Raw genomic sequence first — 114,790 nt, 5'->3', positions numbered from 1 at the left:
GCTTCGAACGTCTTTTGGGCAACGCGTTAAGCAGGCGGTCGAGAACAACCCGAGCCTTGCGGAAGGTGAAAGCCGCTATAAAAGAGCTACCGCAACCGAAGAAGCGGCACGTGGAGCTTTTCTTCCCCAAGTAAATCTCGGTCTCAGCGCTCGATCGCAACGATCCGATTCCGACCTTGCGAATTTCACGCCCTACGTTCGTATTTCCCAACTCGTCTATGATGGCGGGGTCGCCTCCAGTGAGCTAACCGCAGCAAAAGCGCGCGTCCTTGAAAGCAGGGGAGACCAACTGCAAACAGGGTCCGCAATAGCTCTTGCAGCAATCGAAGCATACGTTTCGGTTCTCAGCCGTCGTGAGATTTTCGACATTTCAGTTCGAAACGTCGAAGTTCACGAAGATATCCTGCACCAGATCACTGAAAGGTCCTCTCTTGGTGCCGGATCAACGGCGGATGTCATGGCGGCGCGATCTCGAATGGCGGATGCGCAGACACGCCTCGCAGATGCACGCGCCAGAATCGACCGTGCCGAAGCGCAATTCCGCGACATCTTCGGCCAACAGGCCGGGGATCTATCGAAGCCGGCAAAGGCGCCGAAGCTGACGCGAACAGACACGGAAATTGTAGTGAACAGCCCTCAGGTCAGACGAGCAGACGCGGCCTTATTGGCCGCTAAGGCAGATTTGACAGCGGCTTTGGCACGCCGTCGTCCGGGCGTTGAATTGGCTGCCTTTGCAGACCGCGACGATGACGATGATACAGATTTCGGAATTGACCTGTCCGTGAACTATGAGCTGGATAGCACCGGCCAGCGCCGCGCTTCGATTTCTGCCGCTGAAGCCAGAGTAAGCGAAGCCGAATTCGCGCGCGAGACGCTGATACGAGATATCCGGCGCGAGCTTGACTTTATTCGCTCTGACCAGCAAGCCGGCGCCAAGCGACTGCAAGCTGCCAAGATCGCCGCGAAGGCAAACGAAGACAGCGTGGAGGCAGCGCGGGCGCAATTCACCATAGGTCGGCGTAGTCTCATCGAAATTCTCGACGCCCAACGTGACTATGTAAACGCTCAGGAAAGGCTGATCCTGGCAGATCAGAATTTCTTTTTGACGAACTATGCTGCGCTCAGTTTGACAGGTGACATTTTGGACCTTCTCGGCCTTGAGGTCGTGACCCAGGGGGCAAGACAATGACACAAAAACAAATTCTGATTGGGCCGTCCAAAACGTCTGGGCTTGAAACGTGTTTTTTGCATGTTGCAGCTCATCTCGATCGTCCACTTACAAGCGCTGCATTGAATGCCGCACTAACCGGAGACGGCGACGGGCTGACCATTCACGACCTGCTCGAGGTGGCTCAGAATGCTGGGTTGCAAGCCGGTTATGGGCGTTGGGCGCTCGGGGATTTGGACAGTAGTTTTACGCCCGCAATTTTACTTCTGACAGATCAACACGCCGTCGTCTTTCACGGTTTTTCGGAAAACGGCGATCTCCTGATTTTTGACCCAAAGATGGGAAACGAAATAACCGAGATCGAAGGGGCTAAGTTGGCAACGATCTACACTGGCTACGCGATATTGTTTCGGCGCGTGCACAACGAAGATCACAACAGGACATTCAGACCCGAGACCGGTCATTGGTTTTGGTCGGCCATTGATTCAAACCGCTGGTCCTACGCGCAAGTTGCGCTTGCGGCTGCGGTGGCAAATTTGCTCGGGCTTTCCACATCTGTCTTTATCATGGTGGTCTATGATCGAGTGCTACCCAATGAAGCAACTGAATCGCTGATCGCATTGACCCTTGGTGTCGGTCTAGCACTGGTATTCGACTTCGTCCTGAAACTGTTGCGCGCCGGGTTTATCGACCGAGCAGGTCAAAAATCGGACAGGATGATGGGACGACGCATTTTCGACCACCTTCTCAACATTCAGATGAAATCCAGAACCGGATCGACGGGCGCTATGGCCAGCACAGTTCGCGAGTTTGAAACGCTGCGCGAGTTTTTCACCTCGGCAACCTTGGTTGCTGTCGTTGATCTGCCTTTTGTCGCTTTGTTCGTATTCGCCATCCACCTTGTTGGTGGCCCTCTTGCCATAATACCGGCCATGGCAGTGCCAATCGTGTTGCTTTCGGGGCTGGCCGTGCAACCGTTTTTGTCCCGGTTGGCCGAACAAAGCTTTTCCGGAGGGCAATCCAAACAATCCGTTTTGGTCGAAACGGTTTCGGGACTTGAAACCATCAAAACGACGGCCGCTGCCAATCAGATGCGTTGCCGTTGGGAAGGTGCGGTCGAACGGCAGGCATCACACAGTGTAAAAAGTCGAGCTATTACTCAATTGGCTCTGAACCTGACAGGGTTCACTCAGCAAGCAGCCCAGGTCTTGATCGTGTTCTATGGTGTCTTTCTGATCACCGAAGGGGCGACCAGTATGGGTGCCCTTGTCGCCTCGGTCATGTTAACCGGTCGGGCTCTGGCTCCTATGGGGCAACTCGCGCAAACGTTGACACGCGCAAATCAGGCGCGCAGCGCGTACCGCAATCTGAACGCGCTGATGGAAGCAGAAAGCGAGCGTCCCCAAGGGAGGACATGGATCACCCGTGGCACTATTGAAGGACGTATCGCATTTAAGAACGTCTCGTTTTCTTACCCTGGTCAAACCCGTGACACCCTCAGCGATGTGTCCTTCGAAATTGAAGCTGGCGAAAAAGTCGCAATTCTAGGCCCCATCGGGTCGGGCAAAAGCACTATCTCGCGGCTATTGCTGGGTCTCTACCAGCCCCGCGCAGGGTCAGTGATGCTGGATGGTGTAGACATCCGACAAATTGATCCAGGCGACCTGCGGCGCAACATTGGTTCAGTGCTTCAGGACATATGGCTGTTTTCGGGAACGATCCGTGAGAACATTGCCAGTGGCACGATCAGGCCGCAAGATCAGGACCTAATTGACGCAGGGCAAGTTGCCGGAGTGGAAGATTTCATCGCCGACCATCCTGGCGGTTATGACCAGCCTCTTGCCGAACGTGGCGAGGGATTGTCCGGCGGGCAACGCCAAGCCATTGCCTTGGCACGGGCTTTGATTGGCCGTCCTCCGGTACTTTTACTGGACGAACCCACGAGCGCGATGGATGTGAAAACCGAGGCTGAGGTCATAAAGCGCCTGCATAGCGCTACCAAACGCGACACGATGATTATCGTGACCCATCGCACCAGCCTTCTGGCGCTTGTTGACCGGATTATCGTGATCGAAAACGGACAGGTTGCCGCAGATGGGCCAAAATCGATTTTGACACGGCAGCCACGCCCCAATGGGAGGCATCTGAATGTCGCAGCATCCTGACTTTGCATCATTGGCCAATGAAATAAGGGGGCAATCTCCTTGGCGCGGTTCTGTGTTGTTGTTTGCAATTCTGGCTTGCCTGCTGACAGTAGGGTTCTGGGCGTATTTTACTGAGTTGGACGACGTCACACGCGTGGACGGGCGCATCGTTCCATCAGCCAATGTTCAACTCATCGACGCCACAGAATCCGGCGTATTGCGATCGCTGCACGTCAAAGAAGGCCAAATCGTGGATGAGGGCACTTTGTTGATGGAGTTCGACACCACGCAAATAGACAGCCAACTCAATCAGGAACAACAAAGGGCTTTTGGCTTGATGGCCAGAGTCCACCGGTTGCAGGCGGAAATAAACGAAACCGAATTGCGATTTGCGCCAAGGCTGGTCGAAGGCGCGCCGGAAGTCGTCAGATCGGAAGCGGCCCTATTTGACGCCCGGCAATCCGAGTTGAGATCTGAGATCGCGATCCTGGAGCGACAACGACAACAACGTCACCGGGAATACGAGGAAAGCTTGGTTGATCAGGTAACTGCCGACGAAACCTTGCAAATCCTGGCAGAGGAACGCGCCATCATGACACCATTGGTCGAACAGCGCATGGAACCCGCGACGACACTGCTGACGTTGCGACGAAATGAGGCCGAATGGGAGGGGCGGCTTACACGGGCTGTTGCGATCACGCATCGCTTGAAAACCGGGCTGGATGAAATTGACGATCGGATTTTAGCAGCGCAAAGCCGGTTTCGAAGCGCAGCATTGACCGATTTGGCGATCACCACGGCAGAACTTGCGACCCTACAACCTCTTTTACCGGCCCTTAAGGATCGTGCCGAACGTGCCCAAGTCAAATCCCCAATGCGCGGCGTGGTTAATCGGATCTACCGTACTACGATCGGAGGGCTGGCCAGAAGCGGAGAAGAGTTGATCGAGATTATCCCTCTCGACGATCGCTTGCTGGTCGAAGCCTATGTAAAACCGGAAGATATCGCCTTTCTGCGCGCAGGGCAGCCGGTCAAAGTAAAGATTACGGCCTACGACTTTGCCCGTTATGGTGCATTGGATGGCCAGATCACGCGGATTGGAGCCAACACCATCACCCGGTCCGAGCGAAATGACGAAGAGGTTTTTGTCGTCGAAATTCAGACCAAACACTCGATTTTGGATGCCAATGGTGTAGAAGTGGAAATCATCCCAGGCATGATCGCAGAAGTGGATATTTTGTCGGGCAAGAAAACCGTGCTGGACTACGTTTTGCGTCCCGTCGTCAAAGTCAAAGACCAAGCGTTTCGCGAATAGTCCCGTCTGAAAGCCTCTGCATCTCATGTACAAACTGGGCAGCGGGGTCTCGACGACTATGAGACCGTCCAATCAGGCCCACTCAACATCCCCCAGAAAAATATATCCTGCGCCATAAATCGTCTTGATCAGACGCGGGTTTTTAGGGTCTTCACCCAGCTTCGTCCGCAGCCGAGATATGCGAACATCCATGGCCCTGTCAAAACTGTCACCGGCTCCCCCACCCAGCGCCTCTTGCATCTGAGCGCGGCTGATCAAGCGTTTAGGACTTTCAAGAAATAGTCGTAGAACTTCGCCTTCCGCATGGCTGAACGAAGTTTCCGCACCATCCTCGTTCTCAAGGATGTAGCGATCGAAATAAGCCGACCAGCCGTTAAAGCGGGCCGTATCCGACTGCACGGCCTGTACCCGCGGCGATCGCAATCGGGCGCGGATACGCGCAACAACTTCGGCAGGATCAAAGGGTTTGGTGATATAGTCATCGGCCCCCAATTCAAGACCTGTGACGCGGTCCTGAACTTGCGCTCGGCCGGAAATGATGATGACTGCCGCGCCTTGCTCCAACGCCAACCGGTGCACCAGCGCCAAGCCGTCCGTGTCGGGCAGAGACAGATCCACAAGGCAGACATCGGGTGTGGCGCGTTTTAGCGACGCCTCGAATTCACGGGCTCGGGCGAAGCATTGAGTCCGGAACCCGGCATCTTCCAGGGCATCGGTCAGGATGCGGCGGATTTCAGGTTCGTCATCGACGATGGTGACCAATGGCTGTGTCATCAAGCAACCTCGGATCGGAGAAGGGCGGAAAGTTGTGCCCGCGTAAAGGGTTTGCGCAGAACAGGGGCGCGCGTCAGAGCTTCGCGATGCAACGGGTCGGAATATGGCAGGGATGTCATCAGGATTGTTGGTAAACGTGGCTGCATCCGTGTTAGCAAGTCCAAACCGGTTGCATCCCCTTCAAGCCGAATATCTGACAAAACCAACGCGATGTCGTTCAGGTCACTGGTTAAAGCCAGCGCTTCGTCGGCCGAGGTGGCCTCGATCACAGTGAACCCCAGATCAATCAGCATATCGCGAAAGTCCTGGCGCAAGGCATCGCTGTCTTCGACCAACAAGACCAACCCTTCCTGCACCGGCGGCGCGGGACGATAGGGCAGCCGCAGAACGACGGATGCACCGGACGGCGTGTTGCGCAGGCTCAGATCGCCGCCGGCCAATTTCACCGTGTCATAGACCATTGGCAGCCCCAGGCCCGACCCTTTGTCGCCCTTGGTGGTAAAGAACGGGTTCAGGGCCTTGTCCAGCGCCTCGGTCGAGAAACCGGGGCCGGTATCGGACACCGCAATTTCGATCCAGATCGTCCCGATCGTATGTGCACTGATCGTCACTTGCCCGGAGCCGCCACAGGCATCGCGCGCATTCAGAACCAGGTTCAGCAATGCGTCCTGCACCATGCCCGGATCCAGCATCAGCGCCTCATCTGGCAGAGTATTCACCACCGAAAGACCCACGCCGCGTGGCAGAGAGGGTGAGGCAAGGATACGCAAATCCTCTAACAAACCTCGCATATCGGTTGCCTTGGGCTGCGGCGTTCTGCTGCCGGTCATGTCGGCGATGCGGTTTAGAAGCTGGCCGCCTCGGCGCGCCGTCTGTTGCGTGGCGGCCACCAGTTCTCGGGCGCTTTCGGGCAGATCCATCTTTTGCAGCCGCGACTGTATGCCCAGAATGATCGTCAACAGGTTCGAGAAATCATGCGCCAGCCCGCTGGTCATCTGCGCAGCCATCGCCCGACGGCGTGTTTGTTGCAGTGCGACTCTGGCCTGCGTTTCTTCGGTGATGTCCACCGACATGACATAGACGCCTCCTTCGCCATCTGGCGTGAACGAGACCCGAATGCGACGAGAATCCTGATCCTCGTTAAACTCAAAAACCGAAGGTTCTCCGCAATAGGCATTTTGCAAATGCGCTTCGACCCGGAGATATGTGGCCGATCCCAACGCTTGCGAAATATGCATCCCAAGTATATCGGACGGCCGGCCGGGCAGTACGGTGCTCAGACGGCGGTTCGAGTAGTCATAGCGTCCCTCAGAATCCAGATGCGCGATATGGGCTGGCATCATTTCTGTCGTCATCCGGGTACGGGCTTCGATCTCGGTCAACTGTCGCTTGGCTTCCTCTAGCGCCGAGATCGTCGCAGCCAGTTTCCGGTTTGTTGCTGTCAATTCTTCGGCCCGGTCCAGAAGTTGTTCGGACAATTCCTCGGATCGGGCACGCAACAGGGCCTCAGCCTGTTTGGTGTTGGTTATGTCGGTATAAACGGCGACCCAGCCACCTTTAGGAAGCGGTGCCCCCTCGACCGAGATCACCTGCCCATTGGCCCGCACGCGTTCCATATAGTGGGGTTCGAACGCAAGCGCCTGTTGGACACGCTGTTCAACGATTGTATCGACATCGGCTACGTCGCCATATTCGCCAAGTTCGGCAAGATATCGGATCGTGTCATGAAAGAACGCGCCTGGCTGGACCAAGCGATCCGGCAAATCGAACATTTCCTGAAACGGACGATTGCTGACGACCATCCGCAACTGGCTGTCATAGATCGACAGCCCCTGACCAATCAGGTTTAGGCCTGCGGTCGTCATGGCCTTTATGTTTTTGTCGGTTAAGTCCAATCCCATCCTCCCCGACATATGCGTAGCACCGGATCTTTCACAGGTGTAGAGGGCACAGGCGCGACATTCGCGCCGGTGCGCGTCAATAGCGGGTTTGCACCTTCGGTCCATCCGAGGTGATGGAGTGCAAGGACAGCGTATGATCCGTATTGCGCATCCGGTGACGTAGCATCTGCCGCCCCAATCGCGCCAAATCAGCCGCATAGGCCGGATCGTTGGCTACGTTTTGCATTTCACCGGACTGTTGGTGATCGAACAGAATGGGCGGCAGGTCGGCGGCAAATTCGACCAGAGTAAACCGCGCGTCTCGCAGGATGGACAGGTTCGAGTCGCTATGGCCGGTTCCAAGCTGCTGTTGCCATCGGGTTTTTGCTTGCGGATCTCCGAAATCCAGTTCGCTGTAGGTGCAATTGCGCCAATCTTCAGGCGCGTCCCCCGTCAGCAAGGGCAGCAATGACCGTCCGTCCATCGCATTGGGCGGCGTCCGGCCAACCCAGTCGAGGATGGTGGGCGCGATATCAATGGACTCGGTCGGAACGGTCACAACCTGACCGGCCTGTGCCTGATTGCCCGGCACCCGAATGATCAGTGGCGTGTGATAGGCGGCGTCAAATACCGTCATTTTACCCCAGCTATGATGATCGCCCAGCATCTCGCCATGGTCTGCGGTCACTACGATAAGCGTCTGCTCATACTGGCCACTGTCTTTCAAAAACTGGATAACTCGCCCAATATGGTGATCGACCTCTGTGGTCAGGCCCAGATAGACGGACCGCAATGTCTGAATATTCTGATCACTCGGTTCGACTTCATCGAACCCCAACACAACGTCACCTGCGCTATGGCGATCTATGGTCGGCTCAAAGAATGGGTGCATGGCGCGATCTTGCGCCTCGTCTGCGTGCCGGATCGGCAAAGGCAACGCGGCGGGATCATACATGTCGTTATAGGGCGACGGGGCCACCAGCGGCGGATGCGGCCGGATATAGGTCAAATGCGTAAACCAGCCCTGACCGGCCATCGGCGCCATATGGTTCAGGAAGCTGTCCGTCAGAAAGGCTGTGTCGCTGTCCTCGGCCCGGTAAGGTGCGGGATCGTTCAGCCTTGGCGCGCCACCGTCGGGCGCGGTTGGCTTGTGAAGATCCCAATAGTCCTGAAACGCATAGCCCTTTTGCATCAGATGGGCGCGCCAAGGATAGGATTCCTCCAACCGCATCTCCAGCACTTCGTCAAATCCCGGCATCGGATGCTCATAAGATTTGAGGATCGGGTCTGACGCATCATAGGCCCTTGGGTCCGCCGAAGTATCGGTATAGCCGAACAACATTGGGCGATACCCCGCCTTTCGCATTTCCGATGCGATGCTGGGCGTGTCATGCCGCAGCGGCGTTCCGTTGCGCACAGACCGGTGGTTCATCGCATATTGCCCGGTCAGGATAGATGCCCGTGACGGCCCGCAGGGATTGGTGACTGAAAAATGGCGGTCAAAGCGGACGGCATCAGCTATCAACGCCCTGAGGGTCGGCAGTTCGATACAATCCGCCAGAGCGCCGCTCAGACAATCTGCCCGAAGCTGATCAATAACGATGAAAAGGACATTCCCCGACTGCGGCATGTCAATTCTCTCAAACCCGAATTTAACCTGCGGCCACACTGTCCTGAACAGGTGAATTGAGCAATAGGTATAGACCATGCGGAGTCAGGCTTTGGGGCTTGTCGCATTCACGACATGATGCAGGGACAAAATTGCTTCTTCCCAAAAAATTACATTGCAGCCCCACACTGTTTTACATCACATACAGCCATGACGCGACCTAGCCTGAATTCGGAAACAAGCGCCGACGGCGTTTACCTTCGGGTGTCCGGAGACTTGCTGACTCAGACACTCAGTAGCGTCGAACAGAGCTTTGCTGCGTATAAGCCTGACGATAGCAATCTGATCATTGATCTGTCTGGAATCCAGGCGCTGGACACCAGTGGGGCTTGGGTGGTTGCAGACCTTGCGCACAGGGCGAAACTGGCCGGGGCAGAGGTGCGGTTTCAAGGGGCATTGCCCGCGTATTCCGACCTGATCGAGACGGTCACACGCAACATCCCCGAGGATCCAGAAACAGAAGACACTAGTCGCAGTTTCGCGGATTGGGTCGAAAGTCTGGGCAAACGGACTGCAGGAGGGTGGAAAGACACGCTGTCGATGCTGGAATTCCTTGGGATGACCCTGCACCGGTTGATGCGCACCCTAATGATGCCGCGACGACTGCGCGGCGCCGCGCTTGTGTCGCAAATGGAGGAAACCGGCTTTCGCGCCATTCCGATTGTCGCGCTGATGGGCTTTCTGATCGGGGTGGTTCTGGCGTTTCAGGGCGCAACCCAGCTGAAGCAATTCGGAGCCGAGATCTTCGTGGTCGAGTTGATCTCGATCTCGGTCCTTCGGGAACTGGGCATTTTGCTCACGGCCATCATCGTGGCGGGCCGCTCTGGCTCGGCCTTTACGGCCTCGATCGGGTCGATGAAAGTGCAAGAAGAGATTGACGCGATGAGGACCCTCGGCCTGGATCCGATCGAAGTTCTGGTCATACCCCGCGTCATGGCATTGCTGGTCATGCTGCCCATTCTGGGGTTCATTGCCAATATGGCGGCCCTGATCGGCGGCGGATTGATGAGCTGGATCGATCTGGGCGTCAGCCCCGGCATGTTCGCCACGCGTCTGAAGGAAAACACCGGCATCTGGCAATTTGCCATCGGCATGATCAAGGCCCCGTTCTTTGCGCTTGTGATCGGGGTGATTGCCTGCTGGCAGGCGTTACAGGTCAAGGGCTCGGCCCAAAGCGTTGGGCAGCGTACAACGGCGTCTGTGGTTCAATCCATTTTTATGGTGATCGCGTTGGACGCCTTGTTTTCCATCTTCTTTTCGGTGATGGGTGTCTGACATGGACGGGACTTTGCCGCAGCACAGCCAAAAGACGGACACACAGCGCGAAGCTGTTATCCGCGTGCGCAACCTGACCAACCAATTCGGCCCTCAGATCGTGCATCAAAATCTGGATTTAGATGTCTGGCGCGGTGAAGTTCTGGGCATCGTTGGCGGATCAGGCACCGGGAAATCCGTTCTGCTGCGCACGATCGTCGGGCTAAACAAACCGGCCGCTGGCAGTATCGAGGTTCTGGGCGTCGATGTTGTGAACGGCCCCGAACAGGAACGCCGCCGGATTGAACAGCGCTGGGGCGTTGCGTTTCAGGATGGCGCGCTGTTTTCCTCTCTGACCGTGTTGCAAAACATCATGGCGCCGCTTCGCGAACACACGGGCCTTAGTGAAAGCCTGATGTGCGCATTAGGAAACCTCAAGATCAGCCTTGTCGGCCTGCCACAATTTAGCTGCGGCAAGTTTCCGTCCGAATTATCCGGAGGGATGCGTAAACGCGCCGCCCTTGCACGTGCGCTGGCGCTGGACCCCGAGATTGTATTTCTGGACGAACCCACCGCCGGTTTGGACCCGATCGGGGCCGCCGCCTATGACGATCTGATCGGCGAGTTGCAACACGCGCTTGGGCTGACCGTTTTCATGGTAACTCATGATCTGGACAGCCTTTATGCCATCTGTGACCGGATTGCCGTACTTGCAGAAAAACGCGTCCTGGTTGAAGGTCCGATTGAAGAAATGACCAAAGTCGATCATCCTTGGGTGCAAGAATATTTCACCGGCCCAAGGGCACGCGCGGCACAAGAAAAAGGGCTAGGCAGGTAAAGGCAATGGAGACCCGAGCAAATTATATCCTGATCGGTGCCTTCACGCTTGCGGGCATTCTTGGTGCGTTCGGGTTCTTCCTTTGGCTCGCCAAATTCGAAATCTCGCGCCAATACGCGTATTATGAGGTGCTGTTCGACAATGTCTCGGGCCTCTCCGCCGCCGGTGGGGTCAGCTATAACGGGTTGCCCGTCGGACAGGTCATTTCGCTGGAGCTGGATGAGGACGATCCTTCGAAAGTACGAGTCCGTCTTGAGGTGGACGCGGAAATCCCGGTGACATCCGAAACTATTGCGCAATTACAATCGCTTGGGGTGACCGGCGTTAGTTTCGTGGAACTGACCGGTGGATCGTCAACCGCAGAACGCCTACCGCAGAACAGCCTGATCCAAAGCAAACGCAGCGCCATTCAGTCCCTCTTCGAAGGCGCGCCTTTGTTGATGGAGAAAGCCATCACCCTGCTTGAAGACATCAACGAGGTTGTAGACGAAAAAAACCGACAGGCCGTTTCCGATATTCTGGCCAACGTCGCCTCGGCCACCGGGCGGCTGGACAAGACCCTGTCAGATTTCGAATCCCTCTCGGCCGATCTGGGCGGCGCAGCCCGAGAGATTTCGGACTTCTCCAAACGTCTGGATCAGCTCGCCGATACGGCCGAGACCACTCTGACCACCGGAACCGATACACTGAATAGCGTCAAGACGGCCTCTGAATCCGCTGCCGCCGCGCTGGATAGCGCCAAGACGACTTTTGAGACCGCAGACCAGGTTATCCAGCAGGATCTGAGGCCGTTTATTGACCGCGCCTCATCTCTGGCAGAAAATCTGTCCGGCCTGTCAGATGAAGGCAGCGTGGCGCTTGCGACTGCCACGGAAACCTTCCTGAATGCCAACGAAACACTCGGCTCTATCACCGGTGCAATGGACACAGCAAAAGGCACACTGACATCAGCCGAGAGCGCCTTTGATTCAGCCAATCGCGTGATCAACGAAGACGTGGGCGCTGTCATGGCCGACATCCGCAACGCCGCCAATCAGGTGGCAACCACTGTCACCAGCGTCACCGACAGGCTGGACGAGATTTCCGAGGATATCCTCAGCGCGTCGGAATCGGCCTCGAACCTGCTGGGAACGATTGACGGAATCGTCCAGGAAAATCGCCGTCAGATTTCGGATTTCATGCGCGTTGGCCTGCCCCAATTCACCCGGTTCATCGAGCAATCCCAACGTTTGGTGGTCACTCTGGATCGGCTGGTCGACAAGGTTGAACGTGACCCCGCGCGGTTCCTGCTGGGCACTCAAGCATCGGAGTTTCGCCAATGATCAGGTTTCTTCCTTTCGTTCTGGCGGCAGTGGTTCTGGCTGGATGCACCGGGCTGGGTACGTTGCAACAGGCGTCAAAGCCCAACGACCTGTATCTGCTGACGCCTAAAAGCACATTTTCATCGTCGCTGCCACGCGTACAGAAACAGATCGTTGTAGAAGAGCCGACCGCAACGGCGGCGGTCAATACGGATCAGATTGCGATCCAGCCTTCGCATCTGCAAGTACAGTACCTGTCCCGCGCGCGGTGGGTCGACCGAGCCCCCCTGATCGTGCAGGCGCTAATGGTTGAAAGCTATGAAAACAGCGGCAAAGTGGCCGCGGTTGGACGGTCCACTGTTGGCCTTCGAGCAGATTATGTCATCGTCCCCGATCTGCGCGAGTTTCAGGGCATAGTCGTCAGCGGCACCGATGGCGAGTCGACGATTCGCATAGAAGTGCGCATGAACATCAAGATAATCGACGAGTTCGAAGACAAGATCATAGCGTCGGGTTCGTTTCAGGAAGCCGTGATCGCAGAAAGTGAACAAACCCCGGATCTGGTCAACGCTTTCGATATCGCCCTGGGCAAAACCATGCGCGACGCGGTCGAGTGGAGCGTTCGAAGAATACACACACACTCGACCAATAACCCAAGGTCGTTCTAATCGGCCAAGGACTGGGCCAGGCGCATCAACATGATTGCCTCGGCCCTGTATCCAAACGGATCGTCCCCCCGTGCCGCCGTTGCCATATCGATGGCTTGCGGATAAGACCAATTGCCCAGATATTCACCGCCCCGCAGCGCCTGGGCGTATCCCGCAATCGCGTGGGAAAACGCGACATCGTCCGGCACAACGCCCTGGTCGAAACGAATAGGGTTTTCGATCAACTGGCTGTGGTCTGATCCGGGCAGCTTGTAGCGCAGTTTGAAATATCCTATTTCCTCGCCCGCATCCGCGACCACCTGAGACGCGCCATAGCGCAAGGGACCATTGCGGATCGCGTCGGAGCCGACAGGTGTGACTTCGTAAATCGCAGTCACACTGTGCCCTGCCCCGATATCGCCTGCATCGATTGCATCATTGTCAAAGTCCTGACGCTGAAGTGCCCGCGTCTCATAGCCAATCAGGCGATATTCGGCGATTTGCGCGGGGTTGAACTCGACCTGAATTTTGACGTCGTTGGCAATCGGAAACAGCACGCCGGTCAATTGATCGACCAGCACTTTACGCGCCTCGCCCAACGTGTCGATATAGGCCGCCTGCCCGTTCCCGTTCTGCGCTAAAGCCTGCATCGTGGCATCATCCAGATTGCCGCGTCCAAAGCCCAAAACGCTTAGATAAGTTCCGCTGTCGCGTTTTCGAGCGATGAAGTCCTTCAAAGCGTCCGGATCCGACAGCCCCACATTGAAATCACCGTCTGTTGCCAGAATGACCCGCGTCACCTCGCCATCCGACGCAATCTCCTCGGCCACCTGATAGGCCTGTTGCAACCCGGCTTGTCCGGCGGTTCCGCCTCCAGCCTCGAGCTTATCTAGCGCCGCCAAAATCTTACTCCGCTCGGTGGCCCGGGTCGGTTCCAGCACCTGCCCTGTATTGCCCGCATAGGTCACGATTGAGACCTGATCTTCAGGCCCAAGTTCCGACAGCAACAGCCGGAAAGACTGTTTAAGCAGCGGCAGCTTGTTTGCATCCTGCATCGAGCCTGAACTGTCGATCAAAAACACAAGGTTCAGCGGCGGACGTTCGGCAATCTGGGGCAGCGCGCCCTGAATACCGATATGCACAAGCTGCGTTCCCGCGTTCCAAGGCGTCGGGCTGACCGTGATCGTCGGACGAAACGGAGCCTCACCATCGGGCGCCGGATAGGCGTAGGGGAAGTAATTCACCATCTCTTCCACCCGCACCGCGTCTTTTGGTGGCATCTGTCCATTCAACAATGAGGACCGGACAATCGCATAGGATGCCGTGTCGACGTCGATCGAGAAGGTGGAAACTGGGTCCTCGGCCGTGACTTTCAGTGGATTGCTATCGGCGTTTGCGAAGGCTTCTGCGTTCGGAGTTGATGCAACTACGACGTCGGGTGCCGCCGGGGCGATCCGGGCAACATCGGCGACATTGTCCCGACCGAGGCGAACCGTCGGCTCACTGCTTGCACCTTCCGCGCGCTTGCTCAGCGCCTGCGGGGCAGCGGCGATAGCGTCGGCAAATTGCTCCTCGGCTTGTGGCAACGGCTGAGGGATGGGTGCCGGTTCAACAACCCGGCTTTCGATCTGGTCCGTCACGCGCAGCGGTCCAGTTTGCATCTGCGGGACAATAAGTACCAATGCGATAGCCCCAAGGGCTGTTGTAGCGGTCAAAACGCCACGGTTAGTCAGGGAATTCAGCATGAAAATCGCTCCTTCTGTCAGGCGGGCTACTGGGCCACGCTTGACAGTGGGACGTGCGCCGACGCGAGATCCTTGGGCGCGCGCAAAAGATTTTCGTGCCCGGTCCAGATTATTCGCCCGGCGTGCGCTGTCGGGGGCGGGTGTTGCCGCATCCATCAGCGATTTGAGATGGTCAAGATCGTCGGTCATTGGTCCAATTCCTCTTGCCGCATGGCCCGCAAGCGCTTTCGGATGTCCGACATACGCCACGAGACCGTCCCTTCAGACACGCCCAGAACCTCAGCTGCCTGCGCGTGGGTCATCTCTTCCTCAAGGGTCAGGGCAAGCGTCTCCTGCAAATCCTGCGGCAGGCTGCGCATTGCCCTTTGCAACCAATCCACGGCCTCGGCGGCCTCGGTCGCTTCGGCCCGGCGCATCTGTTCGACGTCGCCCCACCCTGCTGCGGCGCGACTGTGAGAAGTGGCGCGGCGACGCGCATCCTCTGCCGCATTCACCACCACACGATACAGCCATGTGGTGAACTTGGCCCGCGCCTGAAAGGCCTGAACCTTCAAAGGTAGCGCGGCGCAGATATCCTGCGTCAGGTCCTCGGCCTGATCCGCCCGCCCGGTCAGCCGGAAACACAGCCGGAAAATCCGGTCATAGTGGCGCCGCAAAAGAGAAGCGAACGCGTCCGCGTCGCCTTTTGCCGCCGCCCGGGCCAGATCCTCATCCGATGTTTCCATACGCATCACGATGAGTAAGACGGATGGAAAAGGTCAATCCTTGGCGCGCTTGTGAAAAAAATCAGAAATGCTGGGCCGAGGCGATTTTCCAATCGGCCGCAAACTCGTCCGGGACGGCATCGCCCAGGAACGCGCCCTCATCCACGATATCGTAGAGTTCTGCATATGAGTGCTCTCGCTCATCCGCTGTACGACGCCGGATATCCGCCGGATTCAGTTCGGACACTTTCTCTTTGCCCATGGCCCCCAGAATTTCGCGGAAGCTTTCCAGAGTGGCGTCGTGATAGCGATGTACCCGCTGGCGTTTTTGCGGTACGTTCACCGCACGTCCCCGGATCGGATCCTGCGTGGCGACGCCGGATGGGCAACGGTTGGTGTTGCAATGCAGCGCTTGAATACAGCCAATGGCAAACATCATCGCCCTTGCCGCGTTACACATATCCGCACCAAGCGCGAATTTCTCGATCATGTCATAACCGGTGGCCACTTTGCCCGAACAAATCACCCGGATCTTGTCGCGTAACCCTGCGCCACGCAGGCAATTGTTCACAAAGATCAATGCCTCGTTCAGAGGCATGCCCAGACGGTTGGTGAACTCGACCGGAGCCGCGCCAGTGCCCCCTTCGGACCCGTCAATAGTGATGAAATCCGGCAGAATGCCTGTCTCAAGCATCGCTTTGCAGATTGCCATGAATTCCGACGGGCGACCGATGCATAGCTTGAAGCCAACCGGCTTACCACCCGACATCTCACGCAGATGCTTAACGAACTGCATCAATCCGGTCGGACCCTCAAAGGCGGAGTGCGTGGGGGGCGAAATGACGTCCTGGTGCACCGGAACGCCACGAATTTCAGCAATCTCCTCATCAACCTTGGCGGCAGGCAACACCCCCCCATGCGAGGGCTTGGCCCCCTGCGACAGTTTGATCTCAATTGCCTTTACAACGTCCTTTTTGGCCTTTTCGGCGAATTTGTCGTTGTCGAACCCGCCATCCGCTGAGCGGCATCCAAAATAGCCGGTTCCGATCTGCCAGATGATATCCCCACCCTCGGCCAGATGATGCGGAGACAAACCGCCCTCGCCAGTGTTATGAGCAAATCCTCCATCCTTGGCACCGCCGTTCAGAGCCCTGATCGCATTTGCACTAAGCGCGCCAAAGCTCATCGCCGACACGTTCAGGCGCGAAGCATTGTAAGGCTGGGAGCATTGCGGACCGCCAAGCAAAACGCGCTCTTCGCTTTCGTCCACATGTTTGGGGGCGAGTGAGTGATTGGTGCGGTGATAACCCACGGAATTGATATCGTACTGCGTCCCAAAAGCCTGCGTGTCCACCTGACCTTTCGCGCGGGAATAGACCAACCCGCGAACAATTCGGTTATAGGGGCGGCCACTTTCGTTCGTTTCTACGAAATACTGGCGGATTTCGGGGCTGACAAACTCCAGCATATAGCGAAAATGCCCAAGCACCGGGTAATTGTTCAGAACATTGTGCTTCGTCGTCAGTATGTCGTACAGACCGATCACTGCGTAGGGGATCAGCAAGATCAACAGCCAATGGATCGGAGACCAGACAAACCCAAGGATCAGGGTCAGCGGCAGGCAAACACAGCTTAGAAAGTAATAGAGTCGGCGGACTATCATTGGGGCTCTCCTGAACTGGCCTGCGTTACATCGGAAGTTGGGCAATTCGATCTTTTGTTGCAAGCGTTTATGCCATTTGTCACCTGTTCCAGCGGATTCGTGATAGTGGCGGTCGATGGTTGATCCGTCCCCAGCCAGTGGGTATGCCGAAAGGCACAAAGAACTGGGCAGGGTCTGTGACTGATAGCAAACTTCAACCCAACATTGGGCGCATGTTCCTTGCCGTTTTTGTCGGCGGCGCGGCAGGTTCGCTGCTGCGTGAAGGGTTGTCGGTCCCGCTGCCCAGTATCTTGGCCGTAACGACGACCTTCGGGATCAATGTTCTTGCCTGTTTCGTCCTAGGCTGGCTCTATTCCATCCGGCGCCGGGTTCATGCGCATGTATTGCATCTGGGAGCTGTGGGGTTTTGCGGCGGGCTGTCCACCTTTTCCTCTTTCGTGGCCGATCTGGCCGCGATCGCCTCAACTAGCCCATGGGGCGCGGTCTATGCTGCCACGTCCGAGATTGTCTTAGGCCTTGCCGCAGCCCTGTTGGGTGAGGCAGTCGGGCGGCGCGTTCACGGCGTGAAGGGGGCCAGATGACCGAAGCCTATCTGCACGCCATCTTTGGCCTCGGCGGAGGGTTGGGAGCGGTTCTGCGCCATTGGATCGCCTTGCGGCTGCGGCACGATCTGCCGATTGCAACGCTGTTTGTGAACGTGCTGGGCAGCCTGTTGCTGGGGCTTTGGATAGGGGTTCTCGGCGGGCCAGTCGAGATGGGGGAGGAGGCGCGGCGACTGGTATTCGGATTCTGCGGCGGCTTCACCACGTTTTCTAGCTTTGCCTATCAAACGCTGGACCTGAAACGAGAACGCACCCTTGTGTTGGCCGCTGGCAACATCGCGTTCAGCCTTGCCCTGTGCTGGGGGGCGGTAGTACTGGGAATGTGGCTGACGCAGTGACTGATCGCGGCCCCCGCGGGCTACATCGGATAGGTATGCATCCGCACCGACAGATTGCCCATGATCCAGACCGTGCCCACGATGATGATCAACAGGACAAGCGTTGAAAACAGCACGAGGTCCAAATCCTCGCGGCTGCTGCGGCGGCGATCAATATGCAGGAAATACACCAGTTGCACGATCAGTTGGGCCAGGCCCAACAGACCAATCGTCAGGTAGACGCCCGTGGTTTTAATGCCGAACACATAGGCAATGATGAAAACGATCAGCGTCAGCACCAATGAACCGCCGTAACCGACAACATAGCGTCTGCGTTCGCGCCGGTGCATCTCGGTGAGGTTATCCATAGGTCAGCCCTCCGAAGTAGACGATAGTGATGATGCCGATCCAGATCAGGTCGAGAAAGTGCCAGAACAGCGCCAGACGCACAACGCGGGACATCAGCACATCAGTCAGGCCAAAGACGCGCAGCTGTATGCCCAGCACGATCAACCACAGGCACCCCGCCGCAACATGCAGCCCGTGTAGCGGGACTAACCCGTAGAATGCCGACAGGAAGCCGCTGCGCTGGGGTACTCCGCCCTTCTCTGCCATGGCCATAAAGTCGCGCAGTTCCAGCACCAGAAAGCTGAGGCCAAGGACCAGCGTTATCCCGAACCACATCACGATGCGGGATCGGGGCAGGTTGTATTTCAGCGCCAGCATTGCCAGCCCGACCGTCAGGCTGCTGGTCAGCAGGATCAGCGTCTGGGCGAAAATACTGGTCAGATCGAACAGCTCATGCGGACCGGGGCCACCGGCCTGAGCGTCGATCATGGTGATGTAGATGGCGAACATCAGGCCGAAATAAACCAGATCGCTCATCAGAAAGACCCAGAACCCGAACGAGACGACCTCACTGGCCTTGTCCGCGCCGGGGTGGCGGCGACCAAGATTCAGGCCCGGATAGCTGTGAGTGGGCGCGCGTTTCATGCCGCCACCTCCAGATCGGGGCGAGCGAGACCGCGATTTTCCGACGCATATTCGTGATCGCGGTCAACGGGGGTCGCTGCGCGGACCAGATCCAGCCAGGCCTCGTGTTCCTTGCGCACCTGTTCGGCTGAGATAACTTCTTCGGTATCGGTTCTGAACGTCCAGGCGATGAAGGACACGAGCATCAGACCGGTAGTCAGCGCCGCCAGCCACCAGATCCACCAGACAAGTGCGAACATCCACACCCCGCTGAGCACGCAGAGGATGAAACCGATGCTTGTGTTGCGCGGCAGCAGGATATCCTCGTAGGCATCCGGCGTTGGATAGGCCGCGCCGCGCTCTTTCGTTTCGGCAAAGTCGTCACGGTCTGTCACCTGCGGGATAACGGCGAAATTATAGGGCGGCGGCGGGGCCGGGATGGACCATTCCAACGTGCGCGCGTCCCATGGGTCCCCGACAGGAACGCGTGTGGTTTCACGCTGTTTGATACTGACCCACAACTGCGCGACAACCGACAGAAGTGCGGCCAGAATGACCAGCGAGCCCAGTGCAGCCACGATCATATAAGGGTGAAAGCTGGGGTCTTCCCAACTGAACGACCGGCGCGGCATCCCCATCAGCCCCACGAAATAAAGCGGCAGGAAGGTCAGCATGAACCCGACCGTCCACAGGGCCACCGAAATCCGGCCCCATGTTTCGTTCAGGCGAAATCCGAAGGCCTTGGGGAACCAATAGTTATACCCGGCCAACAGCCCGAACAGCACCCCCGGCAGTAGCACATTGTGGAAATGCGCCACCAAGAACAGAGTATTGTGCACCTGATAGTCGATGGTCGGATTGGCAAGAATGACACCCGACAGCCCTCCGATCACAAAGAGCATCAGGAACGCCAGACCATAGAGCATCGGCACCGAAAACCGGATGCGCCCGCGAAACAGCGTCGCCATCCAGTCATAGACTTTCACGCCGGTCGGGATGGCGATCAGCATTGTGGCGATGCCGAAAACCGCATTGATCAGCGCGCTTTGCCCCATGGTAAAGAAATGGTGCAGCCAGACCGTAAAGGACATAATCGCAATCGACATGGTCGCAATGACCAGCGAGTTGTACCCGTATAGCCGTTTGGCCGAGAAGGTGGCGAAAATCTCGGAATAGATCCCGTAGGCGGGCAGAACCAGCAGATAGACCTCGGGGTGGCCGAACAACCAGAAAAGATTGGCGTAGTTCATCATGTTGCCGCCAAGGTCATTGGTGAAAAAGTGGAAATCCAGATACCGGTCAGCCGCCAACATCAAGGCGGCCACACCCAAAGGCGGCATTGCAAAGATGATCAGGATCGAGCTGCAAATGATCGTCCAGCAATACATTGGCAGCCGCATGAAGGTCATACCCGGCGCCCGCAGCTTGTAGATCGTCACCGCAAAGTTGATTCCTGTCAGGGTGGTGCCGATCCCCGATACGACAATCGCCCAAATCCAGTAATCCGGCCCGACCCCCGGGTTGAACGCGGCGCCGGTATAGGGCGGATAGGCCGTCCACCCTCCGGTCGAGAACGCGCCCACCACCAGCGAAACCATCAACATCATCCCGGCAGAAACCGTCAGGCCCAAGCCGATCTGGTTCATGACCGGAAAGGCAACATCACGCGCGCCGATCATCAGGGGGATCAGAAAGTTCGCGACCCCAAACACAAAGGGCACCGCCACAAAGAACACCATGATCGTGCCATGGGTGCTGAAAAGCTCGGCGAAATGTTCGGCTTCAAGGAAGCCGTCCCCCGGCCCCGCAGCCTGCTGGGCGCGCATAACGACGCCTTCCAGCACTCCACGCGCCAGCATGACGATCGCAAAGACGATGTACATGATACCGATTTTCTTGTGATCCGCACTGGTCAGCCAATCACGCCACAAGGACCCCCACAGGCGGAACCATGTCAGCAGCCCTACAACGACAACCACCCCGACCAGAACAACGGCGGCGGCGGCATTGGCCACGATCTCATTGGCGTTCGGCGTCTGGATCAGACCTACGATCGGGAACGCATCCCAGCTTAGGCGCCCGATAAGCCCCCCTGCTTCCGACGTCATTGCGCAGCCTCCTGCCCATAGGTTGCAGTTCCGGGTTGCTGATCTGTCGGTAGCGGTTGCCCACCGTGATATCGGTGCAGGATCGAGTGGAACAAATCCCCCTCCTCAAGCGTGAAATACAGCGCGTTGAGCGGCATGAGCGGCGTACCCAACGCGGCCTGTACCTCATCGCGGTCGGAGCGCATGGCCAATGTTTGATAGGTCTCATCGGTCAGCGGAATGCCATGGGTGCGGACGCTGTTGACCCAGGCCTCAAAATCGCCCGGTTGCATCGCTTGCGTCACGAATTTCTGCTTGGTGAACCCACGGCCGTTATATTGGGTGTTTTCGCCCTGCATGGTCCGGGGGGTGTCGGCCACCAGATGCAATTTGGTTGTCATGCCGGGCATCGCGTAAATCTGCCCTGCCAGCGCCGGGATCATGAAGGATTGCATGACCGTATCGGTCGTCAAGGTCAGGGCCACCTGCTGGTTCACGGGTATGCCGAATTCTCCGACGCTGGCGATGCCATGATCGGGGTAGATGAACAGCCATTTCCAGTCGAGCCCCACAACTTGAACGTTCACGGCAGGCTGATCTCCAAACGGCGCGGCATAGGGATCAATCCGGTGCGTCGCCTTCCACAAATAGAAAGACAGGATGGCCACGATCAGCACCGGCACCCCCCACATGGCAAATTCCAGCGGACCAGAGAAATCCCATTTGGGCCGGTAAGCGGCAGAGGTGTCGGGGCGACGGCGGTAGCGATAGGCGATCAGAGGTACCAGCACCAACACCGGGATCACTGCAATCAGGATCAGGGCCGTTGCGCGCAGCAGATGAGTCTTCTGCACGGCCGCAATCGGCCCCTGCGGGTCCAGAAAACTGTCACTGGCAAAAACGGATTGCGCGGACACAAGTGCAAGCACAACCAGCACGAGCACCCGCGACCAACTGAAATACCTCACACCCAAATGCCCTTATACCGATATCTGGATCAACTATCGGCAGAGTCACACGATTACTCAAGGCTTTTTCGGGTCAGGTTTTCGCGCAACCACGCGAGCGGTGTCAGCCGCGCCCACGATAGGGCGGCACGCCCTGATCGGGGATCCAGACATGTTCAGGCATAGCCCCCGTCTGCCAGAAAACATCAATCGGCATACCGCCCCGCGGATACCAGTACCCGCCGATCCGCAGCCAGCGCGGGTCAAGGAAATCGACCAGACGGCGCGCGATGGACACGGTGCAATCTTCGTGAAACGCGCCGTGATTGCGGAACGCGCCCAGAAACAGCTTGAGCGATTTCGATTCCACCAACCAGTCGCCGGGCACATAGTCGATCACCAGATGCGCGAAATCCGGCTGCCCGGTCATCGGACAGAGCGAGGTGAACTCCGGCGCGGTGAACCGCACGCAATAGTCGATATCGGCCTGCGGGTTCTGCACGCGCTCTAGTTCTGCAGTCTCAGGCGAGGTCGGCAGTTCGGTTTTCCCGCCCAGTTGGGTCAGATCGCTGTAGATGGTTTCCATTGTCTTCTCCTGATGGGGTTTCAGACCCCGCGTTTGTTGCCCCACAAAAGGACATGCAGTTGCGGCAGCACCCGAGGGGTGAACCAACCGTCTGCGGTGACTTTCTCGACCAGCCACAACAGCCGGTCCGACAGGGATTGCGGATCGACGGGCTGCGTGGGATCGACCGTCTCATTGCCCGGTTGCAGATACAGCGGCAACGCCGGATAGCGATCCGCCGCGGCACGGGCCCAATCGTAGTCGCGCTCATCAAAGATCACGATTTTCATGACAGTTTTGGGGCCGGTTCCAGCGGCCAACAGGCAGGCGTCGAACGCAGCCCAATCTACCGTCTCCCCGCTGGAGGGCGGTTTGGGACTAAGAACCAGCGTATCCAGATCGCTGAACCACGGCTTTGCGATAGAGCCCTGCGTCTCGCAGGCGAACCGATAGCCTTCGACCTTTCCCTTGGCGATCAGAGGGGCAAAGTCCTGAATGGCCGGGTTGCCACCCGACAGCGACACGGTCAAAGGCCGCCCGCCTGACAGATCGCACACCCGGCTCCAGACTGCATCCGTGGTCATCGCCGCCCAGTCATGACGATAGGCAGTATCAACCGCGTGCAGGCTATCGCACCAGCTGCACCGGTAATCACATCCGCCGGTGCGCACGAATACAGTAGGTTCCCCGATCAGCGCGCCTTCGCCCTGAATCGTAGGGCCAAAAATCTCGGCAATGCGCAGGCGGGTCATGGGCGATACTCGGCCCATGTTTTAGGAGTTTCGCTGACCCGCACGGCAGCGGTTTCCGGCCAACGGGCAGCACACCAGTCATAGAAATGACGCGCCATATTCTCGGCCGTGGTCAGGATGTTCATCACATCGTTCAGATGGCGATGATCAAACGTCTCGTCGATATAGGTCTTGAGCGGCTTCAGCTCGCCATAATCGCGGACAAACCCGTCAGCGTTCAGGTCCTTGGCGGCCAGTTCGACCTCGACCACATAATTATGCCCATGCATCCGCGCGCATTGGTGATCGTCGGGCAGATGGGTCAGTTGGTGCGAGGCAGAAAAGTGGAATTCCTTGGTGATCCGATACATCAGGCGCTTTCCTTCTGTGCCGTGGCCGCCACCCAGAAATCAGGGTCGTCATAGGTGGTCGGGTCCGGGATGCCGGCCAGATGGAACGCCTCGCGCCGTTCCACGCAGGTGCCGCAGCGCCCGCAGTGATGATCTCCGCCTTTGTAGCAGGACCATGTCTGCGCGAAGGGGGTGTTCACCCGTGCGCCCTCGGTCACGATATCGGCCTTGCTGCGATGCACGAACGGCGTGAACAGCGAGACATCGGCATAGCCATCCAGCGCCAGTTTCTGCATCGCCTCAAAGGCCTCGGTGAAGGCCGGGCGGCAATCGGGATAGATAAAGTGATCCCCGCCATGCACGGCAGTGGCCACAGCATCCGCACCACGGGCGGCGGCGGCACCGAATGCGACGGTCAGCATGATGGCATTGCGGTTGGGCACCACGGTCACTTTCATGCTGTCCTCGGCATAATGCCCGTCGGGCACATCCACATCATCGGTCAGGGCCGAGCCGGTCAGAACCGCACCCACAGGGCGGAGGTCGATGATGTCATGAGACACGCCAAGGCGCTGTGCACACAACGCGGCATAGTCCAGCTCTTTGCGGTGACGCTGGCCATAGTCGAAAGAGATCAGGCCCGCCAATTCGTGATCCTGCGCAACCATATGCGCCAAAGATACCGAATCCAGCCCGCCCGAGCAGATTACGATCGTTTTCATATTTTGAACCCTTGTTTTGATACCCGGGTAGGCTGCGACCGGGATGCGCCCTGTTATACTCTGTCGTGCGCGGTGCCAAGGCCCAAGCGCCTGATTGCTGGATCACAAGACGGACAGATGTATTCAGGAGCGATTCGCATTTTTGGATCAGGTGACGTGAGGGAAATGCAAAGACTTCAGGTCAAGTCCAAGCCCCGCGCTTCACGAAAGTGTCAAGAACACGTGAAGTTTCGCCATTTTATTGCCTGCGACCTCTCGGTTTCATTCACAATCCACCTAAGGTTGCCTAATTTGCAGGCAAAGGCTTTAACCTTTTTTGAAATAATGCCAACGTCTGCCCCAGTGAAAGGCGACTTTCGCAACAACATTCCTGACTGCAAACCGAAACCCAGTGACGCGGTGTTCATTGCGATCTGACAAAGCAAAATCTGAACCTGTTCCGGGCCGCTTTCTGGTCGGGCAATCAAGGTGGCAACGGGCCGCCCTGATCGGCTGCGTGCGCCTTGCCTTCAAAAAATGGGAGTTAACAATATGAACAAGTATATTCGGACATCTCTGGCAGGTCTGCTGACCTCGACCATGATCACCGGCGCGGCTTTTGCCGCCGGGACCCACCCGACCACGGGCGAAGCGTTGGCCGATGACCAGACGTTCACCTATCGCATTCTGGACGAGCACAGCTCGGTCGATCCGCAGGTAGTTGAGGATGTTTCGGGCGCCGAGATCGTCCGCGATCTGTTCGAAGGTCTGATGAACCAGGACGAAGACGGTAATCTGGTGCCGGGTGTTGCCACCAGCTTCACCACCAATGATGCCAAGGACGTCTATACCTTCACCCTGCGCGACAATGCCAAATGGTCCAATGGAGATCCGGTTACAGCTGGCGATTTCGTTTACGCCTGGAAACGTGCCGTCGATCCCGCGCTGTCCTCGCCCTATGCGTGGTACATGGAGCTGATGTCGATCGAGAACGCGTCCGAGATCATTGCAGGCGAAAAGCCGGTTGACGATCTGGCCGTCAAAGCCATCGACGACCACACGCTGGAAGTAAAACTTAGCGCGCCGCTGTCCTATTTCCCGCAGATGACCACGCATGCGACCACCTTCCCTGCCCCGCAGAAAGTGATTGAGGAGTTCGGCGACGCCTGGACCAAGCCCGGCAACATCGTGTCGAACGGTGCTTATGTTCTGACCGAGCATCTGCCGCAGGAACGCTCGGTTCGCGAGCGCAACGAGATGTACTGGGACAACGACAACACGATTATCGAAAAAGTCGTGGCCTTGGTCATTAACGACGAAAACGTGGCCCTGACCCGCTATCTGGCCGGTGAACTGGACCGCACCGAAGTGCCCGCAGGCCAGTTCCCGCGCCTGCAAAAAGAGCACCCGGAAGAGGCGATCAGCTTCCCGCGTCTGTGCAACTATTATTACACGTTCAACCTGTCCGAAGGTGGTCCGGAAGCGTTCAAAGACCCGAATGTCCGTCAGGCCCTGTCGCTTGCTGTCGATCGTAAGATCATCACCGAGAACATCATGGCAGGCGGTCAGCCGCAGGCATATACTTTCGCACCCGAAGCAACCGCAGGCTTCACCGTTCCGGACGTCGAAATGGCGTCGATGTCGCAAGCCGAACGGGACGAACTGGCCAAAGAACTGCTGGCCGAGGCTGGTTATGGCGCAGACAATCCGCTGAGCTTCGAGATGGTCTACAACACGTCAGAAGCGCACAAGAAAGTTGCCGTGGCGCTGAGCCAGATGTGGAAACAGAAACTGGGCGTGAACGCCGAGCTGGCCAACATGGAATGGAAAGTGTTCCTGGAAGAGCGCGGCAACCAGAACTTCGATCTGGCCCGTGGCGCATGGTGTGGCGACTATAACGAAGCCTCGACCTTCTTGGACCTGTTGCAGTCCGATTCGGGCTATAACGACGGCAAGTACAACAACGCCAAAGTTGATGAACTGCTGGCCTCTGCCAAAACCGCAGACGATGCCGCGCCGCTTTATACCGAGGTCGAGCGTATCATCGCGCAAGAGACCCCCGTCATCCCGATCTATCACTATGCTGGCGTTTATATGATGGACAGCGATGTGGGGAACTGGCCGGTCAATAACGTAGAGCAGAACTGGTACTCCAAAAACCTCTACAAAACAGCCGAGTAATCACCTTTAGATCCCGCTGTGCCCCAAGGACCGCTTTGGGGCACAGCCAATAATTGGGGGCATGAAATGCTTGCCTATATTATCCGGCGGCTATTGGTCGCCGTTCCGACGATCCTTTTGCTGATCGTCGCCAGTTTTTTTCTGATGCACTTCGCGCCCGGTGGGCCCTTTACCTCGGAACGGCCCCTGCCGCCCGCGGTTCTGGCCAATATCGAGGCACGCTATGGGCTGGACCAGCCGCTGTGGAAGCAGCTTTGGGACTATCTGTATAACATCGTGGTGCATTTCGATTTCGGGCCATCCTTCAAGTTCAAGGATCGCGATGTGAATGATATCATCGCCCAAGGTTTCCCGATCTCACTGACCTATGGGTCCCTGTCGTTCCTGTTTGCCACCACGATTGGTGTGGGGCTGGGGATTGCGGCGGCCATCAAGCACAATAGCTGGATCGACTATTTCGCTGTCGGTCTGGGCATTGCAGCTCAGGCGCTGCCGAACTTCATCATGGGCCCGATCCTGATCTTGACCTTCACCCTTTGGCTGGGTTGGCTGCCGGGCGGTGGCTGGAACGGAGGGCAATGGCCATATCTGATCATGCCCGTTATCGCGCTCGCGACCTCATATATCGGCTCGATCGCGCGGATCACGCGATCGTCTATGCTCGAGGTTCTGAACTCGAACTTCATCCGCACCGCGCGGGCCAAAGGACTGCCGACCAGAACCGTGATCTGGCGCCATGCGCTGAAACCGACGCTTTTGCCGGTGGTGTCCTATCTGGGACCGGTCTTCGTCTATGTTCTGACGGGTTCGGTCTTCGTTGACATCTATTTCTCAACCGGCGGTCTGGGGCAAGCCTATGTCGGCTCGGCCCTCTCGCGTGACTATGCGGTGCTCTTGGGGGTCACGATCCTCTATGGCGCGCTGACCGTCATCGTGAACCTTTTGACCGACCTGGCCTATGCCTGGTTCGATCCGAAAATCCGGTACTAAGGGGCGAAACATGCTTGGAAAATCTCAAAAAGCCGCCCATCTGGCCGAAGATATCACCGATTACACGGTCATTCAGGGGCGTTCACTGTGGCAAGACGCACGGATGCGTTTTGTGCGCAACAAGGCCGCGATGGCCAGCGTAATCATTCTGGCGCTGATCGTTCTGTTCACCCTTTTCGGGCCCTACTTCGCGGTCTGGAACAATGAGGAGATCGACTGGAACGTTATGGGTGACGTGCAGGGCATGGGTATGCCCTCAGTCGAAACCGGCCATTTCTTTGGCGTCGATGACTTGGGGCGCGATCTGTACAGCCGCGTCATTCAGGCCACCACCACATCGCTGCTAGTCGGTCTGATCGGTGCAGCGACAGCGCTGATCGTTGGCACCTGCTATGGCATCGCCGCCGGCTATATCGGTGGCCGGACCGACAGCGTCATGATGCGCTTTGTCGACATCTTGCTGGCGATCCCGGCAACTCTGGTGATTATTCTGCTGCTTGTCGTGGCGGGTCGATCCTTCTTCATGCTGTTCATCGCCCTTGGCGCGGTTGGTTGGCTGACCATGGCGCGGATCGTACGGGGTCAGACCCTGACCCTGAAGAACCGCGAGTTTATCGAGGCCGCCCGCGCCGCAGGTGTCAGCGAATTTACCATCATGTACCGCCATATCCTGCCCAACTTGCTGGGCGTTGTGATCGTCTATGCCTCGCTTCTGGTGCCTGAAATGATCCTGACCGAGAGCTTTATCTCGTTCCTTGGGCTGGGGATTTCAGAACCGTACACCTCGCTGGGTCGTCTCATCGCGGAAGGGGCGGGAACCATGGGGTATGGCACCCTGTGGCAATTGATGTTCCCGCTGACTTTCTACGTCGCCATCATCATCACGATGTTCTTCATCGGGGATGGTCTGCGTGACGCTCTGGACCCGAAGGATCGCTGATATGAGCCTGTTTTCCGTAAAAGACCTGAAGGTCCAATTCGACACCCCCGATGGCGTGGTCGAGGCCGTCAAAGGCATCAGCTTCGACATCAACCCCGGCGAATGCCTTGGCATCGTGGGCGAAAGCGGGTCGGGCAAAAGCCAAACCTTCATGGCCGCGATGGGCTTGCTACCACCCGCAGGACGGGCGCTGGGGTCGGCCACTCTGAACGGCACCGAAATCCTGAACCTGCCGATCAACCGCCTGAACAAGATCCGTGGCTCTGACGTGGGCATGATCTTTCAGGACCCGTTGACGGCACTTACCCCGCATCTTCGGATAGGCCAGCAAATGCGCGAGGTTCTGCAGGTGCATGAAGGGTTGCAAGGCGCGAAGGCGCGGGCCCGCTGCCTGGACTGGCTGAACCGCGTCCGTATCCCTGAGGCCGCGCGGCGACTGGACCAGTTCCCCCACGAACTGTCCGGCGGGATGCGCCAACGCGTGATGATCGCCATGTCGATGCTGTGCAATCCCAAGCTGCTGATCGCGGATGAGCCCACCACGGCGCTGGACGTGACCGTTCAGGCCGACATTCTGGACCTGATGGTGCGCCTGCAAAAAGACGAAGGCACCGCCATTGCCCTTATCACCCATGATATGGGCGTAGTCGCCCGTATGTGCGACCGCATTCAAGTCATGCGCATGGGCGAATTTGTCGAAGCCGGAGACACCCGCGAAATCTTCCGCGACCCGCAGCACGACTATACCCGCACCCTCCTCGATGCGATGCCGCGCATTGATGCGGGCGATGCGCCCAAGGCGTTGGAGAAGGTCGAAGAACCGCTGCTCAAGGTCGATGACGTCAAGGTGCATTTCCCGATCAACGTCAAAGGCGGGTTGTTCGGCCGCAAAGTGCCGCTCAAGGCTGTCGATGGCGTCAGCTTTGACATCCGCAAGGGTGAAACTCTGGGTGTTGTGGGCGAATCCGGCTGCGGCAAGTCCACGCTGGCGCGCGCCGTATTACAACTGATCGAACCCAGCGGTGGAAATGTCAGTTGGTTGGGCCATCCCATTGTGGGTCTGAAACGCGCCGAGCTGAACAAGTACCGCAAGGACTTGCAGATCGTCTTTCAAGACCCACTGGCCAGCCTCGATCCGCGCATGACAATCTCGGCCTCAATCGCCGAGCCGCTCAAGACCTATCGCCCCGATCTGACGGACCGCGAGCGCAAGCAGATGGTCAGCGAAATGATGGAACGTGTGGGCCTGAATGCCAACATGATCAACCGTTATCCGCACGAGTTGTCGGGCGGTCAGAACCAGCGGGTCGGCATCGCGCGCGCGATGATCAACAAACCCAAGCTGATCATCTGCGATGAGGCAGTCTCGGCCTTGGACGTGTCCATTCAGGCGCAGATCGTCGAATTGCTGCGCGAGTTACAGCAGGAGTTCGGTCTGTCGATGATCTTCATCAGCCACGATCTGTCGGTGGTACGCGCCGTGTCGAACCGGATCATGGTGCTGTATCTGGGTCGGATCGTGGAGCTGGGCGATGGCGAGGTGATCTGCTCGGACCCGATCCATCCCTACACCAAGTCGCTGATCTCGGCCGTTCCGATCCCTGACCCGGATGTGGAACGCACCCGTCAGCGGCTGAAACTGCCAGGAGAGCTGCCCTCACCCATGGACCCCAAAGCCGCGCTGCGCTTTTTGCCCAGCCGTTTGTCTGCCGGTGAGACCGACTATGTTCCCAGCCTCAGCGAAGTTCGTCCTGACCACTTTGTCGCCGAACACGACCCGTTGGATGCCATCATGGCCAATGGGTGATACCCGGCCCGAAGTCAGAATGCTGACTTCGGGCGTATTCAAACCCTGCTTAATTTGCAGGCAAGATTAACTAATAATTCAGCACTAGTTTAACTCAAATAAGTAAGATTGTTTCCAAACCGTTGGAACTCATTCGCCCGGCGCGCACCTTTGACATCGGATCGTTTTGACTTCCTGCCGTCTGAGTGGCACGCTTGTCGGCGATTGGTTATTTGACACGAGTGTTGACGTTGTACATTCCGGCCGCACCGCCTATGAACTCGCCGTGGGCACTTGACGGAATTTCCGGCACTATAGATTGAACTTGAGAGGTACTATGGCACGCAAGGTCACCAAAGCAATTTTCCCGGTAGCGGGACTTGGTACCCGCTTTTTGCCTGCGACGAAATCCGTCCCAAAAGAGATCATGACTCTGGTGGATCGCCCGCTGGTTCAATACGCGATCGACGAAGCCCGGGCAGCCGGAATTACGGAATTCATCTTTGTCACGTCACGCGGGAAATCCGCCCTCGAAGACTACTTTGATCACAACCACATCCTCGAACAGGAATTGAAAGCCAAGGGTAAGGATGATCTGCTGGAAGCGCTGAATGCCACCAATATGGAAAGCGGCGCGATTGCCTATATTCGTCAGCACAAAGCACTTGGTCTTGGGCACGCAGTCTGGTGCGCCCGCCGCCTGATCGGGGATGAGCCCTTTGCCGTTATGCTGCCCGACGATGTGATTGCGGGGGACAAACCTTGCCTTCAACAGATGGTCGAAGCCTATGAGGAAACCGGCGGCAATATGGTTGCCGCGATGGAAGTTCCGCAAGAGAAAACAAAATCTTACGGTGTTCTGGATGTCGGTGAAAACATCGGATCGGTTGTGCGCGCGCGCGGCATGGTAGAGAAACCAAAACCCGAAGAAGCCCCGTCGAATCTGGCTGTGATCGGGCGCTATATTCTTGGGCCGTCGGTTCTCTACAACCTCAACCAAAAGAAGAAAGGCAGCGGCGGCGAGATCCAGCTGACTGACGCCATTGCAGAAGATATCGGCAACGGAGTTCCCGTCTTTGGCTACAAGTTTGAAGGCCAGCGGTTCGACTGCGGTTCCAAGTCCGGGTTCCTGCAAGCCACCGTGGCCTTTGCTCTGGCCCGCCCGGATCTGCGCGACGATCTGCGCGAATATCTGCATGACATTGTTGCGACGGATCAGGCGGCCCAGTAATCGGCCACTCTTTCCTTTGATCGCAAGACGCGCAATATAGGCGCGACGCGCTAATAGGCAGATATTGATGACTACGATTTATCCCGTGATTCTTTGCGGTGGGGCGGGGACTCGACTGTGGCCCTTGTCGCGCAAGAGCTATCCCAAGCAATTCGTGCCCCTGATCGGCGCGACAAGCCTGTTGCAGGATTGTGCCGAGCGGATGCGTGGCCCTGCGGATGTCCCTTATGCCAAGCCATTGATTCTGACCAATGATGCTTTTCGCTTTGTGGTGCCCGAACAACTGGCGGAAATCGGCATTGATCCCGGCCCCATTCTGATCGAACCCGAAGGGCGCAACACCGCCCCGGCGGTTCTGGCCGCCGCGCTCTATCTGCACGCCAGCGACCCCGATGCGGTGATGCTGGTCGCCCCGTCCGATCATGTGGTTCCGGACAAACTGGCATTTCATACGGCCGTTGCAGCCGGTGTGGACGCAATCACCACTCGCAGTGATTTGGTCACATTCGGTATTCAGCCCGACCGCCCCGAAACCGGCTATGGCTATTTGAAACTCAGCCATGCACCGACCGGTGAGGGCCAAGCTGTTCCACTGGAACGGTTTGTTGAAAAGCCCGACCTGGCCCGCGCACAATCCATGTTGCAGGATGGCAGCTATCTGTGGAATTCGGGCATCTTCTTGTTTGCGGTCCGCGATATCATCGCAGCCTTTGAAGGCCATGCGGCCCAATTGATGGACCCTGTGCGCGCCGCAGTCTCGAACGCCAAAACGGACCTTGGTTTCTTGCGCCTTGACCCCGAGGCTTGGTCGCAGGTCGAGGATATCTCGATCGACTACGCCGTCATGGAAAAAGCCCCGAACCTGAGCGTCGTGCCCTATGCCGCAGGCTGGTCCGATGTCGGCAGTTGGTCTGCTGTTCACGAGTTGGGAGAACCAGACGCGCAAGGGGTCGCAACTGCAGGCGAGGCGACCGCTATCGACTGTCAGAACGTGCTGATCCGCTCGGAATCCTCGGCGCAGGAAGTAGTCGCGTTGGGGGTACAAGACATGATCGCCATTGCAATGCCAGACGCCGTTCTTGTGGCCAGTATGGATCGGGCGCAGGACGTGAAGAAAGCTGTGGCCGCCCTGAAGGAAAAGGGCGCGAAGCAGGCAGAATCCCTGCCGGTGGATCATCGCCCCTGGGGCTGGTTCGAAAGCCTGGTGATCGGCGACCGCTTTCAGGTCAAACGCATCCACGTGCATCCCGGCGCCGCGCTAAGCTTGCAATCGCATCACCATCGGTCCGAGCACTGGATCGTTGTGGAAGGAACGGCGAAAGTCACGATTGATGACGAGGTGCGTCTGGTCTCGGAAAACCAATCGGTCTACATCCCGCTGGGCGCGGTCCATCGGATGGAGAACCCGGGCAAGGTTCCGATGGTTCTGATCGAGGTGCAGACAGGCTCGTATCTGGGTGAGGACGACATCATCCGATACGAAGACATCTACGCCCGCGACTAACCAACATCTGCTTGCAAACTGGAAGTTACCAACTGGTTTCGCCGCCGTGCGTGCCGGTCACACGGGATTCATGCGCTTAATCTCATTGTGGCGCGCAGTGAATGCCGGACCGACAACCACAGGAGGGCGCGCCCAATGTCACAGAACTCACCCCGTTTGAACCTGCCATTTATCCAGCCATCGCAGGCGCAAAAGCATGTCACCCACAACGAAGCTCTGCGCCATCTGGATCTGGTCGTGCAACTCAGCCTTATCGCAACCGATGCTGTTACCCCGCCTGCGACACCCGCGCAGGGTGACATCCACGCTTTGGGTGCCGCGCCCACCGGCGATTGGGCGGGACAGGGCGGCAAGCTGGCTGCATGGCTGGACAATGGCTGGGTGTTTTTTGACCCGAGCTTGGGATGGCGCGCCTGGGATCAGGGTGATGGCATCCTCAAATCGTGGGACGGGTCGAGCTGGATAGCCCCGCCCGCCGGTACGCAAAATCTGAACGGCGTAGGCATAGGAACTTCGTATGACGATACCAACAAACTTGCGGTGCGGGCAGCTGCCACGCTACTGAGCCATGATGGCGCTGGTCATCAGATGAAGATCAACAAGGCGGCGGCGGGCGAGACCGCGTCGCTGCTGTTCCAGTCGGAATGGACCGGTCATGCCGAGATGGGTCTGACCGGAACCACTGGGTTTACGATCAAAGTTTCCCCGGATGGCAGCAACTGGAGCGACGCGTTGGCTTTGGACCCCGCAACCGGCACTGCATCCGGTACCGCGATCCAGCAAAACGCCAGTGACACCACAACCGGCCGCTTGATGCGGGCAGATTATGGTTATGGTCCCGGCAACCTTTTGGGCTCGGTGCAAGAAAACGCAGGCACCCCAACGGGCGCAGTGATCGAACGGGGTTCAAACGTGAATGGCGACTATGTCCGTTTTGCAGATGGCACCCAAATTTGCACAGCCCGGCTAAACCCGACGGATTGCACCACGGCGACAGGCGGGGGGTTCACCAGCGCCGAAGCCACCTGGACCTTTCCAATGCCCTTTGCGGCGGGTTCTGTTCCCGCGTTGTCAGGTGATGGCGGCGACACAAAACGCTTTGCTGCGTGGGGCACCCCAAGCACGACGCAGGTCAGCTATAAGGTGCAATCGTTCACCTCAGGCGCAGCCATGGTCGCCCCTGGCGCTGTCGCCATCGGTCGCTGGTTTTGATCCTAAGGCCGCCCGGCAATCTGTCGGGCGGTTACTTCGCGCGGATTTGCGTCTGAGACTGATCCAGAAACCACGCATAGGTTTCGCGAATACCGTCATCCAGCCCGACCCGCGCGCGCCATCCCATGTCGGCCAGCCGCGAGACATCCATCAACTTGCGCATTGTCCCGTCCGGCTTGCTGCTATCCTGTGAAATCCGCCCGTCATACCCCACGGTCCGCGCCACCAGTGCGGCAAGTTCCGCGATCGAGATATCTTCACCACAGCCCACATTGATATGGCTCAGCATCGGCTGGGTATTGGCCTCGTAAATATCGCGCGGCAGGTCGAGCACGAACAACGAGGCCTCGGCCATATCGTCCACATGCAGGAATTCGCGCCGGGGCTTGCCAGTGCCCCAGATCACCACCTCATCCAGCCCGTCGCGCTTGGCCTCGTGAAAGCGGCGGATTAGGGCGGGCAGCACATGGCTGTTCTCGGGGTGGAAATTGTCACCCGGACCATAAAGGTTCGTCGGCATGACCGAGCGGTAGTCGACCCCATGCTGCCGGTTGTAACTTTCGCACAGCTTGATCCCCGCGATCTTGGCGACCGCATAGGGTTCATTTGTCGGCTCCAACACGCCAGTCAGCAGGGCATCTTCGCGCATGGGTTGCGGAACCGCGCGCGGGTAGATGCAGGAACTGCCCAGTTGCAATAGGGTCTGAACCCCTGCAGCAAAAGCCTGATGGATCACATTGCACTCGATCATCAGGTTTTCGTAAATGAAATCCGCTGGATAGGTGTTGTTGGCATGAATGCCCCCAACCTTGGCGGCGGCCAGCACCACCACATCGGGGCGTTCGGATTGCATGAAGTCGCGAACTGCCGCCTGATCGGTCAGATCAAGCTCGGCATGGGTGCGGGTGATGAGCTCAAGCGCTTCACCTGCTTTTTTACGGCCTTGCAACCGACGCAGGATCGCGCCACCGACCATGCCGCGATGTCCGGCAACATAGATCTTTCGCATGCCCCGCTCCTCAGCCATTTTCCAGACTGACCGGCAAGTCATACCCGTGCTCTTTCAACAAGGCATGGCGTTTGGCGGTCTTCAAATCCTCACGCACCATTTCGGCGCACATTTCCTGAACGGTCAACTCGGGCTCCCACCCCAGTTTGTTTTTGGCATTTGACGGATCGCCCAACAGAGTTTCCACTTCAGCCGGGCGGAAATATTGCGGGTCGATCCGCATCACAACGTCCCCGGCCTTCAATGCAGGCGCATCCGCGCCTTCGACCGAGACCACAGTGGCAATCTCATCCACGCCGTCGCCCGAAAACGCCAGCGTCACGCCCAGTTCGGCCGCTGACCATTCGATGAACTGACGCACCGAATACTGCACCCCGGTTGCGATCACGAAATCCTCTGGCGTGTCCTGCTGCAACATCAGCCACTGCATACGCACATAGTCCTTGGCGTGACCCCAATCCCGCAGGCTGTCGATATTGCCCATATACAGACACTCTTCCAGACCCTGCGCGATATTGGCCAACCCCCGCGTGATCTTGCGGGTGACAAATGTCTCGCCCCGGCGTGGGCTTTCGTGATTGAAGAGGATTCCGTTGCAGGCATACATGCCATAGGCTTCACGGTAGTTCACCGTGATCCAATAAGAATAAAGCTTGGCCACCGCATAGGGTGAGCGCGGATGGAACGGCGTTGTCTCACGCTGCGGAATTTCCTGAACCAGACCGTAAAGCTCCGAAGTCGAGGCCTGATAGAACCGGGTTTTCTCCTCCAGCCCCAGAAAGCGGATCGCTTCCAACAGGCGCAGGGTTCCGATGGCGTCCACATCGGCAGTGTATTCCGGCGACTCAAAGCTGACCGCCACGTGGGATTGCGCTCCCAGGTTATAAACCTCATCCGGTTGCACCTGCTGGATGATCCGGGTCAGGTTCGACGTGTCGCTCAGATCGCCATAGTGCAGATGAAGGCGTGGATTCGGCACATGCGGGTCCTGATAGATATGGTCGATCCGCTGCGTGTTAAATGACGAGGCACGGCGCTTGATACCATGCACCTCATATCCTTTTTCCAGCAAAAACTCGGCCAAGTAAGAGCCATCCTGCCCAGTGATGCCGGTAATTAATGCTGTTTTTGTCATCGGTCCATTCCACACATTCTATCTGCTTGATCGCAGACTCAGAAACAGCAAGATACCTCGGAATGCAACCCAAGGTCACGGCTGGGCATTGAAACCGGCGAAACTTTCCTGAATGAATGCGCCACAAGGCGGTTTCCGAAGAAGGATATTGATACATGCGTATTGCAATGATCGGCACAGGGTACGTGGGGCTCGTGTCGGGGGTCTGTTTTTCGGATTTTGGCCATGACGTCGTTTGCGTAGACAAGGCCGAAGGCAAGATCGAGATGCTTCAGACGGGCGAAGTTCCGATCTATGAGCCCGGTCTGGACGTGCTGATGGCCAAGAACGTCGCCTCGGGACGGTTGAGTTTCACCACCGACCTCGCCGCTGCCGTAGATGGGGCGGACGCTGTGTTTATTGCGGTGGGCACCCCGACCAGGCGCGGCGACGGGCATGCAGACCTGACCTATGTGATGGCCGCCGCCGAAGAGATCGCCAATGCGCTGACCGGGTATACCGTGATTGTCACGAAATCCACTGTTCCCGTGGGCACCAACCGTCAAGTTCAACAGGTGGTCGCCGCCGCCAACCCGCAGGCCGAATTCGATGTCGCCTCGAACCCGGAATTCCTGCGCGAAGGGGCCGCCATTGATGACTTCATGCGGCCCGACCGGGTGGTTGTCGGTGTCGAAAACGACCGGGCCGCCGGGGTGATGGCCGATATCTACCGCCCGCTCTACCTGCGTGATTTTCCGATCCTGACGACCGATCTGGAAAGCGCCGAGATGATCAAATACGCGGCCAATGCATTTCTGGCGACCAAGATCACCTTTATCAACGAAATCGCGGGCCTGTGCGAACGTGTGGGCGGTGATGTCAAGGAAGTGGCACGCGGCATCGGTCTGGATGGCCGGATCGGCAATAAATTTCTGCATGCTGGCCCCGGTTATGGCGGATCATGCTTTCCAAAGGATACCAACGCGCTGGCGCGGATTGGACAGGATCACGCCTATCCGATGCAAATCACCGAGACGGTCATTCGGGTCAATGACGGTGTAAAAAACCGGATGATCGACAAGATCCGGGATGCCTGCGACGACAGTTTCAATGGCAAGACCATCGCGGTGCTGGGCGTGACCTTCAAACCCAACACCGACGACATGCGCGACGCGCCCTCATTGACCATCGTGCCCGCCCTGATCGGGGGCGGTGCCCGTGTCCGCGTCGTCGATCCGCAAGGCCGCGCCGAAGGCGAGGCCCTGCTGCCCGGTGTCGACTGGTTCGACGATCCTTATGCCGCCGCAAAGGATGCGGATGCGGTCGTGCTGCTGACCGAGTGGAACGAGTTCCGCGCCCTGAACCTCGGCGATATGGCGGCCTCGATGACCTCGGCCAGAATGGTCGACCTGCGCAACATCTATTCCCGCGACATGGCCCTGAAGGCCGGGTTCAAGAGCTATTCCGGGGTCGGTCGCTAACCGTACAGCGGCACATCCGCCTGCGCGCCCTCGGCCAAAGCCTTGCTCTGGTCGCGCCGCACCTGGTCGTACAGAGCCAGCGATTCTGCTGAAAACAAACTGTTGGGCGAGGGAACGGGAACAAAATTGCTCTGCCCGTCGCGCCCTCGCGCCAGCATGGCATAGTCCTTTTCGGCCACCAATTGTTTGGCATTGGGGTTCAGATACCGGATCGCCAACCCGATGCGCCGGTCGTTCGAGCTGTTCGGTCCTGACCCGTGGATCGTTAAACCGTGATGCAGCGACATTTGCCCCGGCGACAGCTCTATCCGGGTTTTGTCCTCCTCCAGCACCTCCACGGCGATCTCTTGCCCGCGTGACAGAAGGTTCGTGTCAGAATAGGTGTCGTTATGCGGCAGGATCGGGTTCTTATGGCTGCCCTGCACAAAATCCATGCAGCCGCTTTCAGGCGTCGCAGGCGAAAGCGCGATCCAGGCCGTAACCTGATCCGGCGTCTCGCCCATACCCCAATAGGTCAGGTCCTGATGCATACCGACCGTGTGCGCTGTCCGCGGTTCCTTGACGAAAAATTCGGCTGACCAGATCATGATATCGGGGCCCAAAACGCCCTCGACCAGATCCAGAACACGGGGGTCCATGGCAACGCGGGCGGCCAAAGGCATTACAAGATGCGAATTGACCCGCTTATAGGTGTTCAACGGCAAGGGCAGATCGGCATCCAGCCATTCCCGCTCAATCTGTTCGAACTCGGCCCGCAGGGCGGCCGTTTCCGTGCCCGTGAAAACGGTCAGGGGAAACAAATACCCATCCTCCCAATACTGAGCGGATTGTTCGGGCGTCAGGGCGGTTTGAGCCATTGAGACAGGGTCAGACATGCGCGCTCCTCCTTACTGCATGTGATTGCAGCCTAGTTGATGCGTCATTAATGGCAGAGCACAGGTTCTTGCCCGTCAGGCTAAGTTCAGCTTAGTCTAACTGCCATGGCAGGCCGTATCCCATCGCTGAACTGGCTGCGCGTGTTCGAGGCCGCCGCGCGAACCGAAAGCTTTGCGCGCGCGGCAGCCCAATTAAACATGTCCGCCGCCGCCGTCAGCCAACAGGTCAAGGCTCTCGAGACGCAATTGGGCACCCCTCTGTTTCACCGCCATGCGCATTCCGTCACCCTGACCGAGACCGGACGCGCCTATCTGCCATCGGTGCAGCAATCACTGCTGATGCTGGAAACCGCAACGACCGGATTGTTCGGCGAAACACGCGAACAGCGGCTTTACGTGCAGTCGGTTCTTCTGTTCGCTCATGGGGTTTTGGCCGGGGGTCTGCCCGATTTTCACACGCAAAATCCCCATATCAACCTGTCGCTGTCGACCGGCAATCTGGACGCTGATTTCAGCAATCGTTTCACCGATCTTCAGATTGTGTTTGGCAATCCAAACCTCTTTGGCACGGAAAGCGATGAACTGGTGCGTGAAAGGCTGTATCCCGTGGCCCCGCCCGAATTGGCTGCGCAGATCGACACGCCGCAGGATTTGTTCAACTTCACCCTGATCGAGGTCTCGACCCACCGGGCAAGCTGGCCACATCTGTTCGAAACGCTACGCCTGCCCGGGGGTCAGGCGCGGTATTTCTTTGCAGACAACTCGCTTATCGCGGCCGAGCTTTCGGCGGCAGGCGCGGGCATTGCGCTTGCCCGAGCGCCTGCGTCAGACCGTATTGTAGCTCTGTCAGGCTTGGTTCCATGCCTCGACGGGATCGAGGTACCGGGGCAAGAAGCTTATCACTTGATCTATCCGTCCCGCCGAACTCTGCGCCCTCCGGCTCGGCGTTTTCGGGACTGGATCATGGATCACAGCGCGGCAGTCCAGACGCGGTAACGCCCCTGCCCGGTCACTTCACGGATCAAGCCGCGATCCGAAAACCTGTCGATATTGCGCTGAACCGCCGCGCGCGAGGCACCCGTCAACTCTTCGGCCAACGGGGCCGACACCATGGGCCAGGCTGTCAGCGCTTCGATCAGTTTGGGTGGGGTTCGTCCGCTCAGGTCGTCGGTCGCGGCGCGGGCACGGTTATCCCAGGCGCTGACACGGTCCAGATGCAACAAGGCGGCCAAGGCGGCCTGCCCAAGACCCCGATACCACGCGCCCAACTTTTCCCCGGTATCACCCATGCCACGCAAAGCGCCGGGGCCTGACAGGGCCAATGGCATGAAAAGCGCGCCGCCCCGACCCATCGTGGCTGCATGGCGTGCTGCGATGATGGCTGCTTCGGTGTCGTGCCCGACACCCGGTGAAACCGCACGCCACGCATGAAAAGCAATCGCGGCTTGCGTGACCGGGTGCAGCCCGTCCGCATGCCCCATCACCTCGGCCAGGTCGGCGATGGCCTCGGGCACTTCGTCGATCCCCTGCGCCATCCGGTCAAGAAAGGCAGTTACCCCGGTGGCCCATCCGCCCTCGGACGGTCCTGCACCTGATGTCAGACGCCGCACGGCCCAGCCGGACCGAAACAAGGCCTGTACGTCATCACCGGTCGCGCCGATCCGCAACCCGGTCCATAGCGCCAAGCGGTCGACACCGATCCGGTCACCAGTCCACCAACCCAGATCAGACACGTCCATCAATGCCAGACGATGCGTCCAGCCTTTGGGACCAGCCCGTAGCCTTTCATCCAAGGCGCCGAATGTGGCCGCCAGATCCGCCAGTTCCAGTGACAGTTCTGCCTGCGCCGCCCGCCAATCCCGAGAGTCGAACAACAGCCTGCGATCGGCCTTTGGGCCCGGCAGGATAAAATCCTCTTCGGGCTCTTCGTCGGGGGGCAGAAACCACAGATCGTCATCCTCGGGCGGGTCGACATCATAGATACTGCCGGGGCCCAGCGTTTCGTCATCCTCATCGGGATCAGGCATGGCAGGGTTTGTGGTCATACCCGACATATTTCGGGTATTTCCACCGGTTCACAAGGTGTTTCTGTGGCTGCGGACCTAGCTGGCGAAACCTGTGGTCAGAATGTCCAACTGTCCCTTCAGTGGGGTCTGAGGGCTACTGCCAATCAGCATATAGCCATAGCCTCCTTCGGACCATGTCGCGGTTGCCAGACCGCTCAACTCGGCAAGCTTCACGGCCTTGCTGGGGGCGCCTTCGCCCTGACGTATGATGCAGAAGGCAAAGGGCTGCCCCTGTTCATCTGCGAACACGACCTGAATCAACGGCTTTCCGTTGAACGACAGAACCTGCGCGCGCTTTAGCTCCATCCCGGGCAGGGCTTCCAGCGTGTCGCGGTTCAGCGACCGTCCCAGCTCGGCCTCGGCCAATTCGAACTGCGTGTCCAGCGCCTGAGCCGAATTGTCCAGCGAAGCAATCGTATCGGGCACATAAAGCGACTGGTAGATCGCCGCTTGTTCAGCCCAGCCGAGCGGCTCGGGCCGGGTGCTCCAGAAGGTTGCCGACACCGCCAGCACCGCGACCGAAGCGGCGACAGCCACCAAACGCCACGGGCTTCCGGAATGGTGAACAGGAACAGCCGACTGCGGTTCAGGCAGATCGACCTGCGGTGCCTCGGCGGGCACGTTTTCAAACACCGCCTGCACAACCGGTGCAAACGGATCCAGCGCCATCAGGCGCGCTTCCAGCTCGGGGTCGGCCGCAACCGCGGTTTCAATGGCGTTTGCCTCAGCCTCATCCACATTGCCTTCCAGATACGCTGTCAGCGTCTCATCGGAAAACTTCATTTGCCACTCCGTCGAACGGCGCTTGCAGCATCCTGCTGCATCACGGTTTTAAGTTTCTGCCGGGCGTTGGACAACCGGCTCATAATCGTACCGATGGGAACGTCCAGCATCGCCGCCGCTTCGCGGTAACTGTAGCCTTCGACAAAGACCAGCATTACCGTTTCGCGCTGCGCTTCTGGCAGTTGCATCACTTGGGTAAACACCTCAGCCGCGAAAATATTCGTTTCGGAATCGGTATCATGTGAAATTAATTCCGCCTCGGGCGTCACCGACAACGCCTGCGCCTTGCGGACCGAGCGCGAGCGCACCTCGTTCAACCAGATCGAGCGGCAGATCGTCATCAGCCAACTGTCCAATCGATCATGTGAAGTCACCTGATGGTGACGCTCCAACGCACGCAGGCACGTGGATTGCAGCAAGTCATCCGCCACATCGGAGGCTCCGGACAAGGCAAGCCCAAAGCGCCAGACGCGTTTCGAATGCATCTGTATCGCGCCGCGCACGGCCTGTTCGGAACTAATTTCACCACCCATTGAATAAATAGTGACCTGTGTGTGTTTGACATTCACGGATCGGGCCCGCGAGGTCAGGAATGTCATAACCTGTGGAGGAATGAAATGAAACTTATGTTGAAAGCAGTCACGATTGCGTCGGCAATTATTGCAACCCCGGCCTTGGCTGAACATTGGACCTTGTCGCCCGAAGGCTCGCACCTGGCCTATGGCACCATCAAGAAAGACACCGTGGGCGAAGTCAATTCCTTCACCAACCTGTCGGGCCATGTCAGCCCCGATGGCAAGGCCGAGATCGAGATCGACCTGTCCTCGGTCGAGACGAATATAGACATCCGCAACGAGCGCATGATCGAGCATGTCTTTCGCAATGCAGGCACGGCGACTTTGACCGCCCAGATCGATATGGACGAGGTGAAGGCGCTGGCCGTCGGTCAAACAGCAGTCGTTGATGTCGAAGCGGCACTGTCGCTGATCGGCACGGATGTTGAGTTTGATACTGAAATGTTCGTCCTGCGGGTTTCTGAGAAATCCGTGATGGTCTCGACCAACGACATGGTGTTTCTCAGCACCGAAGACGCGGGCGTAAATGCCGGGGTCGACAAGCTGATGGAGCTGGCCAGCCTTCCCGGCATCACCCGGACCGTGCCCATCACCGCACGCCTATTCTTCAACATGGACGAGCAAAAAGCTGACGCTGGGACAGCTGCTCCGGTTGAGGTCGCCGCTGTTGCCGCAGTTGAAGGGGATATCAAGGCGGGCAAAAAAGTTTATCGCAAGTGCAAGGCGTGCCATCAGATAAAAGAGGGCAAGAACGGTGTAGGCCCCTCGCTGTACGGCATCATTGGCGCGTCGGCTGCCCAAGCGGATGGGTTCAAATACTCGGACGCGCTGAAAAGCTCGGGCATTGTTTGGGATGTCGAGACCCTGACCACTTTTCTGGCTGACCCCAAGGGCACTCTGCCCGGCAACAAGATGCAGTTCGCCGGCTTGAAGAAGGATGAGGACATCACCAACGTCATTGCCTATCTGCAATCGGAATCGGAAGGCTAACGCCGGAAAGCTGTTCCTTCGCCTGCCCCGCCGCGCTATTCCTGTGCATGACACCATGGGAAAGGAAGGCGGGGCATGAGCGATACGGTCAAATTGACTTTGGATGAGATCCACGGGCTCAGCCTGACCATCCTGAAAAATGCAGGCTACGGCCCGGACCATTGCACCGCCATCGCGGATTTGCTGACCACCTGCCAGATCGACGATTGTCAGTCGCACGGGCTGTTTCGCTTGCTTATGTGCGCAGAGACGATGAAAGCGGGCAAGGTCGACGGCCATGTCGCGCCAGTCATCACCCCCTCGGACAACGCCATTGTCCGTGTCGATGCACGCGGCGGGATCTCTCTGCTGGCCTTTCATGAGGCCCTGCCCCACCTGATCGAGAAAACGCGCACGCACGGCATCGCCGCCATGGCGATCAACCGGTGTTTCCATTTCTCAGCCCTCTGGCCCGAGGTTGAACAATTGTCCTCGGCCGGGCTGGCCGCGATGGCGATGGTGCCCAGCCATTCCTGGGTCGCCCCGGCTGGGGGCACGCGCGGGTCACTTGGCACCAACCCGCTGGCCTTTAGCTGGCCGCGTCAGGGTCAGGATCCATTCACCTTCGACTTTGCCACCAGCGCCTTTGCGCGGGGAGAGATCGAGCTTTACCGCCGCGCAGGCAAACCCCTGCCCGACGGCGTAGCGCTCGACAAGGAGGGCAACCCAACAACCGACCCGCACGCTGCAATGGAAGGCGCGATGCTGACCTTCGGCGGCTATAAGGGGTCAGCTTTGTCGATCATGATCGAGCTTTTGGCTGGGCCCTTGATCGACGATCTGACCAGTCTGGAAAGCTTGGCCTATGCCGACGGCACCAGCAGCGCACCTTATCATGGCGAGATCATCCTGGCCTTCGACCCCGCCCAGTTCAGCGGCGGCCGCGTGGACGAAAACGATGCCCGCGCCGAGCGGCTGTTTGCCGATATCACGGGTCAGGGCGCGCGCCTGCCCTCGCAACGGCGCTACGCCGCGCGTGCGCGCAACAGGGCGCGGGGCTATGCGGAAATCTCAAAAACGCTGCACGACGATCTGCTGGCTCTGGCCCGTTAGCATTCGGCCTCTTTCCCTTGCCGGTGCCTGTGGCTAAGAAGACCCTCCGACCCAGTTGCAGGAGACCCCCTTGGACCGCATCGCACGCACCATCGCCGCCGAGATCAACGCCCGCCCCGATCAGGTCGGCGCTGCGGTCAAACTGCTGGACGAGGGGGCCACAGTCCCATTTGTCGCCCGCTACCGGAAAGAGGCGACCGGCGGGCTGGATGACAGCCAGCTACGCACCCTGTCTGAGCGACTGGACTATCTGCGCGAACTCGATGCCCGCCGTGACACGATCCTGAATTCAATCCGCGATCAGGGCAAACTGACCGACGACCTGGCCAAGTCCATCGCCGGGGCCGAGACCAAAGCGCAGTTGGAAGACATCTATCTGCCCTACAAGCCCAAGCGGCGCACCAAGGCGATGATCGCACGCGAAAACGGGCTGGAGCCGCTGGCAGAGGCGATATTGGCCGACCGCTTTGCCGATCCCGAAGCGCTGGCCGGGGGCTATGTCTCGGACGCAGTACCCACCACCAAAGACGCCCTGAACGGTGCCCGCGACATCATCACCGAACATTTGACCGAAAACGCCGTCCTGCTGGGTGAGTTGCGCAGCTTCATGCAACGCGAGGCCCTGCTGACCGCAAAAGTAATCGACGGCAAGCAGACCGAAGGGGCCAAGTTCAGCGATTATTTCGACCACAGCGAACGCTGGGCCGATACACCCTCGCACCGGGCGCTGGCGATGCTGCGCGCCTCGAAAGAGGGGATCGTGACGCTCGATATTGCCCCCGACCCCGAAACCGGCGCCGCAAGGGCCGAGGCTATGGTCGCCGCCCATCTAGGCACGCGGACCAATTCACCCGGCGATCTTTGGCTTCGCAAGGTGGCGGGCTGGACATGGCGGGTCAAACTGTCTCTGTCGATGATGGTCGAGTTGATGGCCGATCTCAGAAGCAGCGCGCAGGACGAGGCGATTCAGGTCTTCGCCCGCAACCTGAAAGATCTGCTGTTTTCCGCCCCCGCCGGGGCCAAGGCAACGCTGGGACTGGACCCCGGTATTCGTACTGGTGTCAAAGCGGCGGTGGTCGATCCCACCGGCAAGCTGGTCGCCACCGACACCTTGTATCCGTTCCAGCCCAAAAACGATCTGCGCGGCGCGCAAGCCGCCATTCTCAAGCTGATCTCGACCCATGACATTGACCTGATCGCAATCGGCAACGGCACCGCCAGCCGCGAGACTGAAAGCTTTGTCGCCGATACTCTGAAACTGCTGCCAAGCGCGGTGAAAGCCCCGACCAAGGTGATCGTCTCAGAGGCGGGCGCGTCTGTCTATTCCGCCTCGGAACTGGCCGCGCGCGAGTTTCCCGATTTGGACGTGTCCCTGCGCGGCGCGGTTTCAATCGCCCGCCGTTTGCAAGACCCGCTGGCGGAACTGGTCAAGATCGAACCCAAGTCCATCGGCGTCGGGCAATACCAGCACGATGTCGACCAGCACCGTCTGTCGCAATCGCTGGATACTGTGATCGAGGATGTGGTGAACGCGGTCGGTGTCGATCTGAACACCGCCTCGGCCCCCTTGCTGTCGCGCGTATCGGGTTTGGGTCCGGGTTTGGCCGACGCGATCGTGGCACATCGGGACGTGAACGGCGCGTTTGACCGCCGCGAAGACCTGCTGAACGTCGCACGCCTAGGCCCCCGCGCTTTCGAGCAATGCGCCGGATTCCTTCGGATTAGAGACGGATCAGAGCCGTTGGACGCCTCTTCGGTCCACCCCGAGGCCTATGGCGTGGCGCGCCGCATCGTGGCCGCCTGCGGGCGCGACATTCGTCAGATCATGGGGCAGAAAGACGCCCTGAAAGGGCTGCAAGCCCGGCGTTTTGTCGACGATGCCTTTGGCCTGCCCACCGTGATGGACATCTTTACCGAGCTTGAAAAGCCCGGCCGCGATCCGCGGCCCAGTTTCAAGACCGCCTCTTTCGCGGAAGGGGTCAATGAGATCACTGATCTGAAACCTGGTATGCGGCTTGAGGGCACCGTCACCAATGTCGCGGCTTTCGGCGCATTTGTGGATATCGGCGTGCATCAGGACGGGCTGGTGCATATCAGTCAACTGGCCGACCGCTTCGTCAAAGATCCGCATGAGGTCGTAAAGACCGGTCAGATCGTCAGAGTCTCGGTCGTGGAAGTGGACGTCAAACGCAAACGCATCGGCCTGTCCATGCGCAAGGATGGCGGGGCCGGTCAAACTGGGCGCGGGCGTCGTTAACAGATTATCTATTTGGGTTGCCCGCTCGGTTTCGCTAGGTTGACGGAAAATCACAGTCGGAGAGACCAGAATGCCCTCATTGTTCAGTCCATTTGACCTGCGATCTGTGTCGTTCAAGAACCGTATCGCGGTCTCACCGATGAGCCAGTATCGGGCGAATGAAGGCCGCGCCAATGATTGGCATCTGGTGCATCTGGGCCGGTTTGCCATGGGCGGTGCGGGGCTTATCTATGCCGAAGCGACCGCCGTCACCCGTGACGGGCGGCGCACGCCCGGCGATCTGGGTTTGTGGGAAGACGCCCAGATTGCCCCGCTGAAACCCATCGCCGATTTCATCACCCGCGAAGGCGCGGTGCCGGGCATTCAGCTGAGTCATGCGGGGCGCAAAGCCTCGGAGCGGCGTCCCTGGCACGGCGAAACTCCGCTGAATGATGAAGACGCCACGCAGCGCAAGGAAGCGGCTTGGCCTGCAATGGCACCCTCTGCCCTGCCCTATGCCGAGGGCTGGCCGACCCCGCGCGAAATGACCCAGGCCGATATCGAAGACGTCATCGCCGCCTTCGGTGCAGCGGCCAGACGGTCACAGGCGGCCGGGTTCAAGATGATCGAGGTCTATGCAGCCCATGGTTTTCTGGTGCATCAATTCCTGTCTCCGATCACCAACCAGCGGGCGGACCATTGGGGCGGAAGCGCGCAGAACCGGGTGCGCTTTGCCGTCGAGATCGCACGTGAAATCCGACGAAACTGGCCCGAGGACTATCCTCTGGCTTTTCGGTTGTCGGCGTCGGACTGGGTGGACGGCGGCCTGACCGTCGAAGACACGGTTGACATCGCCAAGGCGCTCAAAGCTGCCGGGGTGGACATAATCGATTGCAGCTCGGGCGGGATCGGCGGCAAGGATCGCCCACAGCGGATGACCATCGAACAAGGCTTTCAGGTGCCGTTTGCATCACAAGTCCGGTCCTGGGCGGATATGCCGACAATGGCAGTCGGTTTCCTGTGGGACCCCAAGGTGTGCGACGCGGTGATTCAAAAGGGCGACGCCGACATGATCGCCGTGGCCCGCGAATTGCTGGACGACCCGAACTGGCCCCAGCGCAGCGCCGCTGCACTAGGGGCCGACCAGAACCATGCCCTATGGCCCGTCGAGGCCGGATGGTGGCTGATGAAACGCAACCGGCTATTGTCCAAACTGGGCCTGCGATAGCGCATCAGATCGCGCCTCGAGGTCCAGCGAGGCGCTTCTCTGTGTCGAAAATGGCGTCGCCTGCGCGAACATGGCTAAGACGGGCACATCCGATACAAATGATACACGTCTGGGGATATTCTGGCGGACAAGGGATCGCTAGCATCTGCGCCAAACTCGTAGTTTGTTGGTCAGGATTTAACGATGTCAGAATACCAGTTTGTCGAATCTGCCCCGTTCGAGACCGGGTTTTCCCGGATCTTTGACCAGCAGATCGCCCCATTCCTACGCGAGAAAGAAGTTGAACGTCAGGCCGCCGTCTCGCGCAGTATGTTCTGGATCAAGTTCTCTGGCGTTGTTGCCGTCGTACTGGCCGGATTAGGCGGGTACTACATTCATCCTCTTTTTGCGATTTTTCCACTTGCTTTCGGCGGGGCCGCGGCCTTGATCCTTTATCTGGAACGAGGCGGAAAAGTCAGTTCCGATGTTTCGAAATACATTCGCCCCATCCTGTGCAAATTCCTAGGGCATATGGAGCTGCACTCGGACGTACCTATGAGCTTCCTTCCGATTGGGCGCTTGGTTTCATTGCAAATCATACCTGAATCCGAACGCGTGCGCGAAAATCACGCGATCAGCGGCACCTGGCGGGACACTAATTACAAACTGCTGCAAATGAGCTGCTCGGACACTTACAGAGACAGCGACAACAAACGAAAGACCAGAACCCTGTTCTCGGGCATCGTGCTGGAAATCGACTGCCCGGCCGCATTGCCACGCACGGTCTTCGTCAAGGATTTCGGTGAGACCCTAAACAAGCTGTATAGCTGGGCAAGCCGCAACGTCTTGCCCCAACATCGCTGGGATCTTGGCCTAAAGGATGCCGAGAAGATCTTTGAGGTTTTTACCGACGACCCGCACCAGCTGGAACAATACGTCAAACCCGAATTCGCTTATACGCTGAGCGAGATCGCCAAACGCTACCAAGGTGGGCGCGACTATTGCTCAGCGGCATTTTCGGGCAACAAATTCTATCTGGCGCTCAGCCTTCCCCACGGGTTTCTCAGCTTCAACCTTGGTGGTGCCCCGCTGAGTGAAGCGGATGAAACCATCCATCGCGCCTTCCGCGATCTGGTAATGCCACGACAGATCATTGATGCCCTGCATCAATGAACGCTGTCGGGCGGCTCAGTCTTTCACCGACTGCATCGACACATGGGTCGAAGTGCTGTCCACATGCGGGAGCGTGGACACGACACGGCCCAAAATCTCACGGTAGCTGCGCATATCCTTGGTGCGCAGTTTCAGTAGATAGTCAAAGGCACCCGCAATCATGTGGCATTGTTCGACCTCGGGCGCTCGTTGCACGGCTTCATTGAACTCAGTCAAAGCCGCTTCGGTGGTGATTTTCAGGCTAACCTCGACAAAGACCACCTGTTCGACCCCCAGCTTCGAAGGGTCCAGAATCGCGCGAAACCCCTGTATATACCCTTCCGAGATCAGACGTTTCATCCGCACCTGACAAGGTGTCTTGGACAATCCGACCCGCGCCGACAATTCCGTCACCGGAATACGGCCTTCACGGCTCAGAATACGTAGGATTTTCAGGTCATGTCGGTCTAGTTGACTATTTTTCTCTATTAACACGGTCTCAATCGCCAAAACTAAATAGGAAATTTGGTCAATAAACACGCCTATTTTGAAGCTTTAGTCAACATAACTTTCGGCGATTTGGTAAGATTATTTAAATCGAACGCGGATTGGAAAGAACATGACTAGGCTACATGATATTCGTCTGAACCTTCGACACAACCACCTGCGGGCAGAATCCGAGGTATTGCGGGACCTGACAAGCCGCTATCCGATTGACGCAGCAAGGCGGGCGGTGGTCCAGAATCGCGCGGCTGATCTTGTACGCGCGATCCGCAACGACAGCCGCCCCGGCCTGATGGAAGTCTTTCTGGCCGAATATGGCCTGTCCACCAATGAAGGCGTGGCCCTGATGTGTCTGGCCGAGGCGCTGCTGCGCGTGCCCGACGCAGATACGATTGACGCGCTGATCGAGGACAAGATCGCCCCTTCGGCCTGGGGGCAGCATCTAGGGCAATCGTCGTCGTCTCTGGTCAACGCCTCCACCTGGGCATTGATGCTGACGGGCAAGGTTCTGCAGGATGGCACCGGCATTGCTGCGACCCTGAAAGGGGCGGTGAAACGGCTGGGGGAACCGGTGATCCGGGTCGCGGTGGCGCGGGCGATGAAGGAAATGGGCGCGCAGTTCGTGCTGGGTGAAACCATCGAAGAAGCACTGGAACGCGGCAAGAAACAAGAAGCCGAGGGCTATACCTATTCGTACGACATGCTGGGCGAGGCTGCTTTGACAGCCCACGACGCCAAGGCGTTTCTGGCCGCGTATTCGGACGCCATCGCCAAGCTGGGCAGGGAATGCGACGCGCAGGACATTCGGGAAAACCCCGGCATTTCGATCAAGCTCTCGGCGCTGCATCCCCGCTATGAGGTCGGGCAAAAAGACCGGGTGATGGCGGAGCTGGTGCCCCTGACGCTGCAACTTGCTCAACAGGCCAAGGCCGCCAATATGGGCCTGAATATCGACGCGGAAGAGGCGGATCGGCTGGATCTGTCCCTTGACGTGATCGAAGCCGTTCTGCGCGACCCGTCGCTTGCGGGCTGGGACGGGTTCGGCGTGGTCGTGCAGGCCTATGGCAAGCGCGCAGCCTATGTTCTGGATTGGCTGCATGCGCTGGCTGCTGAATTGGACCGTAAAATCATGGTGCGTCTGGTAAAAGGTGCCTATTGGGATACCGAGATCAAGCGAGCACAGGTCGAAGGGCTGGGCGGCTTCCCGGTTTTCACTCGCAAGGCGGCCACCGATATCTCGTATATCTGCTGCGCCCAGAAACTGCTGGGCATGACAGATCGTATATATCCGCAATTTGCCACCCATAACGCCCATACGGTGGCCGCGATCCTCGACATGGCCACAGACACGCGCAGTTTCGAGTTCCAGCGCCTGCACGGCATGGGCGAGAGCCTGCATGATCTGGTCCTGAAAGGCAGCGGCACTCGGTGCCGGATTTACGCGCCGGTCGGGGCGCATCGGGACCTTCTGGCCTATCTGGTGCGGCGCTTGCTGGAAAACGGGGCAAACTCTTCGTTCGTGAACCAGATCGTGGACCAATCCGTGGCCCCGGAAATCGTCGCCGCCGACCCGTTCGATGCGCTCGACTCAGGCTCTAACGCGGCTGTTCTGCTGCCTGCCGACCTTTATGGGACCGAACGCCCGAATTCACGGGGCTGGGATTTGCACGACACCGACGATCTGGCCGAGATCGAACAGGCGCGCGCGCCATTTCGCGCAAAGTTCTGGCAGGTTGGGCCGCTTTTGGAGAGCGCGTCGCAGAACACCACAGACCGCCCTGTCCTCAATCCCGCCGATCACGCGGACAAGGTGGGTGTGGTGGCTGAGGCATCGGTCGAGGATGTCGAAACGGCACTTGGCGCGGCGGCCCCGTGGAACGCGGATGCTGAAACGCGTCGCCAGACCCTGTTTCGCGCCGCCGAGCTATATGAGCAGAACTTCGGAGAGCTTTTTGCCATCCTCACCCGCGAAGCGGGCAAGACCCCGATGGACGCCATCGCCGAGCTGCGCGAGGCGGTCGATTTCCTGCGCTACTATGCTGTGCGCGGCACCGAAGTTACGCGACCTGCGCGCGGTGTGATGGTTTGCATTTCACCGTGGAACTTCCCGCTGGCCATCTTCACCGGGCAGATCGCCGCCGCGCTGGCCGGTGGCAATGGTGTCCTGGCCAAACCGGCGGACCCAACGGCCATCACCGCCTGGGTCGCCGTCAACCTGATGCATGAAGCCGGGGTTCCGAAGACGGCGTTGCAACTGCTGCCGGGCCGCGGCTCGGTCGTGGGCGCACGGCTGACGTCGGACCCAAGGATCAAAGGGGTGTGCTTTACCGGCTCGACCCACACGGCGCAGACGATCAACCGCGCCATGGTTGATCAGATCGCCCCCGAGGCCCCTTTGATCGCCGAAACTGGTGGGCTGAACGCGATGATCGTGGACTCCACGGCGCTGCCGGAACAGGCGATCAAGGATATCGTCGCCTCGGCCTTCCAATCCGCCGGTCAGCGCTGTTCTGCGCTACGGCTGCTCTACGTGCAAGAGGACGTGGCCGAACCATTCCTCGAGATGCTATACGGAGCGATGGATGAGCTGGTCGTGGGCAACCCATGGGACTTGCGCACAGATGTCGGGCCAGTGATCAGTGACGGCGCGCAGGGTGAAATTCTAGCCTATGTCGAAGGCGCCCGCGCGCAGGGACGCGTGTTGAAACAACTGGATACTCCGACAGACGGCACTTTCGTGGCCCCAACCGTCCTGCGTGTATCGGGTATTGCTGATCTGGAAAAAGAGGTGTTCGGCCCGGTCATGCATGTGGCCACCTACAAGGCGTCGGAACTGGACGCGGTGGTCGCTGCGATAAATGCCACCGGCTTTGGCCTGACCTTCGGAATGCACTCGCGCATCGACGACCGGATCGAACAGGTTACGTCGCAACTGAACGTCGGCAACATGTATATCAACCGCAACCAGATTGGCGCGATCGTGGGGTCCCAACCCTTCGGGGGTGAGGGATTGTCGGGCACCGGGCCCAAGGCGGGCGGTCCGTCTTACGTCAAGCGTTTCACCAAACCCGCGACGCATAGCCTTACCGCGGCCACGGGGCAGGCCGCCGATCAGGCCACGGTTCAGGCTGTCCTGACGGCAACCAAACGCCCGCCGCGTATCGCGTTGAAACGGCACCAGCTACCAGGACCGACGGGCGAGTCGAACACGCTGTCGACCTATGGCCGTGGCATCATCCTGTGTCTTGGCCCATCGCTTGAGGCCGCGCAGGCGCAGCGCGAAATCGCTGTGGCGCATGGCTGTTCCGCCGTCGTCGTTGCGCCTGCGGCGAGCGGTCCGAACACGGTGGACGGTGTACTGGAACCCGCTGTGTTAGGCTCGATTTCGGGCTTCGATGCGGTTGTCTGTTGGGGAGAAGAGGCGCAGCTTCGCGCCATCCGCGCGGCCTTGGCGCAGCGACCCGGTGCTTTGATCCCGCTGATCAATGACGCGGATTTTGGCGACCGCTGCCAGCTTGAGCGTCACGTGTGTATTGACACCACCGCCGCCGGTGGCAACGCCTCGCTTTTGGCGGCAGCAAGTTAACCCGCGACCGCCCCGGCAGACCGATTTGTCCGGGGCGGTGCACTAAAATGAGAGGAGGTCAGATCACCCCACCTTTACGACCATCTTACCAAAGTTCCCCCCGGCCAATAGCTGATTGAACGCTTCAGGCGCGTTTTCCAGCCCCTCGACCAAGTGTTCTTTGTAAGTGACCGAGCCGTCTTTTAACCAGCCGGTCATATCGCGAACGAACTCCTGATACACTTCGGGGCCGAAATTGTCGAAAATGATGAAACCCTGCATGCGTACCTTCATCCGCAACAACGTCCCCATGATCACCGGGCCCATATCCGGCCCCTCGGGCAGACCGGGCAGGTTGTACCAGGCCATGACGCCGCAAACCGGAACGCGCGCAAACGGGTTTAACAAAGGCAGTACGGCATACAGCACCTTGCCGCCGACATTCTCGAAATAGACGTCGATGCCATCCGGGCAGGCATCACGCAGTTGTCCAGCCAAATCATCCGAGCGATGATCCAAACAAGCATCAAATCCCAGATTTTGCACCACATGCGCGCATTTCTCGGGCCCACCCGCAATGCCGACCACCCGGCAACCTTTCAGCTTGGCAATCTGACCCACAGTCGCCCCTACCGGGCCTGAGGCTGCGGCGACAACAACGGTTTCACCGGGTTTAGGCTCACCGATTTTCAGCAGCCCGGCATAGGCCGTATAGCCCGGCATCCCCAAAATCCCCAGCGCCCAGGACGGGTTGTCCGGTGATTGACCAAGATTGACCACCTGCGCCCCGTCCGAGATCGCATAATCCTGCCAGCCGCTCATGTTCAGGACATAATCGCCAACCGCAAAGCCCTGAAGGTTCGACTGCTCGACCCGTCCCACAACCTGCGCAGTCATAACACCGCCGATCGCCACCGGCTCGGCATAGGATTTTGCATCATTCATGCGTCCACGCATATAGGGGTCCAAAGACAGAAAGACCGTGCGCACTAGCATTTCATCTGCCCCGGGCGTCGGGACATCGGTTGTCTCTAACCGCAGAGTGTTCTCGTCTGGCTGGCCCTTGGGACGTTCAGCCAGAACAATACGGCGGTTTGTGTCGGGGGATTGGGGCATGGTGCTCTCCTACAAATCGGTTTGCCGTAGCAGAGACCGGATAGCTAAGATGTGCAACCCAATCTGCCCCGGAATTGTGGCGATACAACCATAGGCTGCTGAAATCCACCGATCTTTTCACCTTGCAAGGGTTTGACAATGCCGGGCCAATCGCCAACAACTTGCATGTCTCATTTCGTCAACCGACCCGCTGCGCCCGTGGTTTACAATCCTCATTTCGAAGGGCTGGCGCGTTTTGGGCCTGTTGCGGCGGGGACACGGCCCTCGGGGGCACGACACAACCAGGAGGATAGGCAATGAAAGTCGGCGGCGTTCACTATCGGTCGATCTGGCGCGATGCGCAAAGCGGCGCAGTGCGGATCATTGATCAACGCTGGCTGCCGCATGAATTCAAAGTCGTCACCTTGTCCGCATTGGAAGATTTCGAAGTCGCAATCCGCGACATGTGGGTGCGCGGGGCGCCTCTGATCGGGGCGACCGCCGCCTATGGCATGGCCGAAGCGATGACGAGGGACCCCTCGGACGTGAATTTCGAACACTCCAGCACCGTTTTGAACGCGACGCGGCCCACGGCGGTAAATCTGGCCTGGGCGCTTGCGCGGTGCCGTGCGACTCTGCTGCCGCTGCCCCCTGAAAACCGGGCTGACGCTGCCTGGGCGCTGGCGCAGGAGGTGTTCGAGGAAGATATCGAAATCAACCGCCGCATTGGTGAAAACGGCATGGCCCTGATCCGAGAGATCGCCGCGAAGAAGCCCGCAGGCGAGCCAGTGAACCTTCTGACCCATTGCAACGCCGGCTGGCTGGCGACGGTCGATTGGGGCACGGCCACCAGCCCGATGTACCACGCCTATAACGAAGGGATTCCGATCCATGTCTGGGTCGACGAAACCCGCCCCCGCAACCAAGGGGCCCTGACTGCGTGGGAGCTGGGCGAACATGGCATCCCGCACACCTATGTGGTGGACAATGCAGGCGGGCATCTGATGCAGCGCGGGCTGGTCGATCTGGTCATCACCGGCACCGATCGCACCACCGCACGCGGCGATGTGTGCAACAAGATCGGCACCTATCTCAAGGCGCTGGCGGCCCATGATAACGGGGTGCCGTTCTATGTCGCTCTACCCTCGCCCACAATAGACTGGTCGCTGCAAGACGGGGTCGCCGAAATCCCCATCGAGGATCGCCCCGAGGCCGAGATTACCCGTATTCAGGGTCTGAATCAGGGTCAGATCGGCGAGGTTCTGGTCACGCCACAGGGCACATCAGGCGGCAATCCGGCCTTTGACGTCACCCCCAACCGTCTGGTCACTGGGCTGATCACCGAACGTGGCATCTGCGACGCCAGCGCCCAAGGCCTGGCCGGCCTATTCCCCGACAAAGCCCATTGAAAGCCCACAGACTGCAAACCGAAAGAACACCGATGATTGAAAACTGGTACGACGCGGCAAAAGCACAGAAATGGCGCGCGGCGGCGGGCGATGACCCTGCCGATCAGGAACTGGCGGAGCGTGTCTATACCTCGCGCCTGATCGGCCAGAACCCCGACCTGTTGATGCATGGTGGCGGCAATACTTCGGTTAAACTGGAGCGTCCTGATCTGTTCGGCGACCAGCGCCAGGTGCTGCATGTCAAAGGTTCGGGCTGGGATCTGGACACGATCGAGGCACCGGGTCTGCCAGGGGTCTGGCTTGATCCTTTGCTGAAGGCCCGGCAACTTGAAACCCTGTCCGACGAAGACATGGTCAACTACCAACGCTCGAACTTGCTGGATTCGACCTCGCCCAACCCGTCGGTCGAAACGCTGCTGCATGCGTTCCTGCCGCATAGATATGTTGACCACACCCACGCGACACCTTTCCTGATCCTTGCTAACCTGCCCAACGCAGCCGAGATCTGCCGCGAGATCTTCGGCGATCGTTTGGGCATTGTACCCTATATCATGCCCGGCTTCGATCTGGCCAAAGCGGCCGCCGATGTCTACGACGCCAACCCTGCCGTCGAGGGGCTCTTGCTGCTGCAACACGGGCATTTTGCCTTCGGTGACACGGCGCAGGAAAGCTATGACAAGATCGTCAGCCACACCAATGAGGTCGCCGCCTATCTGGGCCTGACGGGCGTCACCCCTATCGGCGAACGCCGTCCAGCTGAGGGTTTGCAGGTTCTGCCTATGCTGCGCGGTGTCATCGCCGAGGTGAATGCCGAGCGCGACGACGCGATGCCCATCTTTGATCTGCGCAACGGCGATCATACCCATACCTTCATGGCCCGCCCCGATATCGACGCGCTGGCCACACGTGGGATGGCCTCACCCGATCACGTGATCCGCACCAAGGGCCGCCCGCTGGTGCTGCGCCGCGCCGATCTAGCCAACCGCGAGACCATCAAAGCCAAGGTCGAAGGTTTTGCCGACGAGTATCGCGCCTATTTCAACCGTCAGGCTCCGCACGCCAAGGAACCCAAAACCCTGCTGACCCCTGATCCCAAACATGCCTGGATCGAAGGGATCGGCATCGTCGGCATGGGCGGAAACGCCAAAGCAGCAGCAGCAGCGGCCGATCTGGCCGAGCAAAATATCCGCGTGCGCGCCGTTGGCGAAGATGCGGGCGGGTTCTATCCAATCAGCGAAAAGGACATGTTCGACTGCGAATATTGGTCGCTGGAACAGGCCAAGCTGGGCAAGGGAACGCCACCGCCGTTTCAGGGCAAAGTCGTCATGATCACGGGCGGTGCGGGCGCGATTGGGCTGGCCACGGCCAAAGCCTTTGCCGCCAAGGGGGCCAACCTGGTGCTGATCGACAAGGACCCGCAGGCCTTGGATCAGGCACTGGACCAGCTTGGGCGGTGGCACGTCGCCCATGCCGAAGACATCACTTCGGACGGTGCGGCCCAGCGGGCGATGGACGCAGCGATCCTCGCCTTTGGTGGGTTGGACATCCTGATCTCAAACGCAGGCACAGCAAGGTCGGGGGCCTTGCTGGATCTGGACGATGCGGCCTTCCGGCAGGCGTTCGAATTGAATTTCTTTGCCCACAAGAATTTTGCCACCGCCGCCGCCCGCGTGATACAGGCGCATGGACGCGGCGGGCAGATTCTGTTCAACATCTCAAAACAGGCGGTCAATCCCGGCAAGAATTTCGGGGCCTATGGCACACCGAAAGCGGCCACCATGTTCCTGATGCGCCAGTTGACTTTGGAACTGGCCGGTGCGGGCATTCGCGTGAACGGGGTGAATGCCGACCGCATCCGCTCGGGCCTGTTAACGGACGATTTCATCAAGGAACGCGCCTCCGCCCGTGGTGTCAGCGAAGACACCTATATGGGCGGAAATCTTCTGGGCCGCGAAGTTCAGGCTCACCACGTCGCCGACGGTTTCGTGACCCTTGCACTGTCCGAGCGTACCACCGGCCACGTCCTTACCGTCGATGGCGGCAACACTGAGGCCGAACTGCGTTAGCCGGGTGATTTCTGCGCCTGCTGCCACTCTCGCCAATGCTGGTCCAAAGGCCCCTGTACTGCAGCCATCACGGCCTCGGCCTGTTCAGCGGGAATGGCGACGCGGTCAATCGGGGCGATACTGGGATTGCACCAGGTCGTGGCCCCCAGCCGGTTGCCAAAGCAATCAAAAATCACATAGTCGAAATGGTCAAACATATCGGCTAGCAGATAGCTGTTATTGGGTGAACTCGTGACATTGAACTCAAACGCTACAACGGGTCGGAAGTTTTCGAACGTTTTGTGAGCACCATGCAGGACCTCAAGCTCGAACCCTTCCACGTCGATTTTGATAAAACCAGGTGTCAGGCCGAACTGATCGACTAGCACATCAACGTTCAGCATATCCATACGGATGGTTTCAAAATCATCCTCGATATCAGGGAAGAACTCTTCAATGTAATTTGGGCGCGCGGAGCCAAGCTCGTGATGAGTTTCGGAATAGGTAAAACTGACATCGCTGGCCGCCCGAGACCCGATAAGCACATTGGTAATGTCGACCTGCGGGTCGCCCGCAAAACCTTGCTGCAACGCGCGATGCAGCGTCGGGTGGGGTTCGACTGCAATCAACTTCTGGTCCGGTCGGCGAAAGGCATTGCGCATGGCATGGGTGTGAAACCCTTTGTTTGCCCCGATGTCGATAGCGTCACCGCCGCGTTCAAGCACCGGCGTATAATATAGCCGGACAACATCATGCAGCGCCTGCATGAAAGGATCAGGAAACCAGCCGTCTTTTACAAACGGAGCATACTGCGTTTGCAACTGCTGCGGCGTCGGTGCCTGAGGACTGGATTGCACCGTTAGATTTAACGCTTTGAACGTCATCAGGGTTATACGCGGGTCGCTGAACCGAAGGCCAATGATCGGATCAACTTCGGACCCATCCAGCTCGAAAACCAAGGTCTCGCGGCCCCAAGCATGATCCAGTAACCGCGGGTGAGAAGCCGCGTTGAAATTTCGATTTTCAGGGGCGCCTTGCTCCAAATAAGCTTCGAAAACAGGCGGCATGTCGCCGCTTTGATCATGGCGCCCAAACCATGAGAACGACACTTCAACCCACTGTTTTCCTCCTGACAGGTCAAGAACCTGGTCAAGGCGGAAAAATGCGGCATGGAAGTGCATATCCTGATTTTGAGAAACCCGGACGAAACGCGCTGTTCTATCCCTGACCTCGAAGGTCATATAATCTGGGCTTGTCGAAAATACTTCCATCAAATGCGATCCTTAGTGAGGCGTCGGAGGCCAAAAAAGCTTACGGCCCAAAATAGCTGTTGTGTGCGGTTAAGTCAGCCCGCACGCTAGAAGTCAATCGACATGAACACAAGCAATGACCCCTTAAATAACCCATTCGAAACTGGCGATTTTCCGCTTGTCCCGCTCCACTGCATTTGCCCCTGTTCAAATCCAATGTGCTAGTGTCTGGTAAATGTCACTTTAGTGTGCGAGTGACCTACCCGACGAATGCGGAATGAGGCTCAGGATGAGAGTATTGGTGACGGGTGGAACCGGTTTTCTGGGGCAAGCAGTCTTACGCCAATTGGCGGAGAAACCTTTTCACATAGGCAGCTTGCAACGGGCATCATCTACCTCTGTTGACGACCTTCTCGCAGATGGCGCCGCGACCATTGAGACACTGATCCTGAAACCAGAACTGAAGGATATTTGCGCGCAGGTCGAAGCCTTTTCGCCTGATGTAATCGTGCATATCGCGGCCGTTTCTCGGGCCAAGGAAGACGAAGAGGGCATACGCGCGATGCTCGAGGTCAACACGCTATTGCCGTCGCTTCTGGCCCAGAGCGCGGCGCGCTGCGGGGCGAAGGGCATGGTGGTATGCGGCACAAGCTGGCAAACTTCGTCGCCAGAATACATCTATGACCCGTTCAACTACTACGCAGCGACAAAGCAGGCCGCCGAAGATATTCTGGTTCCTTTCGCAAAGAACGGGCTGAATGTCATTTCCCTTAGAATGTTTGACAACTACGGCCCATCAGATTGGCGCAACAAAGTCGTCGATCTTGTTTTTAACGCGGTCGTCGCGCAAGAGCCCCTGAAAATGTCGCCGGGGTTTCAGAAGATGGACCTCGTCTACGTCGAAGACGCAGCGGCTGCGATTGTCGCCGCGACCGAGCGCGCGGCAGGCGACCCGCTGGACCAATTGGAAGTCTATGGTGTGTCTTCAGGCGAGCATCACTCGCTTCGCGATCTCGAAGCATTGATCGGCGAGATCGCGGAGGCAGCACCCCCCATCCAATGGGGTGAGCGCCCGTATCGTCCGAATGAAATAATGGAGCCCAACCGCAAATTGGCGCGCGTTCCGGGGTGGTCCCCTCGCGTAAGTCTTCGTAAAGGTCTTGAAAGAGTGTGGGAATCAAAACGCAACGCATTGAGACTGGCAAAGTAAATGTCGCAAAAACACACGTTCACAACTCTCGCGCTGCTGGACAACATCCAGTTTCCTAAGCTGGAAAACGGCAAACCGCTTGCCTTGAACTACAGCCACGACAAGAACCTGTTTCAATTTGTGCACGAAGCGCTCAGACGCGGTCACACTGTATTCTTGGCCTCAGCGCAGGAACCTACGGACCCGAAATTCCGCGTGAAGGTAGTCAGCGCCTACCCCAACTATGTGTGCGAAACCGCAGATATTAACAACAAGGACGTCGATTTTGTCGTGAGCGTTTTCCCCGACGCTCTCAACATCAAGCCGACATTTCCCAATGCCAAGATCATCGCCATTATGCCCGCTTTGCATTGGGTTGAAGATCCCGGCTTGTTTACGCACGACTACTTGCGGCGGGTGATTACCGCGGCCCGCTATCATGTGGACTATTACGTCACCCAAAATATCCGTATGAAGCAGGTGCTGTTTTCCTTGCTGCACCTGCTGGCGCGGTTTCCTTACGAAGATCGTATCCTGGTCGCACCCCAAGGGATCGTGGATGAGGTCAAGCGACAGGCCCCTGATCGGCAGGAACTGCGGCAGAAACTGGGACTTGAGCCCGATGACATCATGGTTCTGAATTCCGGCGGCATTTGGAAATGGACAGACTTCAACACTTTTTTCCAGGCGTTCTGCGAATTTACTGTCGAAAACCCGTCTCATAGGCTGCGGCTCTACATGATGGGAATTGTGCAGCCTTTTAACCGCGATCACGACGAATACGTCGCGCAATTCCGTGCCATTCTGGACAAGTACCGGGATAAGCTGGGTAAACACCTTGTCCTGTTTGAAGACTGGGACGAGGGCGGTAAACATGTCCAAGACTATCTGAGCATCGCCGATGTTGGGATCAATGTCAGCCAGGACACGCTCGAGGCGTGGCAAAGCTACAGAATGCGCTTTCTGGACTACATGTATTTCGGCATTCCAGTGATCAACACGTCCGGGGATGATTTTTCGACCAGGCATCCCGACGCGTTGTTCGTTTGCAAACCCAAAGATACGGAATCGTATAAAACCATATTCCGGCAAATTACGGATCGCCCGGAGCTTGTCAGCGAAAAATCAGCCATGATGCGCGAAATTGCAGCTGAATATGATAGCCAACAAACCTATGGCCGCCTGATCGAAAAGCTCGAGCGTTTGCCCGCGCGCCCTGAAAAAGACCATGTCATGTGGGATGCAAGCATTGCCGATCAGCCAGATTTTTCAGCAACACCTACGCTGCACCATGCTCAGGAACGGCATAAAAACTGGTTTGTCAGAACTTGGAGACGCCTCACCCAGAGCCGAAAACGCAACCGAATGCGGATGAGGCACATGTTAGCCGGACAAAGTTATCTGATCGAGCGGCAGGCGGTGGCTGTCGACCAGCTTTCGAAGATAGATATGCAGCAAAAGGAAATTGCCGACGCTCTGGATCGCCTGAACTCGGCCGTCAATCAAAAGGACGCGCCAACGCAACAAAAGTAGGAATGGAATACTTGTTGCAAAGGGCAGCAGCATTTGGGAAGCGTAAACCACAATAAATACTAGAAGAAATTATTTGCGTTCAATAAATCCAAACACCCAGGAACTGAAAGATAGAAAAATGAAGGCTGTTATTCTTGCCGGCGGGTTCGGTACGCGCCTTGCAGAAGAAACCGGATTGCGCCCAAAGCCGATGGTTGAAATCGGGGGCAAACCGATCTTATGGCATATCATGAAAACCTATTCCCACCATGGCATCAATGATTTCGTTATTTGCCTGGGATATAAGGGCTACTTTATCAAAGAGTATTTCCAAAACTATTTCTTGCACAATGCCGACGTCACTTTTGACATCAAACAAAACAGCATGACCGTCCATGAAATGCGAGCCGAGCCTTGGACCGTTACACTGGTTGAAACCGGCGAAAACTCTCAGATTGGTGGCCGGATCAAGCGGGCTTCGCGGTATTTCAAAGATGACGAGGCCGTGTGCATCACCTATGGGGACGGCGTCGCTGACGTTAACATCACTGCTGCCATCGAATTCCATAAACAACACGGAAAACTGGCTACCGTCACCGCCGTTCAGCCTCCGGGGCGGTTTGGCGCACTGGACCTTCAAGACGAGAAGGTGCTCGGGTTTCAGGAAAAGCCGGTTGGCGACGGCGGCTGGATCAATGGCGGATATTTCATCGTTTCTCCGAAAATCGTGGACTATATCGACGATGACTTCACGGTTTGGGAGCGCGAACCCCTGGAAAACCTTGCAAATGACGATCAGTTGCGGGCTTGGTACCACCATGGTTTCTGGCAACCCATGGATACCCTGCGGGACAAGGAGCATTTGAACCGTCTTTGGTCCAACAACGAAGCAAAATGGAAAGTGTGGTGACGTAGCATGTCCAAGAAAATCCTAGTGACCGGAAACACAGGTTATGTCGGCCCCGTTCTGGGGCGTTTTCTGAAACAGCGACACGCGGACCTGCATCTGGTCGGGTATGACGCGGGCTTTTTCTCGCATTCGCTGACCGGGTCCGATTTCCTGCCCGAAATCGTGTATGACACACAGCACTATGGCGACACACGCGACATCACCGCTGACCATCTTGCGGGCTGCGACGCGGTGGTCCATCTGGCCGCCGTTTCCAACGACCCCATGGGCAAAGAATTCGAAACTGTCACCCATGACATCAACCGCGCCGCAAGCGTTCGGCTGGCCAAGCTTGCCGCCGAATGTGGCGTATCGAATTTCGTCTTTGCCTCCTCCTGTTCCATGTACGGCGCGGCCGAGGGCGGCCCGCGCAAGGAAACCGACGCTACCGCCCCGCAAACCGCCTATGCCCGGTCCAAAATAGGCACCGAGCTTGACCTGCAAGAGGCCGATCTGGGCGACATGACCCTGACCTCTTTGCGGTTCGCAACTGCCTGCGGCATGTCCGACAGGCTGCGTCTGGATCTAGTGCTGAACGACTTCGTGGCCTGCGCCATGGCCACAAACAAGATCGTCGTTCTCAGCGACGGAACGCCGTGGCGGCCCTTGATCGATGTCGAGGACATGGCTCGCGCCATTGAATGGGCAGCTCTGCGCGAAACGTCGAATGGCGGTAAATTCCTGGCCGTGAATGCCGGACGTGACGAAAGCAATGTGCGTATCTCTGAGCTGGCCGAAAAGGTCAAAGCACAATTCCCCGGCACCGTGGTCGAGATCAATACCGACGCGCCGCCCGACAAACGCTCGTACCAGGTTGACTTCGCGCTGTTCAAATCGCTGGCCCCCGAGTCCATCCCGCAAGTGACGCTCGAGCAATCCATCGAACGTCTGCGTGCAGGGCTGGAACATTTCGGCTTTGGCGACACTGATTTCCGCAGTTCGTCCTTCATCCGCCTGAACGCACTGCGTGCGCATATCGACAGCGGACGTTTGTCGCGTGATCTTCGCTGGGGGTCGCTGTAAATGCTGTTCACCCCGACCCCGCTTGAAGGGGCTTATCTGATAGAGCTGGAAAAACGCGGCGATGACCGCGGCTTCTTTGCCCGCATGTTCTGCGAGGACGAGTTCAAAGCACATGGCCTTGTCGGAAAGTTCGTGCAGATCAACAATTCATTGACCATGTCTAAGGGCACAGTGCGGGGTATGCATTATCAACTTCCCCCCCACGCCGAGGTCAAGCTGATGCGCTGCGTAAAAGGTGCGATCTTCGATGTCATCGTCGATCTTCGGGATGGGTCAAAGACGTTCGGTCAATGGTTCGGCGCTGAACTTACCGCTGAGAACCGCAAGATGATGTATGTGCCGAAAGGCTTCGCCCACGGCTTCATGAGCCTTACTGATGACACGGAAATTATCTATCCGGTCAGCGCGGCATACGCGCCGGAAAGTGAGCGTGGTCTGCGTTGGGATGATCCGGCGATCGGCATCGATTGGCCTATGGCAGCTCAGGAAGTTTCGCAGAAAGACCAAACGTGGAACGATCTGGACAGATCGACCCATGCAGTAAAAGAAACTGAGTAAATTGCGGAAACTGGCCCAGGATTTCTGTAGGTCAGCTTCGGAAGTTACCCGATTTTGATACTCAGAATGTTGTGGCATAGCCGGTAGAGCACACGGAAGGCACCGTAAGATGAAAAACCCTATGAAATCGCGGATTCGAAACAAACACATCAAGCGCAGCGTTGACGAATTGATCGCACAAGTTAGCGAGCTAAAACAGGCGCTGACAGGTGACGGTTCGCTTTATCCAGCGCAACCTGCGGAACTTGCCTTGAATCTACACAAGGCGATCGTAGGGAACTGGAGCGCGGTTGCTGCTACATGGCCGCTGGCTCGGACACCCAATGTCGACATTGCTCCTGACTACGAAACCCCCATACCGTCGCGCGACAATATTGGCAGGATACAGGGTAAGTATAATCCCTGTGTCGTGGGCACAGATGGATCTGAACCGGATGCGCTGAATAAGTCGTTTATTTCAGGCGGCATAGAAGACATGACCGTTGTCATGAACATCAGCGAGGTTATGGGACTGCCGCTAACCAAGGACACCGTTACACTTGATTGGGGCGTCGGTTGCGGACGCATCGCCAGACATATCCCCGACACATTGAAACCAAACTTGTTTGGCGCTGACGTTGACCCTGTCAATATTGCCTATTGCAAGGAGAACATGCCGTTCGGGGACTACACAGTGCTCGATCCATACAGCGCAACACCTTACGATGACGATCAATTCGATCTGGTCTACTCTCATAGTGTGCTGACCCATCTTGCAGAACCTGACCAAAATCACTGGCTCAAAGAATTGTCGCGCATAACCCGTGGCTTGATGGTTCTGTCTGTTCACGGCCCGTATAGCGTGTCTACCGCCGAGTGGTCGAAAAACCCCTACGCGGTCGAACACTACATGTTGCAAGGCATCGTAGACGCACCCGACCCGAACCCAGACATCGCAGACGTAACCGACCCGGAATATTATCGCGATATTGGCCATACACCCCAGTACATTCAAAACCACTGGTCAAAATTCGTGGAAGTCGTCGAGATTATTCCTAAAGGCTTCGGGCATGTGCATGATGCAGTGGTCTGTCGTCCAAAATAAGATAATTCCCGCAGGTTCAACTAACCTACGAGCCTGCGGAAAAACCACTTGGGCTCGGCACCTGAGCGGACCGATACATTGAAGGCTGGCGCATCTCCGCGATAAAATGCGGTGGTCAGATCCCGGTTTCAATTGGTTGCCACCTTCAACAGGACTCGAACTTAAATAACAGGTATGAACAACTTGGCTCCAAGCGATCAACTGCTCGAACGCGTCGATTCCTTTGATTTTCTATCGGTCGATATTTTCGACACGCTTCTGTTCCGCCACTGCAAGTCTCCTGTTGATCTGTTCGAATTCATAGCGGATCATCCTGAGGTCCTCCTAGCTACCCAACATTTCAAAGACTATCGTACTGGTGCCGAGGCTTTGGCGCGAGAGGATGCTGCCGAACAGCAGATCGAAGACGTGACACTGGATCAGATCTATGCCTGTTTCGCGCAACTGACAAATTGCACAAAAGATCGGGCTGACAAGATCAAACAGCTGGAACTTCGGACTGAACGCGATCTGTTGCATGTGACGAGCCTGGGTAGAAAACTTCTGACACGTATTCAGGACAGTAAGTCGCGTTGGGTGATCACCTCGGACATGTACCTGCCGAAAGACGAGTTGGAAGATCTCCTGACGCAAAAGGGTATAACCGGATGGGAGCGCGTCTTCGTCTCCGGTGAACAGGGTAAGACCAAGCACACGGGCAGCCTGTTTGACGACGTCGCAGCGCATTTTGATGTACCCCGCAACCAGATCCTCCACATTGGCGACAACCGCCATGCAGACGAGAAAATGGCGACGCAAGCAGGGTTCATATCGCATGTGCTACTGGCCAGCAAAGACCTGCCAACGCGATCTCCAAAACCCCGGCGACACACTAGTCTGCTGAATGGAACGCAGCCGATCTCACAGATTTTTACCGCCAACTACTTGGAAACACATCACTACGACTCGGAAAATGTCGACTTTCGAAAACTGTCCGACGACCAGTATCTTGAAGCGTTTGGCGCCTTGATGATTGCTCCGCTCATTACATCGCTGTTGATTTGGATAAAGCGGGAAATGGACAAACAGGGCATTTCGCGGCTCGCGTTTCTGGCACGGGATGGAATGTTTCCAAAAGCTGTTTTCGATCTGCTTTGGCCGCAAGGATATGAAACTCAATATGTCGCTGCTTCCCGGCGTTTGTTGACCCTTCCTTTTACCGAGTTAGACCCTGATACAATCGCGGGAATGTTGCATGCCACGCTTGAAGGATCGCAAACGCTGGACGCGTTTCTCGGGAAGATTTCCGCAGGCCCGCTGTTGAAATCTCTATTTGCAGACGCTGGCCTATCTGGCACGGACGAACTGACAAAAGAGCGCCGCCGCACCATCCTGAATCTGTTGCGTGAAAACCCTGACGCTTTCTATCAATCTTTCGCGCATGAAAAGGAGGTCCTGTCCAACTACTACCGCTCGGTCTTCCCTGAAGGCACACATACAGCCATCTTCGACGTCGGGTGGCGCGGCAGTTTACAGCGGTCTATTGATGAGATTATCGGCAAGGACGCACATGTTCTGGGTCTTTATTTTGGCACGAGCGCTCAGGCTGCCTCTATTCTGCGCCGAAATGGGCTGGAGTACGAAAGTTTCGCCGCCTCCAATGGCCTTCCTCTGTTCATGTATCCTTGGGTCGAAGACTTCCGCGATATCGTAGAATTCTTCTTTTCTGCCGATCATGGCAGCGTTCTGGGTCTACAGGAAAAACCGCAGGGCGAAATCGCTTGGAAGACGTCTGACGTCAGTACGGCAGAAGCTGAAAACCTCCAACGCGCCAAAAAGATTCAGGATGGCGCGCTGCGTGCCATCAAGTCGGTCACTTCGGCCATACCCATCGATGTGCTCGCCAAATATGCCGATCCAAGGGACGAAAAGGATCTTCGACAGTTTCTAAGCAAACCGCACCGCCACGATGCCGCCCGCTTCAACAAGGTCCGCATATTTTCAGGTGTGGGCGATACCACCGGAGAAAGCTTGACCCGCGTTGGCGAACGCAAATCTCATTACCGAAATGCGAAAGGCAGCCGGTGGAGGGCTGGCTACGTTGCTCAGCTAAACCCGATCGCATTCGCCTGGGTGAAATTGCAGTTCCGGAAAAGGAAGCGCATCCGATTGTAACGGATCGAGCCAGAACGCGAATCTAGCCCGGGCATTACTGGCACTTAATGTCGAAACACACAGTGTCTTCCCTGAGGATACGGCCCGTAAACCTGACGTCAAACCACCGCTTCAGCCGCATCGGGCAGCAACAAGGTCAGATCATCTTCCGCAAACAGGTCAAAAGACACGACCCATGCAGCGCCGGGCCACAGAAGTTGCAGCTGTTTCTTCGCGGGCCGGTAGACGGCTGTATAAAGCGTCCCGAACCCGGATTTGAAGGCGGTGGAATAAAGCGGCGGGCGCAGGAACGCGTCGATGAAACGCTTTTCGCTTTCGGGGTGCTGGTTCAGGCGGTTCAGCAGAAACCGTTCCCGTTCGACCGTTGCGGTGAACCGCGCATGTTTGGACCACTCAACCTGCCCCTGATGGTTCGTCGCCACCGGCACGTCCGAGATTTGAGGGTGCCGGTCCGGGGCAAGATAGACCGTGCTGTGATTGTATTTCGCGTCCAGAACGGTGACGTTATAGCTCATGTGGCAGGGAATGCGGCAAAGCGCATCCACCGCCTGTGCCGTGGTTTCGCAGGTCTGTAAAACATAGCGCAGGATCAGCGGCACGCCGAAGCCGTCGCCCACCTCGCGCCGACCGCCAAAGGTCAATGAGACCGTGAGGCCGGTATCGTTGATGCCATCCAGCAGGCCCAGAATGCCATCGCTCATCCCGATCACGCCGCGCCCGCCCCAGCGGGTTTTCAACAATGCAGCGTCAAAGGTTTTGGGGTGGTAGTCGTAGTTGCGCACCAAAATGGGTGTCTTGCCACGCCAGATCGCCTGGCTACACCCCGACAGATATTTGGGCGGGCAATAAAAGCTGAGAAACCGCGCCTGACTGTCGCTGCCGCCCACCAGTTCAACCACCTCTTCATATAGCGGCAGGATCTCGGGCATGTGCGTTTGCAACGCGCGTAAGCATTCGCGATAGGTGGGCCGCGCCGAATACCCCTCTTGCACCCACCATTTATGGTAGGCGGGCCAGTATTCGGCAAACAGCCCGGCCAGCTTGGGACCGGGCTGTTCCTCGTCGATTGAGCGAAAAACAAGCGCCATGAGGCCTTCTACATGATTTTGAACGCTGGATCTTCCATCGGCTGCGCGGCTGGCAGCGGTTCGGCGGCGTAGGCCGACGTAATGCCGTGAATCCACTTTTTCGACTTGTCCGTCAGCTTGAACCCCTTGGTCATTGACCGTCCCCGCGTCACCAGAATGCCCAGATCGGCCCCTTCATAGCGGTAGTCGCCGACATTCGAGATGCGCAGGAAGAACGCCTCATTCTCTCCCACTGCGCGGCGGTGATAGTCGAAGCGGTCAAACACCACACGGCCATCTTCGAGCATCTTGTAGATGCCCGATTGCGGGGCCTGCGTGATGCGGTCGACGCTGTCATCGGTATGCTTGATCACCATCTGCGACCAGCTGTCGATCATGTCAGGGTCGGCCCAACGGGCGTTCAGTTCCTCGACATCCAACTCGAAGGGCTTCTTCGAAAATTCCAGCAGGTGGAACAGAAACAGGGGCGCGTCGGCATGGGCAAAAGCCGCATGGTTGGTCATAGAACTGGCCCCAGTGATGCGCGGGTTCAACTCACCCAGCCACAGCTCATCGGTCTTCTTGTCGATCAGGAAATCCAGTTCGAAATAGCCGCGATAACCGGATTTGCGTAATTCCTCGCCAAACTGGTAGGTCAGCTGCCGCGCCTGTTCGCGCGCCTTGGGTGGGAAGGCAGTCGAGAATATCTCGTTCCCGCACCAACCGCCGCGATAGGGGGTGAGTTCGTTGAAGCCCACAAGCTCGGTCATCAGCGGGCCCACAATAGTGCCTTCGGACGTCGCGCAGGCCTCGATCGCCGCACCGCGACAATCGATCCGCTTCATGATCTTGATCTCGCCCTCGCCGACGATCTCATCCTTGTGTTTGTTGAAATCCGCCTCGGATTTGATGAAGAAAGTGGTGTGGCCGCTGTCGCCAAAGGCCGATTGTAGCACCAGATCATGCCCCAACCCGGCTTTGTCGCAAATTTTCTTCAGGTGATCATAGCTTTTGACCACGCTCAGCGTATTGGGCACCGACGGCACACCCGCCTTGTTGCCGATGCGGACCGTTTCGATCTTGTTGTCGCATTTGGTGCGCAGCTTGGCTTTGGGGAACCACAGCTGACCACCCAGTTCCTTGACCAGTTTCTCGGTCATCTCATCGAACATCAGGAACACAAATTTGGGCTTGCCACCGCGCCGCTTGACCAGGTCGATGACCTCTTTGTGCTGTAGCAGATAGTTGTTGATGTCTTCGATCGACTGGAATTCGTCATGCGGCATCTCAGATGGCACGAACACGTTAGGATGCCGCCCGTCAAAGCAATCCATGTAGCAGATATAGGTGAAGTTCATCACCCACTCATCCAACCCCAACAAGTTGAAATTGGTCGCCGACACGAAATAGATCGGGTCCTTGTTGGTGTGGAAATACCGGCGGATTTCCGAAATGTTCTTCAGCACCTTCTTAGGCATATGGTCCTCCCAGTCCCTTATGTTTTCTTGACTGATTTCAAAGCGTCTTCGGTAAAAATGCGCAGGCCCAGATCGGCGCGGAAACCGTGGATCTCCGACACGTCCAGTTCCTGCATGAATTTGAGAATTTCCGGGCTGATCACCTGCCCCGGCACCAGAATAGGAAAGCCGGGCGGGTACGGGATCACGAACGTGGCCGAGACCATTTCTTCGCCCGCCTCCAGCCGGTCCAGCATGTCATTATCGGGTTCCACGTAGTCACAATTGTCCTCGTCATAGGACAGGAAGAACGCGGTGCGGATATCGCCCGCTTCGGTGCCTTCAACACAGCGGAACGCATCATGGAAGCGGCTGAAGTCGGGCAGTGGCGGGACGTGTTCGCTCAGATTGCGGACACGCTTGTCGAAGGCGCGCTTTTCCATCTTGGACGCATCGTCCATCAGATCGTCCAGCTCCTTGGCGATCTCGACCAGCACCTCGATCAGATAGGCGACCGAGCTTCGCGTGGTGCCGATATTGGTCATGAACAGCACGGTATTGCGCGAGGTCTTGTTGATCTGGATGCCGTATTTGTCCATCAGGATCTTGGTCTTGAACGTATCACCGTCCCAGCCCGTTGCGCCCACATGCAGCGTAATCCGGGTGGCATCCAGAACAAATTCATCCTTCGCCCAGCAATCCCAAACGTCCGCCCAGCCCTGATCGGGATCGAAATAGCTGGTCATACCGCTTTCGCGGTACTCCTCGGGGATCATGTCGCCTGCAGTGACCAGTTTGAAGTATTTCTTCAACAGCGGATGCGTCGTGACCGCCCGGCGGATCGCCATGGCGCTTTCGACCTGACGCTGGACGAACTCATAACCTTCGATCTCGACCTGCCTGCGGCCAACATCCAACGAAGCGATGATCTGATAGTTGGGCGAGGTCGAGGTGTGCGTCATGTAGGCTTCGTGAAACGCTTCTTCCACAGCGCCTTTGAACTGTTGGTCGTTTACGTGGATCATCGAGCCCTGCCGCAGCGCGGTCAGCGTCTTGTGTGTGGATTGCGTGGCATAGACACGCACCCGTGCGTCCGGCGGGGCGATCAGACGGGTGTTCAGCAGGGTCTCATCATCCGCGCCCTCCAGCTCGACCTGTTGGGCTGCATAGGCTTCGGAATGGTCTGCGGATCGGAACTGTTCACGCAGGATATTGGCCGAGCGCATCGCCGTTCGCACGCGCGTGTTGGGTGCGAAACGGGCATAACCGAACCAGGCTTCATCCCACAGGAACACAAGGTCTTTCTTGATCGCCAGACATTCCTGCATCACCCGCTGAACGTTGTAGACGATGCCATCAAAGGTGCAGTTGGTCAGCAGCACCATGCGCACCTGATCCAGCTTGCCCTCGGCTTTCAGGGCCAGCAGCTTGTGCTTGATCTCGCGGATCGGCACCGCACCGTACATCGAGTAGTCGTGCAGAGGGTAGCTGTCCATATAGACTACGCTCGCCCCCGCCAACACCATGCCGTAATGGTGCGATTTGTGGCAGTCACGGTCGACCAGAACGATATCGCCAGGGCGCACCAGCGCCTGCACCACGATCTTGTTGCAGGTCGAGGTACCGTTGGTAGCAAAGAAGGTCTGTTTTGATCCGAACGCACGGGCGGCGGCCTCTTGCGCTTCCTTGATGGGGCCGCGTGGCTCCAGCAGAGAATCCAGCCCGCCCGATGTGGCCGAGGTTTCGGCCATAAAGATGTTCGACCCGTAGAACGCCCCCATATCCTGAATCCAATGGCTACGGCTGATCGACTTGCCGCGGCTGATCGGCATGGCGTGGAAAACGCCGGTGGGTTGCTTGGAATATTCTTTCAGCGCGGTGAAGAACGGGGTTTTGAACCGCCGCTGCACCCCGCGCAGGATGTTCAGATGCAGTTCCAGAAAATCTTCCTGATTATAGAACACCCGTCGGCACAGGCCCAGATCAAGCCCGGCGATATCCTCGGCCGAGCGGTCGGTGATCAGATAGGCATCCAGCTCAGGGCGCAGCATTCCAATCCGGCGACAGGTTTCCGGCCCGTATTCCGAAGGGGACAGCGCATCAAGATCTGCGCCTTCGCCGTAAAGGCTGATATAGCGCCCCAACACGTTGGTTTCGTTCTTGGACTTCAGGCTCAGACCCGGACGAACGATCACGGCCTGCACATTCTGGTTGAACAGAACGCCAATCAGCGCATCCTCGACGCTGGGCACCACGACGGTCTCATAAATGAACGGGTCTTCGCTGCGGCGCATCCGTTGCAGGCTGGATTGCAGGAACCGTTCCTGATGTTCGTTGACATTGTCGACGATCATTACCTCGAAATAGGGTCGCCCCAGCGCACGGGCTTCGTGGCTTTGAGCCGCTTCATCCTCGAACTCGTCGCCCTCGGTCTCATCCGCGATCAGAGGGATCGAGCGACGCCGATACGCCCCCGATGTCAGCGCGCGCGAGACCCGGCGCACGGCGGTCGAGAAATCGCCGAAATTGCCGTGGTCCAGCAGCCTGCGCAAATAGTCAAAGGCCGACGCGCCAGGAAACGCGAAATAAACCTCGATAGGGGCTAGTGCCTGAAGCAGACGGCGCGCCCTGTCCCGATCAGAGTCACCGGCGTTTTGATCCAGAGATTCGGCTGTTTCCCGCAGCGCGCTCCACCTGTCCGCCCGCAATTGCGAGGCGCTGTAATAGTCCGAGATGGTGTGGAGCTTTTCGCTGTCGGATAAGCCGTGCATGAGATCAATGTCCTTTCTGCAATTCCCGAAAAGCTGCGCTGGTATCAGTCTGTGCCTGAGCGCCCTTTGTAGAGATAAAGATTATCGGGCTTGGTCGAGGTATCTTCGTTGTATCCCAGCGCTGTTCTGGGGTCGGAAGCGGCAACACCGGCAACATCGCCCTTTTGCGGGATGCGCAGCGGCCCCAGCGTGTGCAAATAGGCATCTGCTCCGCTGGCCCGGTCATAAACCGGGAAATCCGCCTCGCGGTCGCGGAAGCTTTTGAGGACCTGACCCAGACCTTTCAGCCCGACCTCGCGCTGGCGGCGGACCTGGTCCAGATCGATCTCGATGGGGAAGATGTCCTCTTGCCCCGCCGACTGGTGAAGCACCGTAGCCGAGGGATCAACCACCAGCGACCGCCCCACTCCACCAGCGGCCAGACCGTTCACGTCGAACACGTAACACTGGAACTGCGCCGCGGTGGCCTTTGCAATCGACAATTCGGCCTCACGGTCAGTGGTGCCGGTCAGCACCGGATGCAGCAGAACCTCGACCCCCTGGCTGGTCAGGTGGCGAGTGGTTTCGGGGAACCAGATGTCATAGCAGATCGACAGGCCGAACCGACCCACATCCGGGACGTCAAAAATGCAGAATTCCGTGCCGGACGAAATGCTCTGTTCGTAGGGTTTGAACGGGAACATCTTCGAGTATTTCGAAACGATCTCACCCTCGGGGTTGATCACCACCGAGGTGTTGAAAATCCGCCCGTCCTCGCGCTTTTCGAACATCGAGCCGGGGATCAGCCAAATTCCATAGCGACGCGCAGCGTCCTGAAAACGCGACAGATCGTCATTGGGAAAAGGCTGGGCAAACCGGTCGAGCGGACCATAGGGGGCCAACTCGCTGAACAGCGCCATCTGGGTCCAGGGAAACCGCGCCATCATAATGTCGATCCGGTGCAGCATCGCGTCTACATTCGACTGCAACGCGCCCACATGCATCTGAATTCCGGTTATCGCAAAAGGGGTCATCTTGTTTGTCTCTTCTTCTTGCCGATTGCGACCGCCGAGGTGGTCCGGCGTTCTTCATCGGAACATGAAAGCACGGATTGGTGCAAGCCCACGATCCGCAAGGGGGTGATTTAGTCGGTCTCCTCCTCGCCGGGGGATTCCACAAAGTCGATATCGTTGCGCACCCAAAAGAACCGGAACCCGCAACTACGCAGCCATTTCTCCAACCGGTCCAGACTGGACCATTCCCGCCGCAGACCGCGCGTGGATTCCACCAGCGCCCACTGACCATCGACCAGAAAATAGACCGTCCAGGTGTTGGGATGCGCCGAGTGGTTGGCAAAGCCGCCGCTAACAACCTCGCGCGCGGTGCGCACAGCGACCGGATAGTCTCCGATCCTGTTTTCAGCGGCGAGGATGGCCAAGTCGTTCTGGCGGATCGTGAAAGTTGGAAAGGGAGCGTCGTTCATGATTTGCCTGTTAAAGAACACACCCATTCCGGTGCCCCACGATCCGTCTGTAGATCAGCATATGACGGATCACGCGGCCACGGTCTGGTTTGCCGGCTCAGTGGTCTCGCCCACAGCTTCAGCATCCTGATCCTGAATGGCGCGGAACAGGGCCCTGCGGCGCTCGCTGATATCTTCGGATTTCAGATTTTCGATCCGCGTCGCCAGTGTCCAGATATGACCAAACGGGTCGGCAACCGTGGCGCAACGTTCGCCCCAATAGGTGTCGATTGCCTCGACCATCAGGGTTGCGCCGTTTTCCAAAGCGGTCTCCAGCGCGGCATCCGCGTCTTCGACATACATGTGGTGGCCCACCGGGGTAACGGTGCCGGGAACAGTCGGTGCATGAGCGCCCCAGCCCGCAGTGACGAACAGCATCGAGTTGCCAATCTTGATGGCGGCAAAGCCGGGGGCCTCATCCGCGTCAAAGGCCTGAATCTTGGCGTCAAAGGCTTTTTCGTAAAATGCCAGCGCCGCGGGCACGTCCGCAACAGCCAGCGATGCCGTACAGGTGCGATAGCCGCGCGGTAGAGTGGCAGGCTTCTTTTTCATATCTCAAATCTCCGAATTGGGCGGGGGAACGCCCGATGAGACATGCGGGAAAATCCCACAGTATGAATCATACTGTGGATCAACTGGTCACTCATTGCAACACTATGGTTCATAGTGCGGATACATCCGCGATGACGGTCAGAAAGTCGGCGGGGTACAGGCGCTGACGATCCGGCATTTTTCCGGTCCAACCTGACGGAACCGGTGCGGGGTGCGGCTGTCGAAGTAATAGGCGTCCCCCGGCCCTAGCACCTTGCGATGATCGCCCACCGTAACTTCGACCCGACCCGAAATCACCACGCCGCCCTCTTCGGCCTCGTGGCCATACATTACACGTCCGGTATCCGCGCCCAGATCATAGGTTTCCTGCAAGATCATCATCGCGCGCCCGTGCAAGTTCGATCCCACCTGCCGCAGCGACAGCCCGCCCTTGCCGATCTCGGTCAGGTCTTCTGCGGCATAGAACACGGTCTGCTCGGCCTCGATCTCGAACGAGAAAAAGTCGGACATGCCGATCGGAATACCCTGCAAAATCCGCCGCAACGCTCCGACCGAAGGGTTCATCTTGCCCGACTCGATCAGCGAGATGGTCGAGTTCGGCACATCCGACTTTTTGGCCAACGCCCGCTGCGACAGACCCGCGCGTTCACGCAGGGCGCGCAGGCGCAATCCAAGGGTCAGATCATCCTGATTGGCGTTCTTCATGTTCACTATCCGCATCACTTGAGGGGTGCCGAGACCGTAAATCAAGGGCTTATGGTTGGCAAGAAACAGGCTTTCGCTCAAACCTGTGGCTACTACAGTCACGCGATCAGATTTACGGGCGCGCGCCCGACAACCCGAAAGGACGCAATATGCTGAATGCTCAGATTGCTGAACGCCGCAACACATCGATCGCGCAAGGCGTGGGAATGCAGACGCAGGTCTATGTGGACCGCGCTGCGAACTCCGAGGTGTGGGACGTCGAAGGCAAGCGTTACATCGATTTCGCCGCAGGCATAGCCGTTGTGAATACCGGGCATTGCCACCCCAAGGTGATGGAGGCGGTCACGACGCAGGCCGCGAACTTTACTCATACCTGCCATCAGGTTCTGCCTTACGAAAACTACATCCGTCTGGCCGAGCGTCTGAATGAAAAGGTGCCGGGTGATTTCACCAAGAAGACCGTCTTTGTGACCACCGGCGCCGAAGCGGTTGAGAACGCTGTCAAAATCGCCCGTGCCGCCACCGGCCGCCCCGCCGTTATCGCCTTTGGCGGCGGCTTCCATGGCCGCACCTTCATGGGCATGTCGCTGACCGGCAAGGTGCAGCCCTACAAGGCCGGCTTCGGCGCGATGATGCCCGACACCTATCACGTCCCTTTCCCGGTTGAGCTGCACGGCACCTCGACCGAGGATTCGCTGGGCGCGCTGACCAAACTGTTCAAGGCCGATCTGGACCCGGGCCGCGTTGCTGCCATCATCATCGAGCCGGTTCAGGGTGAAGGTGGCTTTTACCCCGCCCCGGCCGAGCTAATGCGCGGCTTGCGCGCCCTGTGCGACGAACACGGCATCGTTATGATCGCAGACGAAGTGCAGACGGGTTTTGCCCGCACCGGCAATTTGTTCGCGATGGAAGCCTATGACGTGGCCGCCGACATCACCACCATGGCCAAAGGTCTGGCGGGCGGTCTGCCGTTGGCCGCGGTCACGGGTCGTGCCGACCTGATGGATGCGGCGCAACCCGGCGGTCTGGGCGGCACCTATGGCGGCAACCCGCTGGGCATCGCCGCCGCCCATGCGGTGATGGACGTGATCGAAGAAGAGGACCTGTGCGCCCGCGCAAACGAGCTGGGCTCGCGTCTGAAACAACGTCTGGAATCGATCCGCGCCCGTACACCCGAGATCGTCGACATTCGTGGCCCCGGTTTCATGATCGCGACCGAGTTCAACACCACCGACGGTAGCGCACCAAACCCCGAGATGGCCAACGCCGTGCGGGCCGAGTCGCTTAAGCGCGGATTGATCCTGCTGACATGTGGCGTATATGGGAACGTAATCCGCTTCCTCGCACCGCTGACGGTGCAGGATGAGATCTTCGCCGAGGCGATGGATATCCTCGAAGCCTCGGTCGACGCTGCCAAAGGAGCCTGAACATGCTGGATACCAAAGTGACCAAGCTGGAGCTGAAAGATCCCAGCCTTCTGGAAACCCGCGCCTATATCAACGGCACATGGGTTGAGGGTGAAGCGACCTTTCCCGTTTACAACCCTGCAACCGGCGATCTGATCGCCAATGTGACCGATGTCAGCATCGAAGGCACCGCGCGAACCGTGGACGCGGCCTATGCGGCAAAGAAAGAATGGGCCGCGCAAACCGGCAAGGAGCGCGCCGCAATCCTGCGCAAATGGTTCGATCTGATGGTGGAAAACGCCGACGATCTAGCTACGATCCTGACCGCCGAGATGGGCAAACCCTGGGCCGAAGCGCGGGGCGAGATCCTGTACGGGGCGTCTTTCATCGAGTGGTTCTCGGAAGAGGCCAAGCGGGTCTACGGCGACGTCATCCCCGGCCATCAGCGTGACAAACGCATTGTCGTTCTGAAACAGCCTGTGGGCGTGGTCGGTTCGATCACCCCGTGGAACTTTCCCAACGCTATGATTGCCCGCAAGGTTGGTCCGGCACTGGCTGTAGGCTGTACCTTTGTGGCCCGTCCGGCAACGCTGACGCCTCTGTCTGCGCTGGCGATGGCTGTTCTGGGCGAACGTGCGGGCATCCCGGCAGGTGTGTTCAACGTCATCCCCGGCACTGACAGCTCGGGCGTGGGCAATGAGATGTGCACCAATGACAAGGTGGCCAAGATCACCTTCACCGGGTCGACCCGTGTTGGCCAGATCCTGATGCGTCAGGCGGCAGGCACGATCAAAAAGATGAGCCTCGAACTGGGTGGCAACGCGCCGTTCATCGTGTTCGACGACGCCGACGTGGACGCTGCCGTGGATGGTGCAATGATCGCCAAATTCCGCAACAACGGCCAAACCTGCGTCTGCGCCAACCGCATCTATGTGCAGGCGGGCGTCTATGACGAATTCGCCGCCAAGCTGGCCGAGAAGACCAAAGCCCTGAACGTGGGCGACGGTTTCGGTGACGGTGTCACCACCGGCCCGCTGATCAATGACGCGGCCGTCGCCAAGGTCGAGGAACATATCTCGGACGCGGTGTCCAAGGGCGCAACGGTCACGCTGGGCGGCAAACGCTCGGACCTTGGCGGCACGTTCTTTGAACCCACCGTTCTGACCGGTGTGACCCGCGACATGGTGGTGGCAAAGGATGAAACCTTCGGCCCTGTCGCGCCCCTGTTCAAGTTCGAGGACGAGGACGACGTCGTCGCCATGGCCAACGACAGCGAGTTCGGTCTGGCCTCGTATTTCTACAGCCGTGATCTGGCGCGCGTCTGGCGCGTGGCCGAAGGGCTGGAATCGGGCATGGTGGGCATCAATACCGGTCTGATCTCGACCGAGGTCGCGCCCTTCGGCGGTGTCAAACAATCTGGTCTGGGCCGCGAAGGCTCGAAATACGGGACCGAGGATTTCCTCGAGATCAAATACCTCTGCATGGGCGAGATTTCCTGACCCTATCGGGCAGGATCTGACCCCGCGGCACCAAAGAAAAGACCGGGCTTCAACGCAAGCCCGGTCTTTTCTTTCCAATTCTGGCGGCTTCAGAACCCTACCGGATCACCGCCTCACTCTTTAGTGCGAAAGGCCAAAGATCTTCAGTATCCCTTGCGCACAGAGCGATCCGCCGACAGCGAATTTTGACTCTGTTCAACCAGCATTTCGATTGCATCTGCCAGATGTTCCCGGTTGATGTGATGATCCCCGCGCGCGACGCGAAGTTTATGCGCTTTTAGCAGTACATCGGCATGGCGACAGCCTTCGGGCGGTTCGAACCTATAGCTTGCAATTTCAAGACGGAGCCCCAGCGGATCGCGGAAATAGATCGAATCCATGAAGCCCCGATCGACGGGACCCGTGTTATCAACGCCCCGCGCATCCAAACGCGCTGCCACTTGCCAGAATGTGGCTTGGCTGACGTTGAACGCGAGATGATGCAAAGACCCGATGGCCTCTGGTACAGGGGACGCATCCGGTTTCCGGTCTTCATTGGTAAAAATTGTGATGAGGCGCCCATCGCCGGGGTCAAAATACAGATGCCCCTCGTTAGGGTTGTCGAGGTTCGGCTGATCAAAAATGAACGGCATTCCCAGAACCCCTTCCCAGAAATCAATCGACGTCTGTCGGTCCGCTCCGTTGATCGTGATGTGGTGTACGCCCTGCGTTTGAATTTTCTTAATCTGATTGGACTTTGACATATTGCGACTCCGGGGTTTGTTCACTCAGGCCTGACCTGTCGGGTTTGATTTCTGCTGCATCACAGGTGCGGGCCCAAGGTTCCTAAGCTTTGCCAGTGCAACAATTTTGCGCCCCACATTGGTTTTCAAAAACGTTTCAGCCGGGCCCTTTCACGTGTTGGTGACAGAATACTGCATTTCCCTTTTGCACGGCTCATTTGGTCAACCGGTCTTCTGCGAAAAGCTTAGGGTCAATGATCGCGACAATGTCGCTGCCGCTGTCCTGCAATCCAAGCCTTTCACACAAATAGGCAGACGCAACATTGCCGGGCGCAATGCCCGTCTTGAACCCGGTGGCGCCAAGCTGATCATGAGAGTGTATCAGAGCCATTGCACCCAAGATTGTCGCAATCCCCTCACCCATACGCTGGGGTTTGGTCGAAAGCTGACCCCATTGCGCGCGACGATGCAACGGGCTGCTGGGTGGATGACACAGAACCGAGCCCGCGGTTGCAACCGGTGCACCCGACCTGTCAACGGCGACCATGGCAAACCCGGGCCGGGACACTCCACGCATAACCGGTCCGATCGGAGGCAAAACTCCGTGGCTCAATGCAACTTCGGCAAAAGCTTCCAGCCATTCCGGCGGAGAGTCGCGATCAATCACGCGCACGGTCAAATCTTCGGGCAGCGCCCGCGCCTCGACAACGTGGCGCGCGACGTCAACGCAATTCAGGCCTCCCAGATAGCAGGCTATCGTATCTGTTTTGAAACCCTGGCTTTCAATTTTTGCCAGCGTTTTCGCAACCTCAGGGCGTGGTATGCTCTCTATCGCGGTCACACCAAGGATCCGGGCCATTGCATAGGCATCATCCAATGCCTCGCTATACTCATTGGAAACCTGAATACCCCGCCCATGGCTACAGAACCGAGGGTCGTCCCCCAGCAGATGCAAAAGATGCTCGCCCGTGGTGGACATATGTCGCTGGGCTTCACTACCAAACACTTCCATCGGTTTTCCTTCAGGGCACCCCATGACAGTGAACCGATGATCATTTGATCAGGGGTGCGCCGTCAAGACGCTCGACCGTATTCTACCCGCCATGTCTCGGACTTGAGATTTCCCTCAGAAAACTTGCGCTTGCTTCGTCGGATGGAAAGAACAGTTCGATCTTCAAGTCATCCAGAGTGACATCCGTCACGGTGCTGAATTGCGCGACAGTCCCAAACATCGACACCCGTTGCTCCCCAAAACGATAGATCGCCGGAACCGTTGGACCGGGAACCATATCCCTGTGGATGCTTGCAAAAGGCGCAAGCGCCTTGGCCGCAGCGTCCAATTCGGGCAACCCGCCAGCATTCGCGCTTTCCGAGCGCAAACGCAGCATTGTATGATGCGCAACCTCAGGCCAGTTTTCTACCAGCTCGGCCATGACCGGGCTTGTAACAAGCGCCAACAGGCTTTGCCCGGTTTCGATCCCAAGCGGTGTAAACAGAAGCTCGGCCGCTTTGTTCAATCTGACGATCCTCCAAACCCGATCCAGCACAATCCCCGGGTAGGGGTCATGCTGTTTCAGTGTCCATTCTACGGCATCGCGGATCGGGGCCATGGCGGCGTCATCAAAGGGAGTTTTGGCAAAACGGGCGGCAAAACCTTCTGCCTGCAGCATCTGGTTTCTAGCGTCGACAGGTACATCCATAACGTCCGAAAGATGAAGGATCATATCTGGGCTGGGCCGGGAACGACCGGTTTCGAGAAAGGATATATGTCGCGCACTGACATTGGCTTCGGTCGCCAGGTCAAGCTGGCTCATCCGCCGAAGCTTCCGCCATTCTTTCAGCAAACTGGAATAAGGGGTCATGGTGCCACCTTAGTGACCCTGCAGGTAGAAATCACTTACCTCTGACGTAATTGATCTCGACCCGCCCCGACCGCATGAAGGACACCATCGAAAGGAGGGCGTCATGACCCCACAACACATCGCGATGCGACGGTCCGGCACGGCATTGGTCGCCACCGGAGTTCTATTTACATTGACCGCACTGCCTGCCTTGCACAGTCTGGCGCATATCTTTCTGACAGTGGCGTATTGGCCGATCCACTCGGTTGCAGCCGAAATCACGGTCCCAGCGCCATTGTTGCTTGCAATTGTTGGCGGTCTGACGGCCGGGCTAGGCGCGATGCAATGGGCGTTGGGAACCTACGTTGTGCCGATATCCCCTGCCGCCGCAGCCAAAGTGGCACAGATCACCGCATGGGTCTGGTTTTGCACCGACAGCACTGGCTCGGTCTTGGTCGGAGCGCCCTTAAACGTTGCCCTCAACATTTCCTTCCTGCTGTTGATCCTCTGGTCCAGCCGACCGCAACCAGATGAAAATCCTTGAGGATCTGACGTTTTCGATCACCCAGCGATGGGTTCAATCTCGAATTGTCGAGGCCCGCTGCAAGCAACGGGCACGACGTCAGGGTTTTCAAAATCCATATCGACGGACACACAAATACAAATTCACCAGAGTTAAGTTGGAAATAGCCGGGTGGGATACAAAAAGTACTGGGTCAGCACAAAGGTGCCCTGCAACATGCCTGCAAAATCTCACTCGATGAAACTGATGACTGATTTCAGCAAGCGCCGGATGATCGTTTATAAAAAGCGATAGAACTCCAGGGGTGCTGAGTTGCAAAATCACGTTGAGAAACCTGTTTCCAGCTTGAAAAGGTCAGAGCCCCAAGGGGCTCTGACCCGTACCAGCGGCGTTACATGTCACTATCCGAGAACGGACGCGGATAGTTGTTGATCTGCTCGGGCGTGAAGGGCAAATTCTCGACCTCGACTGGCGCGGTATAAAGCTGCCGCGTTTCGGGCCGTTCGTTTGCGATACCCGTCAGGGCAGGCCCCGGAGTCGGATCGGGACGGTTCGGATATTGGTCCATCCACAGCTCGTGCCGAGCGCGTTGGCGATTGAACATCGACTTGATGTGGAACTGCTCGATCATCTCGCCGGTTTTCTCGCGCGGGTCGGTATAGAGATCATAGAACTCGTTCTTCGACAGGCCGGGAGTTGCGTTTTTCCAATCCCGCTTGAACCGGCCCTTGACGCCAGCCGACAGGTTGGGACCCTGATAGATCATGACATAGTCGCGGCGGCTGAAGCCGTCTCCGTTCAGCAACAGCGAGGTCTGATCGACACCGTCGATCACCCGGTCGGTTGGGATGGCATCCATCGCACCTCCAAGGCGCGCGAAGGTGGTGAAAAGGTCGCTGACATGCAAGATGTCCCCCACGATCTGATCGGGCTCAATCACACCCGGCCACTTCGCGATTGCCGGAACCCGCACACCGCCTTCGGTAAAGTCACCCTTACCGCCTGTATACAGCGTCTCGACCATGCCACGCGGCCCGTAGTGAATGAATGGACCATTGTCGGCCATCACGATCACCAGCGTATTTTCGGCGATGCCCTTGGCCTCGAGATGGTCAAACAACTCTCCCACGAATTGATCGATTGCAACCAGACCTTCTTGCGCAAGGTTCTTGTTGGCCGTGTCTTTCTGCGTCTTGCGCGGATCAGGAAAAAATGCCGCCAGGATCGGGTGATAAGCGATGAAAAAAGGCTTTTGCTCCTCGACACTCTTGTCGATGAACGCCAGTGTCCGGCGCTGCGCTTCTGTTTCGATATCCCAATAGTTCTCGATATTGGGCGGCGGGCCCCATTCCAGCGTCTCGCCGCCTTTGGTTCCCTCAAGCGTCCAGACCTGACCCAACGGCTGCCAGGAATTGTCGATGTCATATTTGTCTTCACCATAGAAGTCCGGATAGAGGCCGGTGATCACGTTGCCGACCTCGGCCTGCGGTATCCACATCGACGGAACCTGATTGTAGGGGGTAAACAAGGCCTCGTCATAACCCTGGTTGTGGGCGTATGAGAACTCGGTATCCCCCAGGTGCCACTTGCCGTAAAACGCGGTGTTGTACCCGGCACCCGAGAGGACCTCGGCAATGGTCACCTCCTCAGCATCCATGCCTGAATATTCAACGGGGAAGGACACTGTGTGCATCCCGCTGCGCACGGCGTAGCGGCCGGTCTGAAATGCTGCCCGCGTGGGGGTGCAAGCGGGTTCGGTATACATGCGCATGAAGTTGATCCCTTCATCCGCCATCTGGTTCATATTGGGGGTCTCGAACCCACGCACGGCCTGAATTTCGGGGATGCCAACCTCGCCCACGGCGGTGTCGTCCCACATGATGTGGATGATGTTGGGTTTGGTGCCGTGTTCAACCGCAAGCGCATCGAGTTTTTCCTGAAGCGCGGCATCTTCGGTCGCCCACCGCTCGCCGTGCTGAGCATGAAGGATGTAATGTTCGGCGTCGTGGATGATGGGCTGAGCCGCCACATCCGACGAAAGCACAGCTGCCGCTGCGCCACAGATTGCCAGACTAAATTTCATTTCAGTTTCCCTTTCCTCTATGCTGTTTCCAATAAGTTGATCGGATCCGCGCGGCTGGCGTTCAGCCCCCAAGATTGCGTTCAAGTACGGTTTCGATTTCGCGGACCAGCCCCTGCAGGCTTTCAAGCAGAAGGTCGCGTTCGGCCTGTGTCCCCGGATGCGAGCTGGGACGGCATCGGATCAGAGCGTTCAGGTCACCGGCCAGCAGCTCGTAGTCGCGGCAGATTTCGGCGAAGACTACGTTGGATCGCCGAAGCTGCGTGATAAGCACCTGCCGGTCCGGCAGGTACAATTCGACCGTCGAAGGGTATAGTTCCGATCTGTCAATATGCAGAGCCATGCATGGCAGCATGAGCGCGGTTGAAAGGACCCGATAGGGGTTATACGGTGAAATACGACGTGAAACCGTGACTTCATACCGGTTTAGAAACTTGTTTTTGTTGACTTAAGCGACTCTGAGATGAGCGGCGCATCGAATATGGAAAAGCGTGACGAGCCTTTGGCCGAAGCCCAGATCCGAGAGGCGTTGGCCAGAGTTCTCAACAGCCCGCAGTTGTCAGCCTCGGCGCGGTTGCAGGACTTTCTGACTTACGTTGTCGACGAAAGCCTGCACGGTCGGGGGCAAGCCATTGTCGGCAAAATTATCGCGCAGGATGTTTATGGGCGCGACCCCACCAAGGGCAGCGACAACGTTGTTCGGGTTGATGCGCGTAGGTTGCGACGGGCGCTCGCGGAATATTATGGCGCGGATGGTGCGGATGACCCAGTGCATATCCATATCGACAAAGGCCACTATACGCCGCGGTTCGAAGCACGGTCGCAGGCAGATCGGCCAGGACCACAACATGCGCGTGCTCAGGGAAGACGAATGCCAGCGCTCTGGCCCATTCTGATGGTCGGCGCGATTGTCAGTTTGGCAGTTGTATTCTGGATGTCTTTTAAGGAAACGCCGCAACCCTCAGAAACAGAAAACGCAAGCAATGCTGCGCAGGAACGGCTGGCTCTGGCGGCAAAATCAATGGCAACATTGCAGGCTGCCAACATGTCGCAAAAGGCCAGCGAACTTTTGTTTCCCATAGCGGATACAGATCATCAGAATTCGGCCACGCAAATGTTCAAAGAGGCCATCCGCATCGATCCCGAGTATTCAGGCGGCTATGCAGGTGCTGCGCACAGCCTGTCAACTCTGGCTATTCTGTCCCCAGAAGAAACCCGGCGGCAGGCGATGCTTCGCGAAGCGTCGCAGATGTCACAAAAGGCGGTCGATCTTGACCCGACGAATGGTTGGTCAATCTCGTCTCAAGCATGGCTGGCTTTTGCTTCGGGCGACTTGGAAACCGCAAAAGAATTAGCGGATCGGGCTTTCAAACTCAGCGACATGGATGCGCGGGTTTTGGATTTCAGCGCGGTGATCTTTTTACTGACAGGTGATTTTAAATCCGCTCAGATGATTTCTGACCCGGAACAGCCACGCAGAGCTGCGGGATTGCATCACGCACATCGAAACATTTTTGGCGTCGCGAGTTTCCATTTGGGCAACTACGAAGCCGCTATCTCCGCCTTTGATACGGCCATTGCTTCCGGAGGTCCCGTCAGTGAGTTGACACTGCTTTTCAAAGCCGCCTCCTATCAAGCTGATGGTCAGACAGATATGGCAAAAGTGCTTCTTTCAGAACTGGCACAGATTTGGCCCGATTTTCATCCTTCTGTCGCGCTGAACAGGCTATACATCAACCCCGATCACGCGAACGCTGTGCTGTCGCAATTGAAAGCCGCGGGTTGGCAAGAAAACCCGAATGTGCCGAAACACTCGGACGCCAATTGACGGGCACGACGGCCCGTTCTGCTTTGCTTGCGACGTCTCCCTGTTAGTGAAACACGGTTTCACCAGCGTCGTCGCGGATGGTCGTTCCCTTGGTACCGGCCACGATCCCAGCCAGATCAGCCAGGGCGCCGATGGCGGCGGATTTGCCGGTCAAGCGGGCGAACTGAACCGCTGCATCCACCTTGGGACCCATCGAGCCTGCGGCGAAATCATAGGCGTCGATCGCATCAGGTGTTGCCGTCTTGATGCCACGTTGATCATCAGTGCCCCAGTCCAAATAGACGCTGTCCGCATCGGTGGCTGAAATGAACAGGTCCGCCCCCACTTCGCGAGCCAGCAGTTCCGAGGCCAGATCCTTGTCGATCACCGCTTCGATCCCCTCCAGCGTACCCGCGTCGTTATAGACGGTGGGGATTCCGCCGCCACCGGCGCAGATCACCACGGTCTGTTTCTCCAACAACCATTTGATCGGCCGGATCTGGAAAATCCGCTTGGGCAGGGGTGAAGCGACCACGCGCCGCCATTTGTCGCCATCGGCGCGGATGTCCCAACCCTTGTCAGAGGCCAACCGTTTGGCCTCGGCCTTTTCATAAACAGGCCCGATGAACTTGGTCGGGTTGGCAAAGGCGGGGTCCTTGGCGTCGACCTCGATCATGGTCAGCAGCGTGGCCAGAGGGGTTTCCTGCGGCAGGCGGTTGCCCAGCTCCTGTTCGACCATATAGCCGATCATGCCTTCGGTCTCGGCCCCCAACACGTCCAGCGGGTAGGCTTCGTCCGGTTTGTAAGCATTGCCTTGCAGCGCCAGCAGGCCGACCTGTGGGCCATTGCCATGGGTCACGATCAGCTCGTTGCCTTCGGCGATGGTGGCCAGCGCCTCGGCGGCGATGGCGGTGTTTTCGCGCTGGTTCTCCGCGGTCAAGGCCTGACCGCGGCGCAGCAGCGCATTGCCCCCAAGGGCGACGACAATGCGCATGGCTCAGCTCCCTAATGTGGCGACCAGAACCGCCTTGATGGTGTGCATCCGGTTTTCCGCCTGCTCGAACTGGATCCCGGCGGGGCTTTCGAACACCTCTTCGGTCACTTCCATTTCGGTGATGCCGAATTTCTGATGGATGTCCTCGCCCACCTTGGTTTCCGTGTTGTGGAAAGCGGGCAGGCAATGCATGAATTTGACGTTCGGATTGTTCGCCGCCGCCATCAGATCGCTGTTGACCTGATAAGGTGTCAGCTCCTTGATCCGGCTTTCCCAGACCTCGGCTGCCTCACCCATCGAGACCCAGACATCGGTATGGATAAAGTCCACGCCGTCCACCGCCTCTTTCGGATCGTCGGTGATGGTCAGCTTGGCGCCATAGCGCGCGGCGGCCTCTTCGGCAGGACCTCGGAATTCGTCCGAGGGCCACAGCTCTTTCGGGGCGCCGATGCGCACGTCCATACCCATCATGCAGCCCGCGATCATCAGCGAATGACCCATGTTCGAGCGCCCGTCACCAACATAGGCATATTTGATGTCATGCAAGGGTTTTTCGCCATATTCCTGCATGGTCAAAAGGTCGGCCAGCATCTGGGTCGGGTGGAACTCATCCGTCAGGCCGTTATAGACGGGCACACCCGCATAGTCGGACAGCGTTTCGGCCAGATTCTGACCGAAGCCACGGTATTCGATCCCGTCGAACATCCGGCCCAGCACGCGGGCGGTGTCTTTCATGCTTTCCTTATGCCCGACCTGCGACCCCGAGGGCCCAAGATAGGTGACGCCCGCGCCCTGATCCATCGCCGCTACTTCAAAGGCACACATGGTCCGGGTCGAGGTCTTTTCAAAGATCAGGCAGATATTCTTGCCCTTCAGGTGCTGAATCTCGGATCCGGCGTATTTCGCACGTTTCAGGTCGCGTGACAGGTCCAAAAGATAGCGCAGTTCGCGCTGGTTGAAGTCGAGCAGTTTGAGGAAGCTGCGGCCCTTGAGGTTAAATGCCATCGTCTTCGTCTCCTTTTCGTCATCAGTCTCAATAATCTACGGGGTCGCGCCAGATCGGGCAGGTCATGCAATGCCCTCCGCCACGTCCACGGCCCAGTTCGGACCCGGAAATGGTGATCACCTCGACACCCGCCTTACGCAGCAGCGTGTTGGTATAGGTGTTGCGGTCATAGGCCACGACCACGCCGGGCTCTAGCGCGACCACGTTGTTGCCATCGTCCCATTGCTCGCGCTCCTGATTGAACGCATCACCACCGGTCTGCACGATGTTTAGCGATTTGATGCCAAGGCACTCTGCCGCGACATCAAACAGGTGTTTGTCCTCACGCCGGAACTCGATCGAGCCCTCTTTGTTGCCCGGATGCAGGCTGATACACTGGATCTCGTTACAGACATCCACAAAAGCGGTCGCGGTTTCGCGGTCGCAATGGCTAAACACCGTATCCAGATGCATGGCCGCCCGGCTGCGTGGCATCTGGCAGGCCACAACCCGTTCCGCCGCTCCCTTGGCGAACAGCGCGCGTGCCACCTGACCCACCGCCTGCGGGCTGGTGCGTTCGCCCATACCGATCAACACGCTGCCATTGCCCCAGGGCATGACATCGCCGCCCTCGACCGTGGCCGCGCCATGATCTTCGTCGGGGTCGCCCCACCAGATTTCGAAATCCCCGTTCTTGAAATCAGGGTGGAACTTGTAAATCGCGGTGACCAGCAGCGTTTCAGGCCGCCGCGCGGGCCAATACATCGGGTTCACCGTCACACCGCCGTAGATCCAGCAGCTGTTGTCGCGGGTGAACTGCGTGTTGGGGATTGGGGGGATCACAAATCCCAGAGGGCCAAGGTAGCTGCCGAACATGCCCGAGGGCTTGAAGGGCATATCCTCGACCGCGATGCCGCCGATCAGGTACCTGGCCAGTTCTTTGGCCGGCATTTCATCAAGCCATCCGCGCAACTCAGTCAGCATGCCGACGCCAACCTGATTTTCCGTGATCCGCCGTTCCAGCACCCAGTTGCGGGCATCTTTGTCCTTGAGTGTCGTCTCTAGCAAAGCGTGGAATTCCAGCACTTCGACCCCGCGCTCTTCCATTTTCATGCGGAAATCAGCGTGATCGGCACGGGCTTTGTGCACCCATAGAACGTCATCATACAAAAGCTCGGCTGCGTTGCCCGGGGTCAGGCGGGAATGGGCAAGGCCCGGTTCGCACACCATCACCTTGCGAAGTTTGCCAATCTCGGAATGGGCTCCAAATCCAGTCATGATGTCTCCTTCGGTGTTGCTTTGCCGGACTGCCAGCGCAGCCAGACATGGATGGGCAGACCTGCCAAAAGCAGCAGAACGCCCCAGAAAACCACATCCTCACCCGCGCCGTAGATCGCCCAGAGCGCGTAGGCAAAGCCCAACGTGGCAAGGATAAGGATGTTGGGTGACAGCCGGATGTGGTCGCCCCGACGCGCACGGATCATGATCTCGGCCAGGGCACATAGCAGATAGGGGATCAGGGTCGACAGCGTGGCCAGCAGGATGATGAATTCGAACTGCTCGGCCAGCGACCGTGTGTAATTCATGGCAATGAGGGCACTGGCCAGAAGGCTGGACACGATCAACCCAAAGGCCGGTGTACCTGAGCGGGACAGGCGCGCGAAATAGGCCGGGAACAACCCGTCGCGGGCCGCGCCTAGGGGCACCTGCCCAGTCAGAAGAACAAAACCGTTCAGCGTCCCAAAGGTTGAGATACAGGCCCCGATGGCGATAAAGACAGCGCCACCGAAGCCCCACATGACCGTGGCGACATCGGCAAGCGGCGCATTGCTTCCCGCCAAAAGTGACGAGGGCACGACACCGAGCGCCACATAGGTTGTCGCGATATAGATCAAAGCCGCCACGCATGTGCCAAGGATCGTGGCGCGGGGAATGGTGCGCTTGGGATCTTTGACCTCACCTGCCGGGACGGTCGCCGATTCCAGCCCCACAAAGGCCCACAGTGTCAGCGCAGCACAAGTTGAAATCGCCGAGATGTTGGACATTCCACTGACATTCACCGGTTTGAAATTAGCGCTGTCTACATATGCAAAGCCCAAAACGATCAGCACCAGCAGCGGAGCCAGTTTCATCACGGTGGTCACGACCTGAATGATCCCCGCTTCACGCACGCCGCGCACGTTGATCCAAGTCAGCAACCACATCGACCCCAGTGCCGCGGCCAACCCGGCCAATGCGCTTTGGCCCACGGCAGGGACCATAACGCTGAGATATCCAGCAAAGGCCACGGCCACGGCGGCATTTCCCGACCAAAGGGCGATCCAATAGCCCCACGCGATGATGAACCCTGCAAAATCCCCAAAGCCTTCGCGGGCATAGGCATATGGCCCACCGGTATCAGAAGACAGGCGCGCCAGCCGTCCGAAGATCAGCGCCAGGACGATGGCTCCTCCGGCGGTCAGAACCCATCCCGCCATCGAGATCGGCCCAAACGCTGCAAGAGACGACGGCAGCAGGAAAATTCCCGACCCGATCATATTGCCCACCACCAAGGCGGTACACATCCAAAACCCAAGAGCGTGTGGGGTATCAGAAGAGGTCATCGGACAGCCTTACGCAATTGCCGACAGGCTGAGACCGACCATGATGATCACGATCAGTACACCCAGCAGCGGAAGGGTGAATTTCAACCACCGTTCATAGGGCACACGTCCCAACGCCAAGCCACCCATCACCACAGCCGAGGTCGGCGTGATCAGGTTCACCAGACCGCTAGCGGACTGATAGGCCGTGACGACCAAAGAACGGTCCACGTTCGAAAAATCCGCCAGTGGCGCCATGATCGGCATGGTCAGAACCGCCAGACCCGATGAGGACGGCACCAGGAAAGACAACAGCCCCTGCAGCCCGAACATGGTATTGATGAAAGCCACCTGACCCAACCCGTTCACTGCACCCTCGGCCCAATACAGGATCGTGTCCGTTATACTGCCAGCATCCATCACGATAACGATGCCACGTGCAATCCCGATCACCAGCGCCACGCCCAACAGATCACGCGCGCCATCCACGAAAGTCGAAGTGAACTCTTCTTCTCCCATCCGTGCGATCAGCCCGACGACGATGGCGGCCACAAGAAACAGGCCCGACATCTCGGCCATCCACCAACCTCCGACGGATACGCCCCAGATCATTACGCCGAAGCTGGCTGCAAAGATCACAAGGATTACACCATGGGTGCCCGTAAAGGTGACAGGCGCATCGCCCTCGCGTTTGCCTTTGAGGAAATGTGTTTCATTGCTTTCGCGTTTGTCGGCGACGATCGACAGCTGAGGGTCGGCTTTGACCCGCGCCGCGTAGCGCATGACAAACGCGACACAGGCCAGCCAGCAGACCGCAAGCAGTCCAAAGCGCAGCATGATCCCATTGGTGAACGGTACCCCCGCCGCGTCCGAAGCGATCACGGTGGCAAAGGGGTTGATGGTGGATCCCAGCGTACCCACGCCCGCGCCCAGCATGATGATCGCCACACCTACAGCGGCGTCATAACCCGCCGCAATCATCACCGGAATGATCAGGGTGTAGAAGGCCAGCGATTCCTCAGCCATGCCATAGATGGTGCCGCCTGCAGCAAACAACGCCATCAGGATGGGGATCATCCACTTTTCATGCCCCTCCATCCTTGCCATCGCTTTGGCGATGCCTGCGTCAATGGCTCCGGTATGGGCCACGATCCCCAGAAAGCCTCCAATCACAAGAACAAACAGCGCAACGTCGACGGCCTGAGCCTCATAGGTGGCGGGATTGTAGAACCCCGCAATCGGTGCCAGAACCACGTCGAAAAAGCCCTGCGGCTGCGGGTCAACTACCTGATAGCTGCCTGGAACCGGGACATCCTTGCCCAGCTGTTCATTTGCGACTCGGTCATACTGACCGGCGGGCACGAACCAAGTGGCGATCGCAACCACTGCGATCAAAGCAAAGAGAATGGTGTATGCAGTAGGGAACTTGAACTTCATTTGAACGATCCTCTGAAAATACCGAGAATGAAAGCTAAGCTGCCTGCGTGCCCGATGATCTTCCGTTCAGTCCGGCCGGGTTCGTTGCAAGCTGTTGCGTGAAATGTGCAAAGCAAAATCAAACAGGACTTTGACTTGGATCATTAAAAACCCAAAAAGATGTAACTGATTTGTGAAATTTAGCCCTCGGAATTTTGCATGCGCAGACAAAAGCCGTTTTTTGCGGGCTAGCTGTTCACGTTATCCGGATCGAACGTTCCCGATGACAGATCGACACGCGCGTCGACCTCAGCTGCGTTGACGGTGGCATCGGCCCCCGGCTCGCTCACAATAGTAGCTGTCTAAGGGGCCGGCTTTTGGCGTGTCACACTTCGAACTTTTCCCGGCACAGGCTTTCAATCTGTGCCCAAGTTGATTTGAATTCAGGTGTATTTTCGGCCGCGTAGTGGAAGTTCTTCATCAAGCCTGTCAGCTGCGTAAACACCTGACGTACTTCGGCTTTATCGGCGAAATCTGCGGTGGATTGGGTCACGCCATAGACCAGCTTGAAGGTCATCTTCTGCCGCTCCAGCGGGACGGTTGCGTCCACCTGATCAAAGGCGTCCTGCTGCAGATAAACCATGTCCACAAACAGTGCTTTTTGCTGGGTGACAAAGTCCTCGATCGTGACGCCCTCTTCGCCCGTCACCTGCATCATTTGATCGACCTGTTCGCCCTTTTCGATAAGCGCCAGCAGATCGCGGACCTTGCCGGTCCAGCCAGCTTCGGCATTCTTGTCATACCAGTCGGACAGCTGATCCAGATATCGTGACCAGCTGAGCATCGGGTCCACCGCCGGGTAAAACCGCTTGTAAGCGCGCTCGGACGACAGGCCGAGGAAACACTTGACCGTAGACAGGGTCGACTGCGTGACCGGTTCGTCAAAATTGCCCCCGGCGGGGGACACGGTGCCAATCAGCGTCAGGCTGCCCAACGCGCCGTCATTGGTCTTCATCGCGCCTGCGCGCTCGTACAGCCCCTTGATCGAGCTTTCCAGGTAGGCCGGGAAGCCCTCCTCACCCGGAATTTCCTCCAGCTTGCCCGAAGTCTCGCGCATGGCCTGCGCCCAGCGGCTGGTGCTGTCGGCAATCAGCAGCACGTCATAGCCCATCTGGCGGTAATATTCGCCCAGTGTGATGCCTGTAAAGATTGACGCCTCGCGCGCAGCAACCGGCATCGAGGATGTGTTACAGATAATAATCGTCCGGTCCATTAGGCTGCCGCCCGAGGTCGGGTCGGTCATCTTGGGGAATTCCGCGATAGTTTCCACCACCTCGCCCGCGCGCTCGCCGCAGGCGACAACGATCACGATATCGACCTTGGAATTCCGTGCGATCAGGTTCTGCAGCACGGTCTTGCCTGCACCGAACGGGCCGGGAATACAGGCCGTCCCGCCGCGCGCGATAGGGAAGAACGTGTCGATCAGGCGTTGCGAGGTCAGAACCGGCTCGGTCGGGTAAAGACGTTCCGATAAGGCGCGTTTCAGGATGCTTTCTGGCAGCGCGCGTCGGACGGGCCATTTTTGCGACAGGGTCAGCGTGTGTTCGCCGCCCTGTTCATCCTCAAGCCGGGCCACGATGTCGTGAATGGTGGCAGCCCCTTTCTGAACCCAGACGACCTTGTAGTCGCCCACCCAGTTGAAGGGCAGCATGATCTTATGCTCGAACCGCCCCTCGGGCACCGTGCCGATGCTGTCGCCCGCTGTCACCGTGTCGCCCACCTTGACCGAAGGTGTAAACGACCATTTCGCCAGCGTATCCAGCGGGGCCACGTCCGCGCCGCGCGGCAGGAAAGTGCCAAACTCAGCAGCGACCTTGGGCAGTGGCGACTGCAACCCGTCAAACACCTGACCCAGCAGACCTGGCCCCAGTTCAACCGACAACAACTGGCCCGATTGCTCTACCGGATCGCCCACGGCCACGCCGTCGGTGCTTTCATAGACTTGCACATCCGCCGTGTCGCCGCGCACGCGCAGCACTTCGGCTTTCAAACGCTCCTGACGGCCGCCGGGGCCGGGGCGCGTGGGCAGGATGAAGACCACCTCGTTCTTGACCAATTGCCCCGGCGCGCCCGAGGCATCTGCGTTGGCCTGAATTTGCACCAGCCCCTCTTGCACCGAGACAACGCGGGCAGTGGCGGTTTGGGTGACGGGGGTTGGGGCGGTCATGCGTAGGCTCCCTCAAAGTCGATATCGGCGACGTCGGCCATGGCCTGTTGCGCCAGTTTTTCAAATCGCGTTGCCGCATCCTGCGCATTGCTCTGCGCCCAGCGGTCGAAAATATTCCAGATCAGAACGTAAATCGCTACGGCCTCGAAATCGAACAGATGGCGGGCGGCGTGGCGTTTCAGCTGCTTATGGCTGACCGAAAGCAGAAGCCTCTCCAGACCCAGCGGGTCCTCGGCCTCCAGCAGTTGCTGCGCTTCCTTGAGCCACGGCATCGAGCTCTCAAGCTTAAAGGTTGGATCACTCCAGTTTGCCGGGATGTGGCGAGCCCAGCGGCCCATGCCGAAGGTTCCGGCGGGCGAGCTGCCACCCTGTTTGCGAAGGCGCAAGGCGGCTACGGCGGTACGCAAATCCATCCGCTCCAGAAACAGCTTCTGTAGGGTCGGCTGCGGGATATCGCCCAACGCAGCTTTGCACCGTTCGACGGCCTGCACGTCTGTCACGTCCATATCATAGTCGCCCCAATTCAGAGCGTGCTCCAACACCCGCAGCACCTTCGCATCGTCAGGCGTCAGCGCGCGCAACCGACGGTCCAGCCGAAGGCGCGAGATTGGGGGCTGTTTGGCAACAAACAACCGCTCCGAGCCCGGTAGGCTGCTGATTAGCGCGATATAGGCGTCGGGGTCCGACATGTCAGCGGATCACCCCTTCCAGCACAGCGCGGAACCGGGGTTGCAGATGCTCCATCAGCAAGGAGGCAACAGACTTGTCCGTCAGGTCCAGCACCACGCCCTGATCCTCGGCCCGCACCCGGATGCCATCCTGCGTGCTGTCTGCAGTGTGCAGTTCCACCTGTTCGCGTAGCATGTCGGCGGTCAGGCCCAGCACGTATTTCGTCAGCTTGCCCGACTGGATATCGTCAGCGTTCTGCTTGATATCCTCTTGCGTGGCCACCCTAGCAGGCAGGATCACCTGCACCTTACCGCCCAGCTTGGCCCCTTCAGCCGCGCGCCCGACGACCTCAAGGATCATCTGTTTCAGCATCTCGGGGTCAGCCATTTCTTTGGTGACAAGGCGTTCGACATCTTCGCGGAACCGGTCGGTCAGGCCCGCCTTCATGGTCAGCACCGCATCACGCATGGCGGTGTTCAGCGCCTCTTCCCCGGCGGCACGGTAATTGTCGGATTCGGTGCGCGCCTTTTTCTGATACTCATCCGCTTCGCGCTTGGCATCGGCGAGAATCTTCGCCGCCTCGGCCTTGGCTTCAGAACGCAACTTGTCCGCATCCGCCTGCCCCGCCGCCACACCGTCGCTGCGCAGCTTGTCGATCAGCGCATCGACCCCGTGCGAGATCATTCCGTCCTGTGCCATCAGCTGATCCCCGCGCTAATGACCAAGGCAAAGACAAAGGCAAAAACGCCAAAGCCTTCTATGATCGCCGCAGGGGCCAGTGACAGGCCGAAGATTTCCGGTTTCTCCTTCGTGGCATTGATCGCCGCCGCACAGGCCCGGCCCTGCCAGATGCCGCAATACATCAGCGCAATCCCCGAAAGGATGCCGATGCCGAACAACCCGCCCGCGTTTTCCGGCGTCACATCGCGGTTCAGGGTAAACATGATCACGATGCCGTAGATCACCATGGTCGATGGAAAGGCCGAGACGCCAATAAACCGGCCATAGCCGCCCTCGGTCTCGGTCATCGCGCCGATACTGGCCTGCCCCGCGATGGCACAACCAATGGCGCTGGACGCCGCACCCAAAGCCATGGGCGCATAGATTCCCAGCCAACCCAATGTCAGTACAAGCTCATTCATTCCTGAACCTCCTTGCGGGCGAACGGGCGAAAGACGATGCCTTCATCCGGCAGACCCCATTTAAAGAATTCGATGTAATTGAGACGTAACCCGTGGACGACGCCGCTCATCAGTGCGAGCGCGAAATTGAGGAGATGCCCGGCAATCAGGATCAGCAGCCCGAACAGGATGCCCGGCCCTTTCAGCGCCTGCATCACTTGGACCGCCAGATCGTTGAACGTGATCGCCAGCGAGGCCGAGGCTAGCCCCAGCGCGAACAGGCGCATGTAACTCAGAACATCGCCAAACGCCCCCATCGCCCCCGCCAGCCCCTGCAGCCCGTCGATCAGACGCCACAGCCAATCGATGGGTTTGGTGATCTGACGCACGCTGGTGAACAGCAGGATCGCCAGAAAGCCTGCGCCCATCAGCACCGCTCCGGGCAATTTCGCGCCGTCGTTCATGTAGGCCAACCACAGAACGAACCCGCCGATCAGCACGGCAATCCAGCCCAGATTGGCAATGGCTCTGCGCCGCCCCCACGCCGCCCGCGCGGCCAGTGCGTTGGCCAGCACCAGATGGAACACGCCGACAACGATCGAGATCATCATCATCGCGTTGAAATTGTTCAGATCCAGTATCTTGAGCCGCGCCCAGATCGACCCCTCTGCCGGGGACGCGCCAAAATAACTGCCAACCATGACACCGTAAATTACCGTCGCACCCGCGATGATCACACCATAGAGCCGCCACGACCGCTGCGCCGGGGACTTGTCCATCTTTTTCCAGAAGGCCAGCAGGCCCAGCAGGATCACCGCGCCATAGCCCGCATCCGCCACGATCATCGCAAAGAAGATCGCGAACGAGGCCGCAACGATGATGCTGGGATCCCAATCCCGGTAGCCCGGTATCTGGTAAAACAGCGCCAGATCGACCGCTGCGCTGCGGTTTTCGGGCTGCTCCAACAGCGTCGGAGGGGCGTCATCCGGGCCCGGTTCCTCGATCAGAACAGCGGCGTCTCGCGCCTGCGCCATCTCCAGCACCGCATCCACACGATCTTCAGGCACCCAGCCCTGCAGGGCAAACATCGCGCCCTCGTCGCGAACCTTCTGCGTGGCATGGGCGAGTTCAGCCGCGCTTTCCGCCGCCGACAGGTTGCGGCGCATCAGCGTCAGGTAGCGGGTTTGGGCGATGCGTTCCGCCTCAAGCGCCTCAATGGCGATCTCGGCCTCTTCCAGCTGCGCCTCAAGCTCATGGATCGGCAGTGACCCGGTATGCGTGCGCGGGACCGGCAGGATATCGTCGCCCGGATCCTCGGGCGCGATCAGCACCGCGTAGATAAAGCGGTGATCTTGTTCTAGAATAGCCCAGGGCAGTTTGACCTCGGACAGCGCCTCACGGTGTTTCAACGGTAGTTGGTAGAACCACAGCCGATTGCCCGCCAGAACGTCATTCGGCGGAAAATCCAGATCCCCCCACGGGCGCACTTGCCCAATCCGGTGCGCCAGAAAATCCCGCCGATCTGTTGCCTCTCGGGTGCGCTGCATCAGGTCCAGCACGTCGCGCAAGAACTGGTCCATATCGAACGCAGGGTCACGTTGTATCTGGCGCCGCGGGTCGGCCACGTCGGTCAAAAAACGCAGCGCCTTATAAGCGTCATGCGCGCCACGTTCGCTGATCTTTTCCGGCTCGGCGGGTGGAGGCGCCAGTGGCAGTACATGCATACAGCCCAGCTCCTGCAGCGCCTCTAACGTGTCGCCCTTATGCGCGGCGGGTCCGACGAGGGACAGTTTCTTCAGCCGCGCGACGCTCATGTCAGCGCCTCCTGCGCATGTTTGCGTTTGGAGATTTTCGAGCGCACAACCGCCTGCATCTGCTCATCGCTCAGATAGATGCGGATTTTCTTGATATTGGCCTTGGCGCGCGGGATCAGAACCTTTTCGAACAGGTTGACCCGTTGCGTGATCGTGGCCACGGCCTTGTCGAAAATGCGCACCCTTTCTTCGGCGACCTTCACGCGTAGCCGCGCCTCGATCATGTCATGCAACAGGTTGGCGGCGGCATCGACCCAATGTGGTTTGGCCAACAGCGAATAGGGTCGCACGGCAACTTCGATTCGGTCCAGATCGGGCATCTTGACGCCGACCACGTTGACCTCTTTCAACTGGTAATCCTTCAACTCGACCAACCCGTCCAGGTCGACCCCCTGCTGCGCCAGCATCGGCAGTTTTTCCCCGACCTGCTGCGCCAGATTGTGCACCTCTTGCTGCAGGCGGTGGACGTCTTCGCGGGCTTTGGCACGTTCCGCCATCAACTGCTGGCGCTTGAGGTCCAGCGACGGCAGGAACCGCTCATAGCTTTTCAGTTGGGTCTGCTGGCGAGCCAGCGACGATTTATTCAGCTGCAACCGCGCCATCGGTATCCTTTGGGAAATACTTCTCGACCAAAGCCTGCTTCATCAGCAACTGTTCAGGCTGGAAACACTCGGCCAGCGTCTTCCACCCCAGATCCAGCGCGTCCTCCAGCGGGATCGAGACGTTGATGTCCATAAACCGCGCCCGGAACAGCGCGCCGAATTTCAGCAACTGGTGATCGTAATCCGACAGATCAAAGGCCATCGCCTGTTTCTGCGCCGCATCGCGGCTTTCGGAATAGAAGCGGATCATCGTGTTCATGATCTGCCCGTGATCTTCACGCGTGGTCTTGCCGATCACGTTCTGCTTGAGGCGTGACAGGCTGCCGAACGGGTCAATCACCCCCGAATGCAGGTAAAACTGCCCCTCGGTGATATAGCCCGTGTTGTCCGGCACCGGGTGGGTCACATCATTGCCGGGCATTGTCGTCACGGTCAGCACCGTGACCGAACCGCCCTTGGCGTAATCGCACGCCTTCTCATACCGCCGCGCCAGCTGGGAATAGAGATCGCCCATATAGCCGCGCTGCGAGGGCACGCGTTCCTGACTGATCCCCACTTCTTTCATCGCGTCGGCATAGGCGGTCATGTCGGTCAGTAGCACCAATACCCGCTTACCTTCTTCGACCGCGAATTTCTCGGCCACCGCCAGCGCCATATCGGGCACCAGCAGCCGTTCAACCAGCGGGTCCATCGCCTGATTGACGAACATCACCGTTCGCGAGAACACGCCCGCATCCTCGAACGACGTCCGGAACGTGTGATAGTCGTCAAAGATCAGCCCCAGCCCGCCAAAGACTACGATATCCGCATCCGCCTGAATGCCGATCCGGCTGAGAAAGGCATTGAACGGCTCGCCCGAGACCGAAAAGATCGGGATTTTCTGGCTTTCGACCAGAGTATTGAACACGTCGATCATCGGCACGTCCGTGCGGATCATCTTGTTGGGCACTGCACGTTCCGAAGGGTTTACGGTCGGCCCGCCAATCTCGATCCGCGGCTCGGATGACAGATCCGGCCCACCGTCGATTGCCACCCCTGCCCCGTCAAAGACGCGGCCAAGAATATTGGCCGAATAGGGCGTCTGCATAGGATGACCCAGAAAAGTGGCTGTCGCCTCGGTCGAGATACCCTTGGTGCCCGAGAACACCTGCAGCGTCACCACATCCCGGTCGATGAAAATCGCCTGCGCCAGCGTTTTGTGTCCGTCGATGGTTTCGATCACTGCCAGATCGTTGAACCTAACGGTTGCTTCAGCCGATCCGTCCAACGGAACCCTAACTTTGATCGTATCCCCAACGATTTCCAGAACACGAGTATATTTCAAGAGACTCTGAGACATCGCCTACCCTAAGTCGCATGATTAAGAGTTTATTTTTCTTTCCACCTTCAAACTGCCCACCGAACCAGTGCGCTCGGAGGGTTTAATATTGATTTGGTAAATCCGGTTGCCTCCAAGCTAATAGAGATTGCAGGCCCAAAGCAATGAAATCAGTTCAATTCTGACTGGATTTTGTGTCGTCATTCGATTTCAAGACTTTGCCATTGACGTCTGCGACGCCGCCTTTGGCCCCGTTTCAGCATCGGGACGATAGTCCAAAACGCACACAAGCAAGTTGGCCATCTCTTCAAGTTCTTTGGAAGGTGTTTTGATTTCCCCTATGATGCGTTTGACCAGATCAACGGCTTCAGTGCGCTGCTCCTCGTCAGGCAACAGATAAGGCAACGTCTCGACTGCACCCTTCGGATCGAAAGTGGCGACCAGAGTCTGCTCGTGCAACATACGTTGACGTTCTAAAACCGAAATGGATTTGAACGGCGCTTCGTGCCGAAAGATATGCGCCCAGCGGTGCAGAATCTCAGCGCGAAAGCCTTTGTGGCTGTCAGCCAATAAGATCAGCATTCGAATGACCGCCTCGGGCAGACCTCCTTGCCGCATATGCGCAAGCACCGTGTTGACCTCTGGCAAATTGCGCAAAGACGCTGGGTCTGGCAGGGTTCGGCGCTTGGAATACTCTTGCCCGAACCAAGTTGCGAACGGCCCGCCCCAAGTGGCGAAGAAGGTTGCCTCATACCATGCGTCGCGCAAATCACGGCCCAAATCCATCGATTGCTCGATCCATTCACCGGTGAGTTTTTCCCATTTTAGAAACGGGTTGTCAGCATCGGCTGGCGCGCGCTGCGCTCTGGCGTCCTGCGCCAGTTTCTCGATCCCTTTCCCCATAACTGTGTTCGAAGACATCGAAGAACGCTGTACGCGCAGCGGATGCGCGTCGCGCAAAGCCTGCGCCGTCACCGCTGTCGACATTGTTTGCACGACTGGGCGACCAAAGGTTTCATAGGCACCCGCTTGCACTTCCGACATATGCGCCACGGCGGCAAAGCTGGTTTCATCCTGGCGACCGTCATCCAATGCAGCGACATCTGAAAGCGTTCGATCGACGAACCGAACTTCGAAGGATTTTTCGACCCCGTCCCCTTCGATGTTATCAATGACCATTTCATAAAGACCGGGTGCCATTGCCTCGACTGTTTCAAGTGTAGAGGCGAGGCCTGTGTGCTCTTTGCGCGCAATCTTGGAGGAAACAAAAATGCCCAGATGCCCCACTTCATCATGAAGCATGTAAATAATGCGCTGGCCGCGTACTCGTATCTCTTCTTCGTCCGCATACGTTTCAGCGATCCAGTTCAAAGCCTGTTGCGGCGGCGTGATATTGTCGCCATGACTTGCAAAGACAAAAATCGGCGCTTTGATCGCCTTGAGATCTACGGGAACTCCGGGTTCCAGTTGTGCGGTATTCTTGACGAGCCGGTTTCCAACGAACAGTTGTTCGACAATCCATCGAATTTCGGCCTCGTTCAGAAGAAAGAAACCGCCCCACCAACGCTCAAAATCGATGAAACGCTGACGGCCGGCTTCGGGATCGCGGTACAGGTCGAAATACTTGCCAAAGTAGTTGCGGCTGGGATTTAGCTGCTCGAAATTCATCACCAGATTGGCACCGTCAAATTTGCCGTTCCCCAAATCTGACCAGAGCATCGGCTGCCATGTACCGCCAAGCATCCCACCATTGTAGCGCATTGGATTTTCACCAACTTCACCCGACCAAGGTGCGACCGGCGCACCATTGAGCACCAGAGGCCCGGTCAGATCGGGGTTGCAGGCCGCCATCAGCAAGGTCGCCCAGCCGCCCTGGCAGTTTCCTGTCACAACAGGTTGCGGGCTTTTTGGGTGACGCGCGCTGACGGTGCGAACAAATCCAGCTTCGGCATGCATCACATCCGCCAGTGTCTGTCCTTCGACCGGGTCACGGCCAAAACTCACAAAGTATACCGGGTGGCCCTTCGCCAGCGCCACGCCGACCTGGCTGTCGGACTTGAACCCACCAATACCACCGCCATGTCCAGCACGAGGATCAATAATGATGTAGGGGCGTTTGTGATCGTCTACGTTGATCCCTTGCGGGGGAACAATGCGCAAAAGCTGATAGTTGCAGGGCCGATCGAGCTCCCTCCCGTCAACCATCACTTCGTAGTCATAGACAAGCACTGGCGGGCAACCGGCCGCTTCATGTTCGAGGAAAACGTCTCCGCGCTCGCGCAAGACGTCCATCGTCAGGGCGACGCGCTGACCTGCATCCTTGATATAGTCCGTCCATGCCGAACCTACTGATTTCGTCCGCGCGAATTGCACCGCAAGATCTCGCAGTTCGTTTGACCATTTCGTAGACCGGTTTGAATGGTGCTCAGTTATTTTCTGTGCCTGATTAGTAGCGGCTTGCGACAAAATTTGGTACTGCATACCAGATTGATCAAGCACACCAGAAATCGCATCAAGCACTTTGCTGTTTACGGTCGCTGTGGTTTTTTCACCGGTTGAAGGGTGCGACGCATTTTCTTTCGCAATTGAATTCCGGGCCATAGGTCAATCCTTCCTCAGACGATGCTGTACCCACCGTCGATGGGGTGTACGCCGCCAGTCACGTTGAACGCCTCGCGGCTTGCAAGAAACGCGGCATAGGCACCGACATCTTCGATGGTCGCCAACTGATGGGTGGGTGCACGCTCGGCAGCGGCGCTCAGCAGTGCATCAAAATCGGACAGCCCGGTGGCCGCGCGGGTTTTCAGAGGGCCAGGCGACAGAGCGTGCACCGAAATGCCTTTGGTCCCCAGTTCTGCAGCGGCATAGCGCACCGAGGCTTCCAAAGCGGCCTTCACCGGCCCCATGATGTTGTAGTTTTCAACAACCCGAGTCGCCCCAAGAAACGAGACCGTCATACATGTTCCGCCACGCACCATCAGCGGTTCGGCCATGCGGATCATGCGCAGAAACGAATGAACAGAAATATCCATGGCCACCCCAAACCCTTCGGCCGAGGTATCAATAACCCTTCCGTGCAGATCATCGCGTGGCGCAAAGGCAATAGAATGCACAAGAGTGTCAATCCGGCCCCATTGCGCCCGGATTGCATCAAACAAGGCGTTTGTCTGGTCTGCATCCCGCACATCCAGCGGAAGACAGATTTTTGCATCAACCTCTTCAGCCAGCGGGACGACGTATGGTTTGGCCTTTTCGTTTACATAAGTCAGCGCGATCTCTGCGCCTTGTGCATGAAGCGCACGCGCGCATCCCCACGCAATCGACTGATCGTTTGCGACACCGATAACAACTGCTTTGTATCCGTCCAATCGAAACATAGCACGCCTTTTTCTGCAGTGCAGCATAGCGCCTTTTCCTCGATTCGGGAAAGACGATTGCGGGGCAATTCTGCCTACGCTGCGTCACAGAGCGATGAACACGCACCAGTATGCTCAAAAACGGGCGAATTATGTCCGGGCTCTTTCCGTTTCAGCAATTCGCGCAGTAGACGATAGTATACGCTCGTGCCTTGTCCGGCCACGAGTGTTGAGATGACACTCAAACGGAAACGACGCTCTAAACTTCGGCTCTGTACCTCAGCGGAGTGCGAAGGGGTTTTCCTGGATTGCCGCGTTTGCTCGGGTACTACCTGTGAGCCCAAAGCAACCATATCCGCACTAACTAAAGCGCAAGACCGTTTCGAAAGCTCAAATCAAAAAGAAATTTTAGCGCATTGCCTGCTATTGCTGAGGGCCCATCAATTTCGCGTTTCGACGGCGCGCAATCTCCTGTCGAATTAGGTCTATGTGCAAACGTGCATCATATGCGCCTTGGCGATATGCGAGCGGCAGGTTCAGATTTGCAAGTGCGGTGTCCACTTCTTCGAATTTATTGGCGACTTCTTCCACCCCAGCCAAAGTCTGTGCCTTGCTGAGTTCTTCCTCAAGCGCAGCGATGCGCTGGTAAAAACGCCAGACCCTACGCTTTTGAAACCAAACGTAGCCAGACGGGACGATCCGCAGAAAAGGAACTAAGAACAACAAAGGCAATAACAACAGCAATACACTGCCAAATTGCGCTGCGATCCAATATGGCAAGACGCCATGCAAAAAGTTTGGCCCAGAATTTATGAGTTCTGTCGCAATTTTGTTTAGTGGCACAGGCGGTGAAGCTGTGTTTGGATACTCGCGCGCACTTTGCAAAATAGTGGCTTCGCTATGAATGTTCTTCGCTGCATTCACCAACCTATCGGTTACTGCAGGATGAAGATCGGAAGCGGCGATAAGTGAAGCCCTCAACGCTAAGATTTTGACATCCTCCGGCGGCCTCGGAGGGTCCAGTGTGATTGATCCTGCCGGTACAGTTACCGAATTTGCGCCTGAAAGTTTCAATGCCAGAGCATCGACCAAAGCCATGGGAACGAAAACGATTTCTGGATCAAAAATTGCGTCCATAAGATAAGGCGCATCGAGGGGTGCGACAAACAACGCTGCATCCGCTTCGTTGGAATACAACGCCTCTATTGCATCGTTTCCCCCGGCATCGACTAGGGTTATGCCGACATTTTGCAAACCTGCGGCCTCAATTAGCGATAAAGCAGCGGCGCGAGTACCAGACGCCTTGGTTCCTGCTGCTAAACGTATGTCTCCCCATTCGCCTGCATTGGCCCCAACTGAACTAGACGTTCCACGGAACACCACCATGGGTTCAAGAAAAATGGCACCCAGGGACTGTAAGTTCTCGTCCTGAGGTAGTTCGAGACCGCCTTGAACAAAAGCGGCGTCCACTTCGCCGGAAACAAGTTTTTGAATGTTCTCAACGGACCCCTCGGTTTCAACCAGAATTACCTGAATGCCGTCACGTGCAAGTTCTGCTTTATAGAGTTGTCCAACTTGCCAGTATCCGCCGCCGTTTATGCCAGCAGCCAGCTTAATATTGTTGGGCGGTTTCAAACCAAAGATCAGAAAAACAACCAAACCGACAAACATAATCGGAAAGAGAATGAAAAGAGCTAAGCGCATTTATTCCCACATTCGGATGATCGGAACCGTTAAGTCGTTCTCATTTGATAGCAATCTTTTTGCCAACGAGAAACTGATCCCAGCGATTGGCACTCGTAGCTCTTATGAGCGTCAAGACCCATAAGTATGCACCTGATACTCCTGATCGAGTTTGTGTTTTGCGTCAGCCAACCAGTCTTGTAATGATCATAATAAAGACTTTTTGCGCACCACATGATTGAGCATATAATTTATCCTCGTCACGAACTAGACAGCCAATGCGGCATTCAAACCTACTAAATAAGGATTTGACTCCAATACATCCCCTTGTGTCCACCACCTGCAGTCCCCCCTGCCCTTACATGTTGCGCCGTTGCCCTACCGACCGCTGTGCTTACTGGGTCCACGAACCCCTCCTTTGTAGACAGACCCAGTCATTGCGTTCCAAGCATCCAATCCTAAGCTCGCATCATATGCCTGGGCTCGGCCACAAGATTCTCTGCCAACTGCCATCAAGTCCAAAACTGCTTTTGGGAAAACCCGCCCTAAAAATGGCGCACGAAAAACGCCGGACACTGGCCCGGCGTTTCTGTTTGTTAGCATGTTGCTGATCTTACCCGTGGGTAAGGTCGTCGTCTTCCTGCAACTCGTCCAGCAATGAGGCGATCGCTTGCTCTAGCTTGGGACGGTTCACCCGTGTGAAGTCCAGATTATAGCGCAGTTCAATTCGCCCGCTTGAGGCCGAGCACTTCGCCACCCCTGCCCTGCCCGAAACTTGAAACGTGGTCTTCGCCCGTCGCGTCTTTCCACCGCTTGCACCTGGCACTTTCTTGGGGTTGTCAGCTGTCGGCTCTAAAAACGAGCGGAGAATAGCAACCTCGCGCGCGCCGTCGCGATCCGGTTCGTTCATCAAACTGGTGCTCACATGACGCGCCAAACCGGGATCGGCATCCAACTTACGTTTCAGCTCAACGCCGACATTGCGCGGAATATCGTTAGGATGCATCAGCACCTTGTCCAGCATCATCAGCAGGCTGGCGAAAGATCGGATATAGCTGCGTTTGGTATAGCTGGCGGATTTGAACAAAAGCGCAACGGCCTTGTCCACGTCCGGGCATTCATTCGCAGGGTTCTCGGCAAAGGCCCGCGCCAATGCACCCATTTCCGCAAATGAGATATCCTTGCGGATCAGGTTTTCATCTACCATGCGACGGTAGCTGTCATTCAGATCCGCTCCATCCGAAATGCCCGCCGGGATAGCCGCATACACTTCATTGCCAGTTTCCTGATACAGAGCTCGATAGGCAGACAATCTCCGCATCCCTTGAATGAGCTCGTACCGACCATCAGCCCGACGCTCCAACCGGATTGGGTTCGACAATCCGATTTCGCGGATCGAATCCTTCAACTCGTCCAATTCAGGATCCGGGCCGTCCTTGCGATCCCGGGTCAGCTTTTCAGTTACCACATCAGCCAGAAGTACATGCTCGGTCACCAGACCTTCGGACCGCAGACGAACAAGCTCATGGGCCAGGCGATCGTTTTCGGCGCGTATGGTGTCCTCTGTCGATTGTTGCCCGCGCAACGCTTCGGCGTTTTCCGAGATCGCGGCGGCCATCGGGCCACGGCGTTTTTCCAAGACCTTGTCAGGAACTTTGCCAACCGGGATATCCTCCATGGAAGGCATGTCGATGTCGAACATTCTGCGTTTGCGGCTCATGCGTCATCCTCCAACTGGTCCCAGGCCGAAAGCATCACGCCCCGGAATTCCTCGTACACGTTATCAAATGTAGACCGCGCGCGGCGCCATGTCTCGCGCGTCATTTCGCGGTAGTCCATTTCATAGACCGAACTCAGAAACCGGCCGGACTGTTCGACCGCACGGGTCATTTCAACCGGATGCTCGGCCACATGTTCGCCAAACACTTTCTTGAACGCTTCGAACATGGCCGAATGCAACGCGTTGCCAGGCTCGTACCGGGTCAGCAGAAAGCGCATTTCACAGAATGTCTTGGGTAAGCCGATCTTACCCGTGGGTAAGGTCTTGTCGAAACCGTAGGCAAGGTCTTCAAGCGCTTCGGCCAGCTGGCCAATGAAAGAGGTTGTGGAGTCGTATTCCCAATAGCCGGGCCCTGAGGGAATATAGAGCATGTCTGCCGCGAACACCGCGTTCATGGATTGATACCCAATCGCCGGGGGGCAATCGAACAGGATAAGGTCATAGGCATCATCGGGGATCTGATCGAGATAACGCGAAACAGCCGCGAAGAAAGACCACTCTGGGTTCAAGTGACGATATTGGGCCGAGGCGAACTCGACAAAGGCGGCGTTGGCGCAGGAGGGGACAACGTCGATGGTCGACCACGAGCTTTGCTTAATGAAATCCCCAATCCGAAGATCGCCCAAGCCCATATCCGTGATCGATGGCGGCAATTCGCGGCGGGGCAGGGCGGTGCCTGATTCAGCAGCGACAGGGCGGTTGTTCATACGCTCGGTCTCGCGGATCAGGTCGCGGGCCATAATGCCCCAGACCGTGAAATCTTCGGCCACATCGGTCAGGCCCATGGAATGGCTCAAAGTGGCTTGCGGATCGAAATCCACCACCAGCACGCGGTAGCCATCCAGCGCCGCCGCATGAGCCAAGTGAAGCGCAACGGTCGACTTACCAGCGCCGCCTTTGAAGTTTGCCACCGCCGCACGTATCGCGCGCTTACCAACGGGGCGGGGCGGCATAAGAGATTTGCGGTTCACCTTGAGCCGCCGGCGGAGCTCATTCACCTCTTCCAGGCTGAACCAGCGTTGCCGGCCGTCTGGTTCCACCTCACCACCCGGCAGCGAGGGATCCGCAGCCAGCTTGCCCCGAAAGGTCGACTGGTTAATGCGAAAGATCAGCTCGGACACTTCCCAGCTGGAAAAACGACGAAGAGTCTTCTCCATCTCAGGACTAAAGGTTTGCTGCCGAATCCAGCCCTGCAACTTAAGGGACTGGTTCCGCAATGCGTTCAGGTCTTCGTGCGTATACATGCCTCGGGTCTCACCACTATGGACGCTATTTTTTATGATTTCACTATTTACGCCCTATTTGCACTTTAAGCAAAAGAAAATATACTCAGATCACGATCTTACCCATGGGTAACATAAACAAGGGAAATCAACGTCCTTCAAGAGCCGAATCGCGGTGATTCGCAGTGCCCCTGGAAAATAGGGCAGGTCGCTATATTTAGGGGGACGTTAGACTCTCTATCGGTCGATTTGGGGGGGCAAACATGCCATTTACGGGGACAACTATAGTGTCCCCCATCACCAATACTTCACCGTTTTTCTTTTTTGAATTTAGATTTGAGTTGCTGAAAAACCGGGTCAAATCAAACTTCTCTTGACAGAATCGTCGCTTTGGACGCTAATCAGGGCATCAAGACGAAAAGCGTTGGCAAACAGCGCAACAGAGGTGGAAACTCCGCCCGAGGCAGACAGAGCGGTAAGATTGGAATGCAGGTTGCAAAACCGGTTGGGCTAAACGCGCCCGCCATAAAATATGATATCCTGTCCGCGATGACGGTGCACGCTTTGTCAGGCGACAAGCATCGGCAGCGCAGTATTCTACGCATCATTGCGTTGATCACCACGCGGTATAACTGGCGCGCGAATGAGCTGTCGATCGGGCGGGAAGAGATTGCGCGGCTATGGTCGGTGAATGAGCGCACCGTCAAGCGAGAGATGTCCAAGCTGCGGTCCATGGGCTGGATTGCGGTCAAACGCCCCGCCGCGCGGGGCAGGGTGGCCGTGTATGAGCTGGACCTCAAACAGGTGATGATAGACACATCCGAGGTTTGGCCCACGATTGGAGCGGATTTTGTCGCGCGGATGTCAGACTCGCCAGAGCCCGGCACAAATGTGGTGCCGTTCAAAGTGAAACCTCCGGCACCTGAAGAAAGCGATGGGGATATCTGGACGCAGGTTCAGGCCATTTTGCACGGGCGCGATCCCGAGCTTTGGGCCAGCTGGTTCCGCCATCTGATCGAGGCCGAGAGGGCAGGGGGGACCGTAACCCTTGTCGCCCCCTCGCGGTTCGAGGCGGACTATATCCATCGCAACTGGTCCGAGCGTCTGCTGGCCGCCTATAGCCGCATCGCGCCCGAGATCAGAAAAGTGCGGATCGAATCCAGCGGCTAGACAGGAGGGTTAACCAGAAGCACTGAAATCACGCAGAACCTGACCGGAATTGCTGGATGTGCGCAGGCCGTTCCGCATCGCCAATGCTCCGTTCACCAGCACATGTGCAATGCCCGAGGCATAGCGGCGGGGGTGTTTCGCGGTTGCGTTGCTGGCAATATTGACCTGATCGAACACGCAGATATCGGCCTGTTGCCCTGCGGCCAAAACCCCGCGGTTCTTGAGCCCCAACCGATTGGCGGGGATCGAGGTCAGCTTGGCCACCCCCTGTTCCAGAGACAGCGTCGACTTGTCCCGCACGTAGTATTGCAGGAACCGCGCGGCCCAGCCGTAACCCGATAGCGAGCCAATGTGGTCCTTCAGAACGCCCTCATTGGCGATGGCCACAGTGTCCGAGATCACGGCGCATTCGGGTTGTTCCAGACAGAGTTCCACATCCGAGTTGCGGAAGGATTTGGACGACCACATGCAGGCCATCAGGTTCTCGCCTTCCTCCATCAGGATATCGAGCACTGCGTCATAGGGGTGGCAATTCCGCATTCGGCCGATCTCGGCGAAGTCGGCGCCGACGATGTCCTTGTTGACGGTGGCGTTCAGCAAGACGATGTCCGACCATTTCTCGGCCTTGACGATCAACCACATGGGTTGGGGGTTGGCCTTGATCCGCGCGCGGGATTCAGGGTCAGCCAGTCGCGCAAGCACATCGTCCACGGACCCTGCCTGCGCCCATTTCGGCAGGATCGCCGCCATGAGGGTATGGTTCCAGTCATGCGGGATGACGTCAAAGGCGATGTCCACGTCGTGGCGGCGAGCCAGGTCGATCATTTCCAGTGTGTGGTCCATGGCATAGTCCGGCGCGCCGAATTTGGGCTGGATATGGCTGATCTGCAGCTTGGAGCCAGATTGGCGTGCAGTGGCGATGGCTTCGGCAAAGCCCAGATCGTAATGCGTATCCCGGTTGCGCACATGGGTGGCGTAGAGGCGTTTGTATTTGGCCGCGACCTCACACATCGGCACCAGATGCTCCGGCGAGGCGAGGCTGCCGGGGAAATATTCCAGACCCGAGGAGAACCCGCCCGCGCCTTCGTCCATGCATTGATCGACCAGCCGGGCCATTTCGGTGACGTCTTCGGCCTCGCCCGGATGAAGCTGATCGCCCAGAACCGCGCGATGCACGGTGCCGTGGCCGACAAAGGCCATGACATTCACGCCGAGTTCGGTGCGATCCAGCACATCCAAATAGTCGCCGAAACCCAGCCATGTGTCATGCTTGGCCTGATCGGTGTACCACGGGGCCACGCGGCTGATATCGCCGGGGCTGTTAACGGGGGCGCAGCTGATGCCGCATTGGCCGATCACCTCGGTCGTGACGCCCTGATGCACCTGACTTTCCGCGCGTCCATCAGCGATCAGCGTGAAATCGGAATGGGTGTGCATGTCGATGAAACCCGGCGCGACGACCAGGCCCGAGACGTCGATCTCTTGCGCGGCCTTGTGCGCGACCAACTCACCGGCCGGCAAGACGGCGCTGATGGTCTCGCCTGTGACTGCCACGTCGCCCACATAGCCGTCCTGTCCCGTGCCATCGACAATGGTGCCGCCTTTGAGAACAAGATCGAACATGGGTGCCTCCTATTTCGCTTCTCCGTACAGCCAGTCGGGCAGGAAGGTGGTGAGGTCGGGGAAGAATATCAGGATCACCATGCCGATGACATAGGCGAGGATGAACGGCAGGACGGCGACGGATATGCGTTCGATGGATATCCCGGAGATCCGCGCCGCAACCGTCAGGTTGGCGCCAAGGGGAGGTGTCAGGAACCCGATTTCGCAAGTGATGACGGTGAAGATACCGAACATCACCGGATCAACGCCCAGAGAGCTGACCAAAGGCAGGAACACAGCGGTGAAGAGGACGATCTGGGCCAGCGACTCCATGAAGGTGCCGATGAAGATGTAGAACACGCCGATCAGCAGCAGGACGAGGAATTTGTTCTCGGTGATCGAGGTGATGCCGTCCTGCACGGCCGTGGGCACGTCATAGAACGCGGTCAGTTGCCCGAAGGCCAGCGTGGGCGTCAGCAGGATCAGGATGCCGGTCAGCAGCGAGGTAAATCGCAGCGCTTCGATCAGCTTCTTCAGGGTCAGTTCGCGGTAGATGAAGAAGCCCACGAACAGAGAATAGAAAACCGCCACGCCTGCAGCTTCGGTCGGCGTGAAGGCCCCGCCATAGATGCCGCCCAGGATCAGAACCGGCGCGCCGATGGACCATTTTCCGTCCCAAGCCGCGCGCAGGAAAGGACCCCATGAGAACCTCTCGCCGTCGCCGCCATATCCGCGCCTACGGGCGACGATATAGGTGGTGATCATCAGCAGGATCGTGACCATAACACCGGGGATGAGCCCCGCCAGAAATAGGCGCGGGATCGAGGTTTCAGACACCAGCCCGTAAATGATCAGCAGGTTCGAGGGCGGGATAAGACTGCCCAATGCGCCTGCGCTGGCGGTGATGGCGGCAGCGAAGGGCACGTCATAGCCTTCGCGTTTCATTGCAGGCACGGTTACAGACCCGATCGCCGCCGTGGTGGCAGGGCCCGAGCCCGAAAGTGCGGCAAACAACATGCAGGCAAACACTGTTACCAGCCCCATCGAGCCGCGATAGGCCCCCACCAGATTGGTCGCGATCGAAATCATGCGGGTGGCCATGCCGCCCACTTCCATCAACCGTCCAGCCAGCACAAACAGCGGAATGGTCAGCAGCGGGAAGGGGGTCAGGCTGCCATAGCCGGTCTGCGCCATCAGCGTATAGGGGATGTCGATCAGATACAGCGCCAGCGCCGTGGTCAGACCGACCGACACAAAGAGCGGCACGCCCATGACGGTCAGCACCACAAAGGCGATGGCCAGGATCATCAGGGCGCTCATATCTGATGCTCCTGATCCTTCGAGGTTGCTTCCCATTCCTCATCCAGCATTCCGGGCAGGCCGTTGCGCCCGTCGCGCCACCAATTGACATAGGTCTGCGCCAGGCGGATCAGCATCAGCCCATAGCCGATCACCAGAATGGTTTGGGGGTAGAATTGGTTGATGCCCAAACTGGGGCTAGTTTCGGGAAAGCGCCAGAAGACGGTCAGATAATCCCAACTGATCCGCAGCATGAAGAGGCAGAAGAAGGCCCAGAAGATATCTGCGATGAAGATGACGATCTTGCCGAAGCCGGTGGGTAGCGCCTGTACCGCGACCATAATGCGGATGTGGAACCGCTCGCGCACACATAGCGATGCGCCCATATAGACCGCCCAGACCATGCACATGGCGGCGGTTTCCTCGGTCCAGTGCAGCGCCACCTGAAACACGTAGCGCGCCACCACCTGCGCAAAGACTGCCACGGCGATCACCGCCAAACAGGTGCAGCAGATCAGTTCCTCGAAATGCCGTTCGAGCCACTTGAGTGCAGCCATTTTGTCCCTCGTCCGCTTGCCGGGCCGAAAAAAGGGCGCCTTGTGGCGCCCCGGTTTTTTTATTGGGCGGCGGCCTGAATGGCGTTCACCAAGGCGATGAAATCATCACCGCGTTTTTCCGCGAACTCCTGCTGCACGCCTTGGGCCGCGGCAATAAAGTCAGTGCGATCCGGGTCGGTGCGGGCCATGCCGCCTTCGTCAACCAGCCACTGGCGGACCTCTTCGGTTTCGGTCGCGACCTGAGCGGCAAATTCGGCCCCGGCCTCGGCAGCGGCGGCCATGATCTGGGCACGCTGTTCATCGTTCAACTTCTTCATGAAATTGTCCGACGCGAACAGAGGTGCGAAGGCCACGAAATGCTCGAGGATGACCAGATGCGGCTCGAACTCGAAGAACTTCATGTCGCGAATGAAGGATGTTCCGTTGTCGCCACCATCCACGGTGCCAGTTTGCAGCGCGGTGGGGGTCTCGGACCACGCAAGCGGCACTGGGTTTGCGCCAAAGGCTTCGAAGGTGGCAATCATCACCTCGTTCTTGGGGACGCGGATTTTCAGACCTTCCATATCCGCCATGGTGTTCACGGGGCGAACAGAGTTGTAGAAATCCCGATAAAGCGCCGGACCAAAGGCCAGCAGGTGGACGCTGGTATCGGCTTGCAACTGATCTTTCATCTGCTGTCCGACTTCGCCGTTCAGCACCCGGTCCAGATGTTCGGCGTTCTGGAAGATATAGGGCAGCACCGTGACATCCATCAGCGGCCAATGGGGCGAGACGTTGTTGGCGGTGATAAAGAACCCATCAACCGTGCCAAGCTGCATGGCCTTGAACGCCTCATCCTCGCTGGAGATCTGGTTGCAGCAGCGCAGTTTGACTTCGATTGCACCGTCCGAGTGCTCGGCCACTTTTTCCTGAAAAATCTTGCCGAACCGGCCATAGAGCGATTCCTCTGGCGCGCCAAAGCCGACATTCATCGTGATGTCAGCGGCCAGTGCGGATGTGGCGGAGAGTGCGAGTGCCAGTACCGGCATCGTCACCGTTTTCAAGTTCCAAAGTTTCATGAAGTCCTCCTGGTTGGTGCGTTCTTGTTGTTTGATCTTGCCGTTTGCCGCCCCGATTTTGTTGATATTCCGTAAGCCTATTACGGGGCGGTAGAATTCTGCAAATCCCAGCGCGCCAAAGAGTGTCAGGCAGCTAAAGCCTGATCCCTCGGATCTGTTAGTGGGACAGGGAAACGCTACCCAATCCTCATTGATGCAGAAAACAGTTGTTTTCTGGGGGTATTATTACATTTTTTGGGTTTATTGCGCCGCATACGGCGTAGGCTGCGTCAGGAGGTGATCAAACCCGCCCTGATCCGAGATCTCGCGGCAGGTTTCCAGCACCTTGCGCACCAGGGCCGAGCGTTTGCCCGCGCCGGTATAGGCTACCCCGTAAAAAGGCGCATCCTGATCCCCTGAAATCGGCCGCGCGACATAGCCGTTCTGACCTTTGCGGTCCAGCGGCCCGCAGATGTTCAGAATGGCATAGCCCAGATCCGCCGCGACCATCCCGCGCAGAACCGAGGAGCTTTTGGTGGTGTGGGCAATACGCGGGCGCAGACCTTCGGTGGTGAACAGTGCCTCGAAATAATCCGGGGCGCCAGGCAGATCCAGCAGGATCATCGGCAGGTCGGCCAGATCGGACAGCGCCACCTGGTCCTTTTGGGCCAAGGGAGAGACATCGGGGATCATCGCAATTGGTGCCGCCTTGAACATGGGCAAGAAGGGCTGCGCCTTGGGCGCGGCGCGACGGTAGGTCAGGGCCAGATCGACCACGCCGCTGTTGAGCATTTCGGCAATGCTGAGCATGTCGCCCTCTTTAATCTCGACCCTGATCTGGGGGAAATCCTGCGAAATGCGCTTGAGGATCGGTGGCAGAACATAAGGCGCGGTGGGGGCATAGCAGCCCAGACGCAGAGTGCCAGCTGGATCTCCGGTTAGGGTCAGCAGATCGGATTCGAAGATGCGCGCCTGTTCCAGAAAGGTGCGGATACGAGCACCGATCTCGATGCCTTTGTCGGTGGGGACAATGCCTTTGGCGGGCATCCGCCGCAACAGTTCGGCCTGGGTCGTGCTTTCGATCATGTCGATGGCGGCCGTGATCGAGGATTGCGAGATATTCATCTCGACCGAGGCCCGCGCGATCGAACCGGTGCGCAGGGCCGCATCGAAATACTGAAGCTGTTTGAGGGTAAAGCGCACGGGTAATTCCTGTATTTTTTGTGTGATACTCTGATACTAATTCTATTTTTCCAAGTGACCAAGCTTGGTTAGCTGTAGGAGACCCGAGAGGAGGAGGACATGGGCAAAACGCTTCTTTTCCATGCGAAATCCGTGGTCACGATGGACAGAAACCAGCCGCGCGCCAGCCATGTGGCGGTGCGCGACGGGCGGGTTCTGGCGGTAGGCGGACCGAATTGCGCGGACCCGTGGGGCGGGGCCGAGGCCCATGTAGATCTGTCTGACACGGTATTGATGCCGGGTTTTGTCGAAGGCCATGCGCATATGATGGCCGGGGCCATGTGGGACTATGCCTATTGCGGCTATCACGACCGGATCGACCCGCAGGGTCAGATGCACAAAGGTATAACGCAGATTGATCAGGTCATTGCGCGGCTGTCAGAGTTCGAGGCGACCCTGGCACCGGAGCAGCCGCTGATCGGTTGGGGGTTCGATCCGATTTTCCTGACCTCGGAGCGGCTCAGCCGCCATCATCTGGATCAGGTCAGCATCACGCGTCCCATCGTTATCATCTTTTCGAATTTTCACCTGCTCTGCGGCAACAGCGCAGCGCTTGCACTGGCGGGCTATGACGTCGCCACCAATGTCGAGGGCGTCATCAAGGGGTCGGACGGTCAGCCGACCGGAGAGTTGCAGGAAATGGCCGCGATGTTTCCAGTCATGCGCCGGACGGGGATCGACTTTCGCGACCTGACGCAGACCGATGCGGCGCTGCGGTCTTATGGTGAGGTCTGCAAGCGCGTGGGCGTCACCACCGTGACCGATCTGTTTGCCACGCTGGGCGATGAGGATGTCGCGCGTTTGGCCGCTGCGACTGCGCGGTCGGATTTCCCCGTGCGTCTTGTCCCTGCGCTGGGGGCGATGGGCGGCACCCCGGCCGAGATTGCGGCACAGGCGCGGGCGATGCGTGACCGCTCGACCGAGAAGCTGCGGCTAGGCGCGGTTAAGCTGATGACGGATGGGTCCATTCAGGGGTGGACAGCGCGTGTGCGGGCGCCGGGTTACGTGGGCGGGCAGCCGAACGGGCTGTGGAACACCGCGCCCGAC

The 114,790-nt window shown here is 57.9% G+C and carries 98 protein-coding genes (2 of these 98 cut by a window edge); 39 read left to right on the top strand and 59 right to left on the bottom strand.

The window, feature by feature from the left end; all coding sequences use genetic code 11:
* The 3 genes in view from AC2FJ6_RS13855 to AC2FJ6_RS13845 are tightly spaced (each overlapping or abutting the next) and all read left to right on the top strand, a layout consistent with a single transcriptional unit that may run on beyond the window.
* Positions 1-1,189, top strand: the 3' portion of a protein-coding gene (locus tag AC2FJ6_RS13855) for a TolC family protein (RefSeq protein WP_170773360.1). The gene continues 149 nt to the left of window position 1, outside the view; the window shows 1,189 of its 1,338 coding nt (coding positions 150-1,338); its start codon lies beyond the left edge, outside the window; the stop codon is at positions 1,187-1,189.
* The gene (locus AC2FJ6_RS13850) at positions 1,186-3,333 is read left to right on the top strand and encodes a type I secretion system permease/ATPase (RefSeq protein WP_170773359.1); all 2,148 of its coding nucleotides are present in this window, start codon (positions 1,186-1,188) and stop codon (positions 3,331-3,333) included. The genes AC2FJ6_RS13855 and AC2FJ6_RS13850 overlap by 4 nt, the downstream gene beginning before the upstream one ends.
* A complete protein-coding gene (locus AC2FJ6_RS13845; RefSeq protein WP_170773358.1) occupies positions 3,317-4,627 on the top strand; it encodes an HlyD family type I secretion periplasmic adaptor subunit in 1,311 nt (436 codons plus the stop codon). Before AC2FJ6_RS13850 ends, AC2FJ6_RS13845 begins: the two co-directional genes overlap by 17 nt.
* A gap of 72 nt (positions 4,628-4,699) precedes the next feature.
* Here AC2FJ6_RS13845 and AC2FJ6_RS13840 read toward each other — a convergent pair whose 3' ends face one another.
* The 3 genes from AC2FJ6_RS13840 to AC2FJ6_RS13830 form a co-directional block, all read right to left on the bottom strand.
* Positions 4,700-5,401: a response regulator transcription factor gene (locus AC2FJ6_RS13840; RefSeq protein WP_170773357.1), complete on the bottom strand. Its 702-nt coding sequence runs from the start codon at positions 5,399-5,401 to the stop codon at positions 4,700-4,702.
* Entirely contained in the window at positions 5,401-7,266 is a 1,866-nt protein-coding gene (locus tag AC2FJ6_RS13835; protein WP_237217444.1) for a PAS-domain containing protein, read from the bottom strand. The genes AC2FJ6_RS13840 and AC2FJ6_RS13835 overlap by 1 nt, the downstream gene beginning before the upstream one ends.
* Positions 7,267-7,378: 112 nt before the next feature.
* Positions 7,379-8,911, bottom strand: coding sequence for an alkaline phosphatase family protein (locus tag AC2FJ6_RS13830; RefSeq protein ID WP_496669342.1), 1,533 nt, complete (start codon positions 8,909-8,911; stop codon positions 7,379-7,381).
* A 189-nt stretch (positions 8,912-9,100) separates the two neighbouring features.
* Between AC2FJ6_RS13830 and AC2FJ6_RS13825 the strand changes: the two genes are divergently transcribed.
* The 4 genes from AC2FJ6_RS13825 to AC2FJ6_RS13810 are packed head-to-tail and all read left to right on the top strand — an operon-like array spanning position 9,101 to position 13,011.
* A complete protein-coding gene (locus tag AC2FJ6_RS13825) occupies positions 9,101-10,225 on the top strand; it encodes an MlaE family lipid ABC transporter permease subunit (RefSeq protein ID WP_496669340.1) in 1,125 nt (374 codons plus the stop codon).
* A 1-nt stretch (position 10,226) separates the two neighbouring features.
* Entirely contained in the window at positions 10,227-11,042 is an 816-nt protein-coding gene (locus tag AC2FJ6_RS13820; RefSeq protein ID WP_170773353.1) for an ABC transporter ATP-binding protein, read from the top strand.
* 5 nt (positions 11,043-11,047) lie between these two features.
* On the top strand, positions 11,048-12,364 hold the full coding sequence (locus AC2FJ6_RS13815; protein WP_170773352.1) for an MlaD family protein: 1,317 nt from the start codon (positions 11,048-11,050) through the stop codon (positions 12,362-12,364).
* Entirely contained in the window at positions 12,361-13,011 is a 651-nt protein-coding gene (locus tag AC2FJ6_RS13810; protein WP_170773350.1) for an ABC-type transport auxiliary lipoprotein family protein, read from the top strand. Before AC2FJ6_RS13815 ends, AC2FJ6_RS13810 begins: the two co-directional genes overlap by 4 nt.
* On the opposite strand, the gene AC2FJ6_RS13805 is transcribed toward AC2FJ6_RS13810, so the two are convergent.
* The 3 genes from AC2FJ6_RS13805 to AC2FJ6_RS13795 all read right to left on the bottom strand — a co-directional run bounded on the left by AC2FJ6_RS13805 (position 13,008) and on the right by AC2FJ6_RS13795 (position 17,102).
* On the bottom strand, positions 13,008-14,924 hold the full coding sequence (locus tag AC2FJ6_RS13805; protein WP_496669338.1) for a vWA domain-containing protein: 1,917 nt from the start codon (positions 14,922-14,924) through the stop codon (positions 13,008-13,010). The two genes, AC2FJ6_RS13810 and AC2FJ6_RS13805, sit on opposite strands and share 4 nt — an antisense overlap.
* Positions 14,921-15,460: an RNA polymerase sigma factor gene (locus AC2FJ6_RS13800; RefSeq protein WP_170773347.1), complete on the bottom strand. Its 540-nt coding sequence runs from the start codon at positions 15,458-15,460 to the stop codon at positions 14,921-14,923. Before AC2FJ6_RS13800 ends, AC2FJ6_RS13805 begins: the two co-directional genes overlap by 4 nt.
* Before the next feature lie 61 nt (positions 15,461-15,521).
* Entirely contained in the window at positions 15,522-17,102 is a 1,581-nt protein-coding gene (locus AC2FJ6_RS13795) for an FMN-binding glutamate synthase family protein (RefSeq protein ID WP_496669336.1), read from the bottom strand.
* 176 nt (positions 17,103-17,278) lie between these two features.
* Between AC2FJ6_RS13795 and AC2FJ6_RS13790 the strand changes: the two genes are divergently transcribed.
* Together AC2FJ6_RS13790 and AC2FJ6_RS13785 are read left to right on the top strand one after the other, a co-directional pair.
* Entirely contained in the window at positions 17,279-17,683 is a 405-nt protein-coding gene (locus AC2FJ6_RS13790) for a fluoride efflux transporter FluC (protein ID WP_480876863.1), read from the top strand.
* Positions 17,680-18,042 carry a fluoride efflux transporter FluC gene (locus AC2FJ6_RS13785; RefSeq protein ID WP_170773343.1) on the top strand — a complete coding sequence of 121 codons (363 nt, stop codon included), beginning with the start codon at positions 17,680-17,682 and terminating at the stop codon, positions 18,040-18,042. Before AC2FJ6_RS13790 ends, AC2FJ6_RS13785 begins: the two co-directional genes overlap by 4 nt.
* A 20-nt stretch (positions 18,043-18,062) precedes the next feature.
* On the opposite strand, the gene AC2FJ6_RS13780 is transcribed toward AC2FJ6_RS13785, so the two are convergent.
* The 8 genes from AC2FJ6_RS13780 to queC form a co-directional block, all read right to left on the bottom strand.
* A complete protein-coding gene (locus tag AC2FJ6_RS13780; RefSeq protein WP_237217442.1) occupies positions 18,063-18,389 on the bottom strand; it encodes a cytochrome o ubiquinol oxidase subunit IV in 327 nt (108 codons plus the stop codon).
* A complete protein-coding gene (locus AC2FJ6_RS13775) occupies positions 18,382-19,014 on the bottom strand; it encodes a cytochrome c oxidase subunit 3 (RefSeq protein ID WP_170773341.1) in 633 nt (210 codons plus the stop codon). Before AC2FJ6_RS13775 ends, AC2FJ6_RS13780 begins: the two co-directional genes overlap by 8 nt.
* The gene (locus AC2FJ6_RS13770) at positions 19,011-21,101 is read right to left on the bottom strand and encodes a cbb3-type cytochrome c oxidase subunit I (RefSeq protein ID WP_170773339.1); all 2,091 of its coding nucleotides are present in this window, start codon (positions 21,099-21,101) and stop codon (positions 19,011-19,013) included. Before AC2FJ6_RS13770 ends, AC2FJ6_RS13775 begins: the two co-directional genes overlap by 4 nt.
* The gene (locus AC2FJ6_RS13765) at positions 21,098-22,048 is read right to left on the bottom strand and encodes a cytochrome ubiquinol oxidase subunit II (RefSeq protein ID WP_331252118.1); all 951 of its coding nucleotides are present in this window, start codon (positions 22,046-22,048) and stop codon (positions 21,098-21,100) included. Before AC2FJ6_RS13765 ends, AC2FJ6_RS13770 begins: the two co-directional genes overlap by 4 nt.
* Positions 22,049-22,151: 103 nt before the next feature.
* Complete coding sequence (queF, locus tag AC2FJ6_RS13760; protein WP_170773336.1) at positions 22,152-22,613, bottom strand: preQ(1) synthase; 462 nt, start codon at positions 22,611-22,613, stop codon at positions 22,152-22,154.
* Between the two features lie 20 nt (positions 22,614-22,633).
* Complete coding sequence (gene queE, locus AC2FJ6_RS13755; RefSeq protein ID WP_170773334.1) at positions 22,634-23,344, bottom strand: 7-carboxy-7-deazaguanine synthase QueE; 711 nt, start codon at positions 23,342-23,344, stop codon at positions 22,634-22,636.
* Complete coding sequence (gene queD, locus AC2FJ6_RS13750; RefSeq protein WP_170773332.1) at positions 23,341-23,694, bottom strand: 6-carboxytetrahydropterin synthase QueD; 354 nt, start codon at positions 23,692-23,694, stop codon at positions 23,341-23,343. The genes queE and queD overlap by 4 nt, the downstream gene beginning before the upstream one ends.
* Positions 23,694-24,395: a 7-cyano-7-deazaguanine synthase QueC gene (gene queC / locus AC2FJ6_RS13745; protein ID WP_170773330.1), complete on the bottom strand. Its 702-nt coding sequence runs from the start codon at positions 24,393-24,395 to the stop codon at positions 23,694-23,696. The genes queD and queC overlap by 1 nt, the downstream gene beginning before the upstream one ends.
* Positions 24,396-24,926: 531 nt before the next feature.
* Here queC and AC2FJ6_RS13740 point away from each other — a divergent pair.
* The 7 genes from AC2FJ6_RS13740 to AC2FJ6_RS13710 all read left to right on the top strand — a co-directional run bounded on the left by AC2FJ6_RS13740 (position 24,927) and on the right by AC2FJ6_RS13710 (position 34,218).
* Positions 24,927-26,555 carry a peptide ABC transporter substrate-binding protein gene (locus AC2FJ6_RS13740; protein WP_170773328.1) on the top strand — a complete coding sequence of 543 codons (1,629 nt, stop codon included), beginning with the start codon at positions 24,927-24,929 and terminating at the stop codon, positions 26,553-26,555.
* Positions 26,556-26,621: 66 nt separating this feature from the next.
* Positions 26,622-27,545 (top strand): oligopeptide ABC transporter permease OppB, encoded by a 924-nt coding sequence (gene oppB, locus AC2FJ6_RS13735; protein ID WP_170773326.1) that lies wholly within the window; start codon positions 26,622-26,624, stop codon positions 27,543-27,545.
* 10 nt (positions 27,546-27,555) lie between these two features.
* Entirely contained in the window at positions 27,556-28,485 is a 930-nt protein-coding gene (locus AC2FJ6_RS13730) for an ABC transporter permease subunit (RefSeq protein ID WP_496669333.1), read from the top strand.
* Position 28,486: 1 nt separating this feature from the next.
* Complete coding sequence (locus AC2FJ6_RS13725; protein WP_170773322.1) at positions 28,487-30,292, top strand: ABC transporter ATP-binding protein; 1,806 nt, start codon at positions 28,487-28,489, stop codon at positions 30,290-30,292.
* Between the two features lie 316 nt (positions 30,293-30,608).
* On the top strand, positions 30,609-31,502 hold the full coding sequence (gene galU / locus AC2FJ6_RS13720; protein WP_170773319.1) for a UTP--glucose-1-phosphate uridylyltransferase GalU: 894 nt from the start codon (positions 30,609-30,611) through the stop codon (positions 31,500-31,502).
* A gap of 67 nt (positions 31,503-31,569) precedes the next feature.
* On the top strand, positions 31,570-33,006 hold the full coding sequence (locus AC2FJ6_RS13715) for a mannose-1-phosphate guanylyltransferase/mannose-6-phosphate isomerase (RefSeq protein WP_170773317.1): 1,437 nt from the start codon (positions 31,570-31,572) through the stop codon (positions 33,004-33,006).
* A 135-nt stretch (positions 33,007-33,141) separates the two neighbouring features.
* Positions 33,142-34,218: a DUF2793 domain-containing protein gene (locus AC2FJ6_RS13710; protein WP_170773316.1), complete on the top strand. Its 1,077-nt coding sequence runs from the start codon at positions 33,142-33,144 to the stop codon at positions 34,216-34,218.
* A 31-nt stretch (positions 34,219-34,249) separates the two neighbouring features.
* Here AC2FJ6_RS13710 and fcl read toward each other — a convergent pair whose 3' ends face one another.
* On the bottom strand, positions 34,250-35,227 hold the full coding sequence (fcl, locus tag AC2FJ6_RS13705; RefSeq protein WP_170773315.1) for a GDP-L-fucose synthase: 978 nt from the start codon (positions 35,225-35,227) through the stop codon (positions 34,250-34,252).
* 10 nt (positions 35,228-35,237) lie between these two features.
* Positions 35,238-36,362 carry a GDP-mannose 4,6-dehydratase gene (gmd, locus tag AC2FJ6_RS13700; RefSeq protein WP_170773314.1) on the bottom strand — a complete coding sequence of 375 codons (1,125 nt, stop codon included), beginning with the start codon at positions 36,360-36,362 and terminating at the stop codon, positions 35,238-35,240.
* A 155-nt stretch (positions 36,363-36,517) separates the two neighbouring features.
* Here gmd and AC2FJ6_RS13695 point away from each other — a divergent pair, with 155 nt between their 5' ends.
* Positions 36,518-37,822: a UDP-glucose dehydrogenase family protein gene (locus AC2FJ6_RS13695; RefSeq protein ID WP_170773313.1), complete on the top strand. Its 1,305-nt coding sequence runs from the start codon at positions 36,518-36,520 to the stop codon at positions 37,820-37,822.
* On the opposite strand, the gene AC2FJ6_RS13690 is transcribed toward AC2FJ6_RS13695, so the two are convergent.
* Positions 37,819-38,697, bottom strand: a complete 879-nt coding sequence (locus AC2FJ6_RS13690) for a phytanoyl-CoA dioxygenase family protein (protein WP_170773312.1) — start codon at positions 38,695-38,697, stop codon at positions 37,819-37,821. The two genes, AC2FJ6_RS13695 and AC2FJ6_RS13690, sit on opposite strands and share 4 nt — an antisense overlap.
* Before the next feature lie 105 nt (positions 38,698-38,802).
* Between AC2FJ6_RS13690 and AC2FJ6_RS13685 the strand changes: the two genes are divergently transcribed.
* Positions 38,803-39,693, top strand: coding sequence for a LysR family transcriptional regulator (locus tag AC2FJ6_RS13685; RefSeq protein ID WP_170773310.1), 891 nt, complete (start codon positions 38,803-38,805; stop codon positions 39,691-39,693).
* Here the strand turns inward: AC2FJ6_RS13685 and AC2FJ6_RS13680 are convergent.
* From AC2FJ6_RS13680 to AC2FJ6_RS13670, 3 genes are read right to left on the bottom strand one after another with little or no spacing between them, the layout of a single operon-like run.
* Positions 39,666-40,742: a helix-turn-helix domain-containing protein gene (locus AC2FJ6_RS13680; protein ID WP_496669330.1), complete on the bottom strand. Its 1,077-nt coding sequence runs from the start codon at positions 40,740-40,742 to the stop codon at positions 39,666-39,668. The two genes, AC2FJ6_RS13685 and AC2FJ6_RS13680, sit on opposite strands and share 28 nt — an antisense overlap.
* Before the next feature lie 57 nt (positions 40,743-40,799).
* Complete coding sequence (locus AC2FJ6_RS13675; protein ID WP_170773308.1) at positions 40,800-41,546, bottom strand: anti-sigma factor; 747 nt, start codon at positions 41,544-41,546, stop codon at positions 40,800-40,802.
* A complete protein-coding gene (locus tag AC2FJ6_RS13670) occupies positions 41,543-42,079 on the bottom strand; it encodes an RNA polymerase sigma factor (protein WP_170773306.1) in 537 nt (178 codons plus the stop codon). The genes AC2FJ6_RS13675 and AC2FJ6_RS13670 overlap by 4 nt, the downstream gene beginning before the upstream one ends.
* Before the next feature lie 84 nt (positions 42,080-42,163).
* Between AC2FJ6_RS13670 and AC2FJ6_RS13665 the strand changes: the two genes are divergently transcribed.
* The 5 genes from AC2FJ6_RS13665 (at position 42,164) to AC2FJ6_RS13645 (ending at position 48,819) form a co-directional block, all read left to right on the top strand.
* On the top strand, positions 42,164-43,111 hold the full coding sequence (locus AC2FJ6_RS13665; RefSeq protein ID WP_237217438.1) for a c-type cytochrome: 948 nt from the start codon (positions 42,164-42,166) through the stop codon (positions 43,109-43,111).
* A gap of 75 nt (positions 43,112-43,186) precedes the next feature.
* Positions 43,187-44,203: an Ldh family oxidoreductase gene (locus AC2FJ6_RS13660; RefSeq protein ID WP_170773305.1), complete on the top strand. Its 1,017-nt coding sequence runs from the start codon at positions 43,187-43,189 to the stop codon at positions 44,201-44,203.
* 70 nt (positions 44,204-44,273) lie between these two features.
* Positions 44,274-46,460, top strand: coding sequence for a Tex family protein (locus tag AC2FJ6_RS13655; RefSeq protein ID WP_480876900.1), 2,187 nt, complete (start codon positions 44,274-44,276; stop codon positions 46,458-46,460).
* 70 nt (positions 46,461-46,530) lie between these two features.
* Positions 46,531-47,667, top strand: coding sequence for an NADH:flavin oxidoreductase/NADH oxidase (locus AC2FJ6_RS13650; protein ID WP_496669327.1), 1,137 nt, complete (start codon positions 46,531-46,533; stop codon positions 47,665-47,667).
* A 183-nt stretch (positions 47,668-47,850) separates the two neighbouring features.
* Positions 47,851-48,819 (top strand): DUF3137 domain-containing protein, encoded by a 969-nt coding sequence (locus AC2FJ6_RS13645; protein WP_496669324.1) that lies wholly within the window; start codon positions 47,851-47,853, stop codon positions 48,817-48,819.
* 15 nt (positions 48,820-48,834) lie between these two features.
* Here the strand turns inward: AC2FJ6_RS13645 and AC2FJ6_RS13640 are convergent, their stop codons facing one another.
* Positions 48,835-49,293 carry an Lrp/AsnC family transcriptional regulator gene (locus AC2FJ6_RS13640; protein WP_331252117.1) on the bottom strand — a complete coding sequence of 153 codons (459 nt, stop codon included), beginning with the start codon at positions 49,291-49,293 and terminating at the stop codon, positions 48,835-48,837.
* Between the two features lie 124 nt (positions 49,294-49,417).
* Between AC2FJ6_RS13640 and putA the strand changes: the two genes are divergently transcribed.
* A complete protein-coding gene (putA, locus tag AC2FJ6_RS13635) occupies positions 49,418-52,888 on the top strand; it encodes a bifunctional proline dehydrogenase/L-glutamate gamma-semialdehyde dehydrogenase PutA (RefSeq protein ID WP_496669322.1) in 3,471 nt (1,156 codons plus the stop codon).
* 63 nt (positions 52,889-52,951) lie between these two features.
* Here the strand turns inward: putA and curA are convergent, their stop codons facing one another.
* The gene (gene curA, locus AC2FJ6_RS13630; RefSeq protein WP_170789917.1) at positions 52,952-53,983 is read right to left on the bottom strand and encodes an NADPH-dependent curcumin/dihydrocurcumin reductase; all 1,032 of its coding nucleotides are present in this window, start codon (positions 53,981-53,983) and stop codon (positions 52,952-52,954) included.
* Between the two features lie 296 nt (positions 53,984-54,279).
* On the opposite strand from curA, the gene mtnA reads away from it, so the two are divergent.
* Positions 54,280-55,371 (top strand): S-methyl-5-thioribose-1-phosphate isomerase, encoded by a 1,092-nt coding sequence (gene mtnA, locus AC2FJ6_RS13625; protein ID WP_496669320.1) that lies wholly within the window; start codon positions 54,280-54,282, stop codon positions 55,369-55,371.
* A 32-nt stretch (positions 55,372-55,403) separates the two neighbouring features.
* Positions 55,404-57,437 carry a bifunctional aldolase/short-chain dehydrogenase gene (locus tag AC2FJ6_RS13620; RefSeq protein WP_170773291.1) on the top strand — a complete coding sequence of 678 codons (2,034 nt, stop codon included), beginning with the start codon at positions 55,404-55,406 and terminating at the stop codon, positions 57,435-57,437.
* Here AC2FJ6_RS13620 and AC2FJ6_RS13615 read toward each other — a convergent pair.
* Positions 57,434-58,483, bottom strand: a complete 1,050-nt coding sequence (locus AC2FJ6_RS13615; protein ID WP_170773289.1) for an FkbM family methyltransferase — start codon at positions 58,481-58,483, stop codon at positions 57,434-57,436. The genes AC2FJ6_RS13620 and AC2FJ6_RS13615 overlap by 4 nt on opposite strands.
* Positions 58,484-58,955: 472 nt before the next feature.
* Here AC2FJ6_RS13615 and AC2FJ6_RS13610 point away from each other — a divergent pair, with 472 nt between their 5' ends.
* From AC2FJ6_RS13610 to AC2FJ6_RS13585, 6 genes are all read left to right on the top strand, one after another.
* On the top strand, positions 58,956-59,876 hold the full coding sequence (locus AC2FJ6_RS13610) for an NAD-dependent epimerase/dehydratase family protein (protein WP_170773288.1): 921 nt from the start codon (positions 58,956-58,958) through the stop codon (positions 59,874-59,876).
* A gap of 195 nt (positions 59,877-60,071) precedes the next feature.
* Complete coding sequence (locus AC2FJ6_RS13605; RefSeq protein ID WP_170773286.1) at positions 60,072-61,388, top strand: glycosyltransferase family protein; 1,317 nt, start codon at positions 60,072-60,074, stop codon at positions 61,386-61,388.
* Positions 61,389-61,506: 118 nt separating this feature from the next.
* The gene (gene rfbF, locus AC2FJ6_RS13600) at positions 61,507-62,277 is read left to right on the top strand and encodes a glucose-1-phosphate cytidylyltransferase (protein WP_170773284.1); all 771 of its coding nucleotides are present in this window, start codon (positions 61,507-61,509) and stop codon (positions 62,275-62,277) included.
* 6 nt (positions 62,278-62,283) lie between these two features.
* The gene (locus tag AC2FJ6_RS13595) at positions 62,284-63,339 is read left to right on the top strand and encodes an NAD-dependent epimerase/dehydratase family protein (protein ID WP_170773282.1); all 1,056 of its coding nucleotides are present in this window, start codon (positions 62,284-62,286) and stop codon (positions 63,337-63,339) included.
* Entirely contained in the window at positions 63,340-63,897 is a 558-nt protein-coding gene (gene rfbC / locus AC2FJ6_RS13590; RefSeq protein ID WP_170773280.1) for a dTDP-4-dehydrorhamnose 3,5-epimerase, read from the top strand.
* 109 nt (positions 63,898-64,006) lie between these two features.
* On the top strand, positions 64,007-64,981 hold the full coding sequence (locus tag AC2FJ6_RS13585) for a class I SAM-dependent methyltransferase (protein WP_170773278.1): 975 nt from the start codon (positions 64,007-64,009) through the stop codon (positions 64,979-64,981).
* Between the two features lie 324 nt (positions 64,982-65,305).
* Here AC2FJ6_RS13585 and AC2FJ6_RS13580 read toward each other — a convergent pair whose 3' ends face one another.
* The gene (locus AC2FJ6_RS13580; protein ID WP_170773276.1) at positions 65,306-65,500 is read right to left on the bottom strand and encodes a hypothetical protein; all 195 of its coding nucleotides are present in this window, start codon (positions 65,498-65,500) and stop codon (positions 65,306-65,308) included.
* A 57-nt stretch (positions 65,501-65,557) separates the two neighbouring features.
* Here AC2FJ6_RS13580 and AC2FJ6_RS13575 point away from each other — a divergent pair, with 57 nt between their 5' ends.
* Entirely contained in the window at positions 65,558-67,135 is a 1,578-nt protein-coding gene (locus AC2FJ6_RS13575) for a hypothetical protein (RefSeq protein ID WP_496669319.1), read from the top strand.
* A 98-nt stretch (positions 67,136-67,233) separates the two neighbouring features.
* Here the strand turns inward: AC2FJ6_RS13575 and AC2FJ6_RS13570 are convergent, their stop codons facing one another.
* From AC2FJ6_RS13570 to AC2FJ6_RS13540, 7 genes are all read right to left on the bottom strand, one after another.
* Entirely contained in the window at positions 67,234-68,223 is a 990-nt protein-coding gene (locus AC2FJ6_RS13570) for a C45 family autoproteolytic acyltransferase/hydrolase (RefSeq protein WP_170773272.1), read from the bottom strand.
* A gap of 8 nt (positions 68,224-68,231) precedes the next feature.
* Positions 68,232-69,680 carry a biotin carboxylase gene (locus AC2FJ6_RS13565; protein WP_170773271.1) on the bottom strand — a complete coding sequence of 483 codons (1,449 nt, stop codon included), beginning with the start codon at positions 69,678-69,680 and terminating at the stop codon, positions 68,232-68,234.
* Between the two features lie 17 nt (positions 69,681-69,697).
* Positions 69,698-72,430 (bottom strand): aminotransferase class I/II-fold pyridoxal phosphate-dependent enzyme, encoded by a 2,733-nt coding sequence (locus AC2FJ6_RS13560; RefSeq protein ID WP_170773269.1) that lies wholly within the window; start codon positions 72,428-72,430, stop codon positions 69,698-69,700.
* 44 nt (positions 72,431-72,474) lie between these two features.
* Entirely contained in the window at positions 72,475-73,443 is a 969-nt protein-coding gene (locus tag AC2FJ6_RS13555) for a carbon-nitrogen hydrolase family protein (protein ID WP_170773267.1), read from the bottom strand.
* 110 nt (positions 73,444-73,553) lie between these two features.
* Positions 73,554-73,892: a hypothetical protein gene (locus tag AC2FJ6_RS13550; protein WP_170773265.1), complete on the bottom strand. Its 339-nt coding sequence runs from the start codon at positions 73,890-73,892 to the stop codon at positions 73,554-73,556.
* 69 nt (positions 73,893-73,961) lie between these two features.
* Positions 73,962-74,483 (bottom strand): VOC family protein, encoded by a 522-nt coding sequence (locus tag AC2FJ6_RS13545; protein WP_170773263.1) that lies wholly within the window; start codon positions 74,481-74,483, stop codon positions 73,962-73,964.
* A 138-nt stretch (positions 74,484-74,621) separates the two neighbouring features.
* Complete coding sequence (locus AC2FJ6_RS13540) at positions 74,622-75,188, bottom strand: cupin domain-containing protein (RefSeq protein WP_170773261.1); 567 nt, start codon at positions 75,186-75,188, stop codon at positions 74,622-74,624.
* A 149-nt stretch (positions 75,189-75,337) separates the two neighbouring features.
* On the opposite strand from AC2FJ6_RS13540, the gene AC2FJ6_RS13535 reads away from it, so the two are divergent.
* Complete coding sequence (locus tag AC2FJ6_RS13535; protein WP_496669318.1) at positions 75,338-76,615, top strand: 4-aminobutyrate--2-oxoglutarate transaminase; 1,278 nt, start codon at positions 75,338-75,340, stop codon at positions 76,613-76,615.
* A 2-nt stretch (positions 76,616-76,617) separates the two neighbouring features.
* Positions 76,618-78,093 (top strand): NAD-dependent succinate-semialdehyde dehydrogenase, encoded by a 1,476-nt coding sequence (locus tag AC2FJ6_RS13530; RefSeq protein WP_237215846.1) that lies wholly within the window; start codon positions 76,618-76,620, stop codon positions 78,091-78,093.
* A gap of 143 nt (positions 78,094-78,236) precedes the next feature.
* On the opposite strand, the gene AC2FJ6_RS13525 is transcribed toward AC2FJ6_RS13530, so the two are convergent.
* The 3 genes from AC2FJ6_RS13525 to AC2FJ6_RS13515 all read right to left on the bottom strand — a co-directional run bounded on the left by AC2FJ6_RS13525 (position 78,237) and on the right by AC2FJ6_RS13515 (position 80,677).
* Complete coding sequence (locus tag AC2FJ6_RS13525) at positions 78,237-78,818, bottom strand: VOC family protein (protein WP_480877062.1); 582 nt, start codon at positions 78,816-78,818, stop codon at positions 78,237-78,239.
* A 211-nt stretch (positions 78,819-79,029) separates the two neighbouring features.
* Positions 79,030-79,827 carry a GNAT family N-acetyltransferase gene (locus AC2FJ6_RS13520; RefSeq protein WP_496669317.1) on the bottom strand — a complete coding sequence of 266 codons (798 nt, stop codon included), beginning with the start codon at positions 79,825-79,827 and terminating at the stop codon, positions 79,030-79,032.
* An 82-nt stretch (positions 79,828-79,909) separates the two neighbouring features.
* Positions 79,910-80,677 carry a helix-turn-helix domain-containing protein gene (locus AC2FJ6_RS13515; protein ID WP_496669315.1) on the bottom strand — a complete coding sequence of 256 codons (768 nt, stop codon included), beginning with the start codon at positions 80,675-80,677 and terminating at the stop codon, positions 79,910-79,912.
* A gap of 103 nt (positions 80,678-80,780) precedes the next feature.
* Here AC2FJ6_RS13515 and AC2FJ6_RS13510 point away from each other — a divergent pair, with 103 nt between their 5' ends.
* Entirely contained in the window at positions 80,781-81,200 is a 420-nt protein-coding gene (locus AC2FJ6_RS13510) for a hypothetical protein (protein WP_480876948.1), read from the top strand.
* 370 nt (positions 81,201-81,570) lie between these two features.
* Here the strand turns inward: AC2FJ6_RS13510 and AC2FJ6_RS13505 are convergent, their stop codons facing one another.
* From AC2FJ6_RS13505 to AC2FJ6_RS13495, 3 genes are all read right to left on the bottom strand, one after another.
* Complete coding sequence (locus AC2FJ6_RS13505) at positions 81,571-83,262, bottom strand: sulfatase-like hydrolase/transferase (protein ID WP_496669313.1); 1,692 nt, start codon at positions 83,260-83,262, stop codon at positions 81,571-81,573.
* 61 nt (positions 83,263-83,323) lie between these two features.
* Positions 83,324-83,602 (bottom strand): hypothetical protein, encoded by a 279-nt coding sequence (locus AC2FJ6_RS13500; RefSeq protein ID WP_170773249.1) that lies wholly within the window; start codon positions 83,600-83,602, stop codon positions 83,324-83,326.
* A gap of 216 nt (positions 83,603-83,818) precedes the next feature.
* Entirely contained in the window at positions 83,819-84,109 is a 291-nt protein-coding gene (locus tag AC2FJ6_RS13495; protein WP_170773247.1) for a hypothetical protein, read from the bottom strand.
* 21 nt (positions 84,110-84,130) lie between these two features.
* Between AC2FJ6_RS13495 and AC2FJ6_RS13490 the strand changes: the two genes are divergently transcribed.
* Positions 84,131-85,087 (top strand): tetratricopeptide repeat protein, encoded by a 957-nt coding sequence (locus tag AC2FJ6_RS13490; RefSeq protein ID WP_496669311.1) that lies wholly within the window; start codon positions 84,131-84,133, stop codon positions 85,085-85,087.
* A 43-nt stretch (positions 85,088-85,130) separates the two neighbouring features.
* On the opposite strand, the gene arcC is transcribed toward AC2FJ6_RS13490, so the two are convergent.
* From arcC to AC2FJ6_RS13405, 17 genes are all read right to left on the bottom strand, one after another.
* Complete coding sequence (arcC, locus tag AC2FJ6_RS13485; RefSeq protein ID WP_170773244.1) at positions 85,131-86,060, bottom strand: carbamate kinase; 930 nt, start codon at positions 86,058-86,060, stop codon at positions 85,131-85,133.
* Between the two features lie 3 nt (positions 86,061-86,063).
* Complete coding sequence (gene argF / locus AC2FJ6_RS13480) at positions 86,064-87,065, bottom strand: ornithine carbamoyltransferase (RefSeq protein WP_496669309.1); 1,002 nt, start codon at positions 87,063-87,065, stop codon at positions 86,064-86,066.
* 28 nt (positions 87,066-87,093) lie between these two features.
* Positions 87,094-88,323 (bottom strand): arginine deiminase, encoded by a 1,230-nt coding sequence (locus AC2FJ6_RS13475; RefSeq protein ID WP_170789896.1) that lies wholly within the window; start codon positions 88,321-88,323, stop codon positions 87,094-87,096.
* On the bottom strand, positions 88,320-89,648 hold the full coding sequence (locus AC2FJ6_RS13470; RefSeq protein WP_170789895.1) for an amino acid permease: 1,329 nt from the start codon (positions 89,646-89,648) through the stop codon (positions 88,320-88,322). Before AC2FJ6_RS13470 ends, AC2FJ6_RS13475 begins: the two co-directional genes overlap by 4 nt.
* A gap of 9 nt (positions 89,649-89,657) precedes the next feature.
* Entirely contained in the window at positions 89,658-91,064 is a 1,407-nt protein-coding gene (locus AC2FJ6_RS13465; RefSeq protein ID WP_496669307.1) for a YfcC family protein, read from the bottom strand.
* A gap of 364 nt (positions 91,065-91,428) precedes the next feature.
* Positions 91,429-93,270 (bottom strand): V-type ATP synthase subunit A, encoded by a 1,842-nt coding sequence (locus AC2FJ6_RS13460; RefSeq protein WP_170773234.1) that lies wholly within the window; start codon positions 93,268-93,270, stop codon positions 91,429-91,431.
* Complete coding sequence (locus tag AC2FJ6_RS13455) at positions 93,267-93,959, bottom strand: hypothetical protein (protein ID WP_480876976.1); 693 nt, start codon at positions 93,957-93,959, stop codon at positions 93,267-93,269. The genes AC2FJ6_RS13460 and AC2FJ6_RS13455 overlap by 4 nt, the downstream gene beginning before the upstream one ends.
* 1 nt (position 93,960) lies before the next feature.
* Positions 93,961-94,638 carry a hypothetical protein gene (locus AC2FJ6_RS13450; protein ID WP_480876978.1) on the bottom strand — a complete coding sequence of 226 codons (678 nt, stop codon included), beginning with the start codon at positions 94,636-94,638 and terminating at the stop codon, positions 93,961-93,963.
* Positions 94,638-95,081 carry an ATP synthase subunit C gene (locus tag AC2FJ6_RS13445; protein ID WP_170352721.1) on the bottom strand — a complete coding sequence of 148 codons (444 nt, stop codon included), beginning with the start codon at positions 95,079-95,081 and terminating at the stop codon, positions 94,638-94,640. The genes AC2FJ6_RS13450 and AC2FJ6_RS13445 overlap by 1 nt, the downstream gene beginning before the upstream one ends.
* A complete protein-coding gene (locus AC2FJ6_RS13440) occupies positions 95,078-96,874 on the bottom strand; it encodes a V-type ATP synthase subunit I (protein ID WP_496669305.1) in 1,797 nt (598 codons plus the stop codon). Before AC2FJ6_RS13440 ends, AC2FJ6_RS13445 begins: the two co-directional genes overlap by 4 nt.
* Positions 96,871-97,476, bottom strand: coding sequence for a V-type ATP synthase subunit D (locus AC2FJ6_RS13435; protein ID WP_170789890.1), 606 nt, complete (start codon positions 97,474-97,476; stop codon positions 96,871-96,873). Before AC2FJ6_RS13435 ends, AC2FJ6_RS13440 begins: the two co-directional genes overlap by 4 nt.
* Entirely contained in the window at positions 97,454-98,815 is a 1,362-nt protein-coding gene (locus AC2FJ6_RS13430; protein ID WP_170785689.1) for a V-type ATP synthase subunit B, read from the bottom strand. Before AC2FJ6_RS13430 ends, AC2FJ6_RS13435 begins: the two co-directional genes overlap by 23 nt.
* Positions 98,816-99,004: 189 nt before the next feature.
* On the bottom strand, positions 99,005-101,395 hold the full coding sequence (locus AC2FJ6_RS13425) for a DUF3141 domain-containing protein (protein WP_496669302.1): 2,391 nt from the start codon (positions 101,393-101,395) through the stop codon (positions 99,005-99,007).
* Positions 101,396-101,409: 14 nt separating this feature from the next.
* Positions 101,410-102,171, bottom strand: a complete 762-nt coding sequence (gene fabI / locus AC2FJ6_RS13420) for an enoyl-ACP reductase FabI (RefSeq protein WP_170789888.1) — start codon at positions 102,169-102,171, stop codon at positions 101,410-101,412.
* A gap of 402 nt (positions 102,172-102,573) precedes the next feature.
* On the bottom strand, positions 102,574-103,854 hold the full coding sequence (locus AC2FJ6_RS13415) for a TAXI family TRAP transporter solute-binding subunit (RefSeq protein WP_496669300.1): 1,281 nt from the start codon (positions 103,852-103,854) through the stop codon (positions 102,574-102,576).
* 592 nt (positions 103,855-104,446) lie between these two features.
* Positions 104,447-105,553, bottom strand: a complete 1,107-nt coding sequence (locus AC2FJ6_RS13410) for a ParB/RepB/Spo0J family partition protein (RefSeq protein WP_496669298.1) — start codon at positions 105,551-105,553, stop codon at positions 104,447-104,449.
* A complete protein-coding gene (locus tag AC2FJ6_RS13405; protein ID WP_170773215.1) occupies positions 105,550-106,857 on the bottom strand; it encodes an AAA family ATPase in 1,308 nt (435 codons plus the stop codon). The genes AC2FJ6_RS13410 and AC2FJ6_RS13405 overlap by 4 nt, the downstream gene beginning before the upstream one ends.
* 465 nt (positions 106,858-107,322) lie before the next feature.
* Here AC2FJ6_RS13405 and AC2FJ6_RS13400 point away from each other — a divergent pair, with 465 nt between their 5' ends.
* Positions 107,323-108,006 carry a DnaA N-terminal domain-containing protein gene (locus tag AC2FJ6_RS13400; protein ID WP_170773213.1) on the top strand — a complete coding sequence of 228 codons (684 nt, stop codon included), beginning with the start codon at positions 107,323-107,325 and terminating at the stop codon, positions 108,004-108,006.
* A 9-nt stretch (positions 108,007-108,015) separates the two neighbouring features.
* Here AC2FJ6_RS13400 and AC2FJ6_RS13395 read toward each other — a convergent pair whose 3' ends face one another.
* The 5 genes from AC2FJ6_RS13395 to AC2FJ6_RS13375 form a co-directional block, all read right to left on the bottom strand.
* A complete protein-coding gene (locus AC2FJ6_RS13395) occupies positions 108,016-109,629 on the bottom strand; it encodes an N-acyl-D-amino-acid deacylase family protein (RefSeq protein ID WP_170773211.1) in 1,614 nt (537 codons plus the stop codon).
* Between the two features lie 9 nt (positions 109,630-109,638).
* Complete coding sequence (locus tag AC2FJ6_RS13390) at positions 109,639-110,928, bottom strand: TRAP transporter large permease (protein WP_170773209.1); 1,290 nt, start codon at positions 110,926-110,928, stop codon at positions 109,639-109,641.
* Positions 110,925-111,464, bottom strand: coding sequence for a TRAP transporter small permease (locus tag AC2FJ6_RS13385; protein WP_170773207.1), 540 nt, complete (start codon positions 111,462-111,464; stop codon positions 110,925-110,927). The genes AC2FJ6_RS13390 and AC2FJ6_RS13385 overlap by 4 nt, the downstream gene beginning before the upstream one ends.
* A 59-nt stretch (positions 111,465-111,523) precedes the next feature.
* Positions 111,524-112,522 (bottom strand): TRAP transporter substrate-binding protein, encoded by a 999-nt coding sequence (locus AC2FJ6_RS13380; RefSeq protein ID WP_170773205.1) that lies wholly within the window; start codon positions 112,520-112,522, stop codon positions 111,524-111,526.
* A 240-nt stretch (positions 112,523-112,762) separates the two neighbouring features.
* The gene (locus AC2FJ6_RS13375; RefSeq protein ID WP_170773203.1) at positions 112,763-113,704 is read right to left on the bottom strand and encodes a LysR substrate-binding domain-containing protein; all 942 of its coding nucleotides are present in this window, start codon (positions 113,702-113,704) and stop codon (positions 112,763-112,765) included.
* Between the two features lie 99 nt (positions 113,705-113,803).
* On the opposite strand from AC2FJ6_RS13375, the gene AC2FJ6_RS13370 reads away from it, so the two are divergent.
* Positions 113,804-114,790 carry the 5' portion of an amidohydrolase gene (locus tag AC2FJ6_RS13370; RefSeq protein WP_496669296.1) on the top strand. Its footprint extends 642 nt past the window's final position, so 987 of the gene's 1,629 nt are visible here — the first part of the coding sequence; it begins with the start codon at positions 113,804-113,806; the stop codon falls past the right edge of the window.

It is taken from the genome of Ruegeria sp. CDSA089, from assembly GCF_059612205.1.
This window is presented reverse-complemented; position numbering and strand designations above follow the sequence as displayed.

What these genes read in the sequence shown, in the direction of transcription:
- AC2FJ6_RS13830 (WP_496669342.1), bottom strand. Translation starts at nt 8,911, where the DNA reads ATGCCGCAGTCGGGGAATGTCCTTTTCATCGTTATTGATCAGCTTCGG.
- queE (WP_170773334.1), bottom strand. Translation starts at nt 23,344, where the DNA reads ATGACCCGCCTGCGCATTGCCGAGATTTTTGGCCCTACGATTCAGGGC.
- AC2FJ6_RS13670 (WP_170773306.1), bottom strand. Translation starts at nt 42,079, where the DNA reads ATGGGTGGTGAAATTAGTTCCGAACAGGCCGTGCGCGGCGCGATACAG.
- gmd (WP_170773314.1), bottom strand. Translation starts at nt 36,362, where the DNA reads ATGACAAAAACAGCATTAATTACCGGCATCACTGGGCAGGATGGCTCT.
- AC2FJ6_RS13805 (WP_496669338.1), bottom strand. Translation starts at nt 14,924, where the DNA reads ATGACCGACGATCTTGACCATCTCAAATCGCTGATGGATGCGGCAACA.
- AC2FJ6_RS13505 (WP_496669313.1), bottom strand. Translation starts at nt 83,262, where the DNA reads ATGAAATTTAGTCTGGCAATCTGTGGCGCAGCGGCAGCTGTGCTTTCG.
- AC2FJ6_RS13435 (WP_170789890.1), bottom strand. Translation starts at nt 97,476, where the DNA reads ATGGCGCGGTTGCAGCTGAATAAATCGTCGCTGGCTCGCCAGCAGACC.
- AC2FJ6_RS13710 (WP_170773316.1), top strand. Translation starts at nt 33,142, where the DNA reads ATGTCACAGAACTCACCCCGTTTGAACCTGCCATTTATCCAGCCATCG.
- AC2FJ6_RS13820 (WP_170773353.1), top strand. Translation starts at nt 10,227, where the DNA reads ATGGACGGGACTTTGCCGCAGCACAGCCAAAAGACGGACACACAGCGC.
- AC2FJ6_RS13650 (WP_496669327.1), top strand. Translation starts at nt 46,531, where the DNA reads ATGCCCTCATTGTTCAGTCCATTTGACCTGCGATCTGTGTCGTTCAAG.
- AC2FJ6_RS13685 (WP_170773310.1), top strand. Translation starts at nt 38,803, where the DNA reads ATGGCAGGCCGTATCCCATCGCTGAACTGGCTGCGCGTGTTCGAGGCC.
- mtnA (WP_496669320.1), top strand. Translation starts at nt 54,280, where the DNA reads ATGAAAGTCGGCGGCGTTCACTATCGGTCGATCTGGCGCGATGCGCAA.
- AC2FJ6_RS13730 (WP_496669333.1), top strand. Translation starts at nt 27,556, where the DNA reads ATGCTTGGAAAATCTCAAAAAGCCGCCCATCTGGCCGAAGATATCACC.
- AC2FJ6_RS13470 (WP_170789895.1), bottom strand. Translation starts at nt 89,648, where the DNA reads ATGACCTCTTCTGATACCCCACACGCTCTTGGGTTTTGGATGTGTACC.
- AC2FJ6_RS13810 (WP_170773350.1), top strand. Translation starts at nt 12,361, where the DNA reads ATGATCAGGTTTCTTCCTTTCGTTCTGGCGGCAGTGGTTCTGGCTGGA.
- AC2FJ6_RS13465 (WP_496669307.1), bottom strand. Translation starts at nt 91,064, where the DNA reads ATGAAGTTCAAGTTCCCTACTGCATACACCATTCTCTTTGCTTTGATC.
- AC2FJ6_RS13570 (WP_170773272.1), bottom strand. Translation starts at nt 68,223, where the DNA reads ATGGCGCTTGTTTTTCGCTCAATCGACGAGGAACAGCCCGGTCCCAAG.
- fcl (WP_170773315.1), bottom strand. Translation starts at nt 35,227, where the DNA reads ATGCGAAAGATCTATGTTGCCGGACATCGCGGCATGGTCGGTGGCGCG.
- AC2FJ6_RS13825 (WP_496669340.1), top strand. Translation starts at nt 9,101, where the DNA reads ATGACGCGACCTAGCCTGAATTCGGAAACAAGCGCCGACGGCGTTTAC.
- AC2FJ6_RS13510 (WP_480876948.1), top strand. Translation starts at nt 80,781, where the DNA reads ATGACCCCACAACACATCGCGATGCGACGGTCCGGCACGGCATTGGTC.
- AC2FJ6_RS13835 (WP_237217444.1), bottom strand. Translation starts at nt 7,266, where the DNA reads ATGACGACCGCAGGCCTAAACCTGATTGGTCAGGGGCTGTCGATCTAT.
- galU (WP_170773319.1), top strand. Translation starts at nt 30,609, where the DNA reads ATGGCACGCAAGGTCACCAAAGCAATTTTCCCGGTAGCGGGACTTGGT.
- AC2FJ6_RS13815 (WP_170773352.1), top strand. Translation starts at nt 11,048, where the DNA reads ATGGAGACCCGAGCAAATTATATCCTGATCGGTGCCTTCACGCTTGCG.
- AC2FJ6_RS13430 (WP_170785689.1), bottom strand. Translation starts at nt 98,815, where the DNA reads ATGTCTCAGAGTCTCTTGAAATATACTCGTGTTCTGGAAATCGTTGGG.
- AC2FJ6_RS13560 (WP_170773269.1), bottom strand. Translation starts at nt 72,430, where the DNA reads ATGCACGGCTTATCCGACAGCGAAAAGCTCCACACCATCTCGGACTAT.
- AC2FJ6_RS13740 (WP_170773328.1), top strand. Translation starts at nt 24,927, where the DNA reads ATGAACAAGTATATTCGGACATCTCTGGCAGGTCTGCTGACCTCGACC.
- AC2FJ6_RS13775 (WP_170773341.1), bottom strand. Translation starts at nt 19,014, where the DNA reads ATGAAACGCGCGCCCACTCACAGCTATCCGGGCCTGAATCTTGGTCGC.
- AC2FJ6_RS13410 (WP_496669298.1), bottom strand. Translation starts at nt 105,553, where the DNA reads ATGAGCCGCAAACGCAGAATGTTCGACATCGACATGCCTTCCATGGAG.
- AC2FJ6_RS13690 (WP_170773312.1), bottom strand. Translation starts at nt 38,697, where the DNA reads ATGTCTGACCCTGTCTCAATGGCTCAAACCGCCCTGACGCCCGAACAA.
- AC2FJ6_RS13530 (WP_237215846.1), top strand. Translation starts at nt 76,618, where the DNA reads ATGCTGGATACCAAAGTGACCAAGCTGGAGCTGAAAGATCCCAGCCTT.
- argF (WP_496669309.1), bottom strand. Translation starts at nt 87,065, where the DNA reads ATGGCATTTAACCTCAAGGGCCGCAGCTTCCTCAAACTGCTCGACTTC.
- queD (WP_170773332.1), bottom strand. Translation starts at nt 23,694, where the DNA reads ATGTATCGGATCACCAAGGAATTCCACTTTTCTGCCTCGCACCAACTG.
- AC2FJ6_RS13395 (WP_170773211.1), bottom strand. Translation starts at nt 109,629, where the DNA reads ATGTTCGATCTTGTTCTCAAAGGCGGCACCATTGTCGATGGCACGGGA.
- AC2FJ6_RS13455 (WP_480876976.1), bottom strand. Translation starts at nt 93,959, where the DNA reads ATGTCGGACCCCGACGCCTATATCGCGCTAATCAGCAGCCTACCGGGC.
- AC2FJ6_RS13565 (WP_170773271.1), bottom strand. Translation starts at nt 69,680, where the DNA reads ATGCCTAAGAAGGTGCTGAAGAACATTTCGGAAATCCGCCGGTATTTC.
- putA (WP_496669322.1), top strand. Translation starts at nt 49,418, where the DNA reads ATGACTAGGCTACATGATATTCGTCTGAACCTTCGACACAACCACCTG.
- rfbC (WP_170773280.1), top strand. Translation starts at nt 63,340, where the DNA reads ATGCTGTTCACCCCGACCCCGCTTGAAGGGGCTTATCTGATAGAGCTG.
- AC2FJ6_RS13595 (WP_170773282.1), top strand. Translation starts at nt 62,284, where the DNA reads ATGTCCAAGAAAATCCTAGTGACCGGAAACACAGGTTATGTCGGCCCC.
- AC2FJ6_RS13535 (WP_496669318.1), top strand. Translation starts at nt 75,338, where the DNA reads ATGCTGAATGCTCAGATTGCTGAACGCCGCAACACATCGATCGCGCAA.
- AC2FJ6_RS13460 (WP_170773234.1), bottom strand. Translation starts at nt 93,270, where the DNA reads ATGACCGCCCCAACCCCCGTCACCCAAACCGCCACTGCCCGCGTTGTC.
- AC2FJ6_RS13580 (WP_170773276.1), bottom strand. Translation starts at nt 65,500, where the DNA reads ATGCAACAGATCGCGTTCAGTCCGAAGTTCCAGCTGTTTGATCTTGTC.
- queC (WP_170773330.1), bottom strand. Translation starts at nt 24,395, where the DNA reads ATGAAAACGATCGTAATCTGCTCGGGCGGGCTGGATTCGGTATCTTTG.
- AC2FJ6_RS13840 (WP_170773357.1), bottom strand. Translation starts at nt 5,401, where the DNA reads ATGACACAGCCATTGGTCACCATCGTCGATGACGAACCTGAAATCCGC.
- AC2FJ6_RS13440 (WP_496669305.1), bottom strand. Translation starts at nt 96,874, where the DNA reads ATGAGCGTCGCGCGGCTGAAGAAACTGTCCCTCGTCGGACCCGCCGCG.
- AC2FJ6_RS13495 (WP_170773247.1), bottom strand. Translation starts at nt 84,109, where the DNA reads ATGTTGTGGTCCTGGCCGATCTGCCTGCGACCGTGCTTCGAACCGCGG.
- AC2FJ6_RS13500 (WP_170773249.1), bottom strand. Translation starts at nt 83,602, where the DNA reads ATGGCTCTGCATATTGACAGATCGGAACTATACCCTTCGACGGTCGAA.
- AC2FJ6_RS13450 (WP_480876978.1), bottom strand. Translation starts at nt 94,638, where the DNA reads ATGGCACAGGACGGAATGATCTCGCACGGGGTCGATGCGCTGATCGAC.
- AC2FJ6_RS13620 (WP_170773291.1), top strand. Translation starts at nt 55,404, where the DNA reads ATGATTGAAAACTGGTACGACGCGGCAAAAGCACAGAAATGGCGCGCG.
- AC2FJ6_RS13615 (WP_170773289.1), bottom strand. Translation starts at nt 58,483, where the DNA reads ATGCCGCCTGTTTTCGAAGCTTATTTGGAGCAAGGCGCCCCTGAAAAT.
- AC2FJ6_RS13780 (WP_237217442.1), bottom strand. Translation starts at nt 18,389, where the DNA reads ATGGATAACCTCACCGAGATGCACCGGCGCGAACGCAGACGCTATGTT.
- AC2FJ6_RS13490 (WP_496669311.1), top strand. Translation starts at nt 84,131, where the DNA reads ATGCCAGCGCTCTGGCCCATTCTGATGGTCGGCGCGATTGTCAGTTTG.
- AC2FJ6_RS13610 (WP_170773288.1), top strand. Translation starts at nt 58,956, where the DNA reads ATGAGAGTATTGGTGACGGGTGGAACCGGTTTTCTGGGGCAAGCAGTC.
- AC2FJ6_RS13515 (WP_496669315.1), bottom strand. Translation starts at nt 80,677, where the DNA reads ATGACCCCTTATTCCAGTTTGCTGAAAGAATGGCGGAAGCTTCGGCGG.
- AC2FJ6_RS13415 (WP_496669300.1), bottom strand. Translation starts at nt 103,854, where the DNA reads ATGCGCTTAGCTCTTTTCATTCTCTTTCCGATTATGTTTGTCGGTTTG.
- AC2FJ6_RS13845 (WP_170773358.1), top strand. Translation starts at nt 3,317, where the DNA reads ATGTCGCAGCATCCTGACTTTGCATCATTGGCCAATGAAATAAGGGGG.
- AC2FJ6_RS13675 (WP_170773308.1), bottom strand. Translation starts at nt 41,546, where the DNA reads ATGAAGTTTTCCGATGAGACGCTGACAGCGTATCTGGAAGGCAATGTG.
- AC2FJ6_RS13645 (WP_496669324.1), top strand. Translation starts at nt 47,851, where the DNA reads ATGTCAGAATACCAGTTTGTCGAATCTGCCCCGTTCGAGACCGGGTTT.
- AC2FJ6_RS13545 (WP_170773263.1), bottom strand. Translation starts at nt 74,483, where the DNA reads ATGAAAAAGAAGCCTGCCACTCTACCGCGCGGCTATCGCACCTGTACG.
- arcC (WP_170773244.1), bottom strand. Translation starts at nt 86,060, where the DNA reads ATGCGCATTGTCGTCGCCCTTGGGGGCAATGCGCTGCTGCGCCGCGGT.
- AC2FJ6_RS13400 (WP_170773213.1), top strand. Translation starts at nt 107,323, where the DNA reads ATGCAGGTTGCAAAACCGGTTGGGCTAAACGCGCCCGCCATAAAATAT.
- rfbF (WP_170773284.1), top strand. Translation starts at nt 61,507, where the DNA reads ATGAAGGCTGTTATTCTTGCCGGCGGGTTCGGTACGCGCCTTGCAGAA.
- AC2FJ6_RS13800 (WP_170773347.1), bottom strand. Translation starts at nt 15,460, where the DNA reads ATGGAAACATCGGATGAGGATCTGGCCCGGGCGGCGGCAAAAGGCGAC.
- AC2FJ6_RS13665 (WP_237217438.1), top strand. Translation starts at nt 42,164, where the DNA reads ATGAAACTTATGTTGAAAGCAGTCACGATTGCGTCGGCAATTATTGCA.
- AC2FJ6_RS13715 (WP_170773317.1), top strand. Translation starts at nt 31,570, where the DNA reads ATGACTACGATTTATCCCGTGATTCTTTGCGGTGGGGCGGGGACTCGA.
- AC2FJ6_RS13695 (WP_170773313.1), top strand. Translation starts at nt 36,518, where the DNA reads ATGCGTATTGCAATGATCGGCACAGGGTACGTGGGGCTCGTGTCGGGG.
- AC2FJ6_RS13540 (WP_170773261.1), bottom strand. Translation starts at nt 75,188, where the DNA reads ATGAAGAACGCCAATCAGGATGATCTGACCCTTGGATTGCGCCTGCGC.
- fabI (WP_170789888.1), bottom strand. Translation starts at nt 102,171, where the DNA reads ATGTTTCGATTGGACGGATACAAAGCAGTTGTTATCGGTGTCGCAAAC.
- AC2FJ6_RS13795 (WP_496669336.1), bottom strand. Translation starts at nt 17,102, where the DNA reads ATGATAGTCCGCCGACTCTATTACTTTCTAAGCTGTGTTTGCCTGCCG.
- AC2FJ6_RS13405 (WP_170773215.1), bottom strand. Translation starts at nt 106,857, where the DNA reads ATGTATACGCACGAAGACCTGAACGCATTGCGGAACCAGTCCCTTAAG.
- AC2FJ6_RS13390 (WP_170773209.1), bottom strand. Translation starts at nt 110,928, where the DNA reads ATGAGCGCCCTGATGATCCTGGCCATCGCCTTTGTGGTGCTGACCGTC.
- AC2FJ6_RS13550 (WP_170773265.1), bottom strand. Translation starts at nt 73,892, where the DNA reads ATGAACGACGCTCCCTTTCCAACTTTCACGATCCGCCAGAACGACTTG.
- AC2FJ6_RS13585 (WP_170773278.1), top strand. Translation starts at nt 64,007, where the DNA reads ATGAAAAACCCTATGAAATCGCGGATTCGAAACAAACACATCAAGCGC.
- AC2FJ6_RS13850 (WP_170773359.1), top strand. Translation starts at nt 1,186, where the DNA reads ATGACACAAAAACAAATTCTGATTGGGCCGTCCAAAACGTCTGGGCTT.
- AC2FJ6_RS13520 (WP_496669317.1), bottom strand. Translation starts at nt 79,827, where the DNA reads ATGGAAGTGTTTGGTAGTGAAGCCCAGCGACATATGTCCACCACGGGC.
- curA (WP_170789917.1), bottom strand. Translation starts at nt 53,983, where the DNA reads ATGCCCCAATCCCCCGACACAAACCGCCGTATTGTTCTGGCTGAACGT.
- AC2FJ6_RS13385 (WP_170773207.1), bottom strand. Translation starts at nt 111,464, where the DNA reads ATGGCTGCACTCAAGTGGCTCGAACGGCATTTCGAGGAACTGATCTGC.
- AC2FJ6_RS13555 (WP_170773267.1), bottom strand. Translation starts at nt 73,443, where the DNA reads ATGACCCCTTTTGCGATAACCGGAATTCAGATGCATGTGGGCGCGTTG.
- queF (WP_170773336.1), bottom strand. Translation starts at nt 22,613, where the DNA reads ATGGAAACCATCTACAGCGATCTGACCCAACTGGGCGGGAAAACCGAA.
- AC2FJ6_RS13475 (WP_170789896.1), bottom strand. Translation starts at nt 88,323, where the DNA reads ATGACTGGATTTGGAGCCCATTCCGAGATTGGCAAACTTCGCAAGGTG.
- AC2FJ6_RS13785 (WP_170773343.1), top strand. Translation starts at nt 17,680, where the DNA reads ATGACCGAAGCCTATCTGCACGCCATCTTTGGCCTCGGCGGAGGGTTG.
- AC2FJ6_RS13660 (WP_170773305.1), top strand. Translation starts at nt 43,187, where the DNA reads ATGAGCGATACGGTCAAATTGACTTTGGATGAGATCCACGGGCTCAGC.
- AC2FJ6_RS13725 (WP_170773322.1), top strand. Translation starts at nt 28,487, where the DNA reads ATGAGCCTGTTTTCCGTAAAAGACCTGAAGGTCCAATTCGACACCCCC.
- AC2FJ6_RS13380 (WP_170773205.1), bottom strand. Translation starts at nt 112,522, where the DNA reads ATGAAACTTTGGAACTTGAAAACGGTGACGATGCCGGTACTGGCACTC.
- AC2FJ6_RS13770 (WP_170773339.1), bottom strand. Translation starts at nt 21,101, where the DNA reads ATGACGTCGGAAGCAGGGGGGCTTATCGGGCGCCTAAGCTGGGATGCG.
- AC2FJ6_RS13680 (WP_496669330.1), bottom strand. Translation starts at nt 40,742, where the DNA reads ATGACCACAAACCCTGCCATGCCTGATCCCGATGAGGATGACGAAACG.
- oppB (WP_170773326.1), top strand. Translation starts at nt 26,622, where the DNA reads ATGCTTGCCTATATTATCCGGCGGCTATTGGTCGCCGTTCCGACGATC.
- AC2FJ6_RS13425 (WP_496669302.1), bottom strand. Translation starts at nt 101,395, where the DNA reads ATGGCCCGGAATTCAATTGCGAAAGAAAATGCGTCGCACCCTTCAACC.
- AC2FJ6_RS13445 (WP_170352721.1), bottom strand. Translation starts at nt 95,081, where the DNA reads ATGAATGAGCTTGTACTGACATTGGGTTGGCTGGGAATCTATGCGCCC.